Source organism: Rhodanobacter sp. AS-Z3 (assembly GCF_029224025.1).
GTDB lineage: Bacteria > Pseudomonadota > Gammaproteobacteria > Xanthomonadales > Rhodanobacteraceae > Rhodanobacter.
Map to the genome: position 1 here is coordinate 1,490,103 of NZ_CP119392.1, position 114,785 is coordinate 1,604,887.

The following is a 114,785-nucleotide window of genomic DNA, read 5'->3' on the forward strand; positions in this document are numbered from 1 at the left end:
GCGCCTGCCGGTTGGCCACGTTGACCAGGGTTACATCCAGCGTGGGCAGACTGGGCGACGGCTTCACGAAGTGGAAGGTGATGCCGAGCAGGAGCACGCCATGCAGCAGCAGCGAGAACAGAAACGTGGCACCGATCGGATCGGCTGGGGCATTGACGGTGGCAGTGGGACTCACGCGGTGCGGCTTCCAAGGGCATGCTGTTCGATGACGTCGAACATCTGGCCAGCAATGTTAAGCCCGAACTGGGTGTCGAGTTCACGCACGCAGGTCGGGGATGTGACGTTGATCTCGGTCAGATAGTCGCCGATCACGTCGAGCCCGACAAAAATCAACCCGCGCCGGCGCAGTTCGGGGGCTACTTGCGCCACGATCCAGCGGTCACGGTCGGACAAGGCAACGCCTTCGCCACGGCCGCCGGCCGCCAGGTTGCCGCGAAATTCGTCGCCCTGCGGGATGCGTGCCAGTGCGTAGGGCACGGGCTCGCCATCGATGACCAGGATGCGCTTGTCGCCCGCGGTGATCTCCGGAATGTACTTCTGCGCAATGGCAAATTGCTTTCCCTCCCCGTGGGCGTCGCCGCCAAGCAAGGTTTCCAGCATGGAATTGAGGTTGCTGTCGCCGGCGCGTGCGCGGAAGATGCCGCGGCCACCCATGCCGTCCAGTGGCTTCAGCACTACCTCGCCATGTTCGGCAGTGAACCGGCGCAGTTCGCCGGCGTCCCGTGCTACCAACGCGGGGGCGATGCATTGCGGGAACTGCATGGCGAACAGCTTTTCGTTGCAGTCGCGCAGTGCACGCGGATCGTTGACTACGGTCACCCCGCCGCGCTGAGCCGCTTCCAGCACCATGGTGTCGTAGATGAATTGTGCATCGACCGGAGGGTCCTTGCGCATCAGCACCACGTCCAGTTCGCGCAGGTCGCGCCACTGGGCGCTGCCCAGCTTGTACCAGTGTGCGGCGTCCTCGCGTACCTCCAGCGAGGCCATGCGGCCCCACGGTTCGCCGTTGCGCAGCGCCAGGTCACCCTGTTCGAGATAGTGCAACGCATGCCCGCGCCGCTGCGCTTCCAGCAGCATGGCGAAACTGGTGTCCTTGGCAATCTTGATCGCACCGATGGGGTCCATCAGCACGCCGACCGAAAGGGTCATCGTGATTCTCCGTCAATCGCTGGCCCGGCGAGAGAGCGGGCCATCCGGCCGCTATACTAGGATGGAAGCAAGCCCGGGCGGCCGAATTGCGACAAATTGCGCGCTGCCACTGCTGTCGCGGTTGATCAGATAGTGCCACTATGGGGCAGCCTTTCGAGATCAGCGGTCGGCATGGGTGATTATTGCTTGACAGTTTCGGCGGGCAGGCAGTAAACAGCAAAGCCATCGGTTGCGCCGTTTTCGGACGGTTGCCGCAGGTGCAGGCAACAAATTTTTTTGTATGCATACCGTCCGGCACGTCCATTGCTTGTCGGTGTGTTCATCCTGAGCTCGGGGCGGGCCGCCGGGGGAGTAAGTGAATTTGAACGTGAGTGCGAACGATTTGGCTGGTCTCAAGGTCATGGTGATTGATGACTCGAAGACTATCCGCCGTACTGCTGAGACCCTGCTCAAGAAGGAGGGTTGTGAGGTATTGACGGCGGTGGACGGGTTCGAGGCGCTCGCCAAGATTTCCGACCAGAAGCCGGCAATCATCTTCGTCGACATCATGATGCCGCGTCTGGATGGTTATCAGACCTGCGCCCTGATCAAGAACAACCCGCAGTTCCGCGCCACGCCGGTGATCATGCTTTCCTCCAAGGACGGCTTGTTCGACAAGGCGCGTGGTCGCATCGTGGGTGCCGAACAGTATCTGACCAAGCCGTTTACGCGAGACGAACTGCTTGGTGCCATTCATAGCCACGTCAGCACGGCAACCAATCGCTGACTGCAGATTCTGAGGGGGACCTGTGGCCAATATTCTCATCATCGACGACTCGCCGACCGACGTGCGCGTGCTCACCACGCTGCTTGAGCGGGCAGGGCACCAGGTGGCCGCAGTCAACACGGCGGAAGATGGCATCGAGCGAGTTCGAGGTGATCTGCCTGACCTCGTCATCATGGATGTCATCATGCCTGGCATGAACGGTTTTCAGGCAACGCGTACGCTGTCGCGGGACCCGCTGACGCAAAACGTGCCGATCGTGATGATCACCACCAAGTCGATGGAAACCGATCGCGTGTGGGGGCTGCGCCAGGGTGCGCGCGCTTTCATTACCAAGCCGGTGAACGAAAAAGAGTTGCTTAGCTGCATCAACGAATTGCTGTCGAGCGAGAAATGAATCAGTCCGTCAATCGCACCCCTTTCGAGATCCTTGCGCATTACGAACGGCTTTCGCTGGCGCATGCGTCCGATACACAGCAGAAGTTCGACGCGCCGGGGTTGTGGCGCGGCATCGGCTTCCGCGTCGGCTCGCGCCTGCTGGTCAGCGGCATCGACGAGATCAGCGAGTTGCTGGCGGTGCCGGTGTTGACGCCGGTCCCTGGTACGCAACCCTGGCTGCTTGGCGTAGCCAATGTGCGCGGCAACCTGGTGCCGGTGATCGACTTTGCGCGGTTCCTGTTTGGTGAGCGGACGCAGCACACCGATCGCAGCCGTCTCCTCGTCGTTCGGCAGGGCGGTGGCAATGTGGCGCTGCTGGTGGATGAGGTGTTCGGCCAGCGCACGGTCGATGAAGAACAGCGACGCGATGCCGGGCGCGAGGATGACCCGCGACTGCTGCGCTTCGTGGACAGCCGTGTGGGCGAGCAACAGTTGGCAATTTTCAGCATGAACCGCCTGGTGCGCGCACCGGACTTTCGCCAGGCAGCTGCCTGAGCAAAAGCCGGCGGACATGGTAGGGACGGCCGGTGCCTGCAGGGGCCGGAAACTTGGGGCAAGATTCCCTGGCCGGGGCCCGCTGTGCGGGGTCGGCAACGTAATCAGTTAGACGGATGAGGTGAACATGAGCACTACCGGGGGCGTCAGCAGGGAGCGCGGGTATACCGCACTTATTGTCCTGCTGCTGATTGCGATTGGTTTCGCGGCACTGGATTTTTTCCTTCTCAACCAGAAGAACGGTGAGGACCGCCAGGCTATCGCGCTGACCACGCAGGTCCAGGTGCTGTCACAGCAGACGGCCAAGTTCGCGCTGGAATCAGCCGATGGCAACATCGAGTCGTTCAAGGAACTCGAGTCCACCCGCAACGCCATCGATTCGGCGGTGCAGCGGCTGAACAAGGGTGACCCCGCCAGCGGCATGCAGCCGTATGCGGACAACAAGGCCACGCCGGCCGGTCGCGCGGTCAGCGAGCTTGATGCATCGTGGAAGCAGCTCGACGCCGATATCGGCAAGATCCTGTCCAACAAGGCGGTGGTGCTCGACTCCGGGCAACGCGCCGCCACGCTTTCACAGCAAATGCCGCTGCTCAATTCGAGCATGGAGCAGGTGGTCAACATTCTGCAGCAGCGCAACGGCAGTTCCGAGCAGATGCTGGGTACATCCCGCCAGATGTTGTCGGCTGACCGAATCATCCGCCGCGTGCAGGAAGTGCTGCAGGGCGGCGACTCCGCCCAATCCGCTGCCGACGGACTGTTCCGCGACGCGCAGCTGTACGGCAGCGTGCTGAAGGGCCTCATCGAGGGTAACCCGGACAGCGGCGTGAAGCCGATCAACGACGCCAACGCGCGCAAGATCCTCACGGACATGGATGCTGCCTGGAGTCAACTGGCTGATCCGGTATCCAAACTGGTCGCTGCGGCGGGCAATATTGCCGATGTGAAACGCGCCGGCAACCAGGCGTCACTGGATTCGCAGACGGTGCTGTTGCGTGCAAACGACCTGTCCGAGCAGATTGGCAAGTTGCCATTGCGCCGGCTGTTCCCGAACGTCTGGTGGGGCCTGCTTGGCGCCGTCGCTGCGGTGGCATTCGCCCTGTTGCTCGTCATCACCCTGGTGCGCGACCAGCGCCAGCGTTTCGCCCAGAGTACCGAGCTGAACCAGCGTAACCAGGAGGCGATCATGCGCCTGCTGGACGAGATGGGCTCGCTGGCCGAAGGTGATCTGACGGTCAAGACCACGGTGTCGGAGGACATCACCGGCGCGATCGCCGACTCGGTGAACTACGCCATCGACGAGTTGCGTTCACTGGTGACCACGATCAACGAGACCTCCGAGCAGGTCTCCTCGTCGGCGCAGGAAACCCAGACCACCGCCCGCAACCTGGCCAACGCGGCCGAGCAGCAGGCGCAGCAGATCAGCTCGGCAACGTCCGCGATCAACCAGATCGTGAACTCCATGGATATCGTGTCGAAGGACTCTGCCGAGTCGGCCGACGTCGCAGAGCGATCGGTGAAGATTGCCTCGCACGGTGCCGAAGTGGTGCGCGAGACGATTTCGGGCATGGACTCGATCCGTGACCAGATTCAGGAAACCTCCAAGCGAATCAAACGTCTGGGTGAGTCCTCGCAGGAGATCGGCTCGATCGTTGAGCTGATCAACGACATCGCCGAACAGACCAACATTCTGGCACTCAACGCGGCGATCCAGGCCGCATCCGCCGGTGAGGCAGGTCGCGGTTTCGCGGTCGTGGCGGACGAAGTGCAGCGACTGGCAGAGCGTTCCACCAGTGCCACCAAGCGAATTGAAACACTGGTACAGACGATTCAGTCCGATACCAACGAAGCGGTGAACTCGATGGAGCAGACCACCGCCGAGGTGGTCGCCGGTGCACGTCTGGCGGAGGACGCCGGTAGCGCACTGGGTGACATCGAACGCGTTTCACACGATCTGTCCGCGCTGATTCAGAACATCTCCACTGCAGCACGCGAACAATCTGCGGCGGCAACCGATGTGTCGGTATCGATGAACGCGATTCAGGAAATTACCTCGCAGACCTCGCAAGGTGCCAGCCAGACGGCAGACTCGATCGGTACGCTGGCACAGCTGGCGAGTGATCTGCGACGTTCGGTGGCTCACTTCAAGCTGCCGGGTTGACATCGGCCGTGCCACTTTTTGGCGCGATTGAGAAAAGCACAAGACAGGGGGCAGTCTCGAAGGTTGCAGGATGCTGGCGTTGTGCAACCGTTGAGAGAGGCGCATGAGACTTCAAGACCATATCGATTTCACCACGCTGCAATGGGTCAAACCGGAGCTCGACGATACGTTGTCGATAGCTCGGGAGGCTCTGGAGTCGTACGTCGACAATCCGGGCAAGCGCGACTACATGCGCACCTGCGCGGATCACCTGCACCAGGTGCAAGGCACCTTGCAGATGGTCGAGCTGTATGGCGCTGCCATGGTGACGGCGGAGATGGAGACGCTCTCCATCGCCCTGCTCGAAGATCACGTCACTCAGCGGGAGGAAGCCTACGCCGCACTGATGCGTGGCCTGATGCAATTGCCGGACTATCTGGAGCGTCTGTCCAGCGGTCACCGCGATGTGCCGGTGGTATTGCTGCCACTGCTCAACGATCTGCGCGAAAGCCGCGGGCAGGAGCCGTTGACCGAATCGTCAATGTTCCACCCCAACCTCGACGCGTTCCTGCCGGAGCAGGCACCGGCGGCGATGAGCGAGGCGTATGCCGAAGCCCATCATGCCGAGCTGGTGGATCTGCGTCTGCGCTTCCAGCAGCAGTTGCTGGGCTGGTTTCGCGGGCAGAACGCGGCTGACCAGTTGGTCAATATGCGCAAGACCCTGCTGGCCATCACGGCGCGTTGTTATCACGTGCATGGCCGGCGTTTGTGGTGGATTGCCGCTGGTGTGCTGGAGGGCGTGGAACAGGGCGCCCTGAAGAATGTGGCGGGTGAAGTACGCCAGTTGATCGGCAAGGTGGATCGCAATATCCGCTTGCTGATCGAGCAGGGTGAGCACGCCTTGCGGGGTGGCGAAGCGGACGAAGTAGCCTGCAAACTGCTTTACATCGTTGCGCAGGCCAAGCAGCGCAGCCCGCACATGGAATTGTTGCGTAGCACGTATTCGCTGGACAGCCTGGTGCCGGATGCCGGTGAGCTCGAGCACGCACGTGGCTCCATGGCGGGTCATAACCGCGCCTTGCTTGATTCGGTGTCCCGCGCGCTGAAAGACGATCTGTTGCGCGTCAAGGAAGCGCTGGATCTGTTCTTGCGTCAGGAGAACGCTGATCCGGCCCAACTGTCTGCGCAGGGCGAAGTGCTTGAGCGGGTCGGTGACACGCTGGGCATGCTGGCGCTGACGGTGCCGCGCCGCGTGATAACCGAACAATGCCGAGTGCTGGAAGAAATCTCCACGCGCATGCGTCCGGCCGATGAGGAGACGTTGCTCGACGTGGCGGGAGCCCTGCTTTACGTCGAGGCTTCGCTGGACGATCACATCGAGAGTCTGGGTTCCGAAGGCGGCGCGGATACCGGCGACGCCTCGCATGCGCTGCCACGCAGCGAGGCGCTAGGTGTCGTTACTACCTTGATGCAGGAAGCGATCACCAATACCGGAAGGGTCAAGGATGCCATCGTGGCGTTTGTCGAATCCGGCTGGGATCACGGCCGGCTGGTCGGTGCTCCGATCCTGATGGACGAAGTGGCGGGTGCCATGCGCATGCTGTCGTCACCGCGACCGGCCGATCTCGCGCAGGGCGTGGGTCGCTTCGTCGACTACGAATTGCTGCAGGATCGTCGCGTACCCAGCGGCGCCCAGATGGATCATCTGGCCGACGCCCTGGCGGCGCTTGAGTACTACCTTGAGGCGGCGCGCGAACATCGCGGCGGTCTTGAGCACATTCTGGATGTGGCCGAACACAGTCTTGGCCTGCTCGGCTACTGGCCGGTGCCGGCTGCTCGTGAAGCCCACCCGGTCGAGGCGGCTGCCGAAACGCTGGTGTCTGCGGTTGGCCTTTCCGAAGACAGCGGCCATCCCGAGCTCACCGAAACCGTCAGTCTGTTGCCGGGCGATGACCTGAGCAATCTCTTCGTTGGCAGCAGCGGTACGCCTGCTACTTCGGCGCATGATCTGGACGGTCCGCATCTGGCCCAGACCGAAGCCATGGCACCGGCCATGCTGCAAGCCGGCGACACCGAAGACCAGGATGACGACTGGGTTGAAGTGGAAGAAGAGGTGGTCGAGCAAGTGCCGGTGCGTGATGCATTGGCCGAGAACACCCAGTTCAATGCCAACGCCGAAGGTATCGACGACGATATTCGCGAGATCTTCCTGGAAGAAATGCAGGAAGAAATCGACAACTTGCTGGCGGCAGAGAAGGTGTGGCTGGCCGATCCGGAGCTGACGCCTTCGCTGGTGAATATCCGCCGTTCGTTCCACACCCTGAAGGGTTCGGGTCGACTGGTGGGCGCCGGCGTGCTGGGCGAGTTCGCCTGGAAGGTCGAGGACATGCTCAATCGCGTGCTCGACAACAGCATCAAGCCGGACGCCAACGTGCAGGCCGTGGTGCGACATGCCATTGAAGCACTGCCGCAGTTGCTTGGCGCGCTGAAGGGTGAGGGGCAGCCAAATGCGCCGCTCTCGGCCATCATGCGCACCGCCGAGAAAGTTGCTGCGGGCAATCCTGCGCGGCTTGAAGACAACCTGCCGACAGGCACCGAGACCGTTCGTCGCATTGTGCGCCGTCGCGTACCGCGCATCGACGCAATCGCCGAGGCCGTGCCGACGGCAGCTTTGGCAGACGTGCGGACCACGCCTGCCGAATTGGGACCGGTCGACACCGATCACATTCTTGCCATGCCGGTGATGCCACCGGTTGATCCGGTTCTGCTGGAAATCCTGCGCAGCGAGGTGTCGCAGTATCTGCAGACGATCCGTAGCGCCATCCAGCGGACCGATGGCGAACTGCCGATTGGCGAGGAACTGCTGCGTGCTGTGCATACGTTGCACGGGGCGATCGCGATGGTCGACATCCCGCTGCTGATGCACCTGTTGTCGCCGCTTGAGGGGCTGTTCAAGCGCTTGCGTGCGGCGAGCATCCCGCTGTCATCGGATGGCGTGGGACTGTTGAGTCAGTCGCTGGACGTGGTCGACCACGTGATGGCGCAGTTCGATGTTGCCGATCCGCAGTTGCCCAACGTTGATCCGCTGATCGCACAAATCACCAACATGCGGGATGGCTATCCCGAGTCGCGCTTGCCGCACGTCCTGTCCGAACCCGTTGTCGACGAGATCGAGCACGTGGCACCGGAAGCTACGGCAGGCCATGCCGATGACGAGCAGACAACCGGCGAAGTTGCAGCGGCTGGGGCAGCGGAAGACGATCAGATCAGCGCTGAAATGGCGCATCAGGTCCATCCCGAGGATGCCCATCATGCCGAGGCCGCCGCGCAACTGGTCGCGGCGCTGGATGCCTTTGCACCCGAACAGGCGGCTGCCGAGCGGGCCGCAGAAGAGCAGGCAGTAGTCGAGCGATTGGCCGCCGAGCGCGCTGAGGAAGAGGCTGCTTTGCAACAACTGTTGGCCGAGCACGCCGCCGCAGAACAGGCCGCTACCGAGGCACTGGCTGCCGAACAGGCGGCGGCGGAACAGGCTGCTGCCGAGAAGCGGGCGGCCGAGCAGGCGGCGGCGGAACAGGCTGCTGCCGAGAAGCTGGCGGCCGAGCAGGCGGCGGCAGAACAGGCTGCTGCCGAGAAGCTGGCTGCCGAGCAGGCGGCGGCAGAACAGGCTGCTGCCGAGAAGCTGGTCGCCGAGCAGGCGGCGGCGGAACTGGCCGCTGCCGAGAAGCTGGCTGCCGAGCAGGCGGCGGCGGAACACGCTGCTGCCGAGAAGCTCGCTGCCGAGCAGGCCGCAGCCGAACAAGCTGCTGCCGCGAAGTTGGCTGCCCAGCAGCAAGACATGGTTCCGCCCGCGATCGAACCGGCTGCGAAAGCAGACTCCACCTCGATTCCAGAATCGATGCCTGCGGTTGGCGGGCTGGGCGAGATCGACGCCGATCTGCTGGAAGTTTTCATTGACGAGGCGAGGGAGCTGCTCGATCACGCCGACGAGGTACTGGCGCAGTGGCATGCCGAGCCGTCCGAGCTGTCCCATATTGGCGAGCTGCAGCGCGATCTGCATACCCTCAAGGGCGGCGCGCGCATTGCGGGTCTGATGCCGGTCGGTGACCTCAGCCACGCCATCGAAACCTTGCTCGAAAAGCCGATTCGCGATCCGGCGCAAACCGCTCCGCTGATCTCTGCACTGGAAGCCAGCTTCGACCAATTGCACGCGATGGTGCAACAGGTCTCGCAGGGTCAGGCGTCCGACTACCCGCAGGGCATGATCAACCAGTTGTTGGCCATGGCTGGCGAGACCACCTTCACCGACGATGCCTCGCTGGCGGCCGCTTTCGTGCCTGCGCCGGTCGTGGTTGCGGCCGCGCCGACACCGCAATTTGCGGTGGGCTCGGATCTGCCCGAGTTGCTGCCTGAGGCCGAGGAGGAAGTGCGTTCCTCGCAGGAGCAGATTCGCGTTCGCGCCGATTTGCTCGACAGCCTGGTCAACCACGCTGGCGAAGTGGCCATTTACCGTTCGCGACTGGAACAGCAGGTTGCCGGCTACCGCTTCAACTTGGTCGAGCTGGAACAGACTGTGGCGCGTCTGCGCAGTCAGCTGCGCATGCTCGAAATCGAAACCGAAGCGCAGATCATCGCGCGCTTCCAGCGCGAGCATCGGGAGGCGGGTCTCACCGTCTTCGATCCGCTCGAGCTCGATCGTTACTCACAACTGCAGCAGTACTCGCGTGCGCTGGCCGAGTCGGTATCCGACTTGGTCTCCATCCAGAACATGCTGGATGAACTGACCCGTCAGGCCGAAACGCTGCTGATTCAGCAGTCGCGCGTCAGTACCGAGTTGCAGGATGGTTTGCTGCGTACTCGTATGCTGCCGTTCGACACGATGGTACCGAACTTGCGCCGCACACTGCGTCAGGCTGCGCAGGAAGAGCACAAGCAAGCCCAGCTCTACGTGGACGGTGCCCACGGCGAAATGGATCGCAACCTGCTTGACCGTATCAAGGCACCGTTCGAACACATGTTGCGCAACGCGATCGCGCACGGCATCGAGGCTCCGGCTGAGCGCCGCAAGGCGGGCAAACCGGTCGAAGGCTCGGTGCACATCACGGTAGCTCGCGAGGCTACCGAGGTGGTGGTGCGGGTCAGCGACGATGGTCGCGGTCTCAACCGTGAGGCAATCCGCAAGCGTGGCGTCGAACGTGGCTTGCTGCGTGCCGAAACCCGGCCCACCGACAATCAGCTGCTTTCGCTGATTGCCCAGCCAGGCTTCTCCACGGCCAGCTCGGTGACCCAGTTGGCAGGACGTGGTGTCGGCATGGACGTGGTCGCCAACGAGATCAAGCAGCTCGGTGGTTCGTTGTCGATCGAATCGGAAGAGGGCAAGGGCACGACCTTCGTCCTGCGCCTGCCGTTCACCCTGGCGGTAACCCAAGCCATTCTGGTGCGTATTGGCGAGGCAACCTTCGCGATTCCAATGACCTCCGTGCAAGGTGTGGCGCGGGTCAATCCGGAAGAGCTGGCCGAGTTGATGGGGCAGGACGAGCCTTCATTCAACTACGGCAATGAGGACTACGGCATCCATGACCTGGCTGAGTTGCTTGGCTTGCCGCCGGGGCTCCCGGTCGAAGACGAGCAGCAGCCGTTGTTGCTGACTCGCGCGGGTGACCTGCGTGCGGCGATCCGGATTGACGCAGTACTCGGCTCGCGCGAAATCGTGGTGAAGTCGGTTGGTCCGCAGATCAGCTCGGTGCCGGGTCTGCTCGGTGCAACGATCATGGGTGACGGTTCGGTGCTGATCATTCTCGATCTGGCGCCGTTGGTGCGTCATGGCATGATTCGCCGCGAACAGCGACTGTCCGATGGTCTCAGTGCCGTGCAGGCGCCGGTGATCGAAGAGGTTCAGGTGCGTCCGCTGGTGATGGTGGTCGACGATTCGATCACCATGCGCAAGGTCACCGGCCGTGTGCTGGAGCGTCACGAATACGAGGTGAGCACGGCGAAGGATGGCGTGGATGCACTGGAGAAGCTGCACGAGCGCGTGCCTGACTTGATGTTGCTGGATATCGAGATGCCGCGCATGGACGGCTACGAGCTGGCAACCCACATGAAGGCCGATCCTCGCCTGCGTGACGTGCCGATCATCATGATCACCTCGCGCAGCGGCGACAAACATCGTCAACGGGCATTCGACATCGGTGTGGATCGCTACCTCGGCAAGCCTTACCAGGAAGCCGAGTTGCTGGTGCAGATCAGCGAAGTGCTGGAGCAACGCGCGTCGGAGCCGGTTCATGACTGAAATGGCTCCTGCGGTTGCCCTGCTGTTTGACGATACCGAACTGGTTGGCCAGCTTCGTGAGGCGCTGCAGGAACGTGGTGCCCGCATCGTGCACGAAGGTGGCGTTTCCAGCCTGAGTCGCGAGTTGTTGCAGCGGGTCGGCGTGGACGTGTTGGTGATCAATCTTGACGACGATGCCGACGAGGCCTTCGATCACTTGTACGAAGTGATCGACGGAGATCATCCGCGGGTGGTGTTCAACGATGCCCAGGCCAGCCGGACGCTGGAGGGCTGGGATCGCGCACGCTGGGCGCGGCATCTTGCGGTCAAGGTGCTGGCTGCCGGTGATATTGACCCGCCGCGTCCGAATGATTCGCGCCTGATCGAAACCTCCGCAGCGGCGGTCGTTGCCGCAGGGTCACCGGATGCCGCGGCGATGCTCGCGGAAAGTGAAAGTGCGTCGCCCAGCCGCACCGTCGTGCTGACGGACTCCGTACCCGAAGAGTCGGTTATCGATGGGCCCTTGCCGGTCGATGCGGTTGCACCGCTTGTTGACAACACTGAGCTGGCGGCACCGGTGGACGATGCGCTACCAGACGATGCCGTCGTCGAGCGCGAACAGTCGGCCGCCGAGGAATCAGAGAATCTGGCCGCGGAGCTTGAAGCACTGCTGGCCTCGGGTGAGCTGCCAGAGGAAGACGAGCAGTCGTCCGGGCCTGGGCTGCGCTTCGTGGATGGCGCCGAGCCGCCGCCGCTGCACGACGGCAACTTCGGTGCACCGATCATCACGCCGGAAACAGTCGATGCCGCCGAACCGGCGCGGGTTGCGCCAACACCAGAGGCTGCCGGCGCTGCAGCGCCGACATTCCAGCTCGACCATCTGGAGTTGTCCTCGCTGACCGATTCCGATGTCGCCACGATGTCTCCTTCGGCAGCACATCCGCTCACGCCCGAAAGCGTTGCGCCAGTGCGCGCACCCGAAGGATGGGCGCTGGTCGATGATGACGACATGGCTGCAACGGCTGAGCCTTCCGACAAGCCCAGTCCTGCGATGTTTGGCATCGAGAAGATCAGTGCTGCTGATTACCTTGCGCACGACATCGAGGCGGTGGCACCGGATCTCGAGCCCGTGATGAGCCTTGAACTGGTGTCCATGGAAGAAGCCATCGCGCCGCAGGTCTACGTTCACGACCACGAAATGGTGCTCAACGAGCTTGGCAGTGCCTTGAGTCGTATCGTCCTGCTTGGCGCAGCAACCGAGGGCGTCGATGCTGTAAAGGCATTCCTTGCCGCGTTGCCGGCGACCACGCGACTGACTTTTCTGCATACCCAACACCTGGGCGATCAGTCCGAACCGGCGTTGTTGGAAGCATTTCAGGCACATTGCGCGCTGCCGGTGCGCCTGGCCGAACAGAACGGACGGGTCGGTCATGGTGAGGTGCTGATGGTTCCGGCGGGGCAGCAGGTAAGTCTTCGTCGCGATGGCAAGATCGAGTTGCAGGCGATCACCGATCCGGCTGCCGAAAGCGCATCGATCGATGCCAGCCTGACCATGGCGGCAAATGTGTTTGGTCGCGACGCTTTGGCGATCGTGTTTGGCGGTCGCGGCAATGATGCCGTGGCCGGCGCACAGGCGGTCCATGATCGTGGTGGCCAGGTTTGGGTAGAGTCGTCGACCGATGAATATTCCGCGGATATGGTCAGCGGAATTTTCGCCGAGCGACTGGTCAGTTTTTCCGGCACGCCGAGTGAGTTGGCGACGCGCCTGATTGAGGTGTTTCCATGAGTGATCCGTTGCCGCGTGAAATTCGCTGCGTCCTGGTACCTGTTGGCAATCTGCGTTTGCTGTTGCCCAATACCAACATTGCCGAAGTGATCACCCAAAGTGTGCCGCAGCCGCTGGCTGGCGCTCCGAGCTGGATGTTGGGCCGAATCGAGTGGCGTGGCTGGCGGGTGCCGCTGGTGTCATTCACCGAGTTGTCTGGTACCGAAGCGGGCGACGCTGACCTCAGCGTGCGTGTGGCGGTGCTGAAGGCGCTGGGCGGCAACCCCAGGTTGCCGTTCATCGCCGTGCTCACGCAGGGTTTCCCCCGATTGACCACACTGAATGCCGAGCTGATCATTCCCACCCATGACGGCAAGCCGTTGCCGCCGGGCGTGCGCGCGCATGTACTGGTGCGTGATGACGTGGCGATGATTCCCGATCTGGAATGGATCGAGAAGACCCTGCTCGAACTGTATGACGATGCCGGCACGATCGAGGCACCTGCAGCCGAAGATTCAGCCGCGGCAGTGGATGCCGACGACTGAATGAGGTCGCGTGGCGGCGTTAGCCGTCGCCGTGCAATGCCTGCAATGCAGCCATCGCGGCCAGCCCCGCGGTTTCCGTGCGCAAGATGCGCGGGCCCAGCCGCAGGCCCACGAAGCGTGCCTGATTCAACGCGCCGATATCGCGTTCGCCCAGGCCGCCTTCCGGGCCAATGACCAGCAAGCCGCCGGCGCTGCCGAAGCGCAATTCGCGCGCCGAAAGTTGCGCCTCGGGCAACAGCGCCAGGCGCAGTGCATCGTCATTTGGCAGTCCACTCAGCCATGCAGTCAGCGGCTGCGCCGGCGTGATTTCGGGCAAGCGTGCCCGTCCGCACTGCTCGCAGGCGCTGGCGGCCACCGCGCGCCAGTGTGCCAGGCGCTTCTCCGCACGAGCGGGATCGAGCTTTACCTCGGAACGCTCGGTCAGCAGCGGCACGATGCGGACCGCACCAAGCTCGGTAGCCTTCTGCACAATCAGGTCCATTTTCTCGCCGCGCGCCACGCCTTGGGCCAGCGTCAATGGCAACGGCGACTCATTCTGCACGGCCAGCTTCGCGTCGACCTTGATCGTCAGCTCGCGCTTGCCCAGCGCCACGATGACCCCGACATAGTCGTGACCATCGCCATTGAACAGCGTGAGCGGATCACCCGCATTCATGCGCAATACGCGGCCGACATGCTCGGCCGCCTGGGCCGGCAGCTGCAGCTCCTGCGAAATGCCGAGCGGCTGGTCGACATGGATTCGGATCGTGCGCATGGACGTGGCTTGGTCTGAAACGGCCTTCCAGCATAGCGCGCGGTGTCGGTCGGGCGCAGTGAGCTGGTTGGTGCTCAGTCGCTGACGGCGTGTTCGATACCCTGGATTGCGGTGTCCACCAGCAAGTCGATTTCCGCCGTGGTCACGACATAAGGCGGCATGAAATAGATCACATCGCCCAGCGGACGCAGCAGCACGCCGTGTTGCAGGCCGTGCAGGTAGACGCGAAGCCCGCGACGATCCTGCGTCGGGAACGGTCGTCGGCTGGCTTTGTCGGCGACCAGTTCGACCGCTGCAATCATGCCGGTCTGACGCACGTCGGCAACATGTGGGTGGTCACGCAACCCTTCCAGTCGCCGGGCCAGATGGGCGGCCAACTGGCGGTTGCGTTCGAGTACGGGTTCGTCGCGGAAGATCGCCAGTGTCTCCAGCGCAACCCGGCACGCCAGCGGATTGCCGGTATAACTGTGCGAGTGCAGAAACGCCTTGCCGGCGCTGTATTCGGCATAGAAGGCCTGATAAATGGCCTCGCCAGTCAGTACCGCCGACAGCGGCAGGAATCCTGCCGTCAGGCCCTTGGACAGGCACATGAAATCCGGCGACACGTCGGCCTGTTCGCAGGCGAACAGCGTGCCGGTGCGGCCAAAGCCGACCGCAATTTCGTCGGCAATAAAGTGCACCGAGAACTCGTCGCACAGGGTACGCAGGCCGCTGAGATAGCTCGGGTGATACATGCGCATGCCGCCAGCACATTGCACCAGCGGCTCGACAATCACCGCGCAGGTTTCGCGTGCGTGTTGTTCAAGCAGTGCGCGCAATTCATCGAGGCGACGCGTGGCGATCTGTTCAGCCGACTCGCCGGGTTCGCCTTGATAAGTGTCCGCCGAGGGCGCCAGAAACGGGGTCAACAGCAGCGGCGCGTAGGTCTTGCGATACAGCGCCACGTCGCTGACTGACAGTGCACCCAGCGTTTCACCGTGATAGCTGCCAGTCAGCGCAATGAAGCGGGTCTTCTCGCCGTGACCCTGATTGAGCCAGTAGTGGAAGCTCATCTTCAGTGCCACCTCGATCGCTGCCGAACCATTGTCGGCGTAGAACACCCGATCAAGCCCGGGTGGCGTGATCCGCACCAGCTCCTCGGCAAGCGCGATTGCCGGCTCGTGGGTGAAGCCGGCGAAGATCACGTGTTCCAACGTGCGAGCCTGCTCGGCCAGGGCAGCGGCAATACGCGGGTTGGCGTGGCCGAACAGGTTGGTCCACCACGAACTGATGCCGTCGAGATAGCGCTTGCCGTTGGCATCGACCAGCCATGCGCCGTCGCCGCGCACGATCGGCAGCATCGGCACGCGGCTGCTTCCATTGGGGTCGTGATCATGCATCTGGGTGCAGGGGTGCCAGACATGCCGAAGGTCGCGCGCGGCGAGCGCGCTGTTCTGGTTTGTGAGCTTGTTCATCCGGCTATCATCGGTGCAGCGCGACGGTCGCTCAAGTCCGCGCGCCGTTCATTCCGGAATTTGACGCTTGAAGCTACTGAAAAAATGTCTGGTTGGTTTCGCCCTGCTGGTGGTAGCGGCGGCCCTGCTGCTGTGGTTTCTGCCGGCACGCTGGATGCTCCCGTGGATTGAGCCGCAGCTGCGTGGCATGCAGTTGCAGCAAGTCAGTGGCAGCATCTGGAATGGGCGTGCCGGTGCCGTGGTGAGTGTCGACAAGAAATCGCTTGGCCAGTTGCACTGGCAGTTGTCACGTCGCAGTTTGTTCGGTCACGCGCAGATGCAATGGCAATTCAGCGGACCGGATTTGTCTTTTTCGGCGGCGCTGGCACGTCTGTCCGCTGACCAAACGGATGTGCGTAATCTCAGCCTGAGCGCTACTTCAGCCGCACTGGGCCAGCAGCTGACCACGCCGTGGGGGCAGCCGCGCGGGGAGCTGCAGTTGTCGATACCGCACGCCCTCCTGTGGGCCGGCTGGCCGATGCAAATGGACGCGCAGGCGACTTGGCATCATGCCGTGATGCATACCGCGCATGGCGATGTTGCTCTGGGCGATGTGCATGCCACGGCACAAGCACGAGGCGGCATGATCAGTGCACAACTGCATGACGGCGGAGATGGCCCGTTGCAAATCGGTGGCGAGCTGCAGCTCAGTCCGCTGGGCTGGCGACTGGACGTGACCTTGCGGCCCCGACAGACTGACCCGATGCTGCGCCGCTGGCTGGCCACACTGGCCGCCCCGGCGGCTGACGGCAACACCCATATCCAACACCACGGCGGACTGGCCAGCAGTGCGCCAACGCCAACTCACTGAAGGATGCGAGACGAAATGACTCCAGATATCGCCGCAACAGCCCTCGCTGCCGCCCGCGACGCGGCAGCGGCAGCGGCCGAGATCATCCGGCACTACTGGCGACGTGGTGTCGAGGTAGAACTGAAATCGGATGCTACCCCGGTCACCGTGGCCGATCGCGAGGCGGAGCAGGCCATCCGGAAAATTCTGCAGGCGGCGCTGCCGCAAGCATCGATTTACGGTGAGGAATTCGGCATGCAAGGCGAGCGCGGCGGCCTGCTGTGGCTGGTCGATCCGCTGGATGGCACCAAGAGCTTCGTCCGTCGCACACCGTTCTTCTCTACCCAGATCGCCTTGATGGATGGCGACGAGCTGGTGCTTGGCGTGTCGAGCGCGCCGATCTATGGCGAAACCATGTGGGCGAGTGCGGGACAGGGCGCATGGCTGGATGGCGATCGCGTGAAGGTGGCCGCAACCGACGCGATCAGTGCCGCGTCGATCTCCACCGGCAACGTCAAGACACTTACCGGTGACGCACGCTGGGACGCACTGGGCGCGCTGATCCGCGACAGCAACCGGATTCGTGGCTACGGTGATTTCTGCCACTACCACCTGCTGGCACGCGGCAGTCTGGATCTGGTCATCGAGTCGGATGTGAACATTCTCGACGTGGCGGCGCTGGCAGTGATCGTGCGCGAGGCCGGCGGCGTGTTCACCGACCTGGATGGCGCCCCGCTGACGCTGGACACGCGCAGCGTGCTGGCCGGCACCGCTGCCATCCACGCCAAGGCCTTGCAGCGCCTGCGGCTTTGAGCGCTGCGAGCTAGAATGGCGGGATGCGCAAACTACCGATTGTTCACGCCACCCGCGATGTCACCGACAGCCACTTCCTGCATGTGGAGCAGCTCGACCTGGAGTTCTCCAATGGCGAGCGGCGTACCTACGAGCGGCTGAAGGGAAGTGGCCTGGGCGCGGTCATCATCGTGCCGATGCTGGACGACGATACCGTGCTGCTGGTGCGCGAGTACGGCGGCGGCGTCGGTCGCTACGAACTGGGCTTGCCGAAAGGTCGGCTGGATCAGGATGAGACCGCCGAACAGGGCGCTGATCGCGAGCTGAAGGAAGAGATCGGCTACGGCGCACGCAAGCTGAAAATTCTGCACAACCTGTCGCTGTCGCCGTCGTACATGACGCACATGGCACACGTGGTGCTGGCGCAGGACCTGTATCCCGAAAAGCTGGTCGGCGACGAACCCGAAGAGCTTGAAGTGGTGCCGTGGAAGATGTCCGAGCTGCACACGTTGCTCGGTCGCGAGGACGTCACCGAAGGGCGTTCGATCGCCGCGTTGTTCATGGCCCGCGAGTATCTCGCCGGTCGCTTCCAGCGCGCATGAACATGCCGCCCGAACTGGCAAGGCGGATTGGTGTCATTGCGCGTGCTGCCGGCGCGGTGATCCTCGACATCTATCACAGCGATTTTGCGGTGCAGACCAAGGACGATGCCTCGCCGCTGACGGCGGCCGATCTCGCCGCGCAGCAGGCGATCATGGCCGGACTGGCTACGCTCGAGATGCCGTTGCCGGTGCTGTCGGAAGAGGCCAAGGCGTTGCCGTGGTCCGAACGCCAGCATTGGTCGCGTTACTGGCTGGTTGACCCGCTGGATGGCACGCGTGAGTTCGTCAAGCGCAATGGCGAGTTCACCGTCAACATTGCGCTGATCGATGAGCGGCGCAGCGTGCTTGGCGTGGTGTTTGCGCCAGTCACCGGCGAGCTTTACGTGGCGGAGCACGGCCACGGTGCCTGGCTGCAGACCAGCGTGGATGGCGACTGGCAACGCATCCATGCCCGGCCACTGGCGGCGTCGCCTACGGTAGCTGGCAGTCGTTCGCATGGCGGCGCGCGGAGTGATGCATTGCAGCGTTTGATCGGCAGCGATTACGACATGGTGCCGCTCGGTTCGTCGCTGAAATTTTGCCTGATAGCGCGCGGCGATGCGGACGTCTATCTGCGGCTGGGCCTCACCAGCGAATGGGACACGGCAGCAGCGCAATGCGTGCTCGATGAAGCGGGTGGTGCGGTACTCGACCTTGCCGGTCAGCCATTCCGTTACAACCGCGGCGAGTCGCTGCTGAATCCGGAATTCATCGCCGTGGGTGATTGCACGGTCGACTGGGCCGCACGGTTGCAGACGTTGTGAGCGAGCAGCCTCGTCACAGCTTGCAGGATCTGCTGGCAATCATGGCGCGTCTGCGCGATCCGCAAAACGGCTGTCCGTGGGACGTGCAACAGGACTTTTCCTCGATCGCCGCCTATACGATCGAGGAAGCCTACGAAGTGGCTGACGCGATTGATCGGCAGGACTGGACCGATCTGTGCGATGAACTGGGTGACCTGTTGTTGCAGGTGGTGTTTCACGCGCAGATGGCCTCAGAGCGAGGATTGTTCGAATTTGCCGATGTCGCCCACGCGATCAGCGCGAAGATGCTGCGCCGTCATCCGCATGTGTTCGGCGACACGCGTTATGCCGACCTCGCCGAGCAGATGCAGGCGTGGGAGCAGATCAAATCGGCGGAACGTGCGGACAAGGGCAAGCCGGCGGACGACAGCGCACTGGCGGGCATCTCGACCGGGCTGCCGGAATGGAAGCGCGCGCACAAATTGCAGCAGCGTGCTGCCGCTACCGGTTTCGAATGGCCCGGGCCGATGCCGGTGCTGGAGAAACTGGTCGAAGAAGTGGAAGAGGTGCGCGTGGAGTTCGCCAACGGTGCTGATCCGGCACGCGTGCAGGATGAAATCGGTGACGTGCTGTTCGTGATGGTGAATCTGGCGCGCCACGCCGGCGTGGATTTCTCCGCGGCGCTGCGTCATGCCAATGCGAAATTCGAGCGCCGCTTCCGGCAGATGGAACAACTTGCCAGCGCGGATGGCACGCCATTCGCCGAGCTCACGCTGGGCGAGCAGGAACAACTGTGGCAACGCGCCAAACAGGCCGAGCAGGAGGCCTGACGCGGCACGACGACCAAAGCCGTCGTGCCGCTGCTGTGCAAGCGCTTTCTCGAAGTTACTTCGCTGCTGGCGCCGTCTTGTCGGCGCGCTGCTGCCAGGCAGCGCGCCTCTGCTCGTGCTCGGCACGCATCTTCGCCTCGTTGGCCAGGTTTTCGTCGAGCCCCTTGCGCAGCGTGGCAATCGCCTGATCCACGTTGGCCGGCTGTGCCTGCAGGCGAGCCAGACGGTGATAGACGTAGTCGCGTACGCGCGGGTCCTGCGACTTGGTCAGCACGTCGTTATAGACCGCCGTCATCTCCTTGCTGCGGCCGGACTGCATGTACAGCCGTTCCAGACCGCGCAGATCGCCGATCACGCCGCCACGCTGCTGGTCGGCACCGTGTTCGCGCATGCCATGGTGGCTGTCGCCATGGCCCGAATGCATGTGTTTTCCGACCATCGCCTGTGCGGCAGGCGGTGGCGGCGGCGGGGCGCTCTGGGCCATCACCAGCGATGCCGAGCCGGCAATCATCAGAGCCAGTGTCGAAGCGAGCAGGGTCTTGCGATGCATGGTCACTCTCCGTGGCAGGTACACAAGAACAACGCGGCGGGCGAAGGCAGGTTGACTTGCGCGTTCATGCTTCACTCATGCCTGCAACCTTTTGCCGAGCAGCGGCATCTCACTGCAGTCCCGTTTTTCGGCAACATCCCTCAAGGAGAAAACCATGCGCCGCCTGTTTATCGCAGCCCTGTTGCTTGCCCCGCTTTCCTGTTTTGCCAACACCGACTGCAAGTACCAGGCGCCGCGCAACCTGCAACTGGATCTGGCTGGCGTGCACGGGGTACAGATCGACGTGCACAGCCAGGATCTGCACCTCACCGGCAGTGACCCTGGCAAGAGTCCCAGCTTGACCGGGCGCGCCTGTGCATCAAGTCAGGCTGTGCTGGACAAGCTGCAAGTCACCCAACGCCGCGACGGTGACCAGTTGCTGATCGACATCGGCGGTGATGGCGGCTTCAGCTTCAGCTTGTTCGGCGCCAACGCCTATTCCAGCCTTGAAGTCACCATGCAATTGCCGGCCAACCTGCCGGTGACCTTGCGCGTGGGCTCCGGCGACGCCGAGGTCAGCGGCATGCAGCAACTGCAGGCCAGCGTGGGTTCCGGTGACCTGCACGTGCGGCAACTGTCCGGAAAATTCGGCGCCAGTGTCGGGTCGGGGGATATCGATGCCACCGACATTGGCAGTCTGGATCTTGGCTCGGTGGGCTCTGGCGACTTCAAGGCCGAAGGCATCAGCGGTGATGCCCGCGTCGGCAGCATCGGCTCGGGCGATGTCACGCTGAAGAAGGTGGGGGGCAACGTGCGGGCTGATACCTTGGGTTCGGGCGACCTCGATGTTCGCGACGTGGCCGGTGACTTCAACCTCGGCGCCAAAGGCAGTGGTGATGTCAGTCACGCGGGCGTGAAAGGCAAGGTCAGCGTGCCGCACGATGACGACGACAATTGATCGAAGCGGTCAGCTCAGCCAGCGCCAGACAAGATAGACCAGTGGTGCGCAGATCAGCAGGAACGGTACCGACACCCGGTGCAGCAGTCGCAGTCCGTGCGGCTGCTGCGCCAGACGCAGCGCGATCAGGTTCGCCAGTGAACCGATCGCCATGCCAAAGCCGCCCACGTTCACCGCAACTGCCAGTGCGATGGTGTCCGGCGCGCGCTCCAGCAACAACACCGTGGCCGGCACATTGCTGATCAGTTGTGCGGCGATGATGCCGCTGGCATACAAGGTCAATGGCTGCTGGAAGTGGAGCCGTCCCAACGCCTGCTGTATCCAGGGCAGCTCGGCAAAATGGCCCAGGCCAAGAAAGATCGCGGCAAACGTGGCCAGCAGCAGCCAATCGATCCGCAGCAGGCTCGAACGTGCGCGCAGTACAAACAGCGCGAGCAGCAACAGCGCCCCCAGCGGCGCCTGATCGAATTCCATCAACAACACCATGCCGATCAGCGCAGCGATCGACCACGTGCCGAGTCGTGCGGATATCACCGCGCCGTCGATCCGTTCCGACGACAGCGCGACGCGGTCGCGCGGAAGCCACAGCCAGGTGAACGCGACAACCAGCACCAGCATCACGCCAGCTGCCGGCAGCATCGCCGCCGTGAAGTGCAGGAACGAAAGATGCGAGTGCTGCCACAGCAACAGGTTCTGTGGATTGCCGATCGGACTGAGCGTGGAGCCGGCATTCACTGCCAGCGCTTCCAGCACCACCATGCGCAGCACCGGCAAGTTGGATACGCGACCGATCGCCAGCGTCAGCGGCACGATCAGGAACAGGCTCACGTCATTGGTCAGCACCATCGACAGCAACGCTGTCGCCGATACCAGCAACAAGCCCAGGCTGCGCAGCGAATGTGCACGTGCCACCACGAGCACGGCCGCATGTTGCACCAGCCCGCTGTCACGAATGCCCTGTATCGCGATCAGCAGTCCGGTCAAGCCGGCCAGTGTCGGCAACTGCAGCCAGCGTCGATAGTTGTCTAGCGGTTGCGGATCGAGCAGCGCCAAGGCGACCGCCAGCGCCGTGAACAACCACAGCAGCCATTCCTCACGAAGACTCGTTTGCCATGCACGTGTGTTCATTCAGAGCGCAAATATGACGGCCCGTTACTCTAGCAGTCGCACGATTGATCCGGTGTTCGGGAGCGTTGCCAGCGCCGGTGCACGCCGAGTGCGAGCAGGCGAATCAAGGTCATCAGTAGAAGGCAGGCCGCCAGCATGACGAAGCACACCACCAGCACGCCGAGTCCAAAAGCATCACCGGGCGAGCCGTGATGGTCAGGAGAGCCCGTTTCATAGATCGCATAGGCGATCAGTCCGCCCAGTCCGTAGAGCAACGTGGCGGCATAGAAGAAACGCGCTTGCCAGCGCAACAGCATGGGGGCGGCCAACAGGCTCGCCACGCCAAAGATCCAGAGCATCCGAACGGTCATCCATGTGCAGGCAGAAGCAGGTAGTTTGCCTCCATGAAATAGCAGCCAGCGGCAGTTGATGGGGCGTGCCGATGACGTGAATCAACTATCGCGCAACAGGCGCATCGGCGGTGTGCGACTGACCTTGCGCGTCCCGACCAGGCCCAGCAGCATCACCACAAAGGCAGCCGTCAGTGCTGCCAGGGCGAGCGGCGCGAGCGGCGGGAAGAAGCCATCGATATGGAATACGGCTCGGCCCAGCCACACGCCCGCACCCGCCGCACCCAAAGCCGCCGTCAGCCCCGCGACCAGCCCAAGCAGGGCGAACTCGCAGGCTGCTGCCACGCGCAACTGTGCACGCCGCGCACCCAACGTGCGCAACAGCGCCGCTTCATGGCGTCGTTCGGCCGCGCTGGCGGCGAGTGAGGCAGCCAGCACCAGCGCACCGGCGAGCAGGCTGAAACCGAGAATCCAGCGCACCGCATTGCCCACCCGATCGATGATTTCGCGCACGCGGTCGAGCAGCGAGTCGACGTCCACCATGCTCAGGTTGGCATAGTCGCGCGACAGCTTGGCAAGCTGCTTCGCATGCCCGGACGGCAGATGGAAGCTGGCCAGCCAGCTATGCGGCAGGTCGCCCGCGTGGGCTGGATCGAGCAGCAGGAAGAAGTTGACCCGGAACGAACTCCAGTCGACCTTGCGTACGCTGCTGACGGTCGCGTCGATGTGTCCCTCGCCGATGTCGAAACGCATGGTGTCGCCGAGTTTCAGGCCGAACATGTCACGCCACATCGTATCGACCGAAACCTCGGCCTGCGCCGGCTGGGCGCCTTGCCAATGGCCGGCGACTACCTGGTTTGCAGGCGGCAAATCGGCCGACCACGACAAGCGCAATTGCCGATCGGCCCAGTCCTTCGCGCGTTCGTCATTGAAATGGATTTGGTCAATCGGGCGTCCATTGATCGCGGTGAGTTTGCCGACAGCCAGCGGCAGCATGTTCAGCTGATTGCCACCGATGGTGCCCAGTGATTGTGCGAAGCCGGCGCGCTGGTCGTCCTGCAGGTTCAGTGCAAACCAGTTCGGTGCATCTGCCGGCAGCTCCTGGCGCCAGCCTTGCAGCAACGACGGCGCCACCACCGCGAGCAACAGCAGCGCACACAGGCCGAGGCTGAGCGAAGTGGCCTGGATCACGCTCAACGCCGGTCGCCGCGCCAGCGCGGCCAAACCCAACCGCATTGCCGGATGGGCGCCGGGCGCGACGCGGCGCGCCAGCCAGAGCAAGACACCCGACAGCAGTGCCGCGATCAACGCTACGCCAAGCAGGCTCGCGGCGAGAATGCCGGCCAGTTGCAGCGAACTGCTCTGCGTCCAGATCAGGCCAAGGGCGACCAGCAGCGGGACCAAATACAGCGCGTCGAAGCGGCGTGCCCGTCGCTGCACGCTCTGTCGAAACACCGCTACCGGCGGCACCTCGGCCAGTCGCGCCAGTGGCGGCAGGGCGAAGCCAATCAGCACGGCGATACCCATGGCGGCTGCCGCGAACGACGGCAGCAGTGGCAACAACGTGGGCACGTTGCCAAACAACTGGCTGGCCAGCATCCACGCCAGTTGCGACAACCCCAGCGAGAGCGCGATGCCGAGCGACGTCGCTGGCACTGCCAGCGCGACCAGTGTGCCCAGCAACAGTGCCAGCACGCGTTGGCGTGGCGTGCCCAGCGCACGCAGCAGGGCGACCTCGGCGATCTTGCGGCGTGCGTAGCGTTGCGCCGACAAGGCAATCGCAATCCCGGCCAGCAAGGCCGACAGCAGCGCCGTCAGACGCAGGAACGCACCGGCACGATCGAACGCGTTGCGCATGCGCTCCTGGGTTTGCTCCGGCGTGATCAGTTCGGCACCTTGCGGCAAGATGGTTGTCTGGGCCCAGTTGCGCCAGTGCTGCACGGCCGTCGGCGTGCCGGCCAGCAGCAGACGATGGCGCGCGCGACTGCCCACGCCAAGCAGGCCGGCTTGTTCCGCATCGGCGAGGTTCATCAGTGCGCGTGGCGCCAGCGCCAGCAACTCGCCGCCGTCGGGCTGACGAATCAGTTCGGCGGCGATGGTCAGCGTGCGCCCACCCAGTTGCAGTGGCTGGCCAACGTGCAGGTTCAGTGCGACCAGCGCGCGGTGATCGAGATAGACCTCGCCGGCGGCAGGGCCGCCGCTTTTGTTCGCGGCGGCGCCACCCAGTTCGAGTGTTCCGCGCAGCGGGTAGCGCGTATCCACCGCCTGCACATCGAGCAACTGGGTTTGTTCGTGGGCGAACGCCACGCTGGGGAAACTGGCGGTGCGGGTGATCTGCAGATGATCCTTGCTCGCTTGGTCAGCGAACGAAGGCGGCAAGGCCTGCGGCGAGGAAATGCCGATGTCGCCGCCGATCAGTTCGGCGGCGCTGGCCAGCATGCCGCGCTCGATCCGCGTCGCTAGCGTGGCAACCACACCCAGTGCGACCACCGCAAGCACCAGCGATGCCGCCAGCGTGCGCAGCTCGGGTAAATGCCATTCGCGGCGCAGGCTGCGCAGGGACAGGCGTAGCAGATTCACGCGCGCTCCTCGGGAGTCAGCAGCACGCGACCTTCTTCCAGTTCGATGTGACGATCGCAGCGCGCGGCCAGCGTGGCGTCGTGAGTCACCAGCACCAGGGTCGTGTGATGGTCGCGGTTGAGTCCGAACAGCAGGTCGCAGATGTGGTGGCCGGTGCGCTGGTCGAGGTTGCCGGTGGGTTCGTCGGCGAACAGCACGCGCGGACGATGCACGAAGGCGCGGGCGATCGCTACCCGCTGCTGCTCGCCACCGGAAAGCTGAGCCGGGTAGTGGCGGCGACGGGTGCTCAGGCCCACCGCTTCAAGCGCGTCGCGTGCCCGCGCCCGCGCATCGTTGCTGCCTTCCAGTTCCAGCGGCAGCATCACGTTTTCCTCGGCGGTCAGTGCCGGCAGCAGGTGGAAGGACTGAAAGACGAAGCCGACCAGTCGCCGGCGCAGGTCGGCGCGCGCTTCCTCATCGAGCGTCTGCAACGCATGGCCGTCGAGCACGATGCTGCCGCTGGTCGGCGTGTCCAGCCCCGCCAGCAGGCCGAGCAGGGTGGTCTTGCCGGAGCCGGAAGTACCGACGATGGCAAAGCTTTCGCCGGGATGAATCTGCAGGCTGACCTTGTCGAGAATATCCAGCCGACCTTCGGGGCCGTCAACCGACTTGCTAACATCACGGGCTTCAAGCAGCGGTTGGGAAGAATCACTCATGCGTCGAAGCCTTGGCTGGTGGTTGTGCGGTGTGCTGTGGCTGGGTTGGCTGGGCGCGGCCCAGGCAGCTGCGCCGAAGACCGTGCTGGTGTTGGGCGACTCGCTCTCGGCCGCACACAACATTCCGGTGGAATACGGCTGGGTGCATCTGCTGGATGCGCGCCTGTCCAACATGGTGCCGAAGTGGACCGCGGTCAATGCCAGCATCAGCGGCGAAACCTCGTTGAGCGGGCGCAATCGCCTGCCGGCGCTGCTGGCCAAGTATCGGCCTGCCGTGCTGGTGCTCGAACTGGGTGCCAATGATGGCTTGCGCGGCCTGCCGCTGCCGGCACTGCGGGCCAACCTTGAGGCGATGATCGCGCAGGCGCAGCAGGCGAAGGTGCGCGTGCTGCTGGTCGGGATCGAATTGCCGGTGAACTACGGCCCGCAGTATCGCGATGGTCTGCGCGCGATCTATGCCGATCTGTCGCGAAGCCACCGCACCGCGCTGGTGCCGTTCCTGCTCGAAGGTGTTGCACTTGATCCGGCGAAGATGCAAAACGATGGCCTGCATCCGGTAGCCAGCGCGGAGCCACAAGTGCTCGATACCGTGTGGAAGTCGTTGCTCCCGCTGCTGCACTGACAGCTGAAGCCGAACGGATTCTGAATTGTGCTGGCTGCTTTCACGTTACCCTCACCGCGCTGACGCTTTCATCTTCACTTATGTGAAATCACGGATGGGGAAGACGACGATGACCGTACACGACGAGCAGTCAGGCCTGATTCTTCTGGTCGAAGACAACCGCCAGATCGCCGAAATGGTGGGTGAATTTCTCGAGCGCCGCGGCTACTCCGTGGATTACGCTGCCGATGGCGTCAGCGGCCTGCATCTGGCGGTTTCCAACAGCTATGACGTGCTGGTGCTGGACCTGATGTTGCCCGGTCTGGATGGCCTTGAAGTCTGTCGCAAGCTGCGCAAGGAAGCCAAGAAATCCACGCCCGTGCTGATGCTGACCGCGCGCGACACGTTGGAAGACAAACTCGCCGGTCTTGAAGCGGGCGCCGACGACTATCTGGTCAAGCCGTTCGAAGTGCGTGAGCTGGAAGCGCGGGTGCGTGCGCTGATCCGCCGCGACCGCCGCCAGGTGTCCACCGAGCTTTTGTCCGTGGGCGATATGACGCTCGACACCGCCACCTTGCAGCTCACGCGCGGGGGGCAGGAACTCACCGTGTCGCCGATCGGTTTGAAGCTGCTGGCCATCCTGATGCGCGAGTCGCCGCGGGTGGTCAGTCGGCGTGATATCGAGCGCGAGATATGGGGCGACACGCTGCCGGACTCCGACACCTTGCGCTCGCATCTGTACAACTTGCGCCGGGTCATCGACAAACCCTTCGCACATCCTCTGCTACACACGATCCATTCCGCCGGGTATCGCCTTGCGGATCTTGAATCCGAGGTGGCTTCCGTCGCCGAGACGGCATGAATCGGGATGATGCAAACAGGTAATGGATAGCAAGGCGACATCGTTGAGTCCACAGGCGGGCGCTTTTCGCCGCCGCATTGCTGCCGTGTTCACCCTGCAGTTTCTCACGGTGGTGGGTGTCTGCGTGTTGGGGATGTACAGCGTGGTGCCGACGTCGCTGGTGATCTTGGTCATCGTGATCATCACTGCGCTGGCATGGAGTGCCACGCGGCGCGCCTGGCGTCCGGTGCGTGCGCTGGCGCGGGTGGTCAATCGCTGGGATGGTCAGTCGCCTGATCCGGGTCTGTTGAAGGTCGAGCAATTGACCACCCATACCGACGCGGATGTTGCGTCCTTGACTCGCGGTTTGCACAAATTTGCCGTGCGTCTGGCCAGCTACAACCAGCGCGAGCGAAATTTCACCCGCGATGCAAGCCACGAACTGCGCAGTCCGCTCACGGTGATCAAGATGTCGGTTGACATGCTGGCCGAAGAGGAGGGGCTGAGTGAATTTGGCGTTCGTTCGGTGCGCCGGATCAAGCGTGCTGCGCGCGAGATGGAAGTGCTGGTGGAGGCGTTGCTGGTGCTCGCTCGCGAAACCGATGGCTCCGCGGATGAACGGCGTTTTCTGGTCAACGATGTCTTGCGTGAAGAGCTGGACGCAGCCCGTGAAATGTTGGCCGGACGGCCCATTGAATTGCGGCTGGAAGAGTCGGCGCAGTTTGCTCTGCAGGGTTCACCACAGGCCTTGTCGGTGTTGTGCTGGCAGTTGATCCGCAACGCGTCGCAACAGACCGAGCAGGGCAGCCTGGTGGTCACCGTGTCGCCGGGTCTGATCAGTGTGCGCAACCATGTGCAGGTGGAATCCCCGCTGCCCGCCAGTGCGTTGCCGGTTGGCGAGGGCGTGGACCGTCATGGTTTTGAACTGGCGATTGCCCAGCGCATCAGCGATCGGTTTGCATGGCCGCTGGAACTGCAGACCATTCCAGGTAGCGGCCATATTGCCAGTATCCGTTTTCCGCATCCCTTGCCAGCCGATGCCGTGGCAAGGTCAGGTTCGTAGGGCAGACACTGTCTGCCGACTTTTTCGATTCCTGCGCAAAGCGGCGGGCAGTGCCCGCCCTCCAGTCATCCAGCTTGCAGCGACGGTGCCACGGTGAACGCGCAGCCGGTCTTTGCCTTCACGTCAGCCAGACTCACGCCGTCGTTGAGTTCGAGCAGGGTCAAGCCCTTGCCTTTCTCGACCGCGAACACGCACAGGTCGGTGATGATCAGGTCGACCACTTGCTTGCCGGTCAGCGGGAGGTCGCATTCGGTCTTGATCTTCGGGCTGCCATCCTTCGCGCAGTGCTCCATCAGCACCACTACGCGCTTGACCCCGCTGACCAGATCCATCGCACCACCCGGACCCTTGACCATCTTGCCCGGCACCATCCAGTTGGCCAGGTCGCCGTGTGCCGAAACTTCGAGGCCGCCAAGAATCGACAAGTCGATGTGGCCGCCGCGAATCATCGCGAAGGAATCAGCGCTGGAGAAAAAGCTGGAGCCGGGCAGGGTGGTAATGGTCTGCTTGCCGGCGTTGATCAGGTCGGGATCGAGCTGGTCTTCGCTGGGGAACGGGCCGATGCCGAGCAAACCATTCTCCGACTGCAACGTGACATTGACGCCGTCAGGAATGTAGTTCGCCACCATGGTGGGAATGCCGATGCCAAGGTTCACGTAGAAGCCGTCCTGCAGCTCCTGTGCGGCGCGCCTGGCCATGCCCACGCGGGTCGGGTTTTCCTTGCCCGCAGCCACGCCTGCAATCGTGCGGAACTCGATGCGCTTTTCGTAGCTGGCGCCCTGCACGATGCGGTCGACATAAATGCCTGGCACGTGGATGTTGTTCGGGTCCAGTGAACCCACTGGCACCAGCTCTTCCACCTCGGCCACGCAAACCTTGCCGCAGGTGGCAATCATCGGATTGAAGTTGCGCGCGGTTTCGCGGAACACCAGGTTGCCGTGCGCGTCGCCCTTCCACGCCTTGACGATCGACAGGTCGGCGGTGATCGCTTCTTCCAGCACGTATTCCTTGCCGTTGAAAACCTTGGTTTCCTTGCCTTCGGCCAACTTGGTGCCGAACCCGGTACGCGTGTAGAAACCAGGAATACCGGCGCCGCCGGCGCGCAGCTTCTCGGCCAGCGTGCCCTGCGGAGTCAGGTGCAGTTCCAGTTCGCCAGCCAGCGTCTGTCGCTCGAATTCCTTGTTCTCGCCCACGTAGGACGCATACACGCGCTTGACTTGGTGCGTCTTCAGCAGCGGGCCCATGCCGAAATCGTCCACGCCGGCGTTGTTGCCCACGATGGTCAGGTCCCGCGTGCCAGCGTTCAGTAGGGCGCCGATCAAGTTCTCGGGGATGCCACACAGGCCGAAGCCACCGGCGGCGATCGTCATGCCATCGAACAGCAAGCCATCAAGGGCTTGTGCGGCGTTGGGGGAAACCTTGTCCATGCTGTGCCTTCCTCAGGGAGAGTCAGCTGACAAGGATACGACGGATTGACCTCGACTGACCTTGTACCAAGGTCCGAGGCGGGTTGTTTCGATGGTGCGACCCGCTCTACGCAAGGGCCTGGGTGACTTTCGATGCCCTTCGTCTATTGCATGAAGACTCATCGTGCGCGGTAACAATGAATGCTTGACTCGATCAATTACGCGTGTAAGCATCAAGCCACTTACACGTGTAAACGGTGCGTCATGGCAATCAGTGAAGCCGAAGCAGTAGTGATGGATGTGTTGTGGCGACAAGCGCCCCGCACGGCCGAGGAAATCCTTTCCGAAGTCGGTCCCGCGCAAAGCTGGCAGGAAGGTACGGTGAAGTCGCTGCTCAACCGTCTGCTGCGGAAAAAGGCCGTGCATGCCGAGCGCGATGGCCGTCGTTACCTGTACACGCCGTTGCTGGCGCGTGAGCACTACGTGCAGCAGGAGAGCAAAGGCTTGCTCGACCGTCTGTTCGGCGGTCGGGTGGCGCCGCTGGTGGCGCACTTCTCCGAACAACGGAAGTTGACGAAAAAAGACATTGCCGAGCTGCGCAAGTTGCTGAAGGAGCTCGACGATGAGCAATGACCTGCTGACGATCGACTGGCTGGGCCGCGGCTGGTTGCTGATCCTCGCGTTTACCGCAGCCGTGCTGGTAGTCGCGCTGCTGCGCAAACCCTGTCGCCGCCTGTTCGGCACCGAGCGCGCGTTCCAGTTGTGGCTGCTGCCGCCGCTGGCGATGCTGGCCAGTCAGTTGCCGCATGCAGCAGCGCCGGTGTCCCTGCTGCCACCGATGGTGATTGCGATTGCTTCGGTTGGAAGTTCGCTGCCGGCCCATGTTTCCTCCGCTGGCAGCTTCGATTGGCGTGCGTGTGCGTCGTTGCTTTGGCTGACAGGCATCGTGGTCAGCCTGCTGTTGGCGACGGTCGCACAGCGGCGTTATCGAACGCGGCTGCGCGGCGCCACGCCAGTGATCGAGATGCCATCACGCTGGCCGGTGCTGCGCGCGCTCGGCACGGATGTGGGGCCCGCCCTGGTTGGCGCCTGGCATGTGCGCATCGTGCTGCCGGCAGATTTCGAACAGCGCTATGACTGCGCCGAGCGCACGTTGATCCTTGCGCACGAGGCTGCCCACGCACGTCGCCACGATGGCTGGTGGTGTCTGCTCGCGCAGGTTGCGGCGGCGTTGTGCTGGTTTCATCCGTTGGCATGGTGGGCGCTTGCCGCACTTCGCCACGATCAGGAATTGGCTTGTGATGCCGCAGTACTGCGTGTTCACGGTGAACAACGGCGCAGCTACGCCACCGCCATGTTGAAGACCCAGTCGGCAGCATTCGCCCTGCCGGTGGGTTGCAGTTGGTCCCCGCGTCATCCACTCACGGAGCGTATTGCCATGTTGAAACAACCCTCGCCGAACCGGCTGCGTCAGCGTGCCGGAATGCTTTCCGGCGTGGCGCTCGCCTTGCTCGTGACCGGCGCGGTCTATGCCGCCAGTACAACGCAGAAAACGCCGGCAAGCCAGAAAGTAAACGGTCCCGAATATCAGCTGCACATGTTGGTCGAGCTGTCGACTGACGATGGCGCCAAAGCAAATTCACAGGCAGTCGATATCGCGTTGTGCGCGGTGTCGGGCGAGGCAGCGACGGCGAACGTGGGCAGTCTGATGGTGCAGGCAACGACGACGCCCTTGAGTGATGGTCAGGTGCGTATGGATCTTGCCGTAGGCAACGTGGGTGCCGCACCGCTTGCGCACAGCCAGTTGCATGGGGCACTCGGCCAGCCCTTGCATACCTCAGGCAAAGCAGGGGACGGCAAGCATGCGTATGTCATTGACGTCACGCCTGAGCTTGGCTGCCCGGCACGGGTGATCGCCGAGGCTTCGCCGGTCAAGGTGACCGAGCACATCAAGAACGGCACCGCGCGTGCTGCGGCAGAATCGATAGCGAAAAAGGCGGGCTGGACGCTGATCAATCCGGAGGCGCTCGGCAACGGCGCGGTGACGCTGTCGTTCAACGACATGCCTGCGGGCACCGCCTTGCAGAGGGTGGCCGACATTGCCGGTGTGAAGATGGAGCTGCACGGCAACCGCGTGCGTTTCCAGCCGAAGTAGCTCCAAAGGATGGCTATACTCGCCCGGTCACCGATCGGGAGAGTGTCTTGAAGTTGCGTTATCTGCTTGCTGCGTTTGCAATCTCCGGAATCACCGCCACGAGCCACGCCGCCGTTACACCGGTACTGGTGATCCACGCCGGTGCCGGCGTGATCAAGCACGATATGACGCCGGCGAAAGAGCTGGCGGTGCGCACGGCGATGACGCTGGCGTTGAACAACGGCTACCGCGAACTCAAGTCGGGCAAGAGTGCGCTGGACGCGGTCAGCGCGGCGCTTGTCGTGCTGGAGGACGATCCGAACTTCAATGCTGGCAAGGGTGCAGTGTTCACTCACGACGGCCATAACGAACTGGATGCGGCGATCATGGACGGCTATACGCTGCGTGCCGGCTCCGTGGCCGGCGTGCAGCGGGTCAAGAACCCGATCCTGCTGGCGCGAGCGGTGATGGAGCAGTCGTCGTACGTGATGCTTTCCGGTGCCGGTGCCGAGGAGTTTGCCCAGAGCATCGGCATGCCGCTAGTCGATCCGTCCTACTTCCGCACCGACGCGCGCTGGCAGCAGCTGCAGAAGGCGTTGAAGGAAGATGCCGCGAACAAGCCGCATGCGGATGAGGAAACCGCAAAGCATTTCGGCACGGTGGGGGCGGTGGCACTGGACGCAGAAGGTCATCTGGCCGCAGGTACGTCGACGGGTGGGATGACGGACAAGCGTTGGGGCAGGATCGGCGATTCACCGATCATCGGCGCCGGCACCTACGCAAATTCCGGCTGTGCAGTCTCAGCCACCGGTTGGGGCGAGTTCTACATCCGCACGGTGGCCGCGCACGCGATCTGCATGAAGGCGACCCAGATGCGTATTCCACTGAAGCGCGCGGCGGCCGAAGTGATCAACCAGGACATTCCATCGATGGGCGGCAATGGCGGCGCAATTGCGCTGGATGCGCAGGGCCACATTTCGATTCCGTTCAACACCGATGGCATGTATCGCGGCTGGATCAGCGCGGATGGCCTACCGCATGTGGCGATTTACGGCGACGAAGACGATGGCACCACCGAGATTCCCGAGCCGGCGCCAGCCGACAGCGTCGAACAACCCTAGAAAGCGGGCCCATCATGTAGCAGCGCACCCTGTGCGCGATGCGCTCCGTCATGTGGCCGAAAGGCATCGCGCACAGGGTGCGCTCACACACGACCGGGCGTAGGGCGGGCGTTGCCCGCCGGCTCGTGCGGTTGTGCTGGCGGCGGGCAAGCCCCGCCCTGCAGCAGCTTGCGCAACTGGGCCGGCGTCAGCGCCCCGCTGATGCCCAGCCGACTTCCATCAGCGCGGATCACCAGTGCGCGCGGCGTCTCGCCGCCCCAGTTCGGATCGAGCAGGAAGTTGATGTGTTCCGGCGAGGCTTCGGCATAGGCGCGGTTTGCATAGCCGTCCATCTGCATACCGCGCAGGCGTGACTCGATCGCCGTCGCCTGATCGATGCTGTCGGTGGTGACGATCACCAGTTCGATCTGATTGGGATGTTGGCGTTGCAGGTTGGCCAGTGCTTGCAGGTTGGGCTCGCAATATGCGCAGTCGAGTGCCCACAGCGCGATGATCCGTTCGCCGTGCGTCGGTGGTTTGACCAGCGCGGCAATATCGCCAGCGGCGAGTGGTTGCAACGAGCCGGCACAGGCCATCGCCGGGAGTAGCAACGCGAAGGCGAGCAGCAGGCGTTTCATCGTGCAAGCTCGATCAGGCGGAAGCCCTGTGCGGTATTCCACGCCACGAACGCATGCCCCGACTTTTTCAGCAATTGCGGCGAACCCACCGAGCCGCTGCTGCGCGCGATCTCGCGGGCGGCAGCGAAGTGCGCGCCGTTGTCGTCCGAACGGCGCAGCATCAGCGCATAGCCATCCGCGTTGACCTGGTTCCACACGACCCAGACGGTATGCTCATGCACGGCGACATCCGCATGGCTGGCGCCCGCGTTGGCAATCGTGTTTGCATGCTGCGGCGGGTGGCCGGGATCGAGTTGGCCGTAGTGGATCGTCGGTGCGCTGTTCGCGTCGTACCAAACCGCGTGGCGGACGCCGTCGCTGCCGATCGCCAGGTCGGGGCCGTGATGCGGGCAGCCGGCGATATGCCAGTCGCTGAAAGTGGCGCGCGCTACCTGGCTGGGTTGGCCGTCCGTACGCAGCACGGCGAACGCATGGTCGCGGATGTTGTCGCCGTAGATACCGCGAAAAAAGGCGGCAATCTGGCCATCGGGCATGCGTGCCAGTTCGATCCGGCAACATTCGCAGCTCTGGTCGACCAGTTTGTGTTCGGGCACAAAGGTGACGCCGCCGTCGTCCGACCAGCTGTAATACACCGCGGCGCCGAGGTAGGGCTTGCCGGCAGCGGTGGCGGCGATCAGGTCGCGCTTGTCGATCCAGGCGATCACGATGCGCCCACTGCCATCGACGGCAAGTGCATCGAAGCGGTGGGTGATTTCGGCGCGGTCGTGTTGCACCGTCAGCGGTGCGCTGAAATGGGCGCCGCCATCGGTCGAGCGGGCGAAACGCACGAAGCCGGTCCACGGCGCGGCACGCGGCTGCGACCAGCTGACGTAGATCTCATCGTGCGGACCGAGCGCGATCTTCGGGCGGTTCTCGCCTTCGTCGTAGATGCGTTCCGCGGTGGCGTTGAGTTCGATCGGCGCACTCAGCGTGCGACCGTCGTCGTCGGAATGGCGCAGGCGTACGTGGCCATCAGCGGCATCCACCACATACAGCCGGCCATGGCTGTCGAACGCGGCGCTGGCGCCAAGCTCGGGGCCTTTGGGCATGTCCATGTGCATGCCTTCGTGGGCGAACACGGTCAGTGGCAGCAGACAGAACAGGATGATCAACAGGCGACGCATATACATTCCTCGAAATCCCGGCCTCGCTGCTCTCTCGCCACGCGGGAGCGGATCGGCGTCAGGTATTACATTTCCCAGCGCAGTTCGCCAAACCAGGTACGACCGGCGTAGGGATGGTAGACCCAGTAGTGTTCGTTGGTCAGGTTGTCGACACCGAGCGCGGCGGACCAGCCCGGAGCAAACTGCCAGCGCAGCCTGGCATCGGTGACGGTGAAGCGGCTGACGGCGCCGTAGCTGTTCACGTAATCGCTATTGTCCAGCGAGCCGTACTGGCGGCCCGAGTGGCGGATGCCGAGCGACGCATCCCACTGTGGGGCGAAACGGTAGTCGGCAAAGATGCTGGCGCGAACTTTTGGAATGCGCGGAAAGACCTTGCCGTTGGCCAGTGGATATTGGCTGTCGTTGAGCGTCCTGGCGTTGTTGAACGCGATGCTTGCCTGCACATCGAGGCCATCGAGCCACAGGTTGGTCAGGCCGATTTCGCCCTCAATGCCACGGCTGCGCATGCGGTCGATATTCTGCACGCTGGTGACGGTGGGCGTCACGGTGATGTCGGTTTGCGAGTACAGCGCGTTGGCGATGCGGTCCTGGTACAGCGAGACGCGCCAGTGGCCGTTCTGCAGATGATGGTTGAGCGTGAGGTCGCTGGATTCGTCGATCTCGGGCTTGAGGTTCGGGTTGTTGTTGACGATCGCGTTGGCCGACAGGCTGCCCTGGAACAGCTCGGTAACGGTCGGGTAGCGCACGGCCTTGCCATGCGCCAGCCGCAGCTCCCAGTCGTCAGCGAAGTCCCAACTCAGCGCGGCCTTGGGGGAGAAATCGGTACGCTGGCGATCGGCATAGCGCAGCGTATTTGTGGCATTGCCGCGCAGGCCGTCGTAGGCGCGCCATTGCTCCAGTCGACCACCCACGGTGAGCGCCCAGGCATCGGCGAAGCTCCATACATCCTGCAGGTACAGTGCGCGGGTCTGGGTGCGGCCGCCGAACGCGCTGACCAAGGCGCCGTCGGCATTACCTAGCCACTGGCTGGCGTTGCGCACCTGGCTGTCCAGTACGTAGCGGTCGGCATGCAGGCCGGCATACAACATCTGCTGGTCGCCGAGCGGACCGGAGCTGCGCAAGTCGAGAGTGTCCCAGCCGGAACCGGCTTTGTTGGCGATCGTGCCGGGACCGTTGCTGGGCTTGGCGGGTTCGGCCAGGCTGGCGGTGTTGGCCAGCGAATGCAGGAAATCGTAGTGGCTGGCTACCGCGGTCCAGCGCCAGCCGCCATCGAGATGGCCGTTCAATTCGATGCCGTACAACATCTGCGTGTCGCTGGCCGAAGAGGGCGCGAGCCCGCTGGCGGGCAAGGTCCAGGTTTGTCCCGCGGCACTGATCACGCCGCCGTTGACCAGGTTGCCGCTGCCATCGCGGATCAGGCTGCGGGTGAAATCCTCGGCGCGGTTATCCCACCAGCCGACGGTGAACAGTGCGGCGACATGGTCGGTGAGATCGACGCCGACTTTCAGCTTGGCTTGATCCTGCACCGTGTGTTCGATGCTGTTGGCGCCATAGACCAGCCGCGGGCTGCCGTTGGGATTCTGGTCGGCGATGGCGCCGGTCACCGGCACGGCCAGCGCAGGATTGCCGCCAGCTTTTGCCGTGGCGTATTGCATCGGTTGACCGTGGTTGTCCAGTCGGCTGTATTCGAGCAACCAGCTGAAGCGTCCTTGCTTGTTGCCCAGCGTGGCGGATGCCTGATGGCCGTTGTAATGGCCGCCGGCGCCATACGCGTCGTGGTAATCCTGACTGAAGAACTGGGTGCTTGCGCTGGCGGTCAGTTGCTGCGGCAGCACGGTATGGATCATCACCGTGGTGCCCAGCGAGTTGCCCGGATACAACGCAGAGTAGGGTCCATACATGATGTCGACCGCACCGATTTCCTGCGGTGACACCATGCCCCAACGCGGGGCACCGTCGTAGCCATTGGTCATCAGGTTGGAGAGCAGCAGGCCGTCGGCATAGACCAAGCTGCGCGCGCTCTGCAGCGTGCCGGCGTTGCGACCGCTGATCACCGCGTTCGGGTCACCGATATAACGCTTGCGCACCATCATGTTTGGTGCGTACTTCAACGCATCGGCGCTTTCGGTGACATTTTGCTCCCGCAGTTGTTCGCGCTTTACGCGGATCTGCACGCTGGGCGTCTCGCTCACCATGGTGTCGCTGGCGTGCACCGAGATCGGCGTGAGGGTGGTGGTTTGCAGAACGGGATCGGTGGCCAGTGACGGGCCGGCGGCAAGCGCAACGGCAAGCGCGCAAAGACCTAGCGGGACGGTGTTCAAGCGTTACTCTGGATGGCGGTCTAGGGTTGCAAGGATAGGCCTTTGCTTTACGCGCAACAGATGGCGCGTTGTCGCAGCAGCTTGCCCATGAGACGCGCATGCACGGTAAAAGGTGCCGGCATGTGAGCGTAGGGCGGGCACTGCCCGCCAGCTCGTTGTCCATCACCCGCAAAAGCGACGAGTACCACCCGCCAGCTCTTGCAATGCCGGCGAAAGAAACGGCGGGCCGTGCCCGCCCTGCGGCGGCTCAGTCTTCCCGGTCGGGACGTTCACGGACCGGGTGCTTGCTCAATTTGCGCTGCAGGGTGCGACGATGCATGCCGAGCCGGCGGGCGGTCTCGGAGATGTTGCCATCGCATTCGGTGAGCACGCGCTGGATGTGCTCCCATTCCAGTCGGCGCAACGCCAGCGGCTGTTCGGGGGTATCGGGTAACTCGTGCTCGTCGGGGTCGTTGTCGCCGTCGAGTAGTGCACGCACCACGGCATCCGCATCGACTGGTTTTGCCAGATAGTCATGCGCGCCGCGCTTGATCGCTTCCACCGCGGTGGCAATCGAGGCATAGCCGGTCAGCAGCAGCACGCGCAGATCGGGCACCAAAGTGTGCAATTCGGGAATCAGGCGCAGGCCGTTCTCCTCGCCCAGCTTCAGGTCGACCACGCAGTAGCGCGGGTTGTGCCGGCGCGTCAGCGCACGCGCCTCGTCGAAGTTGCTGGCGGTGAGCACCTCGAAGCCGCGCGAACTGAGCGCGCGTGCCAGCACACGCAGGAAGGTGGCGTCGTCGTCGACCAGCAGCAAAGGACGTGTCGTGGTGGCCTGGGGCAGCTCGCTCATCGGGTGATTCCAAAGGTGGATCAAGCGCCCATTCTTGCCGGAAGCGGCTCGACTTGCACGTCCGGCGAGCTATTTTTCGGCGATTACCGCCAGCGGCAGGCGCAGGCACACCTCGGCGCCGTGGCTGGTATTGCCGGCAATCAGCTCACCGTTGAGCCGTTCGGCGGTGGCCTCAGCCAGCGCCAGACCGATGCCCAGTCCGGTCTGCTTCTGAGAGTGGCCAAGCGCGGTGATCTCGTCGTCGTTGTCGAAACCGGGGCCATGGTCACGTACCGCCAGTTGCAGCCACGGTCCTTCACGTGAAACGTCCAGTTCGACCACATCGGATTGATGAGTCGCCGAGGCGTCGACGGCATTGTTCAGCAGGTTGATCAACGCATGGCGCAGCCCCGGTGGCGTACGCAGGACGGTACGTGCCAGGTCGGGGTCGAGCGATACGGTCAGGTCGGCTTCCGGCCGCAGTAACTGGAAGCGCTCCAGGCAACCATGGATGAACTGCTCCAGCGTCAGTCGCTCCGGCTCTTGTGACAGTTGCGCCTTGCCGAAGGCGACCATCTCGCGAAGGATCGTGCTGCAGCGATCGACCTGGCCTTCCAGCAAGGCCAGATCCTCCGCCAGCGTTGCTTCGCCAGCATGTTCGCGACGCAGTTCGGGCAACAGCACGCGCATGGTCGATAGCGGTGTATTGAGCTCGTGCGCCGCACCGGCAGCCTGGGTGGCAATCGCCAGGATGCCCTCGTCGCGCAGCGCGCGTTCCCGCACGCGTTGTACTTCCTGCTGCTGCAGGCGCAAGACGTGGGCCAGCCGACTGATGAAGAAGCTCAGCAGCAGCGCCATGATCAGGAAGTTCACGCCCATGCCCGCCACGTGCAGCGAGAAGCGGCTGGTAGGCATTTCATGCATGGGCGTGGGCAATGGCATGTGCGAATACAGCAGCACCACGTAGGCGATGCCCGCCAGCGCGAATACGATGAGCACCGAACGCGCCGACAGTGCCGCGGCACTCAGCGCGATCGGCACCAGCAGCAAGGTGATGAAGGGATTGCTGGCGCCGCCAGTGAAATACAGCAAGTAACCAAGCACTACGGTATCAAACGCGATGTGGCCGACCGCTTCCCACTCACCCAGCGGCCAGGCTTGGGTCAGTCGCCACGCAGCGAACACCGAGAACACGGCGAGAACACCGATGCCGAGCAGCAGCGGCAGCAGCGGTACATTCAAATGCATCCACCAGGCACACACCAGTACCGCGGCACTCTGCCCGGCGATGGCACAGATGCGCAGCCAGGCCAGCGTGCGCGTCAGCGCGAACGGGCCGATACGTTGGGCGGACCGATGAGGCATGCAGATTTTCCTGGCTTGCTGCGAACTTGCGATACCCGCCACGCAACGCGCGGAGGGTATCGATGGATCACGACGGCGTGTTGAATTCTTCGCTGTGCACCGGCGGTAGCGGGTTGTTGTTGGTCGCTGCGTCGGAGTGGCTGGCGGACAGCTTGCTCATCAACGGCAGCATCGCGATGGCGATGATCGTGCAGCCCACGCCGGCAAAACCGAGCTTGTTGAACAACGCGGTGTAGATCGGCAACGACACCAGCGGGTCCTTGATGTCGGTCGGGATGCTGGCGAAGTTCGCCACCACGCTGCCGAGATACTGCGAGATACCCGAGGCCACGAAGTAGGCGCCCATCATGAAACCGCCCATGCGGGCCGGCACGTAGCGCGCGATCATCGCCAGGCCCAGCCCGCTGACCAGCAGTTCGCCCAACGAGTACAGGCCGTAACCCCACACCATGATCCACGACGAGACCTGACCGTTGACGGCAAAGCGCGCGCCGACTCCATAGATGAAGAAGCCGAGCGCCACGGCAGCGAAGCCCCAGGCGAACTTGGCGGCCACCGACGGATTCTTGCCGACCTTGCCCATGGTGTTGTAGATCAGCACCAACACCGGGCTCAGCAGCACGATCCAGATCGCGTTGAGCGACTGAAACTGCTCGGGAATCCAGTCGAACAAATGCATGCCGAACAGGTTGAACGAGAGGTCGACGTTACGCTGGGCGAACAGATTCAGCGAGGTCGACATCTGCTGGTAGAAGATGAAGAAGAAGATCGTCTGCGCGACCAGAACCAAAGCGGCGACCAGACCGGCGCGTTCATGCTGCTGGCTGCTGCGGATGAGGTGGATGAAGATACCCAGAATGACCACGCCAGCGGCATAGACGCAGACACGCGCGACGCCTTCGTTCTGCAGGATGAAAGCCGAAACGAAGACCATGCCGATCGCGGCCAGAAATACCAGGCCGAGTTTCTTGACGTCGACCCGCTCATCGTCAGCCGGCGAGCCGATGTGCTGCAGGGTGCGATACATCAGTGAGTAGTTGATCAGACCAAGCACAAGGCCAATCGCGCAAACACCGAACGCGGTATGCCAGCCCCATGCATCGCCGTACTTTGCGCCCACGTAGTCACGAATCCACGGCGTCAGCAGCATCGAGATGGTCGAGCCGATGTTCACCGCCATGTAGTAGATCGTGAATGCGCTGTCGATCTTGGTGTCGTCACCCTCGTAGATCTTGCGCACCAGATTGCCGGCGTTCGGCTTGAAGAAGCCGTTGCCCACGATGATTACGCCGAGTGCGATGTACAGGAAGTAGGCGTTGTTGGTGGGAATCCACAACATCGCGTAACCGAGGGTCAGCACCATGGCGCCGATCATCATGGTGCGGCGGGTGCCGATCAGCTTGTCGCCCACCCAGCCACCAATGGCTGGCGTTGCGTAAATCAGCGCCGCGGCGGCGCCCCAGATCAGGTTCGCCTTGCTGTCGACAAAGCCGAGCTTCTTCACCATGTAGGTGACCATCAACACCTGCATGCCGTAGAAGCCGAAGCGCTCCCACATTTCGATCAGGAAGACGGTACTGAATGACTTTGTCTGCGAGACGGGCGGGTTCTGGATTGCCATAGATTTTCCGTGCGGGTTTCAGACCATGGCGACGTGCTTGCACGTGCCTGCGGCATGTGATTCTGAACGAACCACAACCGTCGAAGCGTAACGCATTCGTCGGTACGGTGTAGCTGCACTGCGACATGACAGCGACGTGCGAACAATGCTTGGGCGCGCCGCAGCGCATATGAAACGGCGTCCTTGTGGCATCATCGTGGTCTGAAATCACCAGCTCTCGGGAGTACCAACAACGTGTCCATCGCAGGTTTGATCTTGCCGCAGCGACGGCCATGGGCCGGACGAGGGCAGCGCTGATGGCTGCCGAAGGTTTTCGTGGGCCGAGGCAGGTCTGGAACGCGTTTCGCTGGTCCATGAAGGGCTTGCGTGCCGGCTGGAAGCATGAGGCGTCGTTTCGACTGGAAGCCAGCCTTGCGATCGTGATGGTTCCACTGGGCTTGTGGCTGGGTCAGGGCGGGATGGAAAAGTTTGCGCTGATCCTCGCGCCGCTGCTGGTGCTGTCGGCGGAACTGCTGAACTCCGCGATCGAGGCGGTGGTCGACAAGGTCAGCCCGGAGTTCCACGAGTTGGCCGGCCGCGCCAAGGACATGGGCTCGGCGGCGGTGTTCGTTTTGCTGGTGCTGGTGGCACTGAGTTGGACGCTGATTCTGGGGCCGCGGTTGCTGGGGTGAAGTCCTCGGCAGGCATCAGTCCACTGCGGCGCACTTTTTCAGCCAGGCGATGAAGCGAAAAGGCCAGCTCATGCTGGCCCTTTCACCTTGCACATCGTCAGTCGATCTTCCAGTTCAGCTCGGCCATGACGGTGCGGCCGTAACCGTTGTAATTGAACTGGTCATAGTAGGGGTAGGCGCCAAACGTGGTGTCCCGTGGCGGATGCTTGTCCAGCAGGTTGTTGGAGATCAGCGACAGCGTGACGTTGTTCCTGACCTCGAAGTTCACGCTGGCGTTGTAGGTGATCCACGGTCCCACCTGACGGCTGCCGTCGTAGGACCAGGTCGGCGCGTAACGCCGGCCATAAAGTGTCGTGCTGACTCTGCCGGCATTCCAGGTAACGCTGCCGCTGGCAATGTGGTGGAACTCGGTACCGAAGCCCCAGTCGCGGCTTGCCAGCACGTCGGTTTCGGCGTCTTCCGGGAACATCCGGTAGGTATGTTTCAGTGCGCGGTAGTAGTCAGCGTCGAGCACGAAATTACCGATACGTCCGGCGTCGATGCGCCAGCGCGCGCCGGCGGTGATGTTGGCCACCACTTCCGAGGAAATGTTGATCGGATAGGTGACGACCTTGCTCAGCCCCTCCGGATTGAACGGATCAGTGGCGGGTTCGCGCGTGATGAGGCTGTTGATTTCCAGGCACTGTGCGGAGTTGCCATCGACCAACGCGCCGTTGACCGTGTGGCCAAGGCGACAGCTTGCCTCGAGCGACAGGATGCCGTCATAGCTACGCGTGGCGATTTCGTTGCGGATCGGAATGCGTGCATAGTCGATATGCGCATTGAAGTCGGCCGTCGGTGACCAGACCATGCCGAAGCCCCACGAGCGCGCGGTAATGCTCTTGAGCTGAGGGTTGCCGGAACTGCTGCCGTTGATCTGTACCGAACTGTACTTGCCATCGCAGTTGTCGCTGGCGATCACGTCGTCGCCATAGTTCTTGCGACACTGGTAGTAGTCATAGACCGAGCTGAAGCTGCGGCTCTGTCCGGCAAATACGTAGGACATCTCGGGTGCGCGATAGGCGGTAGCGTAGTTGCCGCGAATCAGCAGGCTAGCGAAGGGACGGAATTCCAGGCCCGCCTTCCACGTCGCCCTGCCATCGCTGTTGCCGGCGTAGCGGTACTTGTCGTAGCGACCTGCCAGGCTTGCGGTAAGCATGCGGAACAGCGGAACGTTGAGCTCCATCGCCGCCCCGTTGTTGTTGCGGCTGCCGCGTCCCTGGGTGCCGCCGGTGCCCCAGAACTCGCCGGCGAGAACCCGCGGATCGATCGGCTGATTCCAGAACTGCTTGCCGCTGTCCACGGCGGCGGCAAAGCCCACCGAGCCGGCCGGTAATTCGAACAGGTCCGTGTTGGTGATCTGCAGATTCAGATCCTGCCGCCAGGTGCGCGATTGACTGGTGACGTAGTCACTGAATCCCAGAATGTCGCTCAGCGGAATCTGCGAGTAGAAACGGTCCAGTCGAACGTTGTACGCCGGCACGCTGTAGTTGAGCGGGTCCTGGCCGAGCTGATCGCCGAGAAAATAGTTCTCGACCTTGCCGGCAAGCGGGCGCAGGTAACGGACGTCTGTTTGGTAGGCCGAGCGGTGGAAGTAGGCGTCATAAGCCCAGTCGGAGTCACCGAAGGTGCCGCGGACGCCGACCGAGCCACTGTAGCTCGACTGCTGCAAGGTCTTGTCGGCGGCCGTACCCACTTCCTCGGGAGTGAAGACGCGCTGCAGTTGCTCGAAATCGTTGCCGTTGGTGTTCCAGATGTACTTCGGTACGTACAGGCCGGTGCTCCAGAAGAACGAGCTGAAGCCGTTCGTGTAGTCGGTTCGGTTCTTGCTGTACAGCAGGTCCCCATACAACTGGGTGTGGTTGTCCAGTGAATATTTCAGGCTGACGTAACCGCTGTAGTTCCTTGCCTTGTTGAGCACCGTGCCGTAGCTGTTGGTCGACTGGCTGCCGCACCAGTTGCCGTATTGGGCACCTGGCCGTGTGGCGTACTCGACCGTGCCGTTGTATTGATCGGCCACCTTGTCGCAATTGGCCTTGCCCGGATCGATGTAGTGATTGGTCAGGCCGTCCAGGCGCCAGTAGTTCAACGACGGGTAGGCCGTGGCGCCTGGCGCCAGGGTCGGGTTGTCGGCCGTGGAATCCATGAAGTTGCGCTGGAAGCGATAGATCGGGCGCTGGTTGGAAAACTCGAACGCGTAAGTGGCGGTCAGCTTGCCCAGGCTCTCGCCGCCCACCAACTGCACGCGCTGGTTGCCGCCGCCGCCTTCGGAGTAGCCGCCACCGCGAAGGTTGAGAACATGGCCTTCGACCTTTTGCTTCAGGATGATATTGACCACGCCGGCAATCGCACTTGATCCGTAAATGGCGGACTGGTTGCCAGGCACGATATCAATGTGATCAACCATCGCCATCGGAATGGTCGACAGGTCGACAATATTGTCGCTGCCGTTGTACAGCAGCGGGTAGTCAGCGAGCGGATGGCCGTCTACCAGGATCAGTGTGAACCCGGGATCGAGGCCGAACAGGCTGATGGTTGAAGCTGCTGTGGTGAAACTGTTGGTGTACTGGTTATCCAGTACCGAGCCATTGGCCTGCGGTAGCGAACGCAGCGCATCAGCGACATTCTTGAAGCCCTTGCGCTTCATTTCATCGGACGTGATCTGGGTGACGGGTGTAGCCGTGTCGATCTGGCTTTTTGGAATCAGCGATCCGGTCACCTGGATGGCTTGCAGTCGGTCGACCGGTTTCGCCGCAGTGTCCTTATCGGTTGTTGCGGCGTCGTGTTTCGCGCTGTCCTGCTGGGCTTGCGCGTGCGCAGTCGCCGCCAGCCACGGCAGCGAAGCACAAACAGCGATGGCAAGAAGCTTGCGGTGCATTACCTTTCCCCTTGCGGCGACCCGAGGGCTGGCGGCGCCCCCCAGTCACATGTTTTCGGCGGACTTCCCTTGAATTGCGTATGACCACTCATCGCGCGAACCTGCTGCAGAAAATTCCCAAGCCCCTCATGGAAGGAAGCCGCGCAAGATCCCCGCACGCTGCACACGCGAAGGTGTGCCGTGGTGGGGACAGGTCTTGCTGATCGGTTGCTTGATCCATTGCCTTCTCGTGATTCATGGGCTTGACCGGGTCAGTTCTTCCTCGGCGTCAGGGACGACCGAGAGCGTCGGGTAGTGCGATGCGTCGATGCCCAGGGTTGTCCTTCGTCAGTGCGCATCCTTGCCGATGTATTTATCCAGAAATGCCTGCAGCGACTGGTAGAAAGCCAGCTGGTTCGCCTCGCTGTAGAAGCCGTGTTGTTCATTGTCGCGCACCAGCCATTCGTAGGGCTTGCCCGCCTTGTCCAGTGCGGAGCGCAAATCTGTGGCGTTCTGGTAGGGCACCAGGGCGTCGTCCTTGCCATGAATGATCAGCACCGGGATGCTGAATTTATCCAGGTGATCGATCGGCGAAACGGCGCGTATCGATGCGTCGTCCGTGCCGATCGCCTGGGCAAAATAGTTGCGTCCGCTGGCGGAGCGACTGATGTCAGCGTGGTTCAGTTCGATGGCATAGTCGGAGACGCCAGCGTAGTCCACCGCGCACTTGAACATGCCCGGCGCACGGATCGGTGCCATCAGCGCGGAGTAGCCGCCGAAGCTGGCGCCAAAGATGCACACCCGTTGCGCATCGGCGTAGCCTTGCCCGATCGCCCACTTCACGCCATCGATCAAATCCTGCTGGATGCCGGTGCCAAATTGCTTGTAACCCGCGTGCTCAAACAGCGTGCCACGCCCGCCCGAGCCGCGGTAGTTGACCTGCAACACGGCATAGCCGCGATTGGCCAGAAACTGTGCCCACGGATCGTAAAGCCAGGAATCAGCCACCCCGATCGGGCCGCCATGCGGGATCAAGACCAGCGGCACCGGCTTGCGTGCGCTGCCCGCCGGCATGGTTAGAAAGCCGGTCAGCGTGATGCCGTCGCTGGTCGTGAACCGGATCGGTTTGCGCGGCAACATTTGTTGTGGATCAATCCACGGCAGGCTGCGGAACAGCGGCTGCAGGTTCATCGTGCGGCGGTCGAACAAGGCATATGTGCCGGGGTCACGGTCGCTCTGCGCGCCGATGATCAGTTGCATGCCATCCTGGCTGGTGCTGGTGACGGTGAGAAATTCATCGGGGAATTTTTCCGTCAGTGCCTGGCTGACCTGGGTGTAGATGCTGTCGTCCAGGTACGTGATGCGTGGCTTGCCGGTGTTGAAGACCACGCCGTACGGCCGGTACGGATAAGGCGTCCACAGCACCTCCGCCACGGACGAGAAGTCATCGCTGGCCAGCAGCTTGCGGGCGCTGCCGTCGAGGTTGCTGATGACCAGTTGATCAGGACCGCCACTGGCGCTGTAAAGCGCATAGACCTGCTTGCCGTCGGTGCTGATGCGCAACGGTACGAAACGCTTGCCGGTGATGCTGGCAGGTAGCCGCCGCCATGCGTCGTCGGCATTGTCGCGGCTGTAGACGTCGGTCCTGTAGGGGTCGTCCTGGCTGCTGCCATAGGCAAAGCGGGCCACGTCATCGTGCAGCACGAACGTCATGTTGGTTTGCTCGATCTGTCCGACCAGGCGGGGGTGGCCGCTGCTGGTTTCGACGTCGTAGAGCAGGGTTCGGCCGAAGTCGCGCGCACCCGTGCTGGCGTGGACGCGGAACGGGCTGACGTTGATGTAAACGTGACCGTTGAGCGGGTGTGGCGTGCCGGCGATGAAGCCGGCGCCGCGCACCATGCCCAGAATATTCATGTTGGCGCCGCGGGTGTCCCGCACGCGCCAGCTGTACAGCACTCGTTTGTGCGAGCCATCGAAGTCGACGGCCACGACTTCGCCGGTGTCTTCCGGTGCAACCAGCGTGCCGGCCTCTTCACCCACGTCCATCACCAGGCGGGTGTTGCTTACCCAGGTGATATCCACTGGCAGGGTTCGCGCCGCCATGTTCAGACGGCTCACCGGGTTCAGCTCCGGCAGTGAAAGCACGCCGAGTTGATAGCTGCCGTCATCGTTGTGGATCGAAACGGCGAGATGCTTGCCATCAGGTGAAATGACCGGGTTGGCCAGCGACGAGTGTCGCGTGAAATCCTGGTACGGAAGCTCCGCAGCGTGAACCGCCATCGTTGCCATCAAGCACAGCATGACCTGGAAGAGTGGCCTAAAAAGTCCCTTCATGGTCACCACTTCTCCTGCTGCAATGCGGTCACTTCCATTCATGGGTTAGGGTGCGACCGGCACGCCCGGGCCGATGTACTTTTTCAGGAAGGCCTGCAATTTGTTGTAGCGCTCGATATTGTTTTCTTCGCTGTAGAACCCGTGGCCCTCACCTGGCTTGCTCATCCATTCGTACGGCTTGTGCGCGGCGTCGAGCGCGGCCCGCATGGCCTTGGCCTGGGCGAACGGTGCGCGCTGGTCATCTTCACCATGAATCAGGAACACCGGCAGGTCGATTTTGCTGGCCAGATTTACCGGCGAGTTGGCGGCCAGTTCGGCTGGATCGTCACCCATCTGGATGCGCAAAGCGTTGCGACCTGCCTTGCTTTCCTGCGTGTCGCCCTTGGTGTAACGCATGCCCATGTCATAGATTCCCGCATAGCCGACGGCGCATTTGAACATGCCAGGCGCCCGAATCGGCGCCATCATTGCCGAGTAGCCGCCGAAACTTGCGCCATAGATGCAGATGCGCTGTGGATCGGCGTAGTTTTCGGCGATGGCCCATTTCACTGCATCAATCAGGTCCTGCTGAATTCCGGTACCCCATTGGTGGTAGCCGGCTGCCTTGAAGTTCCCGCCACGGCCACTGGAGCCACGGTAGTTGACCTGCAGAACGAGATAACCACGACTGGCGAGGAACTGGGCATCGTCATCGAAACCCCAGTGATCCGCCACGTTGATCGGGCCGCCGTGGGGTACCAGCACCATCGGCAACTTCGTCAGGTTGGCCCCCGTTGGAATCGTCAGGATCGCTTCCAGCTCCGTGCCATTGCTGGCCTTGAAGCGCAGCGGGCGCCGTTCGGCCATCTTTGCCGGATCGATCAATGGCTGGGAGTCGAACAACTTGGTCACTTTGTAATTCGTCGTGTCGATCAGGAAGTAGCTGCCGGGATTGCGGTCGCTGCTGACCGAGAACAGCAACGTGCCGCCGTTCTCGCTGAAGTCGATGAAGTGAACATGGCTGCCGGGAAATTTCAGACTGAGCGCCCGATGCAGTTTGGCTGGCGCGGAGTTCGCGTCGATATAGGTGAACTGCGGCACGCCGGTGGCCAGCGTGGTGGCAAATGGCTGGTACGGATACGGGGTGTCCTCGATCGTGCCGATGCTGCCGAAACTGTCACTGGCGAGAACCTTGCGGTTGCCACCATTTTCATCCTGCACGATCAATCTATCGGGATCGCCATCAACAGCATGGCGGGCATAAATATGCTGCCGGTCCGGCGTGAGAAAAAGCGGAGTGAAACTGCTGCCGGTTTCAGCGGCGCTCATCTTCATCCAGCTATTGCCCTGCTGGCGGTAAACCACGTATTCCCAGTCGTCGGTCTGACCATAGGCGTAATGCGCCTTGCCATCTGCGCCGATCATGAACTGCATCCCGGGCACCTTGATCTGGCCGACCAGGCGTCGAGAGTTCTTGCTGGTATCGACGTCGTACAGCGTGCTGTAGTCGTTGCTGTCCCAACTGTAGGTGGTCAGGTAGAAGTGACCGTTGGACGGTGTGGGCGCGCCGTCCGCGAACCCCCAGCCCCGGTCGGTACCGCGCGTACCGGCACGCGAGCTGAATCTGGTCTCGGGCCCGTAGAGATAGTCCTGGTTCTTGCCGTCGAAATCGGTGGCGATCACTTCACCCGTCGCGGCGGGTTGGTCGATCGAGCCGACCTGCCTGCCCTTGTCCACCACCAGCCGGGTATTGCTTGCCCAGACAATGCCGATGGCGAGTTCATATTTTGGCAGGCGCAGCAGGCTGACCGGTCTGCTCATGTCACTGACATCGTAGACAGCCAGCGCGTGCGAGGAGCCGTCGGCAAAGGTCATGTTGACGGCAAGATGCTTGCCGTCGGGCGAAAGCGTCGGCATGGACAATTGTGCATGGTGCACAAAGTCTTCCACGGGAATCCGGTCGGCCGCCAGGATGGCGGCAGGCAACAGCAGGCAGGCTGCGGACAGCAAGGTCCGCGCAAAACGAAACGTCATCAAATCCCCCTGAAGCTCCATGAAACCGGTGCGATCGCCTGGAGCCTGGGCGGTCGAGCTGAACGCGGACATCCTTGAAGAAGGTCAAGCAAAAACTTGCGGCCAGATTCCCCGCCAGGACGACAGGCTTGATTCTATTTCCTGTCAAAGCCCGGCCGAAAGCCCTGCTGATCATCGCTTGCGGCAGTGTCCCGCTACAATCGGACTTTTTCCGCCCCCCTGGTCGCCATGTCCCAGCCCTACGTCGTCGACATCAACCCCGTGGCATTTCATCTTGGCCCGATCCAGGTGCACTGGTATGGGCTGATGTATCTGCTGGGCTTCTTCTTTGTGGCCGTGCTGGGCGAATATCGACGCCGCCGTGGCCGCCTGCCGGTGACGCGTGATGCGCTGGGCGACCTGCTGTTCTACGGCATGCTGGGGGTGATTCTTGGCGGGCGCATCTGGTACATGCTGTTCTACGCCGACATCGACTGGATCTGGACCGCGCCGCTCACGCTATTCAAAGTGTGGGATGGCGGCATGAGTTTTCACGGTGGCCTGCTGGGCGTGCTGGTGGCTGGCTGGTGGTGGTCGCGCAGGCAGAAGCTGCACGTTTTCGACACCATCGACTTCGTGGCGCCGCTGGTGCCGATCGGCCTGGGGCTGGGGCGATTGGGCAATTTCATCAATGGCGAGTTGTGGGGCAAGCCCAGCGATGTTTCGTGGGCGATGATCTTTCCGAGTGCACCCGACCGGCTGCCGCGGCATCCGTCGCAGCTCTACGAGATGTTTCTGGAAGGCGTGGTGATGTTCGTGGTGCTGTGGCTGGTGTCACTGAAGCCGCGTCCGCGCTACCTGATTTCCGGCTTGTTCGCGCTGCTGTATGGCTGCTTCCGGTTCGCGGTGGAGTTCGTGCGGGTACCCGATGCCCAGTTGGGCTACCTGTTCGGCACCTCGTGGGTGACCATGGGGCAAATGCAGTCATTGCCGCTGATCGCGGTCGGGCTGGTGCTGATCGTGATGTCGCGGCGTGCGCCGACCTTGCCACTGGCCAGCTGATCTGCAAGCCGCAGGGCGGGCAGTGCCCGCCGCGCTCGTACCACGATGAGGGGATGGCGGAGCATCGTATGCTCGGCAAAGCGAAGAACATCGCGCGCGGGTGCGCTCCTACCTATACTTGGCGGATGCGCGCTTACCTTGATCTGCTTCGCCACGTTCTCGACCACGGCACCGAAAAGACCGATCGCACCGGCACCGGCACGCGCAGCGTGTTCGGCTGGCAAATGCGGTTCGACCTGAGTCAGGGCTTTCCGCTGGTCACCACCAAGAAGCTGCACCTGAAGTCGATCGTGCATGAGCTGATCTGGTTCCTGCGCGGGGAAACCAATATCGGTTACCTGAAAGAACATGGCGTGCGCATCTGGGATGAGTGGGCCGACGAGAACGGCGACCTTGGCCCGGTGTATGGCGAGCAATGGCGAGCCTGGCGCACGGCGGATGGTGGCGTGGTCGATCAGATCGCATGGGTAATCGACGAAATCCGGCGCAATCCGGATTCGCGACGGCTGATCGTCAACGCCTGGAACGTCGGCGAGCTGCCGAAGATGGCGTTGCTGCCATGCCACACGATGTTCCAGTTCTACGTGGCCGATGGAAAACTCAGCTGCCAGTTGTACCAGCGTTCGGGCGACATCTTTCTTGGCATACCGTTCAACATCGCCAGTTACGCGTTGCTCACCCACATGGTCGCCCAGGTTTGCGGGCTAGGAGTGGGCGACTTCGTGCACACGCTCGGTGATGCACATTTGTACAACAACCATCTGGATCAGGCTCGGCTGCAATTGAGCCGCAACGAGCTGCCCTTGCCGCAGCTTCGGCTCAATCGTGAGGTGCAGTCGATTTTCGATTTCCGTTACGAAGACATCGCGATCGAGGGTTATCAGTCGCACCCGGCGATCAAGGCGGCGGTGGCGGTTTAACGGCAGGGCGAGGCTGTTCGGCGGATCTGCTCCGCCGGCACTGCTGATCCGGTGTCGGTCCGGTTTGCTAAGATGCATGGCAATAAGCGGCCGCTCCCGTCGGTGCGGGCCGCGCCCCGTAATCAAACCTCGCAAGGACTTTCCATGGCCATTTCGCTGATTGCCGCACTTGATGAAAACCTCGCGATTGGCCGCAAAGGGCAGTTGCCCTGGCACTTGCCCGACGATCTTCGCTGGTTCAAGCAGCTGACTACCGGCAAGAACATCCTGATGGGCTACAACACCGCATTGTCGATCGGCCGTGCGCTGCCCGATCGGGTCAACATGGTGCTCAGTCGTCGCCATGAGGCACCGTTTGAGGGGCAGATCACCGTGCGCTCGGTCGAAGAAGCGCAGGCGCGTTGCGATAACACCGGGTTGATGGTGATTGGTGGCGGGATGGTATTCAGCGAGGCGTTGCCGCGCGCGCGCCGAATGTACCTCACCTGGGTCAGTGCGGCGATCGATGGCGCGGACACGTTCTTCCCTGGGGTGCATTTCACCGACTGGACCGAGGTTTCGCGCGTGCACCACAAGGCCGATGCCAACCACGCCTACGACTTCGACATGGTTGAATACCTGCGCAACGCCTGACGTTAATGCCGGTCGAGGTCAAGTCGGTCATGCATGTCATGGCCGCCACGCTGTTTGATGCCTTGGGTCGCGTGCTGCTGGCGCAGAGACCCGTTGGCAAGCACCTGGCAGGGATGTGGGAATTCCCCGGAGGCAAGCTTGAGCCGGGAGAAACTCCGATGGATGGACTGGCCCGCGAATTGCGCGAAGAAATTGGCGTCACCTTGCTGCGCGCCGATCCGCTGATTCGCGTGCCATGCCATTACCCCGATCGCGAGTTGCTGCTCGACACCTGGACCAGCGAGCAGTGGGAAGGCCAGCCGCAATCGCTGGAAGGGCAGGCCCTGCAGTGGGTGTTGCCCGAGCAAATCGATCCGTCCATTCTCACCCGTGGTGACCGCGCGATTCTGCAGGCCTTGCGCCTGCCATCGCGCTACGCCATCACGCCGGCCCAGGTGCCGCCGGCGCAGGTCGGCATCTGGTTCGAGCGGATCGGTCACGCCATTCAGCACAGTGCACAACTGGTGCAACTTCATTTACCGCTGTGGCCGCGCGAACAGGTTCGCGAGTTGGCCGCTGCCTTGTTGCCCATAGCCCAACGGCACGGCTCGCAACTGCTGCTCGATGGTGACATTGAAGGCGCACAACGGCTGGGCATCGGCGTGCAGCTGAACAGTCGGGAACTGGTAGCGCTTTCCGAACGACCGTTGCCGTTGGCGCAACTGGTCGGCGTCAGTTGCCACGACGCCCCCAGCCTCGCACGAGCCGAACTGCTGGCGGTCGATTTTGCGACGTTGGCACCGGTTGCCGCTACGCCCAGTCATCTGCAGACTTTGCCACTGGGTTGGCAGGCCTTTCATGTATTGGCGGAAGCGGCGGCGCTGCCCGTATATGCATTGGGTGGCCTTGCTCCGTCGGACATCGCCGAGGCTCGGCGCAACAGCGCCCAAGGTGTTGCCGGCAGCCGCGAATTCTGGTCGCAGTAGCAGCGCACCCGGTGCGCGATGCTCTTTTGTAATCGACGGGCATCGCGCACAGGGTGCGCTCCTACGTGTCGCAGCTGGCGAGCGCCAGATAGCGCTGGTGAAGTTCGGCGACAGCCTGATCGAGTAATGCTTCGTCGCCACTGTTATCGATCACGTCGTCGGCGATGGCCAGGCGATCGGCGCGGGTGGCCTGTTGTGCAAGCATGCGCCGGGCCAGGCTGTCGTCGATCCCGTCGCGGGCCACCAGTCGTGCAAGTTGCGTGGCTGCCGGCGCGTCGACCACCAGAATGCGATCAACCCAGCGGTAGTGATCCCTGTTCTCGGCCAACAGGGGGAGAGCCAACAGGCAATACGCACCGCGCTCAGCCCGTGCCCGATCGCGCAGCCATTGCCGCACGCGCGGATGAATGATGGCTTCCAGTGCCAGGCGTGCGCTGGGATCGGCGAACACGCGCTGGCGCATGGCGGCACGATTCAGATGACCAGAATCATCCAACACCTCGTCACCAAAGGCCGCAACGATTTCGGTTAGCCCGCTGCTGCCCGGTGCAATCACCTCACGTGCCGCCACATCGGCATCATGCACGTGCACGCCCAGCGCCTCGAAGCGTCGGGCAACCGCACTCTTGCCCGACGCTATGCCGCCGGTCAGGGCGATCACCATGGCGGGCCCAGCGGTCATCGCATGCCGGTCAGATGCAGATAGCCATCCAGCAAATTCGGCCCGGCGACAAACCAGACCCAGCCGGCAGCGGCGATGAACGGCCCGAAGGGCATCGGGATGTCACGCTCATGCTTGCGTAGTGCAATCAGACTGCCGCCCACCACGGCGCCGATCAGCGATGACAGCAGCACGATCGGCAAGATCGCGATGGGCCCCATCCATGCGCCCAGTGCCGCCAGCAGTTTGAAGTCGCCGTGGCCCATGCCCTCCTTGCCGGTGAGCAGTTTGAATGCCCAATACACGCTCCACAGGCTCAGATAGCCGATGGCGGCGGCGAGGATCGCCGTGGGTGCATCGATGAACATCGGCAGCAGCGACAACAGCAAACCCAGCCACAGCAGCGGGAAGGTCAACTGGTCAGGCAGTAACTGGGTACGGAAATCGATGCCGGAAAGCGCAATCAAGGTCCAGGTGAAACCCAGCCCGGCCAGCCCGGTCCAGGTGGGTCCGAATTTCCACACGATCACAGCGCTCAGCACGCCGCTGAGCAGTTCGACCAGCGGATACTGGATCGAGATGGCGGTTTTGCAGTAACGGCAGCGTCCGCCCAGCAGCAGCCAGCCAAGCAGCGGGATGTTGTCCAGCGCTGATAATGGATGTTTGCAATGCGGGCAGTGCGAGGGTTCGCGCACGATGCCGGGCGGCAAGGGCTCTGCGTCGGCATGAATTTCCAGTACATCGCGCGCTTCGCGTCGCCATGCGGCGGCCATGCGTTCGGGCAGGCGCAAGATCACCACGTTGAGGAAGCTGCCCACCAGCAGACCCAGTACGGCGGCCAGGGCGATCCAGACGGCGAAGGGAAGTTCGGGCATGCGTCAGCCTTGTGTTCAGAGCCTCTCGGCTTGGGTTACCCGCAGGAGCAGGGCGGGCAGTACCCGCCCTGCGAAGCATTTCGCCACGGTAGGGCGGGCACTGCCCGCGGGCTTCTGCGCTGTAGCTGAGGTGCGTGTCAGACCGTGCCGGCGAGTTTGAAGATCGGCAAGTACAGCGCCACCACCATGCCGCCGACGATACCGCCGAGCACGACCATGATGATCGGCTCGAGCAGGGTCGACAGGGTATCGACCGCGTTCTCCACTTCTTCTTCGTAGAACTCGGCGACCTTGAACAGCATGTTGTCCAGTGCACCGGATTCTTCACCGATGGCGGTCATCTGCACCACCATGTTCGGGAACAGTCCGGTCTGCTTCATCGCCAGTTGCAGCTGATGGCCGACCGAAATGTCGTCACGCATCTGCCGCACGGCGTCACCATAAACGATGCTGCCGGTGGCACCGGCCACGGCGTCCAGCGCCTCGACCAGTGGCACGCCGGCGCGGAAAGTGACGCCCAGCGTGCGTGAAAAACGGGCAATGGCGGAGTTGCGTATGATATTGCCCATCACCGGCATTTTCAGTGACAGCCGGTCGAGGAAGTGGGCGAACTTCAGCGAACGCTTCTTGGCCATGATGATCGCGGTGATGCTGCCGATGATGATGCCGATCACCAGCCACCAGTAGCTCTGCATGAACTCCGACATGCTCACCAACACCTGGGTCGGTGCGGGCAGGTCGGCACCGGCATCCTGGAAGGTTTTGGTGAACACCGGCACCACGAACAGCAGCATGATCAGCATGACCAGGAACACCACGGCCAACACCATCATCGGGTAGAACAGCGCTTTTTTGATCTTCTTCTTGATCGCCTCGGTGCGTTCCTTGTACGTGGCTACGGTGTCCAGCACCGTATCCAGCACACCGGAGGCTTCGCCAGCGTGTACCAGGTTGCAGTAGAGCTCATCGAACTGCACGGGGTAGCGGCCAAGCGCTTCATGCAGCGAGGCGCCGCCTTCGATGTTCTGCTTTACATCCAGCAGGATATTCTTGAAACGGGGGTTCTTCTGGCCGTCCGCAATGATGTCGAAGGACTGCACCATGGGTACGCCGGAGGCCATCATGGTGGCGATCTGGCGGCTGAAAATGGCCACGTCACCCGGTTTCACCGTGCTTCCGGTGCTGCCGAACAGCGGTTTGGAACGCTCGCGCACCGTTTGCGGGTTCATGCCCTGGCGGCGTAGTTCCGCCTTTACCAGTGAGGCATTCTTCGCCGGCATGTCGCCTTTCATGCGCTTGCCGCGCTTGTCCAGCGCCACCCACTCATACGTGGTCAGCTTGCTGACTTCGCTGCGTTGAGCGCCGAGCGCCCGTGCCTTGTCGATATTCGTTGCGGTAGCCGTGGCCATGCGCATCTTCCCCCAGTGGTCCAGTCCTGGCGCCGTCCCCGCGGGCGGCAACCAAGGTATTGGACAAGCTTATGTCATTTTACCGACGCCAAACCGTGGCGCCGGACGCAACTTCAGTGCAACGGCGGTCGCATTCGCAAACTTATTCCTTGGTGACACGGTCAATCTCGATCAGGCTGGTCAGACCTTGCTTGACCTTCAGCAAGGCTGAGGCGCGCAAGTCATTCACCCCGGCAGCCTTGGCCGCTGCGGCAATCTGCATGGTGTTGCCGCCTTCCAGGATGATTCTCTGGATTTCTTCCAGCATCGGCATGACCTGATAAATGCCCACGCGGCCCTTGTAGCCATCGTTGCAGCCGTCGCAGCCGACCGCCTCGTAGACGGTCATGCCGGCATCGACGTCGGCCTGGCTGAAGCCGGCCGCCAACAGCACTTGCGGCGGCAGGTCCGACACTTTTTTGCAGTCGTGCAGGCGTCGCGCCAGACGCTGGGCAATGATCAGGCTGACCGACGAGGTGATGTTGTAGGGCGCGATGCCCATGTTCATCAGGCGCGAAACCGTCTGCGCCGCGTCGTTGGTGTGCAGGGTGGACAGCACCATGTGGCCGGTTTGCGCGGCCTTGATGGCAATCTCGGCGGTTTCCAGATCGCGGATTTCGCCGACCATGATCACGTCCGGATCCTGGCGCAGGAACGAGCGCAGTGCGCTGGCGAAGGTCATGCCGCGCTTGACGTTCTGCTGGACCTGATTGATCCCTTCGACGCGAATTTCGACCGGGTCCTCCACCGTGGAGATGTTGCGCTCCGGCGTGTTGAGCATGTTGAGGCCGGTGTACAGCGACACCGTTTTGCCGGAGCCGGTCGGGCCGGTGACCAGCACCAGGCCGTAGGGCTTGTGGATCGCGTCCACATAGAGCTTCTGCTGGTCCGGCTCGTAGCCCAGCTTCTCGATGCCGATCTTGGCCGAGGAGCCGTCCAGAATACGCATCACGATCTTTTCGCCGAACAGCGTCGGCAGCACGCTGACGCGGAAGTCGACCGCGCGGGTCTTGGACAGGTTGAGCTTGATGCGGCCATCCTGCGGCACGCGCTTCTCGGCGATGTCCAACTGCGACATCACCTTGATGCGCGAGGAGATGCGGTTGGCCATCTTCATCGGTGGGTTGGCCACCGTGCTGAGGATGCCATCCAGGCGTACACGCACGCGGTACTGGGTCTCAAACGGCTCGAAGTGAATATCCGAGGCACCGCGACGGATCGCGTCGACCAGCACCTTGTTGACGAACTTCACCACCGGCGCGTCGTCGGTTCCGGTGGCATCGACGCCGCTGCTCGACTCGGCCTCGTCATCGCCCGCTTCGATATCGAGCTCGTCGAAGTCGCCACCACCCATGTCCGGCATGGTGTTGCGCATATTGTTGAGCAGGCCTTCGATCACCTTCTGCAGCGAGGCGCGCTCCACCAGGATGGGCTCGACCATGCAGTTGGAGTTGAACTTGATCTCGTCCAGCGCGTGCGACTGCATCGGGTCGGCAATGCCCACATACAAGCGCTTGCCGCGGCGGAACAAGGGCAACGCCTGATGCTTGGTGATCAGCGCTTCACTGATCAGGTCCAACGGCATCGTGGCCGGGTTCAGTGATGCCACGTCCATCATCGGCATGCCGAATTCGATGGAAGAAACCCGCGTCAGTTCGGCGCCGTCGACCAGGTTTTTGTCCAGCAACCAGGTGCCTAACGAAGCCTTTTTCTGACTGCTGTCCAGCATGGCCTGGCGGACCACTTCTTCGGCCATGATTCCATCAGACACCAATCGGCGCGCTATGCCGGACAGTCCCGTGAGCGATGGTTGCGATTGAGATGACATAAACGACTCGATCTTGCCCCTGTATGTTGTTGAATCTACCCCAGTCTGGCCCTCAGGTCATCCTTTGAATGCAAGCCTGACCGCAGGGCGCCCGCCGCCCTGCCGAACTCGCCCACCCCGCTAGGGCCCTTCGTCGCACACCGATCGAACAGTGCGGCAAGAGCCGGCGGGCCGTGCCCGCCCTACAGCCTTGCAAGATGTGAACAAGAGTGAGCTTTTCGCAACGGACAGGGCCGTAGGGCAGGCACGGCCCGCCGCGCTCTCCAGCATCCTTGCAAGATGTGATCAAGAGTCGGCTGCTGGCAGCGGAAGCCCGGGACCGTGCGTATCTCCAAGACTCCCACCTCAAATGCCGCGCAGCCAATTCCCCGCCTGACCCCGTCCACCCTTCAAGCTATGATCCCAGCGAGAACCCGGGAGTGTCATCTGTTGAACCGCCTCAGCATCATCCTGCCCGCCAAGAACGAAGCGCCCGCGCTGGCTACCCTGTTGCCACGGCTGCGCGCCGCCCAGCCCGAGGCCGAGATCATCGTGGTCGACGATGGCTCCACCGATGACACCCGCCGCATCTGCAAAGATTGCGCGGTAATCTGCCTCAGCGGGCCGTACTCGATGGGTAACGGCGCGGCGATCAAGCGCGGCACCCGCGCGGCTAGCGGCGACATTCTGGTCTTCATGGACGGTGACGGCCAGCACGATCCGGCCGACGTTGCGCGGTTGCTGGCCGAGCTGGACCGTGGCTACGACATGGTCGTCGGCGCGCGTGACTGGAGCAGCCAGGCCGGTGTGGGCCGTGGCCTGGCCAATACGCTCTACAACTGGCTGGCCAGCCGCATGACGGGCCACCCCGTACTCGACCTCACCTCCGGCTTCCGCGCCGTGCGCGCGGACAAGTTCCGCGAATTCCTGCACCTGCTGCCCAACGGCTTCAGCTATCCCACCACCAGCACCATGGCGTTCTTCCGTAGCGCCTATGCCGTGGCCTATATACCGATCAAGGCCGCCCAGCGGGTGGGCAAAAGCCACATCAGGCCGTTGCGCGATGGCATCCGCTTCCTGCTGATCATCTTCAAGATCGCCACGCTGTATTCGCCACTGAAGCTGTTTGTGCCGGCGAGTGTGGTGTTCTTCCTGCTGGGGTGTGTCAACTACGCGTTGACCTTTCTGCACGAGGGGCGCCTCACCAACGGCAGCACCCTGCTGTGGAGCGCGGCGGTAATCGTGTTTCTGATTGGATTGGTTTCCGAGCAGATCACCGGCTTGATGTATCGACGTGATGCCTGAGCAGCCTCCACTGCGTCCGCTTGCGTTGCTCGTCACGCGCAATTTTCCGCCCTTGCTTGGCGGCATGGAAAAGGTCAATCAACACTTGCTTGAGGAGCTTCAGCCCAGCTGGAAACTCGGGTTGTGCGGTCCGACTGGATGCTCGGCATACGTCCCACCGCATGCCGAGGTCAGGGAAACCAAAACAAAACCTCTACCGATTTTTCTTGTGGTCACATTCTGGCGTGCATTGCGCGTCGGTTTGCGGCGCAGCCCCTCCTGGGTCATTGCTGGTAGTGGACTCACCGCACCGATCGCATGGCTTGTTGCCCGGTGCGCAGGGGGCAAGGCTGCTGTCTATTTGCACGGACTCGATATCGTCGTACCCAGCCGGCTGTATCAATGGCTGTGGCTTCCTTTCATTCGACGTTGTGACGTGGCAATGGTGAACAGTGTCAACACAGGTCGTCTGGCCGAGCAACGCGGCGTACGGCAAGACCGGCTGCGTGTGCTGCATCCGGGCACCGACCTTCCAGCACTGGATTCCATCGAGGCTCTGGACTTCCGCAATCGACACGGTTTCGGCTCGAGGCCGCTGCTGCTTTCGGTAGGAAGGTTGACCCAGCGCAAGGGGTTGGCGGAGTTCGTCGCGAAGGCATTGCCGACCATCGTCTCCCATGATCCTGCCGTGCTGCTGCTGATTATTGGCGACGAAGCCAGCGACGCCTTGCATACCCGGGCGGGCTCCGAGCGCGAGCGGATTCTTGCTGAAGCACGCCACGCAGGCGTGGATCAGAACCTGCACTTTTTCGGTCGTTGTGACGAGGCGACCCTGGGTGCTGCCTATCAGGCCGCCGATCTGCATATCTTTCCTGTGCTTGAGCTGCCGGGCGACGTCGAGGGTTTCGGCATGGTGGCACTCGAAGCCGCGGCGCATGGACTGCCGACCGTCGCTTTCGATGTGGGCGGCGTCGCAGACGCCGTGCAGGATGGCCAGACTGGAACACTGGTGAAGTCTGGCGACTACGGGCATCTTTGCAGCGCAGTCCTCAGGCAATTGGTACAGTCAAAAAATGAGGTAGTGATCGCAGCATGCCGCACGTTTGCTGCCGGCAAGACATGGCAAAGGTTTGGTGAGCGTTTACGTTTTCTGCTGGGAGAGACAGGTGAGTGATTCATCGCCAGATCGCCGTGACGGCAGCGCAGAGGTCGTGTCAGTGACGCGCCATCCGCATGCCGTACTTGATCTTCCCTCGCGTCGATTCAAGGGACTGAAAATAGAACGGCTGTTGAATCTCGCAGCCAGGTCTCAACCGATACGCCTGCTGGAAGTCGGCACCGGCTCGGGCGGCATTGCCCATTATTTTGGTACCCATCAGCATTTGAAATGCGAAGTGGACGCGGTGGATGTCCATGACAATCGCCTGGTCACCGAAGGGTATCGCTACCAGAGCGTGCGAGACACGCACTTGCCGTTTGCTGATGCGACCTTCGATGTCGTGCTGTCCAACCACGTCATCGAACATGTGGGTGATGAGAAGGCACAGCGTGCGCATTTAGCGGAATTGCATCGGGTGTTGCGCTCCGATGGGGTCGGGTATTTGGCTGTGCCCAATCGGTGGATGTTGGTCGAACCGCATTACAAACTCGTATTCCTAAGTTGGCTACCACAGGCTTGGCGTACTCCCTATCTGCGCTGGATGGGCAAGGGCACCGTATATGACTGCGAGCCTCTGCAAATGAGGCAGCTCGAGCACTTGTTCTCCGCGGCAGACTTCGATTGCCGCAATCTCTGCGTCGATGCTCTACGCGCCACCTTTGAAATTGAACGTCCGACGTCTGCCGCCGCCGCCGTCCTTCGACGCATCCCGGATGGTTTGATGCTGCCGCTGCGGCGGATTATTCCGACGCTGATCTATCGTTTCGAGCGTCGATGAGCGCAGTGCCGGGCCGGCAGCGGGTCGTCCGTTGGCACTTCAAAGCTCAGCCACAGGCAGAAAACACCTCTTTGTAACCATCGATCATCTGTTGCAAGGTGAAGTTGGTTAGGACTTTCTCACGATTGTAGGCTCCCATTTCCGCGCGTAACACCGGATCGTCGGCCAACTTCAGCAGATACCGTAGCATCTGTGCGCGATCATTCATGTCAAACAAGAAGCCACCCTTGTCGTGCTCGACGAGTTCATCCATGGATGAGCAGCGTGTGGCCACGATCGGCAGGCCGCAGGCCATCGCTTCAAGTACGGCGAGGCTCAGTCCTTCTCGTAGCGTAGGGAAGAACAGAATATCGGCTTGTTGATATAGATTGACCATTTGCTCGTGCGAACGGCGCGGCATAGCCACCAGATTCGCTTTTTCGGATGGCATGTCGACACCTGAACTTCTGAGTCCAGTGGTGTACTGCAGCGATACGCCATCAGGAAGGACATCGGCCAGTGCTTCGAGATGATGTGATCCTTTCAGGCGGCGCGGATTTCCGGCGAAAAGTATGTTGACTGAGTCGCGCGGTGCCGATGGTGCCGGTCTGAAGATCGAGCTGTCCACTCCGTTCTTTATCACCACCAGACGCTCTCCGACCTCATGGTGGCGAACTACCAGCCCTGCTGTGAAGTCGCTGACCGCGGTGATCCACTTGGCGCGTTTCAGGGAGGCTGCCACGGCCGGTGCGATCGTGAAACGATGCAAGATGCGTTGTTGGGGCGTCATCATTGCCAGCAGTTCTGCGTCAAGACTGTAGCTGTGGAAAGTCGCCACCAAGCTCGAGTCGCGATGGGCAACCCATGGGCCAAGCTCAGGCTGCGTATGGGTGATGGCACATGGTCGACTGGGACGAAGCCGTAGAAGCAATGGTGCCAGTCCCGCCCATGGCGACAGGGGGTCAATCTGGTAGCCGGGGATAGCCCTTTCCAGCGACCGATGCACGATCATTACGCCGCTGCCGGTCACTATGGGGGCGCGGATCGAAGGCATGTTGATAGCGTGGCTCTTGCCCATTTGTTTGGAATCTAGTTCCGGTGGTTGAAGCGGTGTCATCTGTCGATCATATTCCCGGGATAATCAACCCACAGCGCCATTCCGGATAGATATGGTGCACGCGTTTTAGAGGCACTGTGGCAGGATAGTAGATAAGTTAGTCTGACAGTTTTGAAAAACACCGCACAGCATGTCTGAATCAACGATCACCACGATTATTCCGACCTACCGCAGACCCGCTTTGTTGCGGCGGGCGATCGCTAGTGTGGTTGACCAGCAAGGTGTTGATGCGCGAGTCTGCGTTTTTGACAATTGCTCGAATGACGATACCGCCGAAGTCGTGAAGCGCATGGCGCAAGACCATCCGCAGATCCGTTATCACTGCCATTCGCGCAATGTTGGAGCTTCGGCGAATTTTGATTTTGGCATGCGCAGCGTGGATACCCCATTCTTTTCCATCCTGTCGGATGACGACTACCTTCTGCCTGATTTCTACCAGCGCGCGCTGGCCAGTCTGGCTGAACATCCCGATGCGATGTTCTGGGCGGGGACGACGCTTACCGTGGATGAACAGGGAGCGATTTGGGATGCGCGGGTCGACCGTTGGCCAAGAGAGGGAGTATTCGGGCCACCGGAAGGCCTGATGGCGATGATGCACGGCATGGCTCCCGTGTGGACAGGTATCGTCTTCCGACGTGAGGTGTTCGATCTGATCGGCTTCATGGATCATGAGACGCTCGGTCCATCCGACCTCGACTTCATGTTGAAAATTGCTTCGTCTTATTCGTACGTGCTCAGCAAGCATCCGTCGGCGGTATACATGCTCAACGCCCAATCGTTCAGTGCGTTGCAGCCGTTGTCATCGTTCTGGCCCGGCTGGCAGAAGATGTTTCGAAACGTTGAGGCCAACGAAAGTCTCGACCAGGACGCTAGGGACTCCGCGCTGGCTGCCTTGCATCAGGATGCGCGGCGCATGTTGTTTCGGCGAGGTGCGAATGCGCTTGCGGAGGCTCGCTTCGACTTTACGCGTGAAGCTGCGCAGGTGCTGCATGGGTATTACCGCAGAGTGTGGCGCTCCTGGTTGCTAAAGAATCTAGCTACGCTTTGCGAAACCATGCCTTGGTTTCAACGCTTCTATGCGGCAGCCTACAGGGCAGCTCAGCACCGTGTGGTGGCGTCGCGCGCCGACTTGGAAGTGAGGTTTGGTCATTTGATCCGGCGATAGTTGAGGGCGAGCGCGGTGACAAGGTTGATTCAAGGGAGTAACCCGACCCATCTGCCCAATTGCTGCCGCACCAGTTCGCGCACCTGCGGTGCGGCCATGGCTGCGCACAATAGCGTCGTCGAGCTGGCGATCGCCAGCAACAAGATGCCATGCAGGTTGCGAGGCAGCGAGGGAAGAAGCCAACCAGCCGCCAGCGCAACTGTTGCGGCGGCGATCATGGGAGGACACAGATCCCGAACGTACCAGCTGAACAGATCCCCGCGTAGCAGACGCCGATGCATTAGCGGAATGCTGATGGCAACAAAGGCCAGATTGATGACGAGCCACAGGCTGGCAGCGCCAGTAATGCCATGGTGCTCAACCGCCCAGATGCAGAAAGGGATGCCCAGAAGGAGCGCCACCAGATTCGAGCTGACGGTGAGTCGTGTCCAGCCGTGAGCCAGTTGCAGTGCGTAAGGCAGGTTCATCAATCCGTTGAGAGCCGTACCAGCGACGAGCAGGGATAGCGGGGTCGCCAGCATCGCTGCCGTCGCAGCATCCCCGGTCCACAGGTAGATCACATCCTGGCCGAACACCATCAATATTGCCGCCACAGCTGCCACGACCACAGCCAAGCATTGGTTGCTCAGATGATAGAGCTTGGTCAGTAAATCCTGCTGACCGAGTGACACCAGTCGGCTGTAACGCGGATACAGCGCATTGAACATAGGTTGGATCATGCGGCCCATGCCTGCGGCAACACTCATTGCCAAGCTGAAGTAGCCAAGTTCCACTAGCGGAAGTGTGGCCGATATCACGATCCGGTCGAGTTGGGTGAGCATCACCGACAAACTCATGATGGCGACCAGCCCACCGGCGAATCGCCCGGCCGCGCGGAGTTCCGCCGATCGGAAGACGGCGCGGCTCTTTGCACCTGTCGGCAACAAGCGCCACAGCGCGGCGGCGGAAACCAGGGTTTGGCATGCGCCCACGGCAGCGAACCACCACATGAATGCGCTGATCGTGGGGGACACCCAGTACAACACGGCCAGCACGCCGGCACCACGCAGGGTGGCGAAGCCGGCATTGATCAGGTTCAGGGCTGGCTGCCGCTCGAGCCCTGACAGGCCGTTGGCGTAGAAGCTGCTGGGCCATTGCAACGCTACAGCCAAACCCATGATCGTAATTGCATGTGCGGTCACCTCACGGCTCAGGTCTTCCGGGTGCAGCCAGTGATTCGCTAGTGGGCCGCTTGCCAACCACACTGCGACGACAATCATCAGTGCGATCGGCCAGACGAGCCACTCGAACGTACGTACCAGATCACCAAGCGTATGGGTAGCGCTGGAATCGTGCACACGTCGGGCCAGTTCGCGATTCAGTGCGCCACCCATGCCCAGATCGAACAGCATGGACAGCGACTGGATGCTCAGCATTAGGCCGACCAGACCGAAGGCTTCCATGCCGAGCAATTTGATATATACGGGAATGAAGACGATGCCCATCAGGGCCATCCAGACCTGTCCCGCATAATTTGCCAGGATATTTGTGCGAAGTACCGGCATGGGTAGGGCGCTAACTGCGCCGCAAGTAGCCGTCAGGGGCCACCGTGATCAGCAGTTTGCTTTCGAGCGCACGGTCGATCTCGAATACCAGCGGCTTGCCATCGGTCGCTACGCGGCCATCCTCCTTCAGGCGACGCAAATATTCCCAAACTGCGGTCTTCGGATTGTTGCCCTTGCCCCAGGGGCGATCGGGGAACATCGCATCAGGCAAGTCCTCGACTACGGTGTCGAACACGATGCAGTAGCTGGCCGGAGAGGTCAGCTGCGCGTAGGCCTCGAGTTCGGCAAGTACATGATCATGCGTATGGTTGGAGTCGAGGATCACCAGAATACGCTGGTGATCCTTGGCGATGTCGTGGACCTTGGCGATCACTTCGGGAGCAATCGACGAGCCCTGGATCATGTCGATCCGGTGCGCCATCGGATGCGCTTCGATCGCAGCCCGGTTGTGTGCTCGGATATCGATGTCGATGCCCAGCACGCGGCGTCTGGTGGCACTCGGGTCGAGCACACTCCCGCTGGTCACCGCATCGCAGTAGTCGAGCAGCGCCAGCATCGATGCGCTGAGGATCAACGACCCGCCATGGGCGATGCCCGTCTCGATGATAAGGTCGGGCCTGACCTGCCAGACCAGCTCCTGCATCGCCACCATGTCCTGTGGATACTGGATGATCGGACGACCAAGCGACGAAAAATTGTAGGAGTACTTGTGTTGCAGCGAGTGTTGGAACCACTGGAATGCACGATTTTTCAACAGGTGGTCCTGTCCCAAGTCAGCGATATTTCCTCTGCGCTCGCGTTCAAACTCTTCTATGGCGTTCATTTGATCTTCCACCGATTTGCGTTGCGGAATGGTACTTGGTGCAAGTCAGCGTCGAAGGCTTGTTGCGGGATTGCCCGCCACGACGTCACCGGCCGCGACGTCGCGAATCACCACGGCGCCGGCTCCGACGATAGCGCTTCGACCTATCTTCAGTCCTGGCAAGACGACTGCCCCCGCGCCAATGAATGCATAGTCCTCAACACGGACTTCTCCCGCAAGATTCGCGCCCGGGCCAACGTGGACACCGCTGCCGATCACACAATCGTGGTCGATTGAGGCCGACGTATTGACGATCACCCCGCGTCCAAGCTTCACGTTGGCGCAGATGGCCGACATCGCCAGAACTTGTGCGCCATCGCCGATCTCCGCATCGGCCGCGACAAAAGCGCGTGGGTGTATCACGGTCAGCGGCTGCATGCCTTGCTGCTGAAGCCATTCTTGGAGAAGCACCCGCTCGCTTCCCCGATGGCCCCCGATTGCGACGCAGGCATGAACCTCAATTGCGCCGGTTCGAGTGGCCAGCCATGAGTGCAGCCCTTCCTCGCCGAGATAGATTGGAATATCCGGGAATGGGGATTGAATTGGCCGATTGTCGAATACAGCGAGCAATCGGAAATCGGCGTCAGCTAGTGCATCACGCAGAACGCGCGCCTGCCCAGTGCCACCCCAAAAGATCACGCCTCTCATGATGCTACCGCCACAAGCCTGCTCACGCAGGCGATGACGCGATCCTGTTCCTCTTTTGTCATGTCGTGATAGCTCGGCAAGTTCATCGCCCTGCTCGCGAGCGAATGACTCACCATGTGTTCGGGGCGAGGCTGGAAAGACGGCAGCGACGACAGCGGCCAGAAGAACACTCGGCCGTCGATGTTGTCCGCCTTGAAAGCAGCTTGCAGGACTGCGCGATCAAACGGTTTACTGTCATCGACAACAATGGTCGGCATCCAATAGCCATTGACCGTGCCGGCGACCTCTGGGTTCATGCGCAAGGTCAGGCTGCACAACGCATCGCGGTAATACTCGAATACTCGGCGTTTGCCTGCAATTAGCTCATCAATCCGTTCCAACTGACCGCAGCCGATAGCCGCCTGCAGGTTCGACATCTTGTATTTGAAACCGATCGCCTCGGGCCAGAACTGCCGCGTTTCACCGCGTGCGCGTCCGTGGTTGGATAGGGTCAGCGCTCGCTCGTACAACGCATCGTCATTGGTGACGAAGATGCCACCTTCGCCTGTGGTTATCGTCTTGGTGCCATGGAAGGAGAACGCACCGAAGACGCCCATGCTGCCGGCACGCTGCCCGTGCCAGATCGAGCCAATGGCTTCCGCCGCATCCTCGATGACGGGAATCCCGTGGCGCAGGCCAATTTCCCGCAGGGCATCCATGTCACACAAGTTGCCATACAGATGCACGGCAAGAATCGCCTTGGTCCTGGGCGTGATCGCGGCCTCCACTGCCGCCGGATCGAGGCACCAAGTATCTTCCAGGACGTCGACCAACACCGGCGTCGCGCCGAGATGGGCGATAGGCGCTGCCGATGCGATCCAGTTGATATCGGCCAGCACTACCTCGTCACCTGGGCCGATGCCCATAGCCGCCATGCCGATGTGCAGAGCGCCGGTTGCGCTGGAGGTGGCGATCGCATGCTTCACGCCGAGGTGCTGGCGAAACATCGCTTCGAAGCGGTGGATATAGTCGTAGCAGTGCTCGCCCCAGCCGTTGCTTGCGGCGTCGGTGGCGTAGCGGATTTCGAGTTCGGTGATCGAAGGTTTGGTGTAATGGATACGCGACTTTTCGATGTTGTTCATAGAACGGCCAATTGCGGAACGGCGAGCACAAACCGGCCGCCCCATTCCCGGATGTAGTCGAGTTGGGCGGTGATCTCCTCGCTCAAGTTCCATGGCAGGATCAGAACGAAATCCGGCCGATCTTCGCGCAAGCGAGATTCGGTCACTACCGGGATACGCGATCCGGGTAGCCAGTGGCCCTGTTTGTGCGGAGAGGCGTCGACCACATACGGGAGCAGATCCGGTCGCACTCCGGCATAGTTCAGTAGCGTGTTGCCCTTGGCAGCAGCGCCATAACCCGCGATCTTCCGTCCGGCGCGACGCTGCTCCAGCAGAAAGGTGAGGCAATCGTTTTTCACTGCGTCGGCTTGGGCTTGGAAATGCTGATAGTAGGCGCTGTCCAGCATGCCAGCCTCGGTTTCGGACCGCAGCAAGTCTGCGACGGCAGGTGTTTCGACATGGTGGCTGTGTGCGTGTGCCGCCCATAGACGCAGCGAACCACCATGCGTAGGCAGCTGTTCGACATCCCATATCGTGAGGCCGTGCGTCGCGAAGATCTGTTTCACGGTGTGGAACGAGAAGTACGAGAAGTGCTCGTGATAGACCGTGTCGAACTGTCGTTTCGCAACCAGTTCCATCAGGTGCGGAAACTCGACTGTGATTGCACCTTCGGGGGCGAGTGCGGTGGCAAGTCCCGCAACAAAGTCGTTGATGTCGGGAACATGGGCCAGCACGTTGTTCGCCACGATCAGGTCGGTCGCGCCGCGATCGCGCACGAACTCCGCGGCAAAGTCGCGGCCAAAGAAGCGCTCGAGCGTCTCGATACCTTTCTCACGCGCCACCTTGGCCGTGCCACTGGTGGGCTCGATGCCCACACACGGAATACCGCGTGCGGCAACGTACTGCAGCAGATAGCCGTCGTTGGAAGCGATCTCCATGACCAGGCTGTCGCGCCCCAGATTCAACCGTACTGTCGCCTGCTCGACGAAGCGCTCGGCATGGGCGAGCCAGGAACGCGAGAACGACGAGTGGTAGACGTAGTCCGGAGCAAACAGCGCGGCGTGCGACTGCACTTCGTCCACCTGCACCAGCCGGCAGCTTCCGCAGGTGAATAATTTCAGCGGAAACCAGGGCTCTGGTGCATTGAGGGCATTCGCCGTCAGGAAGGCATTGGAGGGCGGTGCACTGCCGAGGTCGAGGAAGACGTCGTGCAGTGGCGTGGTGCAGTAACGGCATTTCATGACGGGATTCCCGTGAAACCGGTGTCCTTCACCGATGGCAGTTGCTTGTCCTTGATGGAAACCCGTGTCACCGGCAGAGGCCAGGAAATGGCGATAGTCGGATCATCATGGCGCAGCCCGCCTTCCTTTTCGCGGTTCCATGGTGCGCTATGCAGGTACAACAGTTGTGCTTCGTCGCTCAGCGCCTGAAAGCCATGGGCGAAGCCTTCAGGGATAAAGAACTGGGTCTGCCCATCTTCATCCAGCTCCACGCCGTGCCAGCGCAGGAACGTCGGAGAGTTGGCGCGCAAATCAACCGCGACATCGAAGACGCGGCCACGAAGGCAGCGGATCAGTTTCGCTTCCGCTGCCGGTGGGTACTGGAAATGCATGCCGCGGACCGTTCCTTGGTAATAAGTCCTGGAGACGTTGATCTGTGTCCAGTGCAGGCCGGGTCGCAGCGCAGCGCATTCCGCTTCGCAGAAAACCCTGGAAAACTGGCCGCGATCGTCTTCGACGCGCGTCGTCTCGATCAGGGTGAGGCCGGCCAGCGGAGTAGGGACGAATTTCATGAGGTCCATTCCAGTCCAGCCGAGCGCGCACTGTCAACGTAGGCCTGCAGGTTCTCGCGGCTTCTTAAATGGTGGTGTTCGTAGTGGTCGCGATACCACTGGATGGTGGACTGCAACGTGGTTTCCGCATCCCACACCGCGCGCCAGCCCAAGTGTTCTTTCGCTCTGGAAGAATCCAGTTGCAGGGTCGCGGCCTCGTGTGGGTGGGGTCCCGGCTGATGTGCGCTGTGCAAGGCCGGCCAGTGCGACTGCATCAACGAGACCAGTGCTCGTACCGGTAGGGTGGCGTCGGCAGACGGCCCAAAATTCCAGGGTCCTTCGACTGCCTTGCCTGCGAGCAGCAGTTCGCCCAGCCGCAGGTAACCTGACAGCGGCTCAAGTACGTGCTGCCAGGGACGAACTGCCTCGGGATTGCGGATTTGCAGTGTCGAACCCGTGGATGCGGCACGTACCAGATCCGGCACCAGCCGATCCTGCGACCAGTCGCCACCGCCGATGACATTTCCCGCGCGCGCCGTGGCGACTCGTGGTCCCTTGTCCACGAAGAAGCTCTTCCGGTAGCACTCTGTCACCAGCTCGGCGCAGGCCTTGGACGTGCTGTAGGGATCATGGCCGCCCAGTGGGTGGTCTTCCCGGTAGCCACCAAAAGTGGGCTGTTCCAGATAGACCTTATCGGTGGTGGCGTTCACCAGAGCGCGCACCGAGGGGGTGGCACGTACGGCTTCAAGCAGGTTGACCAAGCCGAGCACATTGGTGTCGAAGGTGACGGCCGGCTCGCGATAACTGCGCCGAACCAGTGGTTGGGCCGCAAGATGAAAGATGATTTCCGGCTGGGCCCGCAGCAGGGTTTGCTGCACCGCGGCCGCATCGCGCAGATCTACGTGAAGATCTTGCACGTCGGCCAAGCCGAGCAGATTCCAGTGCGCCGGTTCTGTGTCGGGCGCCAGCGCAAGTCCGGTGACGCGTGCACCCAGCGCGGTCAACCATAGGCACAGCCACGAGCCCTTGAAGCCAGTGTGCCCGGTGACCAACACACGGCGACCGGCGTAGGCAGCTCCAAACAATTCGTTCAAGGCCAGACTTTCCATGGGGCATTACCGCTTTGCCAGAGCTCCTCGAGTTTCAGCTTGTCCCGAAGCGTATCCATAGGTTGCCAGAACCCGTTGTGCGTGTAGGCGGAGAGCTGGCCGTCCCGCGCCAGCGCTTCCAGCGGATCGCGTTCCCAGATGGTGGCGTCGCCCTTGATGTAGTCGAGCACGCCGGGCTCCAGGATGAAAAATCCACCGTTGATCCAGGAGCCATCGCCCGATGGCTTCTCCTCGAAGCGTGTGATCCGGTTGTCCTCGATATTGATGGCGCCGAAGCGGCCCGGTGGCTGCACCGCACACATGGTGGCCAGGCTGGCTCTGGTCTTGTGGAAGGCAAGTTGGGCTGTAATGTCGATGTCGGTGAGGCCATCGCCGTAGGTAAAGCAGAACGTTTCGCCGTCCAGATAACTTTCGACCCGCTTCAGACGACCACCCGTCTGAGTATGGTCGCCGGTGTCCACCAAGGTCACTCGCCATGGCTCGGCGTGCTGGTGATGAACCTCCATCCGATTATTGATGAGGTCAAAAGTGACATCGGAGGTATGCAGAAAATAGTTCGCAAAATACTCCTTCACCATGTAGCCCTTGTAGCCCAGGCAGATGACGAAGTCGTTGATTCCGTGCTGCGAATAGATCTTCAGGATATGCCAGAGTACGGGCTTGCCGCCGATGTCGATCATGGGCTTGGGGCGCACGATGGTTTCTTCGCTGATCCGTGTGCCCAGACCGCCGGCGAGGATGACTGCTTTCATGGGGATCTCGCTTGCCTGATGACTATGCAATCCATGTGCAAGGATAAAGGGTTGCCACGGGAATGAAATCCCCGAGTCGTGAGGGAGCCGGCGGCACTCAATTCAGGCCCGGTAGCGCGCGCAGATTGGCCAGGTCTCGGTCCAGGCGTCCGCCGATGTTCAGGTTGGCCAGCTTGTTCAGCGCCTTTTCGGCTTCCACACGGCGCTCCTGTGTGGCCAGCATTCGAATCAGGGTGATCTGGTAAGCGGGTTCGTTCGGGCTGGCAGCAACAGCGGCCGCTGTCATCTCAAGCCCCAATTTGCGGTTGTTGAGCACGTTCCATGCATAGTCGCCGTAGGTGGCTAGCAAGCGTGGATTTGGCTTCGGGTGTGCCAGGGCCGCGCTGAATGCCGCAACCATGCGTTCTGTTGGCAAGTCGCAACGTCGGTCGCGTGCGCATTGGGTCAGTGCGGCGAGCGAGCTTTCATCTTGCACGCCGGGTGTGTGGGCTTTCAGCTTGTCGATCATGCTGTCCCACCAGACATCTTTCAACGGCAGTTGCATGCGCGCATTCATGAAGATCAACGCTTGTTCCGGCAGTATCGACGAGTTGGGCAAGGCAGCGGAAGTTTCCAGTGGCGCGTAGGCCAGCCGGGTAAATGGCGAGGCTGGTTCGTAATGGGAATAGATGATGTATGTGCGACCGAGCTCGTATTGGGCACGGGGTGAGTTGGGCGCGCGACTTGCCAAATCTTCAGCAAGGCGAAGTGAGTCGCCCCAGGCATACGCCGTGAACCCGGTCAGTGCGGCCCAGCAAAGGATGAGACCGCCTAGCAAGGCGTTGCGAGGCAGTGCCAACGGCTGCGAGCGTGGCACCGCCAGCAGCGGCACCAGTGCGAGCAACAGCCCGAAGCTGGCGAAATAGTTACGGTGTTCGTAAATCAGTTCGAGTGGCAGGATGGTGCCAGTCAGCAACTGGCAGCCAAGGAAAAGGCAGAGGCCAAGTGCAACCAGCGGCTGTCGCTTGCGCAACCATGGCAGCAGTGCAATCACAGCGCCCAGAAACACGATGCTGGTCAGTGTGGTCCATGGCGACAAGATCCCCGTCGAAACCTGGAAGTTGTCGTGATAAAACGACAGTGCATCCGGTGTGGGGAGCAGCGTCCAGCCGATATAGTCGGTAACGATGCGCGCTTCGCTGAGCAGGCGCGTTACCAGGGTGAAGTTGCGCGTGGCCCACGCCTCCTGCTCCAGCAGGCCGGGTAGCAGCCAGGTCAGCCCGGTGAGTATAGGCAGCACCAGCACCACCAGAAACAACGTGATCACGCGCCAGTCTTTTCCCTGCGCATCTCTCTTAGGGCGGGCATTCCACGCCGCAGCTTCACCCGACGGGTCACCACTCGAAACGGCGGGCAGTGCCTGCCCTACGGCAACGCGGAGCGGGGGCAAGCTTTCCGGTGAAGAAACGGTTTGATCAACGGTGTCGAAGCCTCGCTTGCGCCAGCGGAATAGGGCCCACTCAACCAACAAGGCATACAGCGGCAACATCACTGCCGTTTCCTTGGCCAGCATGCCGACGAGGGCCGGCAAGGTGATGCTGACCGCGCATAGCAGCCATCCGCTCCACTCGCGACGTTTGTTGCGTGCTGCGTCGGACGCAATGGCCAGCATGCGGCACCGGCCGGCGACATAGCCGAGCAGGCCGATCAGCACGAACAGGTTGGCCATGCTTTCCATGCGTTGCACGACGTAGAGCACAGCGGTGAGGTTGATCGGCAGCAGCATCCATGCGGCGGCGATCAGCGCAGCAGTGATTCCCGTTCGTCCGGACGTAGGAGCGCACCCTGTCCACAAGGAACTTCCTTCGGTCGTGCGCGATGCTTTCGTATCGGCATTGCCGAGAGCATCGCGCACAGGGTGCGCTCCTGCGGCAGTTGCGAGCAGCAGCGCGCGCGCGAGCCAATAAACCAGCAGTCCATTCAACATGTGAATGGTCAAGTTGGTGAGCTTCCAGGTGTATGGCTTCAGGCCGCTGGCGAGATAATTCGCGGCGAAACTCAGCGAAGCCAGCGGTCGTTTGAATTCGCTTGCCGGCGAGGACATCGCGGCTCGAAACAAGGCCGGAATGCCTGCCTTGGACGGCTGAACCCCTGGGTTGTCGACGATGTTGGGGTAGTCGTCGAAAAGCCAGCCACCACTCAAGCCAGCACTGTAGATGATGGCGGTCAGGACGATTGCCAAGCCCAGCAGCCAGACACCATGGCGCCTCGTAGGCGCAACTACTTTCACCTTGGGTTCCAATCGAGGGTGTCGCACTGCCCGGATTTCGCCCAATGAGGGTTCATGATGAATTTTCGTTACGTGGGAAACGCCACTGTCGCACAATTTCGCCACTCGCTTGAAGGCAGCAAGCGCCCAGAGTCAACCAGGACACTTGCCAGCTCAGCCATGGGAGTGACGTCGATTCCCTGCCTGAAATCGGGCGTGAGCAGGCCAGATTCGTGTGACGGCTAAGTATGGTTATCGACCTTGCCGGCGTGCTTCCAGTTGCGTGCGTAATGCCATCCAGTGAGGATCTTGTTTCAAGCTCGGCTGTTGCTGTTCGGCTTGTTTGAACAACGTGGCGGCTTCTTCCAGGCGGCTGTTGGCAAGCAGGTAGCCAATTAGTCGATGGATGTAATCAGGATCATTTTTGTTGAGGACGATCGCCGTTTGCAGATGGCTTAGCGCGAGCGGCTGGTCATGCATGAGCACGCTGGCGACGTCGGCGTATTGAACGTGCAGGGATGCGTAGTTCGGATTCCTTGCCAGCACGATCTGATAGGCCTCGCTGAGGCGGTGTGGGTCCAGGTTTGCTTCGCCCTCCACCGCGCGCGAGGTGAGTCCCTGCAGCGCTCGGTATTCCTGCGGCCCCAATGGCCGAGTCCGCAATTTATCAAACAGGCTTTGCCACCAGGCCATTTGTGCGGGGATGCCCTCAGACGCGGCTGTAAGCAGCAAGGCTTGTTCCGGCAGCGGCGATGAGTTCGGCAGGGCTGCCCCACGTTCCAGTTCGCGTATGCCGCGCGCGAACAACGGCGATTGTGGATCGTCGTGCGACAAATCCATATACAGGCGTGCCAGGTCGTAGCTGGCGCGTGGTGAGGTCGGGTTATCGTGTACCAAGGTCATCGCCAGTTGTAGCGGATTGCCCCAGGTGGCTGCACGCAACACCGTGAAAAAGCTGAGGGCGACAAGAAAGATCGTGGCCAGTATTGCTGGCAATCGGGGGTGTGCGTGACGCGTGGCCCACCAGATCAGATCGGTCAATGCGAGCAGGATGCCGAAAAGTGCCGGGTAGTTTCGATGCTCGAAAACCAGCTCCAGTGGCAATGGTGCGCTGGTGAGAGCATGGGCCATGAAGAACCACCCAATACCCAGCGCCATGAGCGGGCGCCGCAGGCGCATCGCTGCGGCCAGTCCCAGCAGACTTGCCAGAAAAATACCGGCAGCGAGCGTGCTTGCAGGCGTCAGCCAGCCGGTGGAAATGAGGTAGTTGTCGTAATAGAAATGCATCTGGCCGGGCAGCGGCAAGACAATCCATCCGATGTACGTGGAAAGCGCGCGCAACTGGGTCAGTTCGCGCTCCCAGGCGGTATAGGGGCGACTAGCAAACGCACCTGATCCGATCGAGTAGTGCGGAAACACGTACAACGCGAATATTGCAATTGCTGCCAGGCAGCCCGCGGCATACAGCCATTGCCAGTTGCGCTGCACGCTTGGCTTGATCGCCGCAAAATGCAGCAAGGTCAGTTCCAGCAGTAGCGCGTAGCCGGGCACCAACACCGTGGTTTCCTTGGCGAGGTAGCCTATGCCAACAAGCGCGACGCACAACACCAACCACGGCCAGCCGCGCCCGTCACGTAACTGCTGTTGCCTGGCATGCCAGTAACTGAGCAATGCCAGAAGCGTAAACGTGACGCCAAGCAACTCCATGCGCTGCACCACATACATCACAGTGGATATCTGCAGCGGATGAAGCGCCCATGCAGTGGCCAGCAGCCACGCCCAAAGCGAGGTGCGCCGAACGTGTGCGTTCGCGTCGTCTCCGTCACGCGGTGCCCAGGCGTAGCCGAGCAAACGGGTGGATAGAACCGCAAACAGGGCGGTATTGAGCAGGTGGATCGCAAGGTTGACCGCCTTGAAACCCCAGATGCTTCCACCGGCAGCGTAGTTCAGCGCATAGCTGAGCATGGCCAGCGGACGCTGGATATTGGCTTGTGACCAGAACCACACGTCTTGAAACGCCTGCCAGTTCCAATGAGTTACATGAAAGGCCGGGTTTTCTACAAAAATGGAATAGTCGTCAAAAATGAACCCGCCTGACAACGCGGGCCACATTGTCACTGCGACGATCATCAGACAGGCCACACGCCCAAGGTTGGGTATCTTACAAGGCAGTGATTCAGCACTCCGATCCATTGAACACCTCAATGCAGCTATAAAAAAAGAGAGGGGTAGTTAACCCCTCTCTTTACTTGCTTCGTTGACTTCGCTATCTAGCTGGATCGCCTATTACAAGTTGCAACCCTTCGGTGCGAACTTGGCCTTGAAGGTTGCGTCGCCGCTGTTGCTGCAAGCCCACGTGCCGCTGCTGTTGCGCGTCCAAGTCAGGGCAACGCCAGCGACCTTGGGGTTACCCTTCAGAGTGCATGCGATCGTGCCCGTGCCGTTGGTGAAACTAGTCAAAGTACTAGTAACGGCGCAGCGTTCGGTGGTGTCCTGAAGGCCAATCTGGGTTGCGACGTACGACGCGGTGGTCTGGATGCCGTTGTTGATCTGTTCCTCAAATGCGGTCTTTCCCGGAGTGATGTCAGCCAAGCCGGCGGTGGCCTGAGCACGTGCCACGTAGTTCTGGTATTGCGGCAGCGCAATGGCGGCCAGGATCGCGATGATCGCAACAACGATCATCAATTCGATCAGGGTAAAACCTTTCTGCATCGTCTTCATGGTGTTTCCTCTTGTTTTGGTTAGCTAACCGTTGATGCCCCCTGAGCCCCGGTTCCGGATTTCCCCTAGGCGGAAACTCGGTACCCCCTCACTCGCGGTCAGGAACGACCAGGAAGCTCACGACAGTTCAAGCAGTTTGTGTGCCATCCCCGCCGCCGTGACATTTCCGCATGGTTACGGCCCGACGATTGTGCACAGAGTCACGAATCTTCACAAGGAGTGCACATTTTCGACTGACAAGGGGCGAGTGCCGCGGTTGCTGTGAGGCTATGCCTTGTCGCGCCGGGTCACCAGTTGACGCTGAACGTCAGTTTCTGGCCCGGACGGCTTCTCATCAGGATCTGCCGGCCGCCTGTCGAATGGACAACCTTGCCCCAGGGCCGCGCATAGTTTGAGCAACGCGTACAGCTGGAATGACACGGCTTTGCTGCCTTAGGGCGTACAGCCTTTTGGAGTCTGGCGCGCCGCCAGATCGGTCTGGCAGTTCCAGTTGCCGGAGGCGTTCCGAGCCATGGTGATGGTTTTGTCCATGACTTCGGGATTGCCCCTGATCTTGCAGGCCACCTGCCCGATGCCGCTGCTGTCGGGGGCGGTTGCCGTGATGTGGCAACGTGCGGTGTCCTGCTGCAGGCCGAGATTGTCTACCTGTGTGAAGAGCGTGGGGTTGCTGTCACCGTTGTTGACACGCTCCTCGTAGGCCGTACGTCCTGAGGTAACCTCATCCAGCGCGGCTGCGGCTTGCGAGCGCGCCACATAGTCACTGTAAAGCGGCAGCGCGATCGCGGCCAGAATGGCGATGATCGCCACCACAATCATCAATTCGATCAACGTGAAACCGGCGGTGCTGCGCTGACGCAACATGGTGGACTCTCCCCTGTGAGTAGTCTCAGGAGAGGCACGTTTTGTACCAAACACCGCTTAAGTAGTTCGGTTTGCGCGAAACGCATCTCGGAAATGAGGTGGAGGTCACGATTGGGTGGCGCGGTTTACCTTGGCGGGTCTGCTTGACTTGGCGCTTCAAGGTGAAGGATGTTGGCCAGATGGGCGCTCAGCGACTCAACAAAGGTTGCCGTGAGGTGTTGAGAGTCTCTGAATATGATCCTGCCGTGGCTCTCGGCATGACACGTATTCCCGGGACAAACTTTGCTGTTCAAATCCACGACTTCGACGTTGACAAAGCCGGAGCTGGCTTGCTGCAGCCAGCGATAGACATCGTTGTCGCGAGCGCTGTATGCCGGCGCATCACAGGTGCTCTTCCATGGGTGTAGCCACGGCCACCAGCTACGCGACGAAAGGCAGTTGGGTCCGTCGAAAGGCAAGTGTGGAGTTCCGCGCAGCAAGTAGATGTGGCCGCTGGCATCACTGATCGTCTTGAGCACGCGCGCTGTGCCCTCGACCCATTGTGTTTGGGTGAAGTCGCTGGTTTGGACGGAGCCCATGACGACGATATCCGGCCGCATTTTGGCGATGTCACGCAAGGCTTGTCGACGCCAGATCGTGCACTCCGTGTAGTTTCTGCCGATGCGTGGGTAGAACATCAGTTCGTCCACCATGGGGCATGCGGACTTGGTCAGCACCACCAGCCGCCAGTCTGGCCGATTGAACACCGCAAATACGGCGGGAAACCACTGTCCCCCGATGCTGTCTCCGATCAATACAGCGGTATGGGCGGCGTTGTCTGGTCCAAAAACGCAGGGTTTGACCTTGTCGCTGTAGTACCACTCGTCGCAGCCCATCTTGTAGATGGCGGGAATGTCAGAGCGGGCGACGGCATAACGTTGCTGTGTCGGGCTACCTTGCCACGCGCCAGCAGCATTGAACCAGGTGATGCAGGCGACGTTGACGAAAGCCATGAGAGCCAGCGCCGAAAGCACGGTGACGGCGGGACGAATGGTCCAGCGAGCCTGTTGTCGGATAGGCGATTCGACCCATCGATAAGACCACGCCGCGATCAGCAATGACAGGATCACCAACGCCGCGCGATAGAGCGCACTGTCAGTGACGAAGATTGCGCCGCCTAGAAGCAGAACGGGCCAATGCCACAGGTACCAGGAATACGACAGCCGGCCTATGCGTTGCAGCGGACTCCAGCTGAGTACGCGCGATATTCCGCTATTCCCTGCGCTGTGGATTCCCGCAAGGATGACTGCTGCGGCGCCTATGGTGGGCAGCAATGCATGCCAGCCGGGGTAGCTCGTGTTGGCATCGAACCACAGCGCTGATATCAGGATAAGCGCCAGCCCCAGCCAACCCAGCCCACGGTAGGCGAGCGCAGAACCGAGAGGCATCAGGTCGCTCGTTCCGCCACCTCGAATTGAGCCGAAACGCAGCCACACCAACGATCCAATTGCGAACTGCCACGCTCGCCACGGCATCAGATAGAAGGCCATTCGCGGCGCGGTCTGCGTAAACGAGAGACACGCAAGCAGGCTGACGATCGCAATCACCGACATCACGGTGATCAGACGGCCAGCCGGTGCGCCTTCGCTGCGCCACCAGCCCAGCGTCAGGACCATCAACGCCGGCCATATCAAGTAGAACTGCTCCTCAACGCCCAGCGACCATGTGTGCAGGAAAAGGTTGCTTGTCGCGTTGGGGTCGAAATAGTTGATGTGGGCGAATGCGAAATAGATGTTGCTGAGCCACAGAGCGGCCGTCGCTGCCCCTGTTGCTTGACTGCCTTGGTCGCCCGGGGGGAGCGCGGCTGCGGCGAACAGGCAGGTGCATGCCAGCATCGTCAGCAGTGCGGGAAGCAATCGTCGAAAACGGCGCGCATAGAAATTGGCGAAGCGTATTCCGCCGGTTTCGCTGATCTCCCGCCACAAGATGCCTGTGATCAGATAGCCGGAAAGGACGAAGAACACATCCACACCGACGAAGCCGCCAGCCAGCCATGTCACCTTGGCGTGCGCGGCAACTACCAACAGGATGGCGACTGCTCGCAAGCCTTCAATGTCGCTACGGTAGCCCAGCCGATATTCCTGATTGCCCAAACTGATTCCCCTTGGCATGAAGGTTTCGCAGGTGCGTGCGAAAGTGCCGATCATACACACGGTGCAATCGTGGCAGGGACTGTGGGGCCGGCTATAAGCATCGGGCCGCGAGCTGACCCTTCCGTTGGGTAACGCTTCGCTGACACCCTCGCAGGTGTCGCCCGGGCAGTACGACACTACTTCGCAGCCAAGAGCGGGCGATGGCCGGTGAGTGTGGCGACTAGACTGGGTTCCAGGCTGGGCTGCATCGCCATGGCCTTCAGAGGTTCATCGCAGTATCGGTCTTCGCGCAGCAGCACCAGGCCACGTTCAAATAGTCGACGATGGCGCGGCTGTAGAAGGCCCCGGCTTTTTCCAACGTTGTTGCAGGTATGGGACCCCACGCCCGAATCATCTCGGCCAGGTCGGTCAAGTCGCGACTCATCTGTGAGCGGTCGAGCGCACGAGCAGCATGGGTCAACAGTTTTTCGGCATACATGTCGTCGCGCGCAAGTACGGGGATGCCCAGTGCAAGGGTGGGCATTGCCCGCGGGCTTGGGGGTGCGGTTGTGTGCAGGTAGGCGCGGCGGACGGTGTCTGCCCCACGTGGCAGGGTGTGATCCAGCGGGTTTTGGTTGAGCCGTGTAGCGCCACGCGATGCATTTGACGCATGACCATCGGCTTTCGCCACAGTGTATTGGAAGCCTTGTACCGAACGGGCTTCGCCCGAGGGGTACAAGCAGCGCACGCTTCCAAGCTTCGCCGTATTCTGGCGACGCTCGATGTGGCCATGTCATCGACTGATTTGAACCAGCCCGGTTACAAGCTTCATCTCCTCAGGGCGCGCTGAAAGGTCACTGGTCCGTGTGGGTGAATGGCGACTGGCGTGTCACATTTCGTTTTGTCGGTGCGGATGTGGCATTGGTCGATTATCAGAATGACCACTGTAAAGAGGTCACCATCATGATGAAGAATCACCCGCACCCTGGCGAGCTGAGCCGCGAAGACGTGTTGCTGCCGTTGGGAATTGAAGTTACCGACGCCGCAGAGCGGCTCGGCATGTCGCGCACGACGTTGTCGCGTGTCATCAACGGCCGAGCGGGCATTAGTCCGGATTTGGCGATCAGGCGGGAGCGGGTCGGCGTCAGCACCGCCCGGTTCTGGATGACGTTGCAGGCCAACTACGAGCTTGCGCAGGCCGAGCAACGGGCGCAACCCACGGTGCGACGCCTGCAGGCCGTAGCGTAAGAATCGCGCCATGGGGCAAACCCTACTGGGATCTGCCACTTGGAGGGGATTTTGAAAGACGCTATCGGAACAATCCGGGCATCCGCACCACGACTATTGAGCGCGCCTGCAAACTGATCAAAAATTCCGTTCTTCGTGGACGCGGTAAAGTCGAAAAACGATCGGGTTGCCATGGCTTACTGGCCTGGTTCGTGGCCGAGTGGCCGAAAGAGCGGCGGGTCGTGCCCGCCCTGCTGGTCGCCGGCCCTTGATCGGCGCTGCGCCAAGAGGTGGGCGGCGAACAGTGTCGCCCTACGGCGTCTGTGTGGCGCGGAAGTAGGGCGGGCACTGCCCGCCTGCTTTTGACTTGACACGCCGACGGGTACGGCAAAGCTTGCCAGTTGCGTGTCCGCCGCTTACCGTCACCCTTTCGCCCGCACATAAGGAAGCTCCCATGAAACCTCTGATAGCCGCGCTGCTTCTTGCGCTGGTCGCCTCGCCTGCGATGGCGGGCGATGTGGTGGACACTACGTTCGTCAAAACCGAGGGTGTGCACGCGTTCAACGTGCGCGACCTGGTGATGATGGATCGGGTCGGTGATCCGCAGTTGTCGCCGGATGGCCGCTATGCGGCGTTTGGTTTGCGCAGCACGGATTACGCGGCGAACAAGGGTGTAAGTGCGATCTACGTACTGGATCTTTCAGCGCCGGGCGCGCAGCCGGTGAAGGTGCTGGACAAGGGGGGTTCGGCGCGCTGGTCGGCGGATGGGCGCAGCCTTTACTTCATGGCGCCGGCGAGCGATGTGGAGCAGTTGTGGCGGGTCGACCTTGCCGGCAAGGCAGGCTTGAATCTGGCCAAGCATGGCGCGCCCGTGCAGGTCAGTCACGGTGTGCTGGATCTGGGTGGTTACAAGCTGTCGGCAGATGGCAAGCAGGTATTGCTGTCGTACGAGGTGTTCACCGATTGCGCCACACTGGCCTGCACCCAGCAGCGCGTCGACGCGCGTGACAAGGACAAGGCCAGCGGCACGATCTACAAGAAATTGTTTGTGCGGCATTGGGATACCTGGGCCAACGGCCGGCGCAATCAGTTGTTCGTCGGGCAGTTCGACGGCAATGGTCAGTTGGCGGCTGAACCGACCTTGCTCAGCCGAGGCATCGACGGCGATGTGCCGAGCAAGCCGTTTGGCGACGAAAGCGAATTCAGCTTTTCGCCGGACGGCAAGACGGCGTATTTCGATGTGCGCATTGCCGGCACCAGCGAGCCGTGGTCGACCAACTTCGATGTGTACAGCGTGCCCACCGATGGCTCGGCGCCCCCGAAGAATCTGACCGCTGAAAACAAGGCGTGGGATGCGTACCCGGTGGCCTCGCCGGATGGCAAGACGCTGTATTACCTGGCGATGAAAACGCCCGGTTTCGAGGCGGACCGCTTTGCCATCATGGCGCTGGATCTGACTAGCGGTAAGCGTCACGAGGTGGACCCGCAGTGGGATCGTTCGCCCGGTGGCCTGACGATTTCTGCCGATGGCAAGACGCTGTACACCACCACCGACGACAACGGCCAGCACCCGCTGTTTGCGATCGACACCGCCAGCGGCAAGGTCCGCCAGGTGGTCGGCGATGGCACGGTGGGCGGTTTCTCGCTGGCAGCCGGGAAGGTGTTGTTGAGCCGCGATGACTTGAAGCGACCAGCGGATCTGTATCTGGCCAGCACGAACGGCACGGGTCTGAAACAGCTCACCCATTTCAATGCGGCGGACCTGAAGAACGCGAAGATGGGCGCCCCGGAGTTCTTCACCTTCAAGGGCTGGAACAACGAAACCGTGCAGGGCTACGTGGTCAAGCCGGTGGATTACAAGAAGGGCCAGACGTATCCGGTGGCCTTCATCATTCATGGCGGCCCGCAAGGCGCGATGAGCAACGGCTGGAGCTATCGCTGGAATCCGCAGACCTATGCGGGCCAGGGTTTTGCCGTGGTGACGGTGAACTTCCACGGCTCCACCGGCTACGGTCAGGCGTTCACTGATTCGATTTCCGGCGACTGGGGTGGTAAGCCGCTGGAGGATTTGAAGCTGGGCTGGAAGGCCGCGCTGGACAAGTACAGCTTCCTCGATGCCGACCGCGCCTGCGCACTCGGCGCCAGCTACGGCGGCTACATGGTGTACTGGATGGCTGGCGTGTGGAACCAGCCGTGGAAGTGTCTGGTGGACCACGATGGCGTATTCGACGCGCGGGCAATGTATTACGACACCGAGGAATTGTGGTTCGAGGAGCGCGAGAATGGCGGCACGCCGTTCGACCACCCGGAGAACTACGAGAAGTTCAACCCGGTCAACCACGTCAAGGACTGGCGCGTGCCGATGATGGTGGTGCATTCGTCCAAGGACTTCCGTATTCCGGATACGCAGGGCCTGGGCGCGTTTACTGCCATGCAGCGCCGCGGTATCCCCAGCGAACTACTGCACTTCCCTGACGAAAACCACTGGGTGCTGAAACCGCACAACAGCGTGCAATGGCATGACGCGGTAAATGCGTGGTTGAAGCAGTGGACGGCAAAGGACGCACCGAAAGCCGCTACGCACTGAGCGGAATCGGGTGGATGAAAACGGCGGCCTGCGGGCCGCCGTTTTTGTGAAAGCGTGAATTTCCTCCGCTGCATGGCAGGGGCAGGTGGCATGCAGTACGATCGTGACTGTCATATGGATCAAGCTACGACCGCGGGAACATAGCCATGTTGCTCGACACACTGCATGCACAGAAAGACGCGATCCATGCTGCTTGTCGGCAATTCGGGGCGCGGCGAATTCGCGTATTTGGTTCGGTGGCTCGAGGTGAGGAGCGGCCCGACAGCGACATCGATTTTTTGGTCGATTTTCCCCGTGGCTATGACCTGTTTTCCCAGCGGCTGCCGCTGGCTGAGCGGCTGGTTGAGATTACCGGTCGTCAGTTGGATGTTATTCCCGAGCACGAGTTGAATCGTCATATGCGTGACCGCGTGCTCCAGGAGGCTGTCGATCTGTGAGCAAGGTAGGGCAGGCCTATGCCGGACACATCATGGATACCATCGAGAAGATCGATCGTATCCAGCAACGTGGTGATCTGACGCGTGACGAGGTGTTGTACGACGCCACGCTGCGCAACCTGCAGACCTTGTCGGAAGCTACCCAGCAACTACCTGAGGTGATCAAGGCTCAGTATCCAGCGATCCCGTGGAAGCAGATAAGCGGCTTTCGCAATATCCTGGTGCACAACTATCTTGGTGATCTTGATCCAGAGACCGTGTTGATGGTGGTGCAGCAACACCTTCCACTATTGGCGGCAGCTGTGCGTGGGATGCTCGCAACAGACTCTGCTGACCAGTAACAAGCAGGCCGTAGGGCGCCGCCTTACGGCAAGAAGCTGTCAGCGCAGCAGTGTGCGCAAGCGGCTGCGCGTGAATGTACCGAAGCGGAGTTGCTCGCACAGTGCTTCAAGCTGTTCGGCTGGCCGGCTTTGCCGTTGCAGGGTTTCGATGCTGCTGGCGCCGGGGGCGTCCAGTGCGATGCGGGTGAGGCGGCGATACATGCGCGCGTGTTCGGCGTGTTCTCGCAGTTTAGCCGCGCAGGTGGCGGCACCGCGAATGCGCAGGAAGGCCACTTCGTCGATGCGCTCGAGCAGGGTGTCGAGGCTGCCGAAATGACTGAGCAGGGCGGCCGCGGTCTTGGCGCCGACGCCTGGCACGCCGGGGATATTGTCCACACTGTCGCCGCACAGCGCGAGGTAGTCGGCCACCTGATGCGGATGCACGCCGAGTTTGCCGTGCACACCGGCCGGACCCCAGCGCAGGCCGCGCGCGTAGTCCCACTGCTCGTCGTGTTCGCCCAGCAATTGGCCGAAATCCTTGTCGGCGGAAACGATCACGCTGGGCCAACCTTGCGCGCGCAAATTCCACACGGTCGCGCCGATCAGGTCGTCGGCCTCGTAACTGTGGTCGATCATCAAACAGATGCCGAGCGCTTCGGTGACCGCACGGCACTGCACGAACTGGCGTTCCAGATCCGGCGGTGGCAGTTCGCGATTGGCCTTGTAAGGCGGGTAGATTGCGTTGCGGAATGAGCTGGTCAGCGAGGCGTCGAAGGCCACCGCGATATGTTCGGGCTGAACCTTTTCGAGCAGTTCGCACAGAAAGCGGGTATAGCCGTGCACGGCGTTGACCGGATGGCCTTCGGCATCCTGGAACTCGTCGGGCATGGAATGCCATGCGCGGAAAACGTACAGGCTGCCATCGACCAGATGGGCGGCTGGATGCTTTTGGGCTGTGCTATTCACGGTGCCCAGGTGCTTAGCAGGTCGGCCAGCGCCGGCCGGTCGCGGTCGGGTACTTCGATTTGCGGCGTGCCCAGATGCATGAAGCCGATCACGTGCTCGTCGGCGGACAGGCCCAGCAGCTTCGCAACATCACGATCATAGGCCGCCCAGCCGGTCAGCCATTGCGCGCCGTAGCCAAGTGCGTGGGCACCGAGCAGGATGTTGTGGGCCACATTGCCGGCACAAAGTTTCTGCTCGATTTCCGGCACCTTGCTGGTGCTATCCAGCCGAACAATGACGGCAATGACCAACGGTGCAAAGGTGTAACGCAGGCGATCCTTTTCGAGTTTGGCGTCGGATAGGCCGGCATTGTTTTGCTGCGATATCGCCGCTACCCGATCGCCGAACTCCAGCTTGGCCTCGCCCTCCAGTCGAATCAGCCGGAAGGGCACCAACTTGCCGTGATCGGGCACGCGGATGGCTGCTTCGAGCAGCGCATGCAGGGTGGTTTCGTCCGGCGCCGGCGCGCCGAGCTGGCGTGAAGGCACCGAATGGCGCTGCTGGAGCAGGGCGAGTGAGGCGAGATTGGGTGGGTTGCTGCTCATTCGATGGTGGACTCGTGTTCGGTGTTGGCGTGCGCATCCAGCGCAAACCAGCGCTGGATGGCCGTCAGCGATGCGTGGTCGTCGTGAGTTTTGTGGGCGAACTCGTTGGTGACCGGCGAGTAGATGTAGTCCTCAATCCACTCATCGGCATGCGCCACGATCTCGCGCATGGCGTGCATGGCGTGTTCGATGTCGGCCATCGTGGTGGTGGGGTGGAACGACAGGCGTACCCAGCCCGGCTTTTCCGACAGGTCGCCGTGATCGATGCGATCGGTGATCGAATGCGACAGCGACGGATCGACGTGCAGCAGGTAATGGCCATAAGTGCCGGCGCAGGAACAGCCGCCACGCGCCTGTACGCCGAAGCGATCGTTCAGCAGCTGCACGATCAGGTTGTAGTGAACGTGCTCGACGTAGAACGAGAAGATCGCCAGCCGGTCGCGTCGGTCCGGGGCCAGCACACGTAGGCCGGAAATCGCCTGCAAGGCATCCATGACGTACGCAACGATTTCGTGCTCGCGCTGCCGCATGCGCGCCACGCCCATACTGTTCTTCAATTGCACGGCGAGCGCCGCCTTGATCGCCTGCAGGAAGCCGGGGGTGCCGGCATCTTCGCGCGCCTCGATGTCGTCGAGGAACGAGTATTGGCCCCACGGATTGGTCCAGTTCACGGTGCCGCCGCCGCAGTCATCCGGCGCGGTGTTGCGGTACAGCTCGCGGTTGAAAACCAGCGCACCTGACGAGCCGGGGCCACCGAGGAATTTATGCGGTGACCACAACACCGCATCAAGCCGTTCCTCGGGGTCGGCCGGATGCATGTCGATGTCGACATACGGCGCTGACGCGGCGAAATCCACGAACACCACGCCGCCGGCGCGGTGCATCAACCGCGCCATGGCGTGATACGGCGTGCAGATACCGGTGACATTCGAGCAGGCGGTGAAGGAACCGATCAGCAATGGGCGCGCCTGGTATTGCTGCAGCAGCTCCTCCAGCGCAGCCAGGTCGACCAGGCCATGCTGATCGGGTGGCACCACCACCACGTCGGCCACGCTTTCGTGCCACGACGTCTGATTGGAGTGATGCTCCATGTGGGTGATGAAAACCACCGGACGTTCGGCCGACGGAATGTCGATGAACCGGCGCAATCCCTGCGGTGCCTTGAGCCCGAGAATGCGCTGGAACTTGTTGATCACGCCGGTCATGCCGGTGCCGGTGGAAATGATCAGGTCATCCGGCGCGGCATTGACGTGGGCTTTGAGGATGCGATGGGCCTCGTGGTATGCCAGCGTCATCGCGCGGCCGGTTTCGCTGCTCTGCGAGTGCGTGTTGGCGACATACGGACCGAAGCGGTTTTGCAGCAGTTGTTCGATCGGACGATACAAACGGCCGCTTGCCGTCCAGTCGGCATAGACGATGCGTTGCTCGCCATAGGGCGAGTCAAAGCGCTGGTCGTGGCCTATCGTGTTGGCGCGATAAACGGCAAAGCTGGTTTCGAGCGAGTCCATCGACAATCCCGGTAGCGCCGAGCTGAAAGAAAGCCCACTTTAACTCAGCGTCTCGTTGAAGCGGATTGCGTGGGACAGGCGGTGCGGTGTCAGCGGCTGGCACGTGTCACGTACCAAGTGCCTGCGGGCTTATTTCGGGAGCGCCAAGGTGAACGAGTCAGGCAGCAAGTTGGCGACCGTGGTTTGGCGCGTGGCGCCGTGCAAATTACCCAGCAGCACCGGCATGTCCGGACCGCACAGTTCACTCATCACCTGCCGACAGGCGCCGCAAGGGCTGACCGGTTCCGGGGTATCAGCCAGTACGGCGAGCACAGCGAACTGGCCCGGTTTGCAGCCAGCCGCCATCGCGCTGAACAACGCGGTGCGCTCGGCACAGTTGCACAGCCCGTAAGCCGCGTTCTCCACGTTGCAGCCGCTGAATCGCCGCCCGTCGCGGGTCAGCACAGCGGCGCCGACAAAGAACTTTGAATACGGTGCGTAGGCCTGCTCGCGCGCGGTGCGCGCCAACGCCAGCAGGTCGTCGAAAGCATCGGTTGATACGGGCATCGGGATCTCCATCAGCGACCCCGGCTAGCACGAGTCTTGATGACCGGCGGGCCAGCTTACTCCAGTCTCGCTCGAACGAGCCATGCCCTCAGCCATGACACTAGCTTGGCTGGCGGCGCCGCAAGAAGCACTCAACCAGCAACAGTACGCACTGGCAGTGGCCGCGCTGGGTTGAGGCAGCCATCCGGCCGAGCCAGACTGGTCGCGTGGTCGGGTGTCTACAGCTTGTAGCGCTGCATGATCGGTACGCCAATGTGTCGGGTCACCGCACCGAGTGTGCCGATGGCCCGTCGCGTGCGACCGGGCAGGTGGCGGCTCAGTACGGCGCTGTACTCGATCGCCGGCTGGCCACCGCGTTGCCGCTTGAAATGCGCCACTCCGGCGCTGAGGTTGACGAGACAATCGTCATCGATGGCTTGCTTCATCACCGCGGCCGCCAACATGCGGTACAGACCGAGCTTGAGCGGAAGGGCGGTGTTGTAGCCCACGATCGGCGAGGTCAGCAGATTGCCGAAGCGAAACAGGCCGACGATGCCCTGCAGTACGCCATCTTCATCGCGAATACCCTTGAGTTGCAGCAGGCCAGCCAATGACCAGGCCTTGATCAGGGTCCACTCGTAGTGCGGGTTCAGGCCGGAATATTTGTCGATATACAGCTCGGCATACAGTTTGGCGATGCGCCGGAAGTCCTCGTCGGTGAACTGAGTGCAAACGGCGTGCTGGTGGGCGGCGCGATGCAGCAGAACCAGGTCACGCTTGAGATCGGCGTGCTGGTGCGCCAACGCCGCAACATCGGAAAACAGGTAGACCTGACGGCTGGGTACGAGGGTGAAGCCGCGTTGCGACAAGGCGTCCAGCCAGTCGGCGTGGTGCACCGTGTTCAGTGACCGAAACCACAGCGCGTGCGTGGGCCAGCGTGTCGTCGCGGCATCGAGCACCTGATCCAGTGCGACGTCGCGCAATTGTGGATAGACATTGGTCGAGACCAGCCAGTTGTTGATGGCCACGGCGCGATCAATCCGCGCGCGCTGCAACCAGCGCCCCATGCCGCCGGCCAGCCAGCGCAGGGGCGTGGTCAGCCACGGCTGGCCGAGCCGGTCAATTTCCTCGGCGGCATACCGCGCATACGTGGTCAGTGGCGAGCAGATCCAGGCGTTGTCGGGTTCGGCATCGTTGACGCTGACCGGAAACAATACCCCGCCGACATCGAGCGCATCGATCGCGGTTTGCACATTGGCAATGAACGGCGGCGTCGGGCGTTGCCGATGGATCTGCAGAAAGGTTGCTGCCCGGCGGTTGAATTCGTCGATAGGAACGACCGGCACCGTGTTCACAGGGCGTCCAGTGGTTCGCCGTCCCACTCGGTGTCGCAGGTGGCGGCCTGACGCAAGCTGCAGCGATCGCGCAAGGCGATCCTGGCGTACGACGCCATGTCGAGCAGTCCACCGAGCAGCGGCCACGAGTCTCCCGGCACCACGATGACGTCGCGGGCACGTTGCAGATCCCGCCACCAGGGCCGCAGCTGGCCCGTGCGCAGCGCCTGCGCGCCGCCAGCGCCAAGCATCACCGCCGTGATCATGCGTGGTTCGCTGCACGATGGGGTCGCGCAGGTAGTCGCGGTGCCAGTCAGCGCAGCAGGTACGGCGTCATCCATGCCGAACAGGTGAATGCCGCTGATCGCGCGCGGATTGCATTCGAGTACGTGCAGGTCGCCGTTCTCCGACTCGATCCAGTCGAACGACAGTTGCCCGGTGTAGTTCATCTTGCTGGCGAAGCGCTCGACAAAATCGCGGATACGCGGTGATTCATGGGTTTCGAACAGAAAACTGGAACTGGCCTTGAGTCGATAGCCGGGGCGATAGCTGACGTGGGCGAGCAGCCGGCCGCGATCCACGATGCTGTACGAACAGCGCTCGTGACCGTGGCAAAACCGCTGGACCACCCATCGTCCCGCCAGTTCGAAGGGTTTCGCCTGGGCCGGAATGCCGTCGGGGCAAAGCCGGACATGCACGCCAAAGCGTGAGTATTCGGGCTTCAGTATGACAGCGTCCGTGCCCGCCCAGTGCCTGGCCTGTTCGAGCGTGTCGACGCAGGCGCTCTCGGGCACTACCGCGCCGCAGCCCTGGGCGGCTTCCAGGAAGCGCCATTTGCTGTGTAGTGCATCCATCGTCTCGAAATTGCCTACCGCGACGCGTACCGTCGCCGGTAGCGCGGCGCGATAACGAGAGAGGTAGAACACCTCCTCGCAGGTCGGCACCACCAACTCGATCTGATGCTCGCGGATGGCCTGACAAAGCGCGTCGACATAGGCGCGCGGTGCAAAGCGCGCGGACGGCAGCACAACGGTGCGGGTTACCGCGCGCGACCATCCGGAAATTCGGCAGGCGATGCTGTCGCCGATGGTCACCGCCCAGCCCTGATGTGCGAAGCGCCGCGCGTGGTCAAGTGCGGCCGGGGCGCGGCCGCCGAGGATGAGTACGTTAGGCATGCATTCCCTGGCTGACGTTGAACAGACGACGAACCCTGCGGCATTTGTGCGTCGCCGAGTGTTCGATCCTTGCGTCGAAAGCTATTTGCGGAACGCAGGCGCCAGCCCGAGTCGCGCAAGCGGCGACGGCCTGACGCACACGCTGCTGTTGATCGCCGGATAGTTCCGGGTCAACGGCAAGGCGCAGTAAGTCGAGTCCGTGTTGTTCAATCCGATAGTCGCTGGCCGATGGCGCGGCGTTGAGCAGGGCGCGCGATAACAGGTCGGGGAACAGCGGCACCAAACCGGTTCCCTGCGCACTACTCAGCCATACGATGTCATCTTCCCGGCCTTCGATGCGCTCGATCGCCATGAATGGTGATCCACATGGGCAAGGCTGTTCGCGCTCGACCAGTATGTCGTTCAGGCGATAGCGGATGACCGGTTGCGTATGTCGATACAGGTCGGTGACGATCGGGGCGAATCGACGTGTGGCGCGATCGATCCAGTCCTGTTCGACGATCAGGCAATCCTCGTTGAGATGTACGGTGCCGTGATGGCAAGTGTGGCCAAGAAACCCTTCGGTGGCCTGGTAGATCTGCTCAATCGGCACGCCGAAAGTCGCGCTGATCCGCTCGGCGTCCACGGGGTCGAGCACTTCGGCGGCAGCGATGACGCGGGTTGGAGCTACGCGAATGGTCCCGGCCAGCACGGCTTCGGCAACCAGCGCCAGCACGCTGGGCGGACCGACCAGGATGGTGGGCTTGAACTGGTCCAGTTTGAAGAGAACATCGGCGAACGGTGCGGCCAGGTCGAAATACTGAAAACGCAAGCGCAGGCCGCCAGAAAGTGTGTCGTACAGAGTGCTGCCGGCACGCAGCAACAAGCCCACCCGGGCTGGCGCAAAAATGCCATCCGGCAGCATCTTGGCCAGCAAGGTTCCGGCCCAGCGCAGACGCTCCGAACGGCTGGCCAGAAACACGCCGCGTGCGCCGGAAGTGCCGGTCGACAGGCCGACGGCAACACCGTTGAGCGAAGCGCTGAAATCGCGCGTTCGCTCTGCTTCTTCGGCTAGTGCGAGCGCCTGTTCGAGCATGACTCCGGCGGTGTTGATGTCATTGAAGTGGTGCATCCAGCTGTGCTTGTCGATCACCGGCAGTTGCTCGAAACGCAACTGGCTGCGGGCGGCGTAGAACGGCGCGTGAGCAAAAAGCTGCTCGCGCAGGCGCCGCCACTGGCGCTGCTGGTGTGTATCGATCTCGGCACGACAGCCAAGTCTTTGCAGGCGGCGTGCGCTGACGTAGTACCTGACCAGTACCAGTGCGTCGATCAGCCGGCTCATGCTGTACGCCACTCGTTGCAGTGTGAGGGCAGCAGGCGGATCGCCGGAGCGGCATGCGCCAGTGTGTGCAGGCGTTGCAAGGTATCGCGGTAGGTTTTCGTGTCACCGAGCAGGCGAGTGACCAGTCCCGGCGGTGGCACGCCATCACGGATCGCCTGAGAAGACCAGGCGGCGTCCGCAACCAGGAAGGTGGTGGCGCCGCTGGCGGCAGTGAACAGCAGGCCGTATTGACCCTCGGCGTGGCCGGGCAAAGACACCGCAAGCAGGCTCCCGTCACCGAGCAGATCGTGGCCTGCCCCGAAGTCGGCCATGCTGCGGGGAAGCTCGCACCGTGGGGCATCCTCGATCCAGCTGACCCGATCGAGAAAGTCTTCCGGCAGCAAATCTGGCAACAACCCTCGCCTGAGCGATCCCAGTCGACCCCGTGTGTGCATGTCATCCCATGCGGCGCGGGAACAGATCAACGCGGCACCAGGAAAGTCGCGCACTCCACCGATGTGGTCGCCGTGCAGGTGCGAAATAACCACGCGGCTGATGGTGTCTGCGGCGAATCCATCGCGTGCAAGCTGCCGCTGCAATGGCTCGTCCGACCTCAGGTGCACCGGAGTCACCGCTCGATACAAACGCTCCGGCAGGTGTCGTGTCGCCGCCAGAAAGTGCTCCGAATATCCCGTGTCGAACAGAATACTGCCCTGCTGCGGGTGCTGCAGCAGGAACGCCAGTGCGGGATAGCGTATCGATGCCAGCGGTGCGCCGCGGCGAGTTGCGCACTCGGGATGCGTGCAGTGGCCCGCCTCGTAAATGCGCCAGTCAATGCCGCTCATGCGACCTCCACCAGCGCGCAAAGCGCTGGATGCCGTCGGCCACGCTGACCGTTGGGGTGTAACCCAATTGCGTTCTTGCCGCGGAAATATCGAGTGTCTGCGAAAAGCCGAGCACGCCCACCCCGTATCGACTGAGACGTGGCTCCGGGTGGCCAGGTAATCTGTTGGCGACGAGCTCGGCCATCGTGCCCAGTGCAACCGCCAGTCGACGTGGCAACGGGATCATGCTGACCTTCAGATCAAGCGCGGTGAAGAGTTGCAGCAGCAATTCGCGCACGGCCATCGGTTCTCCGTTAGTGATGTTGAAGGCGCGGCCGTCCACGGGCGCAACCGGCTGCAGACAGGCTTCCACCGCGGCCGCTACATTGGCTACATAGGTGACGTCGATGAGAGCTTCGCCATTGCCGATCCGCGGAAACCACCCGCGTTCGGCCAGCGCAAGAAGCCGGGGAAAGATTGCACGATCGCCCTCGCCGAACACGGCTCGCGGCCGCAGCACCACAGCAGACAATCCCGCAGACGCAGCCTTTCGCACGCATTGTTCACCCAGCCACTTGCTTTCGGCATAGGCGTTGATCCAACGCCGCGGTGGCTTGAAGGCCTCCGGCGTATTCCATTGGTCGGCGAGGCGGAAATAGATGCTCGGTGAGGAAAAATGCACGAAGCGCTGCACCGCACATTGCCGCGCGGCATCGAGCAGCCGTTGGGTAGCCTCTACGTTGGCCGTCATGAAATCTTCGCGCGGGCCCCATGGTGACGACAGCGCCGCGCAATGAACAATCACCTCGGCGCCATCGATCAGGGTTGATAGCCGATCCGATAAAAGGTCGCCGGGTCGAACGCTCAAACCGGCCGTGGCGATAGCCTCCAGTCGCGCCCGGTTACGGCCGTTCGCCAGCACCTGATGGCCGAGTGCATGCAGGTGGCGTGCGACGTGCGAGCCGATGAATCCGGACGCGCCCGTGACCAGAATGCGTGCCATCGCTCAGTACCTCAGGACGGCGCCGCCGAAGGACAGGCCTGCGCCCGAGCCAACCAGCGCCATCAACTCTCCGCGACGAATTCGCCCGGAAGTGATGGCGTGATGCAAGGTGACCGGGATCGATGCCGCCATCTGATTGCCATGTGTGGCCAGTACCTTCACCAGCATGTCGGCCGGCAGTTTCAGTGCGGATTCCAGATGCGCCAGCCCCTTCGCGCTGGCCTGGTGCGGGATGATGCAGCGCAGTTGGGTCAGGCTGACTTGTGCGCGCTCAAACAGCTTGTCCAGAAAACCTGGCAGGCGTTGCGCGGCCATGCGGTAGGTCGCGCGGCCCTGCATTTCGAAGCAGGCACCTTGCAGAAACTCGGCCAGGTGGGTGCGTGGCCGAATCCGCGTTCCGCCGGATCGCACCTGGCACAAATCCGCGCCGGCCGAGTAGGTTTCGAAATGCGTACCCAGCAGCTCGGCGCCGTCCGTTCCTTCCGCTGCGCCCAGCACCACGGCGGCAGCACCATCGCCGAAGAGCATGGCGGTCTCCGCATCGTCTTCACGCAAGCCGGCTGATGGAATCTCGCTGGATACGATCAGCACACGCCGATAGCGCCCTGCCGCGATAGCCATGCTCAGCAAATCCAGTGCGGCGAGAAAACTGAGGCAGGTCGCATTGATGTCAAACGCAGGAATGCCGCTTTCCGCAAGGCCGAGTTGACGCTGGATCAGCACGCCCGAGCAGGGAATGGCCTGCTCCATCACGCTGCACGCGGACACGATGCAATCAAGCTCGCCGGCCTGCATGTCAGCGGCCTTCAGCGCCGCTCGCGCCGCCATGGCGCCCATCGATGATGTGGTCTCATGATCTCCGGCGTAGTAACGCCGTTCGATACCGGCATGTTTCAAGGTCCAGCCGGTGGCTTTTTTCCAGCGGCGATCCAGCGCGTGTGATTCGACACAGGTGGCGGGGACATGCTCGCCGGTGCCGAGAATCCGCAGCGGAAGCGCGTTGGATCGATTTTCTGTCTGCACGATGCCTGAGCCCGAAGTGAAAGCGTTGAATGGAGCGTGCATGGTGCGGCAGGCGCTGTGCAAGCTGGCCTGGCAATCCATCGTTCCATCATCCCGACAGCGTCATATATTGATACTCTTCTTTCCGATGGTATCGATGGGAGACGCAGATGGCCGGTTCCACCGCGGTAGTGCAGGCGATTCGAACCATCCTGCGCGAGCGAGGCATGACTTACCGCGACCTTGCCGGATTGCTCGGCCTGAGCGAGCCGACCGTCAAACGGGATCTGGGCCAGGGTAACTTCTCGCTGCGCCGGCTTGATCGAATCTGCGAGGTTCTTGCCGTCACGGTGGAGGATTTGATTCGCAACGATCGCCCGTTCAATACGGCCTTGACCGAACTGAGCAAAAAGCAGGAGGCTGCCCTCGTTGCTGACGGAAAGTTGCTGCTGGTCACGTATCTGATCGTGAACGACTGGCGCTTCAACGAGATGATGGCGACGTTCCGGATTGACGAGAATGAGCTGATCTCGCTGCTGCTGAAACTGGATCAGCTGCGGATCATCGAGTACCGGCCGCCCCGGCGAATCAGGAAACTGACGGCGCGGAATTTTTCCTGGCGCAAGGATGGGCCGGTCGAAGGCTTCTTTCTATCTCGCGTATTGCCGGAGTTTTTTGATGGGCCGTTCGACGGCGCTGGTGATGCGTTCCACTTCGTCGGCGGAACCCTTTCCGAAGCCTCGCGCGCTCGCATGAAAGTCGCCGTAGCACGCCTCGTGGAGGAATTCGAGCAACTCGCCCGCAATGATGCCCGCTTGCCACTGGAGACTCGTGATGGTTGCAGCGCAGTGATTGCGTTGCGTAAATGGGAATTTTCCGAGTTCACTGTATTGCGGCGTTCCGGCAAAAGCACTGCTTATCCATCGAAATAGAAGCGGCCGCGACGCATGCCGTGGCAGCATGTGCTGGCAACACTGCGAGCGGCTGGTTGATGGAGTCTTCGAGGGCAGGTGACCCGATCGACGCGAAGTTGTTGAACTGGCTCTAAGATGTCCCAACCACTCCAGAGGGAACCGCGCCATGCCGATTACCGTAGCCGCTTTGTGCGAAACCGCCCTCGGCGAGCGTCGTGTGGCGATCACCCCGGAGATGGCGAAGAAAATGCGCGCCAAGGGCTTGCGGGTTTTCCTTGAGCATGACGCCGGGCGCGCAGCAGGCTTTCCTGATGCCAGTTATGTGGATGTCGAGTTTGCCGACGCTGCAACGGTGCTGGCTGAAGCTGATCTGCTGACCTGCGTGTTGCCGCCGGACGATGCGGTGTTTGCCGGCCTGCGCGAGGGCAGCGTGGTGGTTGGTCAGTTACGGCCTTATGGTGCGGCGGAGCGCCTTGCTGCGCTGACGGCGCGCAAGTTGAGCGCGTTCTCGCTGGAGCTGTTGCCGCGCACCACGCGTGCCCAGGCGATGGATGTGCTCAGTTCGCAAGCGGCGGTGGCAGGTTATCGCGCCATGCTGATCGCGGCGGAGGCGTCACCAAAATTCTTCCCGATGCTGACCACGGCGGCTGGCACGATCCGCCCGTCGAAGGTGCTGGTGATCGGCGCTGGCGTGGCGGGCCTGCAGGCGATCGCCACGGCGCGCCGGCTCGGTGCACAGATCGAAGGCTATGACGTGCGTCCGGAAACGCGCGAGCAGGTCGAGTCGCTGGGTGCGAAGTTTCTGGAACTGGGAGTCAGCGCGGCAGGCAGCGGTGGTTATGCCCGTGAGTTGTCCGCTGAAGAGCGCGCTGCGCAGCAGCAGGCGTTGGCCGATCACCTGAAGACATTCGACGTGGTGGTCAGTACCGCCGCGGTGCCGGGACGACCAGCGCCGAAGATCATTACCGCAGCGATGGTCGAGGGCATGAAGCCCAGCGCGCTGATTGTCGACCTGGCGGCCGAGAGTGGCGGCAACTGCGACCTGACCCGACCGGGTCAGCGGATTGAACACGGCGGCGTGGTGATTTTCGGACCGCTGAATCTTCCAGCAGGCGCGCCGTTGCATGCGTCGGAGATGTATGCGCGCAACGTGTTCAACTTTGTTGAACTGCTGGTACGCGATGGCGCACTGAAGCCTGACTTTGATGACGAACTGGTTGCGAAAAGTTGCGTGAGCCATGCCGGCGAAACGCGCTTCGCGGGCTGACCACGGCTTGAGTCACACCCACATGGCGTAGGACGGACCCCGTCCGTCGATACGTCGTCGGCGAATTGGTTGGGTGGGCGCCCGCGCTACACCGGGTGCCCCGCTGTTGAAGGGCGATTCTGGCCTCGTTGTTCTTTCCATTGCTTGCGCTGCTCCGGCGACATTTCGCGCCAGCGCCGCATCAGGTTCTCGCGTTGGGCTGGCGGCAGTTTCTGGAAACGATCGTAGGTGGAGTGCAGTTGCTCGCGTTGCTGCGCAGGCATCTGGTGAAACTTGCGCATGTTTTCACGGGCCTGTTTGCGCTCGGCGGGCGTCATTTCCTGCCAGTGGGCGATGTGTTGGGTGACTGCTTCACGCTTTTCCGGCGGCAGCGTGGCCCAGTGTTCGGCACGCTGCAGCATCCGCGCCTGCTTGCGCGGTGGCATGGTGTCCCATTCGCCCTTGAGTGGTGCCAGCACATCACGCTGGGACGCATCCAGACTGGTCCACGGATGTGGCGCCGAGGCCTGATCGCGCGGTGGTGGTGGCGCTGCATTCTGCGCATGCAGCGCGGGGGCTGTCATGCCGCCGAGCAGGGCGGCAAACAGCAGGGGCAAGATCGGGCGAAGGATTCGATTCATGGCTCAGTGGGTTGCCGGCGTGCTGTCGGTACTGGCCAGCCAGTCGTAGAAGTCCAGGTTCTGGTAGAGGTTCGGATCGGTTTTGTCGGCATCGGGCGGCAGTTCGGTATCGGCGTCGTCGATGTTGCTGCTGACGGCCTGCGTCGCTGTTTGTGTGCCTTGCTGCGGCAGCGGTTGCCACACCATCAGCGCGGCGAGCGCGATCACGGCAAAGGCACCCGAGGGAATCAGCCAGCGGACGGTGTGACGTACCGGCTTTTCCGCGGACTGAAGTGCCTCGCGACGGGCCGCGCGCAGTCGACCGGCCGTTACCGGATCGATCTGATGAGCTGCTTCGCGCCAAAGCTCGCGGGCGCGCTGCTCAAGATGGTTATCGGGACGGTTTTCGTCCTGCCTGTTTTTATCCAGCGAATTCATCGCCAGTCCTCCAGTAGGTCGCGCAAATGATGCATTGCGCGGGACAGATGGGTTTTCACGCTGCCTTCGGAGCAGCCCATGGCGCGCGCGGTTTCGGCGACGTCGAGTCCTTCCAGCATGCGCAGCATGAAGGCCTCGCGCTGGCGCTGCGGCAATTGCCTGACCGCCGCCGCCATGTCGGCGTAGGAGGCTGAGTCGTGCAGCCGGCCCAGTGGGTCCTGGCCGGGGTCGGCCGGTTCCCACGCGGGCAGTTCGTCACCGTCGCCATCGTGGCCACCGCCGAGCCAGCCGACCACGATTGAACGCACCTTGCGCCGACGCTGCAGGTCAACCACGCGCCGGCGCAAGATGCCCCAGAACAACGGCGCCCATTCAGTCGCCGGTTTGTCCCGGTAGTGCTTGACCAGGCGCAACATGGCGTCCTGCACCGCGTCCATCGCGTCTTCGCGGTGGCGCAACTGCAACTCGGCCATGCGGAACGCGCGCCGTTCAACTTGCGCCAGAAACGCGTCCAGCGAAGCGGGGACTTCGCGGACATCGTCCAGCGTCCCGGCGTCGAGTGTGCCGACCGCACTGTTCACGGACATCGTCTCCGCGTCTTCGGGTGAACCATCGTCGGGCTCCAGCGGTGTGCTCCCTGTGCTCAACGCGGCAGGCTCGCACGGGTTGACTGGCACCCGTATGATGCAGGCTCAACGGTGTTCCGACGGGGTGGGGTCATGATCGACGGGTTCCTGGCGCTGTATATCTTCATGCTGGCCGCGTTTACCGGCTATGAAATCATTGCGCGGGTGCCGGTGATCCTGCATACGCCGCTGATGTCCGGGTCCAACTTCGTGCACGGCATTGTGCTGGTTGGCGCCATGATTGCGCTAGGCCGGGCGGAAACGCCGTTCGAGATCACCATTGGCTTCATTGGTGTGCTGCTGGGCGCGGGCAACGCCGCTGGCGGCTACGTGGTGACCGAGCGGATGCTGGAAATGTTCAAGTCCAGCAAGCCGGACGCCAGCAAGGGGAGCAAGTGATGACCTGGCTTCCGGATGTGATTAGGGATGATGTGATCAAGGCCTGCTATTTCCTCGCGGCCCTGCTGTTCATCCTAGGACTGAAACGCATGAGCTCACCGCGCACGGCGCGCGGCGGCATCGTCTGGGCTGGCTACGGCATGTTGCTGGCGGTGCTGGCCACGTTCTTCCTGCCGGACATGCACAACCGGGGGCTGATCATCGCTGCGGTGCTGATTGGTGTAAGTGCCGCGTGGTGGACCGGCCGGCGCGTGGCGATGACGGCGATGCCGCAGATGGTGGCGCTGTACAACGGCATGGGCGGCGGTGCGGCGGCGGCGATTGGCGCGGTCGAGCTGATCGGCTATGCACGTGGGCTGGGCATGCTGCATGCCGTGCCGGATACCTCGCCGCTACGCCCGGAAGCCTGGGCAGTGAACGGTTTGCCGCCGGCGCTGACGCCGATTGAGCTGACCTTGGGCGTTCTCGGTGCGCTGATCGGTGCGGTGAGCTTCTCCGGTTCGCTGGTGGCGTTCGCCAAGCTGCAGGGCTGGATGGACAAGCGCTTCGTGTTTGCAGGGCAGCGTGCAGTCAACATGTTGTTGCTGGCCGCCGCCGTGGTGGTGGGTTTCATGCTGGTGCTGGGTCAGGCCAGCCTGCCGCTGATCCTGGTGTTCTTCGCGCTGGCGCTGTTGTTCGGCCTGTTGATGACGCTGCCGATCGGCGGCGCCGACATGCCGGTGGTGATTTCGTTGTACAACGCGTTCACTGGCCTGGCGGTGTCGTTCGAGGGCTTCGTGCTGGGCAATGAGGCGATGATCATTGCCGGCATGGTGGTCGGCGCGGCCGGCACCTTGCTCACGCAGTTGATGGCCAAGGCGATGAACCGCTCGATCGGCAACGTGCTGTTCGGCAGCTTCGGTGCCAGCGGTGGCGAAGCGCAGGAAATCAGTGGCGCGCAGAAGCCGATCGACGGCGCCGATGCGGCAGTGATGATGGCGTACGCCGAGCGCGTGGTGATCGTGCCCGGCTACGGCCTGGCGGTGGCGCAAGCGCAGCACAAGGTGTGGGAATTCGCCCAGTTGCTGATCAAGCGCGGGGTGAAGGTGAAGTTTGCGATTCACCCGGTGGCGGGCCGCATGCCCGGCCACATGAACGTGCTGCTGGCCGAAGCCGGCGTGCCGTACGACCTGATCGCCGACATGGAAGACATCAATCCGGAGTTCGCGACGACGGACGTGGCGTTGGTGATCGGCGCAAACGACGTGGTCAATCCGCTGGCCAAGACCGATCCGGCTTCACCGATCTACGGCATGCCGATTCTCGACGTGGGCAATGCGAAGCACGTCATTGTCATCAAGCGTGGCAAGGGCACCGGCTTTGCCGGCATCGAGAACGCGCTGTTCTACGCCGACAACACGCGCATGTTGTACGGCGATGGTCAGGCCGCAGTGAGCGAGCTGGTGACCGGGCTGAAAGACGTCGACAGCTGATCTACCTTCGGTGTCGCGTGGGCAAGATCCGCCAGGTCTTTGCACCATCACCACCGATAGCGTCGGGCCGTGCCCGCCCTACGACAGCTTCGATGAGCGGGGGCGCGGCTGGCGCCAGGCCAGCCACGCCGCCAGCAGCATGCCGATGGCGGCATAAACCAAATCGGCCGGCGACAGAGCCAGGCGGGTGAGCTGCCACAGCATGCCGACGCCCGCCGTCTTCATCGCGTCGATCAGCCCGATACCCATGTTTCCGGCAACCAGCACGCTGGCGATCAGCATGTTGACGTAGAACGTGGCCAGCAAGGTCGCAGCGGCGGCCAGCAGGGCCGCGCCCGCGCCTGCCGGCCGTACGCTGGTGCGGATGGTCAGCGCAAGCAGGGCGCCGATGGGTAGTGCCAGCCAGGGTGCCGGGTGACGCAAGTACATCGCGGCAACCATCCACACCGCACCACCCGCCAGTCCCAGCATGGCGGCGCTGAACAATGCCAAGGTGTTCACCATTGAGGCGCGTGCGCTCATCGGCGGCGCCGGGTCAGCAGGGCAGGAAACATGCAAATTCCATACGGACGAAGCGTTCATCATAGCTTGCTGTAGAGCTTGCGCCCGTGGCCTCCGGATGGTGGAGGCTGATCTGGGACAAGCGGTCGAGCGCCGCGGCCGGCATAATAGGCAGCTCCGGGTTCGACGCATGGGCGCACCCACCGATACAGAATTGAGGTTGGCATGAGTGGTTTCAGTCTGAGCAGCGAGCCGTTTACCCTGGTGCGCGATTGCAACGCCGTAATGGTGCCGCAGGGTGAGCAGGTGACACTTCCCGCGGGCCAGATTGGCTACATTACCCAGGCCCTGGGTGGCAGTTTTACTGTCTACGTGGAAGGCAATCTGTTCCGCATCGCCGGCGACGACGCCGATGCGCTGGGCAAGCCGCGACCGGAGCCGATCGTGGTGGCTGCGAATGCCACCAACGAGGATGTCGAGAAACTGGCATGGGATCAGCTGCGCTCCGTGTTCGATCCAGAAATTCCGGTGAACGTGGTTGAGCTGGGGCTGGTCTACGACCTCAGTCTGGAGCAACTGGAATCCGGTGAGCGCAAGGTCTACGTGAAACTTACCCTGACTGCGCCGGGCTGCGGCATGGGCGACATCCTGGTTGACGATGCGCGCACCAAGCTGGAGATGATTCCCACCATCAGCGAAGCCGAAGTGGATCTGGTGTTCGATCCACCGTGGTCGCATTCAATGATGTCGGAAGCAGCGAAGCTTGAAACCGGCATGCTTTGATCCACTGAATCCAGCCGTCGTGACTGCTGAGGTTCGCGTACAGGACAGATTTTCCTCGCGGTGAAAATGATGCTTTTGAACAGCGTGCAACGCGCTCTTCGCTCGTCGAAATGTCTTCGATGTGGGCATGCGATGGAATCGGCAAACGTCATTTTTACCGGGTTTTCGCGCCATCCTCACATTTCCATCCGCAGCACATGGCTGGTGTGACTCGTGTCGCGCGGGATAGGAAAAAATCGGATTGTTGCGATCGTCATCGCGGCATAAGGTAAAGCGATCCGCCACCGGGGAGGTTGGTGGATGATCCTTTGGCGACGTCATCGTCGTTTTGCAGTTACGCGTCCACGCAATGCCCGCACAACGGAGTGTCAGGGGGAAGGCGTCGCGGTACGGACGTAGTTTGGGATCGCTAGACAGCAGTTGAATCAAGGGGCCGTGTTTTGCACGGCAAATCTGAATGGGGTCGACCAGGCCGCATAGGGCTCGGTTATCCCAAAATTGTCTAGGAGTTATTTCAATGCCCAACCATTACCGCCTGAAATTGCTGGTAGCAGCAATCGGCATGGCTACAGCATCGTTGGCCACGGCCGCCACCACCAAAACCTTGCACGCACAAAATCTCGGTGCCGTACCGGCTAGCACGCTGGCGGCACAACTGAACCTCGGCCAGGACATGTCACTCGTGGCGCGCAGCTCGGTGGCAATTGCCAACGGCCACAAAGTGGTGCGTCAGCAGCAGATGTATCGCGGCGTGCCGGTGTACGGCCGCAGCATTGCGGTGGTGCAGGATGCGCAGGGCAACGCGTTGCGTGCCTCGGGTGAATTGATGCAGGACGCCCAGCTGGGGCTGAGCTCGGTTTCGCCGAAATTGAATGCCACTCGTGTGCTGTCGGCGCTGCGTGCACACGCGCACACCACGCTCGTCGGTGGCGCCAGCATCAGCAACCAGAAGACGGATCTGTTCGTCTACCCGCAGGACAACGGTACCGCGCGTTTGGTCTACCGGGTGTCGTACTTCGTCAACGGCGCCAACCCGTCGCGCCCGACCGCGATCATCGACGCCAACACCGGCGAAGTGATCCAGAGCTGGAACGGCCTGACCGACGCGTCAGCCACCGGTCCAGGCGGCAACCAGAAAACCGGCAAGTACCTCTACGGTACCGACTACGCCGCGCTCGATGTGACCCAGTCCGGCAGCACCTGCACGCTGCAGAATGCGAACGTCAAAACCTACAACCTCAACCACGGCACCAGCGGTGGTTCGGTGGTCAGCTTCACCTGCTCCAACAGCGATACCGACGCCACCAACGGCGCGTATTCGCCGGTGAACGACGCCCATCATTTCGGTGGTGTGGTGCATGACATGTACAACGCCTACACCGGTGCGCCGCCGCTCAACATGCAGCTGCGCATGAATGTGCACTACAAGAGCAACTACGAGAACGCGTTCTGGGACGGCTCGGCGATGAACTTCGGCGATGGCGCCAGCACGTTCTATCCGCTGGTCTCGCTGGACGTGACCAGCCACGAAATCAGCCATGGCTACACCGAGCAGAATTCGGGCCTGCAGTACACCGGTCAGTCCGGCGGCATGAATGAAGCGTATTCGGATATCGCCGGCGAAGCGGCCGAATTCTATGACCGTGGCGCGGCCGACTTCCTGGTCGGCGAGGACATCGTCAAGGCCAGTGCCGGCATCGGCAATGCACTGCGCTACATGTGCAATCCGCCGCAGGATGGCGGCTCCATCGACAACGCGGCGAACTACACCTCCAGCCTCGATGTGCATTATTCCAGCGGCGTCTACAACAAGTCGTTCTGCCTGCTGGCCAAGACCAGCGGCTGGGATGTGAAGAAGGCATTTCAGGTGTATGCGCTGGCCAACAAGTCGTATTGGACGGCGACCTCCACCTTCAACTCCGGCGCCTGCGGCGTGGAGTCGGCGGCGACCGACCTGGGCTACAACGCGAATGACGTGATCGCAGCGTTCAGTGGCGTGGGCGTGACTTGCCCGGGTACGGGCGGCGGTGGCGGCGGTGGCACCGGTGGTGGCACCACCGAGCTGCAGAACAACGTCGGTGTGAGTGGCGTGTCGGCGGCGACGGGTGCGGACAGCAGCTACTTCATCACCGTGCCAGCCGGTGCCACCAACCTGGTGATGTCGATCTCCGGCGGCACAGGTGACGCGGATCTGTACACCAAGGCGGGCAGTGCGCCGACCACCAGCAGCTACGACTGCCGTCCGTACAAGACCGGCAATTCGGAAAGCTGCAGCGTGGCCTCGCCGGTGGCCGGCAAGTACTACGTCAACGTGCATGCCTACGCCGCGTATTCGGGCGTGACGGTGAAGGCTTCCTACACGACTGGCGGCGGTGGCGGTGGTGGCGGTGGCAGCAATACGGTGAACCTGCCGACAGTGAGCACCGGCAATTGGTCACCGGTCTACACCGAGGTGGTACAGGCCGGTCATACCGCGACCTTCGCGATCTCCGGCGGTTCCGGTGATGCGGATTTGTATGTGCGAGCAGGCTCGGCGCCGACGACCAGCTCTTATTCTTGCCGTCCCTACAAGACCGGTAACAGCGAGAGCTGCAGCTTCACGCCGTCGACGACCACCACCTACTACATCAAGGTGCGGGCGTATCAAACGTTCTCAGGTGTGACGCTGAGCGAAACGATGAACTGAGGTAGCTTGAAGCTGCGTCGGGATCACCGGCGCAGCCTTGGTGACCGTTCCAACGAGAACCCCGGCTTCGGCCGGGGTTTTCTTTTGTGATCGGAGTTGTGCGAAATGCTTGTGTGCTGGCATGGCAGGATTCCAGCGAAAAACGCGAGCGTCGATCGCACGCGTGATCGCACAACAGCGAGCTGGCGCAGACGACTGACTTCGGCGCAGCAAAAGCTTTCTAGCCAGCCATTCCAGCGGTTGTCGACGACTCGACGGCTTCGGGCCGCCGTCATCATCATCGTCACGGCCACTGACTTTTCTTCACGTCAATGCAGCTGCTCTGTAGCTCTAGAACCGTCCACCGCCAAGCTTGTGACGTCGGTCACTCGGGATAGGAAAAAATCAGATAGCTACTCTGCTTGCCAAGGCATAACGTGGCGCATCCGCGATCGGGGAGATCGGCGGATGATCCTTTGGCGACGTCATCGTCGTTTTGCAGTTACGCGTCCACGCAATGCCCGCACAAGGGAGTGTCAGGGGGAAGGCGTCGCGGTACGGACGTAGTTTGGGGTCGCTAGACAGCACACGAATAGAGGGCCGTGTTTTGCACGGCAAATCTGCATGGGGCCCTTGTGGCCGCATCGGGTCCGCTTGTCCCTAAAATTTTGTCTAGGAGTTTTCAATGCCCAACCATTACCGTCTGAAATTACTCGTTGCCGCCATCGGCATGGCTACCGCTTCGGTCGCCACGGCCGCCACCACCAAAACCTTGCATGCACAAAATCTCGGTGCCGTACCGGCCAGCACGCTGGCGGCACAACTGAACCTCGGCCAGGACATGTCACTCGTGGCGCGCAGCTCGGTGGCAATTGCCAACGGCCACAAAGTGGTGCGTCAGCAGCAGATGTATCGCGGCGTGCCGGTGTACGGCCGCAGCATTGCGGTGGTGCAGGATGCGCAGGGCAACGCGTTGCGTGCCTCGGGTGAATTGATGCAGGACGCCCAGCTCGGGCTGAGCTCGGTGGCGCCGAAATTGAATGCCACCCGTGTGCTGTCGGCGCTGCGTGCACACGCGCACACCACGCTCGTCGGTGGCGCCAGCATCAGCAACCAGAAGACGGATCTGTTCGTCTACCCGCAGGACAACGGTACGGCGCGTTTGGTCTACCGGGTGTCGTACTTCGTCAACGGCGCCAACCCGTCGCGCCCGACCGCGATCATCGACGCCAACACCGGCGAAGTGATCCAGAGCTGGAACGGCCTGACCGACGCGTCAGCCACCGGTCCCGGTGGCAACCAGAAGACCGGCAAGTATCTGTACGGCACCGACTATGCCGCGCTCGATGTGACCCAGTCCGGCAGCACCTGCACGCTGCAGAATGCGAACGTCAAAACCTACAACCTCAACCACGGCACCAGCGGTGGTTCGGTGGTCAGCTTCACCTGCTCCAACAGCGATACCGACGCCATCAACGGCGCGTATTCGCCGGTGAACGACGCCCACCACTTCGGTGGCGTGGTGCATGACATGTACAACGCGTACACCGGCGCTCCGCCGCTCAACATGCAGCTGCGCATGAATGTGCACTACAAGAGCAACTACGAGAACGCGTTCTGGGACGGCTCGGCGATGAACTTCGGTGACGGCGCCAGCACGTTCTATCCGCTGGTCTCGCTGGACGTGACCAGTCACGAAATCAGCCATGGCTATACCGAGCAGAACTCCGGTTTGCAGTACACCGGCCAGTCCGGCGGCATGAACGAAGCGTATTCGGATATCGCCGGCGAAGCGGCCGAATTCTATGACCGTGGCGCGGCCGACTTCCTGGTCGGCGCGGACATCGTCAAGGCCAGTGCCGGCATCGGCAATGCACTGCGCTACATGTGCAACCCGCCGCAGGATGGCGGCTCCATCGACAACGCGGCGAACTACACCTCCAGCCTCGATGTGCATTATTCCAGCGGCGTCTACAACAAGTCGTTCTGCCTGCTGGCCAAGACCAGCGGCTGGGATGTGAAGAAGGCGTTCCAGGTGTATGCGCTGGCCAACAAGTCGTATTGGACGGCGACCTCCACCTTCAACTCCGGCGCCTGCGGCGTGGAGTCGGCAGCGACCGACCTGGGCTACAACGCGAATGACGTGATTGCAGCGTTCAGTGGCGTGGGCGTGACCTGCCCGGGTACGGGTGGCGGCGGTGGTGGTGGCGGTACCGGTGGTGGCACCACCGAGCTGCAGAACAACGTCGGTGTGAGTGGCGTGTCGGCGGCGACGGGTGCGGACAGCAGCTACTTCATCACCGTGCCAGCCGGTGCCACTAACCTGGTGATGTCGATCTCCGGCGGCACGGGTGACGCGGATCTGTACACCAAGGCGGGCAGTGCGCCGACCACCAGCAGCTACGACTGCCGTCCGTACAAGACCGGCAATTCGGAAAGCTGCAGCGTGGCCTCGCCGGTGGCCGGCAAGTACTACGTCAACGTGCATGCCTACGCCGCGTATTCGGGCGTAACGGTGAAGGCTTCCTACACGACTGGCGGCGGTGGCGGTGGTGGCGGTGGCAGCAACGTGCTGCAGAACGGTGTGCCGGTGACCGGCCTGGCCGGTGCGAACAGCCAGGAGCTGAGCTACACCGTCACGGTGCCGTCAGGCAGCAGCCTGTCGATCGCGATGTCCGGTGGCACGGGTGATGCGGATCTCTACGTGAAGAAGAGCTCGGCGCCAACCACCAGCAGCTACGACTGCCGTCCGTACAAGACCGGCAATGCCGAATCCTGCTCGTTCAGCGGTGCTTCGGGCACGTATTACATCAAGGTGCGTGGCTACGCTGCTTTCTCCGGCGTTTCACTGAAGGCCAGCTGGTAAACCCCCAGACGGGTCAGGGATGATCCGTCGTTGTACTCAAGGAGCTGTGGTTGCAAAACGGGCCCGGTCGAATCGACCGGGCCCTTTCATTTGCGGAGCCTCAGCCGCTCACTTCTTCAAAGCGATTCGCGTCACGGTTCTTGCGCACCTTGGCCGGGTCCCACACGCGACCGTTCATGGCGATGTAGACGCCATCGGGCAACGTTTGCACGGCAGCCACCGCGCAACCGATATTGAACACCGCATCGGAACCCTGGAAGCGCGCTGGATTCAGTGCGCCGGTCAGCACGATCACCTTGCCCTTGATGTTGGCCAGTTCGCGTGCCGTCTCGACCATGGTGTCGGTGCCATGAGTGACCAGCACATGGCGGTGCGGTTGTGCCTCGATCGTCGAACGCACCAAGGCGCGATCGTCGGCGCCCATGTGCAGGCTGTCCTTGCGCAGGATCGGAATCACGTCGAAGTCGAAGGCGACGCCGAGATGGCCGAGGATCTCGCCGATCTGCGGCGCACCGATCTTGTAGTCGGACTTGTCGTCGAAGTAGATCTTGTCGATCGTGCCGCCGGTGGTGACGATGGTCAGATGCTGCATGTCGATGGCCGTTGAGAGAATCCGCGCATTTTAGCCCGTGCTGAGATCGGTGTGCCGGCAGGCGCCTGTTGGCTGGCGATTGCCACGACGCCGCTAGGAGCCCGCTGGCGGGCGATGCGGTGTCCTTGCCCGAGGCAAGAGCATCGCCCGCCAGCGGGCTCCTACGCCAGGTAACCTCTATCCCAGCAGCAAAGCCGTGTTGTCGACATCCGGCGCGACCAGTCGATCCAGTCCTCGCCCGACGAACCGATGGAGCGCGGCAGCGGGACGCGGATCGGCATGCTGGCTTGACCAGCTGGCCTGTCGCGCCAGCAACGCTGCGGCGGCACAGCGCGCCAGCGTGAAAGCGAGGCCGCGTGCGCCGGCTTCCAACTGGTCGCGTGTGGATGCGTGCTGGTCGAGCCAGCGTGCCGCTGCGTCCAGGGTTTGCCGGATCGCGCTGACGGCATGCATATCGTCGTTGCGCTCCAGCCAGGCCGCGCACGTGGTGCGCAGCGCTGCCAGGTTGTCGCCGGCCAGTGCGCGCAAGGTGTCCAGCGACAGCACATTGGTGGTGCCTTCCCAGATCGCGTACACCTGCGCGTCGCGAAGAAGTTGCGGCAGGCCGGTGTCCTCGATGTAGCCGGCACCGCCGAAACATTCCAGTGCTTCGGAACTTATCTGCACTGCCAGCTTGCCGGTCCACAACTTGGCCAGCGGGGTCAGCAGACGTAACGCAGTCGCCTCATGCGGCTCGGCGGCCTGCTGTTCGACCCGGCCGAGCAGATGCGCCACTTCGAAGGCCAGTGCGAAAGCGCCTTCGAACTCTGCCTGCATATCGGCCAGCGTGTGTGCGTGCAGCGGCTGTTCGATCAGCGGCCGGCCGAAAGCCTGCCGTCGCGTGGCGAAATCGCGCGCCAGACTGATCGCGCGCGCCATGCTGGCGACTGCACAGATCGTGTTCCAAGTGCGGGTAACGTTGAGCATCGGCGCCACCTGACGCACACCGTTGGCAAGCTCAGCCAACGGCCACGCGGGCAGTCCGTCGAGATGGATTTCTGCGGTGGGTAATTCCTGCGTGCCGAGTTTGTCTTTCAGCCGGTCGATCTGCAGCTGCGGCTTGCGCTGCGCGCCGTCCATCGTTTCGACATAGAACAAAGCCAGCGCGGCGGTGCCACGGGATGCTGCCCCTTCGGGACGAGCCAGCGCGAGCGCGGCTTCACCGACCACCGCCGAGCTGAACCACTTGCGCCCGTAAAGTCGCCATTGACCCTCGCTGTCCTGCCGCGCGACGGTTTCGGTGTTACCCACGTCTGAGCCGCCGTGGGTTTCGGTCATCCACTGCCCGCTGAGCCAGAGTGTCGAAGCATCGCGGCTCAGGAAATGCGGCAACGCGCGTTCGATCAACGCCTGATTGCCGGACGCCTTGATCGCGGTGGCCGCACCATCGGTCATCGCCAGCGGGCAGGTGTAGAACTCACTGGCCAGGTGATACAGGTAGACCCGTGCGAACTGCTCCAGCCGCGCGTGTTGATGGTTGGCGTGGCCGGCAGCGAGCACCGCGTGGCGAGTCGTCATCGATGCGCCTTCCTGCCACGCCGGCGTCAGTTCGATGCGGTCGACCCGGCGCCCCCACGCATCCCACTGGGTCAGCACTGGCTTGCGCCGCGTCGTGGTGCATACGCGCTGCCACGCGATCTGCGCGTAATCACCCAAAGCATCCAGATCGACGTCCAGCGTCGCGCGCCGCTCGGTGGGCAGCGCGCGATCGAGCAGCGCCAGCAGCGAACGGTCGCTGCGATACGGGTGAGAAAGTTGCGGCGGATCCTGCAGGAAGGCCATGGCGTGCTCCATCCGAAATCGAGGTGTCGAGTATAGGCACGCAGGCATTCGACGCGTGGTACTGGCATCATCGAACGTCGTTCCCCGATGCAGGCGCGCCTCATGCGATTTTCCGAAGCGATGCACAGTGTCACCCGCCACGGTGACGGTTGGCGGGCTTCGGTGAGCGAAGACTGGCTGCAAGGTCGCAGCGCCTTCGGTGGCCTGCAGGCAGCGCTGGCCCTGCGCGCCATGCGCGACCTGGTACCTGCAGACATGCCGCTGCGCAGCCTGCAAACCACTTTCGTCGCGCCGGTACCGGCTGGCACAGTGAGCATCCGTGCGCAGTGTCTGCGCCAAGGTCGCAGCGCGATCCAGGTCGAGGCCAGCCTGTGCGATGGCGATCAGACATTGTGTCGGCTGATCGGCGTGTTCGGCAACGCGAGACCGTCAGCCCTGGATTTCCAACCTGTGCAAGCGCCGGTGGAAAACGCGGCGGCGCCCGAGCTGCGCTACAGCGAAGGCCGCATGCCAGCGTTCACCCAGCACTTCGCCGCACGCTGGTTGCGCGGCGACCTGCCATTCAGCGGCGGCCAGCAACGCGAAAGCGTGTTGCAGCTTTCATTGCGCGACGAAGGTCCCGTTGACGAAACCCACGTGCTGGCCTTCGCCGACTTCATTCCGCCGATCGCCCTGTCGATGTTCGCCGCACCCACACCTGGCAGCTCACTCAGCTGGATGATCGAGCTGCTGCGCGATCGTTATGACGATCTCGGCACGGACAACTGGCGCGTCGACGCTGAACTCATTGCCGCTCGCGATGGTTACACCCATCAGAGCGTGATGCTGTGGGGGCCGCGTGGCGAAGCGGTCGCGCTGAGTCGGCAGAGCATGGTGGTGTTTGGGTGAGGGTGGCTACTGGCGCTGGCGTGGCAAACAAGCCGGATTCGTTCCTTCAAGCATCAGACGGTATGCGCGCGGTCCGATTTGCGCTTCACCCCAGCCCCCAGCACCCCGATCAGCAACACGGTCAGCACTATCTCCGCCACCCCCAGCCAGCGCTCCGTCGGCGAACTCCACGCCTCGGACACGCCGTGACAGAAGTAAAACAGACTGAGGATGCCGACCCAGAGCAGGGCGCGGCGCACGTCGCGGATGGCGAACAGGGGCAGCAATAGCGGGACGACGGTGATTCCCAGCAGCAAGCTCATTGGCATCTGCTGCGGCGGTACCAGCCAGGCGTGCCAGGCGAACTGCAACACGATCAGCAAGGCCCAGGCGATCAGGCCGATGCGGTAGACGGGCAGGATGGGAGTGCGCGCTGCGGTGCTCATGGGGTGATTACCAGTCGGCGGGCCACGTCGGCGAGTCGGCGGCCCAGCGCGCGGGCCAGTTCGCGTTCGTGTTCGCTGATCGAATTTTCACCCTTGGGGCCGGCGACATGGCTGGCGCCGTAAGGTGTGCCGCCGGTCTGGGTGATGCTGAGCGAGGCTTCGGTGAAGGGCAGGCCGACGATCAGCATGCCGTGGTGCAGCAGTGGCAGGGCCATCGTCAGCAAGGTGGATTCCTGACCGCCGTGCATCGTGCTGGTGGAGGTGAACAGCGCGGCCGGCTTGCCAACCAGGGCACCGCTGGCCCATTCGGCGCCGGTGCTGTCGAGGAAGTGTTTCAGCGGGGCGGCCATGTTGCCGAAGCGGGTCGGACTGCCCATGGCCAGGCCCACGCAGTCGAGCAGGTCCTGCTTCTGCACGTAGGGTGCGCCGTCCTCCGGTTCGGGCGGCTGGGCAAGTTCAGTGACCGGAGCAACCGGCGGCACCTGGCGCAGGCGTGCGCGCATGCCGTCGATTTCCTCGATGCCGCGGGCGATCAATCGCGCCAGTTGGGCGGTGTGGCCGCTGCGGCTGTAGTACAGGACCAGAACTTCGTGATTCATGCGGCGTCGACTCGGGCGTTTGAGGCTTTCACGGCCAATACGCTAGTGTACCGGCCGACACCCACCATGTTGGTGGCTTGTCGTTGGCGCCCGCTGCGGGCCGCTGACGAAAGGACAGTGATGATCCGGCGTTTCAATCGCGACCGCACCAAGACGTTCAGTCGTTTCATCTGGCAGCGCTTCGTCGATGACAAGTGCTTCGAGACGGCCGGCGCGTTGTCGTACACGACGCTGGTATCGCTGGTGCCGTTGACCGTCGCGGTGCTGGCGATGTTCTCGGCCTTTCCGGTGTTCCAGCCAGCACGCGATACCTTGATCAACTTCGTGTTCAACAATTTTGTCCCGTCGACCGGCGTAGCCGTGCAAAAGACGATGCTGGGTTTCGCAGCGAACGCGAGCAAACTCACCGGCATCAGTATCCTGGTGATGCTGTTCAGCGCGCTGTCGATGATGATCAGCATCGAAGATCGCTTGAACCGGATCTGGCGCGTGCATCAGGCGCGCGGTTGGGGTTCGCGTCTGCTGCTTTATTGGGCCGCGTTGACGCTGGGTCCCGTGCTGGTGGTTGGTGGCATTGCGGTGACCTCCTATGTGACCGCGGCGCCGCTGCTGCACAGTGCGGTCGATCAGTTTGATGCGATCACCCAGGGCTTGCTCAGCACGCTGCCGTTCGTGGTGACGTTCTTCACGCTGTGGCTGATGTATGCGGTGATACCCAACTGCAGGGTGTCACGACGCGATGCGGCGATCGGCGCGTTGCTGGGTGCGGTGTTGTTCGAGATCGCGCGCTGGGGTTTCGGCCAGTTCGTGCTGCACGCGCAGACTTACCAACAGATTTACGGCGTGCTGGCAGCAATCCCGATCTTCCTGTTGTGGATCTATCTGTCGTGGGTGATCGTGATTCTTGCCGCGTCGATCGCCGCTTCGGCTTCGGCGTTCGAATACCACGCGCCGAAGGAAACCCTGCCCGAGGGTGCCGAGTTTCTCGGATTGCTGGTGGTGCTGCGGCATTTTGTGGAGGCTCAGCGTTGTGGCGAGTGCGTCGACCCAGCCGACTTGCGCGTGCGCGAACCGTATTTGCGCAGCGCGCTGATCTCGGCGTATATCGATGACCTGGAACAGGCTGATTTGATCCGCCGTGGTGAGACGGGTGGCTGGCTGCTCAGCCGCAGCCTGGACAGTGCCGATTTGCTGCGGGTTTACCGACATACTGCCTACCGCCTGCCGCTGCAGCCGGTTCAAGAGGCCGCTGGACTGGGCATCGAATTGCCGGCGGAATTGCTGGCCATGCTGGCAGAGCTGGCCGGCGAGCTGCAGACGAAGTTGGGTGCCAAACTCAACGAAATCTATCCCCCGGCCGTCGACACGGCGGCTGACACCGAGGAACTTCCCGCATGACCTTGCTGCGCTCCCCCTTCTTCCGCTCGGCGGTGATTGGCCTGACGTTCGCCTTCGGCGTTTCGGCCCAGGCGGCCATGCCGGAGCAACCCTCGCTGCACGTCACCACGCTGGATGGCAAGACGTTCGATCTGTCGGCGCAACGCGGCAAGTGGGTGATCGTGAATTACTGGGCGACCTGGTGCGTGCCGTGCATCAAGGAGATGCCGGACATTTCGCGCTTTGTCGCCAGCCACAAGAATGTGGTGGGCATCGGCCTGGCCTATGACGACAGCGAAGCCGCCGATATCAAGGACTTCCTGGTCAAGCATCCGGTGGTGTATCCGATCGCCCAGGTCAGCATGGAGAACCCGCCAAAGGATTTCGACGAACCGCGGGGCCTGCCGACGACTTATTTGATCAGTCCCGATGGCAAGGTCGCCAAACACATCGTCGGTCCGGTGACCGAAGCGTCACTGGCCGACATGATCGGCGCGAAGTGACATTCGGTAACCACCAGAAATGACGAGGCTGCCGTGATGCCCACTGCGAAGTTCATGGTCAGCGGAAAAGTGCAAGGCGTGTTCTATCGCGCCAGCACGCGTGAGCAGGCGCTGGCGCTCGGCGTTTGCGGATACGCGAAGAATAGAGCCGATGGCAGCGTCGAAGTGCTGGGCAGTGGGTCGGAGGCTGCGCTCGACGCGCTGGAGCGCTGGTTGCGAAGAGGGCCACCGATGGCGGCGGTCGAGGCATTCAGTCGTGAGGATTTGCCGGAACGGCCGTTGCACGGTTTCCAGATCAGCTGATGTTTTCGGGCGTCAGCCGCCGCTGAGTGCCTGCAGTTGATCGGCCTGGTGTTCGCGGGTCAGCGTGTCGATCAGTTCAGCCAGGCTGCCTTGCATGATCTCGCTGAGGCTGTACAGGTTCAGGCCGATCCGATGGTCGGTGATCAGGTTGTCCTTGTAGCGGTAGGTGCGAATGCGCTGGCTGCGGTCACCGGTGCCCACTTGCAGCCGGCGCGACTCGGCTTGTTCGGCGGTCTGCTTGCTGCGCTCGGCGTCGAGCAGACGCGCCTTCAGCAGGCTCATCGCGCGAGCGCGATTCTTGTGCTGGCTGCGTTCTTCCTGACACTCGACTACGGTGCCGGTGGGCAGGTGGGTGATGCGGATGGCCGAATCGGTTTTGTTGACGTGCTGGCCGCCGGCGCCTGAGGCGCGGAAGGTGTCGGTTTTCAGGTCGGCGGGGTTGATCGTGATGTCGTCGATCTCGTCCTGCTCGGGCAGCACCGCTACCGTCGCGGTGGAGGTATGTACGCGGCCTTGTGACTCGGTGACCGGCACCCGTTTCACGCAGTGAGTGCCGGATTCGAATTTCAGTTGCGAGTAGGCACCGGCGCCTTCCACGCGCGCCACGATCTCGCGGTAGCCGCCGTGTTCGCCGGCGTGTTCGTTGAGAATCTCCACATGCCAGCGGCGACTTTCGGCGTAGCGCAGGTACATGCGGAACAGGTCGCCGGCAAAGATCGCCGCCTCATCGCCGCCGCTGCCGGCGCGTACTTCCAGGTAAAGGTTCGCCTGATCACGCGGATCTTTCGGCAACAGCAAGACCTGTAGCTCGCTGTCCAGATCCCGCAGCCGTTGTTCCAGTCGTTGCGCATCGTCGACGGCCATTTCGCGCAGTTCGGGATCGTCCAGCATGACCCGGGTTTCGGCCAGATCGCGTTCGGCAGCAGCGTGCTCGCGCAGCGATGTGGCGACCGGTTCGAGCTGGGCGTATTCCTGGGAAAGCTCGCGAAAACGGTTGTTGTCGGCCAGCACCTCGGGTTGCGACAACAGCAGGCTGACTTCCTGATGGCGCTCGGCGAGTGCTTCGAGTTTTCGTCGGATGGAGGGAGTCATGGGCGAGGAGTGAGTGGAGAGGAGTGAGAAAAGAGTGAGGGCAGGGGCGGTGCTTGCTCTATTTTCTCACTCCTCTCCACTCATTTTTTCATCCAGACCATACAGCCGTCCCGCCGCGTGCAGCAGGTCGAGATCGCCGTTCAACGCCGCCTCGCGCAGACGTGCGCTGGGGTGGTGCAGCAACTTGTTGGTCAGCGTGTTGGCGAGGAATGCCAAGGCCTCGTCGGGCGACTTGCCGTGGGCCAGCATGGCGCGGGCCTTGATCAATACTTCGTCGCGATACACCTCGGCATGCTGACGCATGTCCAGCGCCGGGTTGTGCACGGTCAGCGCGCGGCGCCAGGCCATGTAACGATCGACCTGCAGGTCGATGATCGCTTCGGCGTCTTCCGCCGCGGCGGCGCGCGAGCGTAGATTGTCGTCGATCACCTGGCGCAGGTCGTCGATGCCGTACAAATAGACGTCCGGCACTTCACTCACGCTGTCTTCGATATCCCGCGGCACGGCGATATCGACCATGAACATGGGCTTGCGTCGGCGCGTGATCATTGCCTGTTCGACCATGGCGCGGGTGACGATTGGCTGCCGCGCAGCGGTGGAGGAAATCACGATGTCCGCCTCGGCCAGATGTTGCGGCAGGTCGGCCAGCGCGATCGCGTAGCCGCCGTAACGGCCAGCCAGTTCCTGCGCGGTTTCCGGTGTGCGGTTTGCCACGATGATCCTGCGCGCCTGTTTTTCAGCCAGGTGCCGCGCGGCCAGTTCGATGGTGTCGCCGGCGCCGATCAGCAATACGCAGGCCTGCTTCAGGTCGGTGAAGACCTGTTCGGCCAGGCGTACGGCGGTGAATGCCACCGACACCGTGTGCGCGCCGATGCGGGTATCCGTGCGCACCCGCTTGGCGACCGCGAAGGTTTGCTGCAGCAGGCGGTCCATCGGTGCCTTCAGCGACTGCGCGCCGCGCGCCATCTGGTAGGCATCCTTCACCTGACCGAGGATCTGCGGTTCGCCCAGCACCATCGAATCGAGCCCGGTGGCGACGCGGAACATGTGGCGCACGGCGTCATCTTCGTCGTGTCGATACAGGAACTCATCCAGCTTGCCGGGGGTCAGATGGTGATGACGATTCAGCCACGCCCGCGGAATGTCCTCGGCACCGGCCACCGTACCGACGTACAACTCGGTACGGTTGCAAGTGGACAGGATCATCGCTTCTTCCACGCCGGGCTCGTTGACCAGCGCGCGCAGGGCATGGCCCGCGGCGTCCGCGTCGAACGCCACCAGTTCGCGCAAGCTGACTGGCGCGGTGAGGTGATTGAGCCCGAGGGCGATCAGCGGCATGGTGGTCGGGAGTTCTCGGCGGCGGCAATCTGGCGGCGTAGGCTAAGCTTGGCGCAACGCCGCGAAGTGGTGACTGGCAAGGTCAAAACAGGCATGTGGATGGAGAGTAGTGTGCGCAGCGGGCCCGGCAAGTTCAAGCAAGTGCGGCATTTTACGGCAGTGGCGG

The 114,785-nt window shown here is 62.2% G+C and carries 101 protein-coding genes and 1 pseudogene (1 of these 102 only partly in view); 44 read left to right on the forward strand and 58 right to left on the reverse strand.

What is annotated here, in order from left to right:
* Positions 1-175, reverse strand: partial view of an energy transducer TonB gene (locus tag PY254_RS06340; RefSeq protein ID WP_281014631.1) — the beginning only. 692 nt of this gene lie to the left of the window's left edge; the window shows 175 of its 867 coding nt (coding positions 1-175); its start codon is at positions 173-175; its stop codon lies beyond the left edge, outside the window.
* Positions 172-1,149, reverse strand: a complete 978-nt coding sequence (gshB, locus tag PY254_RS06345; protein WP_281014632.1) for a glutathione synthase — start codon at positions 1,147-1,149, stop codon at positions 172-174. The genes PY254_RS06340 and gshB overlap by 4 nt, the downstream gene beginning before the upstream one ends.
* 355 nt (positions 1,150-1,504) lie before the next feature.
* Here gshB and PY254_RS06350 point away from each other — a divergent pair, with 355 nt between their 5' ends.
* The 7 genes from PY254_RS06350 to PY254_RS06380 all read left to right on the forward strand — a co-directional run bounded on the left by PY254_RS06350 (position 1,505) and on the right by PY254_RS06380 (position 13,560).
* Positions 1,505-1,915, forward strand: coding sequence for a response regulator (locus tag PY254_RS06350; RefSeq protein ID WP_281014633.1), 411 nt, complete (start codon positions 1,505-1,507; stop codon positions 1,913-1,915).
* Positions 1,916-1,937: 22 nt separating this feature from the next.
* Positions 1,938-2,309, forward strand: a complete 372-nt coding sequence (locus PY254_RS06355; protein ID WP_281014634.1) for a response regulator — start codon at positions 1,938-1,940, stop codon at positions 2,307-2,309.
* Positions 2,306-2,845: a chemotaxis protein CheW gene (locus tag PY254_RS06360; protein WP_281014635.1), complete on the forward strand. Its 540-nt coding sequence runs from the start codon at positions 2,306-2,308 to the stop codon at positions 2,843-2,845. Before PY254_RS06355 ends, PY254_RS06360 begins: the two co-directional genes overlap by 4 nt.
* Before the next feature lie 127 nt (positions 2,846-2,972).
* A complete protein-coding gene (locus PY254_RS06365) occupies positions 2,973-5,003 on the forward strand; it encodes a methyl-accepting chemotaxis protein (protein ID WP_281014636.1) in 2,031 nt (676 codons plus the stop codon).
* Positions 5,004-5,106: 103 nt separating this feature from the next.
* Positions 5,107-11,271: a FimL-related protein gene (locus PY254_RS06370; RefSeq protein WP_281014637.1), complete on the forward strand. Its 6,165-nt coding sequence runs from the start codon at positions 5,107-5,109 to the stop codon at positions 11,269-11,271.
* Positions 11,264-13,036, forward strand: a complete 1,773-nt coding sequence (locus tag PY254_RS06375; protein WP_281014638.1) for a chemotaxis protein CheB — start codon at positions 11,264-11,266, stop codon at positions 13,034-13,036. The genes PY254_RS06370 and PY254_RS06375 overlap by 8 nt, the downstream gene beginning before the upstream one ends.
* Complete coding sequence (locus tag PY254_RS06380; protein WP_281014639.1) at positions 13,033-13,560, forward strand: chemotaxis protein CheW; 528 nt, start codon at positions 13,033-13,035, stop codon at positions 13,558-13,560. The genes PY254_RS06375 and PY254_RS06380 overlap by 4 nt, the downstream gene beginning before the upstream one ends.
* Positions 13,561-13,579: 19 nt before the next feature.
* Here the strand turns inward: PY254_RS06380 and PY254_RS06385 are convergent, their stop codons facing one another.
* Both PY254_RS06385 and PY254_RS06390 read right to left on the reverse strand, forming a co-directional pair.
* Positions 13,580-14,314: a 16S rRNA (uracil(1498)-N(3))-methyltransferase gene (locus PY254_RS06385; protein ID WP_281014640.1), complete on the reverse strand. Its 735-nt coding sequence runs from the start codon at positions 14,312-14,314 to the stop codon at positions 13,580-13,582.
* Between the two features lie 74 nt (positions 14,315-14,388).
* On the reverse strand, positions 14,389-15,768 hold the full coding sequence (locus PY254_RS06390; protein ID WP_281014641.1) for an adenosylmethionine--8-amino-7-oxononanoate transaminase: 1,380 nt from the start codon (positions 15,766-15,768) through the stop codon (positions 14,389-14,391).
* A 67-nt stretch (positions 15,769-15,835) separates the two neighbouring features.
* Between PY254_RS06390 and PY254_RS06395 the strand changes: the two genes are divergently transcribed.
* Genes PY254_RS06395 through mazG form a run of 5 tightly spaced genes read left to right on the forward strand, consistent with a single transcriptional unit; the run spans position 15,836 to position 19,603 of the window.
* Complete coding sequence (locus PY254_RS06395; RefSeq protein ID WP_281014642.1) at positions 15,836-16,618, forward strand: type II secretion system protein N; 783 nt, start codon at positions 15,836-15,838, stop codon at positions 16,616-16,618.
* 15 nt (positions 16,619-16,633) lie between these two features.
* A complete protein-coding gene (locus tag PY254_RS06400; RefSeq protein WP_281014643.1) occupies positions 16,634-17,410 on the forward strand; it encodes an inositol monophosphatase family protein in 777 nt (258 codons plus the stop codon).
* A gap of 23 nt (positions 17,411-17,433) precedes the next feature.
* Entirely contained in the window at positions 17,434-17,991 is a 558-nt protein-coding gene (gene nudE, locus PY254_RS06405; RefSeq protein WP_281014644.1) for an ADP compounds hydrolase NudE, read from the forward strand.
* On the forward strand, positions 17,988-18,794 hold the full coding sequence (gene cysQ / locus PY254_RS06410; protein ID WP_281014645.1) for a 3'(2'),5'-bisphosphate nucleotidase CysQ: 807 nt from the start codon (positions 17,988-17,990) through the stop codon (positions 18,792-18,794). The genes nudE and cysQ overlap by 4 nt, the downstream gene beginning before the upstream one ends.
* Positions 18,791-19,603 (forward strand): nucleoside triphosphate pyrophosphohydrolase, encoded by an 813-nt coding sequence (gene mazG, locus PY254_RS06415; RefSeq protein ID WP_281014646.1) that lies wholly within the window; start codon positions 18,791-18,793, stop codon positions 19,601-19,603. Before cysQ ends, mazG begins: the two co-directional genes overlap by 4 nt.
* A 55-nt stretch (positions 19,604-19,658) precedes the next feature.
* On the opposite strand, the gene PY254_RS06420 is transcribed toward mazG, so the two are convergent.
* A complete protein-coding gene (locus PY254_RS06420) occupies positions 19,659-20,153 on the reverse strand; it encodes a YfgM family protein (protein ID WP_281014647.1) in 495 nt (164 codons plus the stop codon).
* Positions 20,154-20,307: 154 nt separating this feature from the next.
* Here PY254_RS06420 and PY254_RS06425 point away from each other — a divergent pair, with 154 nt between their 5' ends.
* The gene (locus tag PY254_RS06425; protein WP_281014648.1) at positions 20,308-21,090 is read left to right on the forward strand and encodes a DUF4097 family beta strand repeat-containing protein; all 783 of its coding nucleotides are present in this window, start codon (positions 20,308-20,310) and stop codon (positions 21,088-21,090) included.
* A 9-nt stretch (positions 21,091-21,099) separates the two neighbouring features.
* Here PY254_RS06425 and PY254_RS06430 read toward each other — a convergent pair whose 3' ends face one another.
* The 4 genes from PY254_RS06430 to PY254_RS06445 form a co-directional block, all read right to left on the reverse strand.
* Positions 21,100-22,218, reverse strand: coding sequence for an SLC13 family permease (locus PY254_RS06430; protein WP_281014649.1), 1,119 nt, complete (start codon positions 22,216-22,218; stop codon positions 21,100-21,102).
* Positions 22,219-22,247: 29 nt separating this feature from the next.
* Positions 22,248-22,556, reverse strand: a complete 309-nt coding sequence (locus tag PY254_RS06435) for a hypothetical protein (protein WP_281014650.1) — start codon at positions 22,554-22,556, stop codon at positions 22,248-22,250.
* A gap of 93 nt (positions 22,557-22,649) precedes the next feature.
* Positions 22,650-25,127, reverse strand: a complete 2,478-nt coding sequence (locus PY254_RS06440; RefSeq protein ID WP_281014651.1) for an ABC transporter permease — start codon at positions 25,125-25,127, stop codon at positions 22,650-22,652.
* Positions 25,124-25,822 (reverse strand): ABC transporter ATP-binding protein, encoded by a 699-nt coding sequence (locus tag PY254_RS06445; protein WP_281014652.1) that lies wholly within the window; start codon positions 25,820-25,822, stop codon positions 25,124-25,126. The genes PY254_RS06440 and PY254_RS06445 overlap by 4 nt, the downstream gene beginning before the upstream one ends.
* Between PY254_RS06445 and PY254_RS06450 the strand changes: the two genes are divergently transcribed.
* From PY254_RS06450 to PY254_RS06460, 3 genes are all read left to right on the forward strand, one after another.
* A complete protein-coding gene (locus PY254_RS06450; RefSeq protein WP_281014653.1) occupies positions 25,821-26,444 on the forward strand; it encodes an arylesterase in 624 nt (207 codons plus the stop codon). The two genes, PY254_RS06445 and PY254_RS06450, sit on opposite strands and share 2 nt — an antisense overlap.
* Positions 26,445-26,553: 109 nt before the next feature.
* Positions 26,554-27,285: a response regulator transcription factor gene (locus PY254_RS06455; RefSeq protein WP_281014654.1), complete on the forward strand. Its 732-nt coding sequence runs from the start codon at positions 26,554-26,556 to the stop codon at positions 27,283-27,285.
* 22 nt (positions 27,286-27,307) lie between these two features.
* Entirely contained in the window at positions 27,308-28,327 is a 1,020-nt protein-coding gene (locus PY254_RS06460) for a sensor histidine kinase (protein ID WP_281014655.1), read from the forward strand.
* 65 nt (positions 28,328-28,392) lie between these two features.
* On the opposite strand, the gene PY254_RS06465 is transcribed toward PY254_RS06460, so the two are convergent.
* On the reverse strand, positions 28,393-29,754 hold the full coding sequence (locus tag PY254_RS06465; RefSeq protein ID WP_281014656.1) for a 3-oxoacid CoA-transferase: 1,362 nt from the start codon (positions 29,752-29,754) through the stop codon (positions 28,393-28,395).
* A 243-nt stretch (positions 29,755-29,997) separates the two neighbouring features.
* On the opposite strand from PY254_RS06465, the gene PY254_RS06470 reads away from it, so the two are divergent.
* From PY254_RS06470 to PY254_RS06480, 3 genes are read left to right on the forward strand one after another with little or no spacing between them, the layout of a single operon-like run.
* Entirely contained in the window at positions 29,998-30,366 is a 369-nt protein-coding gene (locus PY254_RS06470) for a BlaI/MecI/CopY family transcriptional regulator (protein WP_281014657.1), read from the forward strand.
* Positions 30,356-31,888 carry a M56 family metallopeptidase gene (locus tag PY254_RS06475; protein WP_281014658.1) on the forward strand — a complete coding sequence of 511 codons (1,533 nt, stop codon included), beginning with the start codon at positions 30,356-30,358 and terminating at the stop codon, positions 31,886-31,888. Before PY254_RS06470 ends, PY254_RS06475 begins: the two co-directional genes overlap by 11 nt.
* Before the next feature lie 53 nt (positions 31,889-31,941).
* A complete protein-coding gene (locus PY254_RS06480) occupies positions 31,942-32,988 on the forward strand; it encodes an isoaspartyl peptidase/L-asparaginase family protein (protein ID WP_281015172.1) in 1,047 nt (348 codons plus the stop codon).
* An 83-nt stretch (positions 32,989-33,071) separates the two neighbouring features.
* On the opposite strand, the gene PY254_RS06485 is transcribed toward PY254_RS06480, so the two are convergent.
* The 6 genes from PY254_RS06485 to PY254_RS06510 form a co-directional block, all read right to left on the reverse strand.
* Positions 33,072-33,605 (reverse strand): hypothetical protein, encoded by a 534-nt coding sequence (locus PY254_RS06485; protein WP_281014659.1) that lies wholly within the window; start codon positions 33,603-33,605, stop codon positions 33,072-33,074.
* A complete protein-coding gene (locus PY254_RS06490) occupies positions 33,602-34,768 on the reverse strand; it encodes a sialidase family protein (RefSeq protein WP_281014660.1) in 1,167 nt (388 codons plus the stop codon). Before PY254_RS06490 ends, PY254_RS06485 begins: the two co-directional genes overlap by 4 nt.
* Positions 34,769-34,833: 65 nt before the next feature.
* Complete coding sequence (locus PY254_RS06495; RefSeq protein ID WP_281014661.1) at positions 34,834-37,089, reverse strand: TonB-dependent receptor; 2,256 nt, start codon at positions 37,087-37,089, stop codon at positions 34,834-34,836.
* Positions 37,090-37,336: 247 nt separating this feature from the next.
* Complete coding sequence (locus tag PY254_RS06500) at positions 37,337-37,921, reverse strand: response regulator transcription factor (protein WP_281014662.1); 585 nt, start codon at positions 37,919-37,921, stop codon at positions 37,337-37,339.
* A gap of 69 nt (positions 37,922-37,990) precedes the next feature.
* On the reverse strand, positions 37,991-39,265 hold the full coding sequence (locus PY254_RS06505) for an ATP-binding protein (protein ID WP_281014663.1): 1,275 nt from the start codon (positions 39,263-39,265) through the stop codon (positions 37,991-37,993).
* A 67-nt stretch (positions 39,266-39,332) separates the two neighbouring features.
* Positions 39,333-40,886 carry a peptide MFS transporter gene (locus PY254_RS06510; RefSeq protein WP_281014664.1) on the reverse strand — a complete coding sequence of 518 codons (1,554 nt, stop codon included), beginning with the start codon at positions 40,884-40,886 and terminating at the stop codon, positions 39,333-39,335.
* 296 nt (positions 40,887-41,182) lie between these two features.
* Between PY254_RS06510 and PY254_RS06515 the strand changes: the two genes are divergently transcribed.
* Positions 41,183-41,557 carry a diacylglycerol kinase gene (locus tag PY254_RS06515; RefSeq protein ID WP_281014665.1) on the forward strand — a complete coding sequence of 125 codons (375 nt, stop codon included), beginning with the start codon at positions 41,183-41,185 and terminating at the stop codon, positions 41,555-41,557.
* 97 nt (positions 41,558-41,654) lie between these two features.
* On the opposite strand, the gene PY254_RS06520 is transcribed toward PY254_RS06515, so the two are convergent.
* The 3 genes from PY254_RS06520 to PY254_RS06530 all read right to left on the reverse strand — a co-directional run bounded on the left by PY254_RS06520 (position 41,655) and on the right by PY254_RS06530 (position 48,800).
* Entirely contained in the window at positions 41,655-44,474 is a 2,820-nt protein-coding gene (locus tag PY254_RS06520; protein WP_281014666.1) for a TonB-dependent receptor domain-containing protein, read from the reverse strand.
* Positions 44,475-44,801: 327 nt separating this feature from the next.
* A complete protein-coding gene (locus tag PY254_RS06525) occupies positions 44,802-46,787 on the reverse strand; it encodes an alpha/beta hydrolase family protein (protein ID WP_281014667.1) in 1,986 nt (661 codons plus the stop codon).
* Between the two features lie 45 nt (positions 46,788-46,832).
* Positions 46,833-48,800, reverse strand: a complete 1,968-nt coding sequence (locus PY254_RS06530; protein WP_281014668.1) for an alpha/beta hydrolase family protein — start codon at positions 48,798-48,800, stop codon at positions 46,833-46,835.
* A gap of 228 nt (positions 48,801-49,028) precedes the next feature.
* Here PY254_RS06530 and lgt point away from each other — a divergent pair, with 228 nt between their 5' ends.
* The 4 genes from lgt (at position 49,029) to PY254_RS06550 (ending at position 52,359) form a co-directional block, all read left to right on the forward strand.
* Complete coding sequence (gene lgt / locus PY254_RS06535) at positions 49,029-49,841, forward strand: prolipoprotein diacylglyceryl transferase (protein WP_281014669.1); 813 nt, start codon at positions 49,029-49,031, stop codon at positions 49,839-49,841.
* A gap of 125 nt (positions 49,842-49,966) precedes the next feature.
* A complete protein-coding gene (locus tag PY254_RS06540) occupies positions 49,967-50,761 on the forward strand; it encodes a thymidylate synthase (protein ID WP_281014670.1) in 795 nt (264 codons plus the stop codon).
* 144 nt (positions 50,762-50,905) lie between these two features.
* Positions 50,906-51,394 carry a dihydrofolate reductase gene (locus PY254_RS06545; protein ID WP_281014671.1) on the forward strand — a complete coding sequence of 163 codons (489 nt, stop codon included), beginning with the start codon at positions 50,906-50,908 and terminating at the stop codon, positions 51,392-51,394.
* A 29-nt stretch (positions 51,395-51,423) separates the two neighbouring features.
* Positions 51,424-52,359 carry a Nudix family hydrolase gene (locus tag PY254_RS06550; protein WP_281014672.1) on the forward strand — a complete coding sequence of 312 codons (936 nt, stop codon included), beginning with the start codon at positions 51,424-51,426 and terminating at the stop codon, positions 52,357-52,359.
* A gap of 61 nt (positions 52,360-52,420) precedes the next feature.
* On the opposite strand, the gene coaE is transcribed toward PY254_RS06550, so the two are convergent.
* The 4 genes from coaE to pilB form a co-directional block, all read right to left on the reverse strand.
* On the reverse strand, positions 52,421-53,041 hold the full coding sequence (gene coaE, locus PY254_RS06555) for a dephospho-CoA kinase (protein ID WP_281014673.1): 621 nt from the start codon (positions 53,039-53,041) through the stop codon (positions 52,421-52,423).
* Positions 53,038-53,895, reverse strand: a complete 858-nt coding sequence (locus PY254_RS06560; protein ID WP_281014674.1) for a prepilin peptidase — start codon at positions 53,893-53,895, stop codon at positions 53,038-53,040. Before PY254_RS06560 ends, coaE begins: the two co-directional genes overlap by 4 nt.
* Positions 53,896-54,032: 137 nt before the next feature.
* On the reverse strand, positions 54,033-55,304 hold the full coding sequence (locus PY254_RS06565) for a type II secretion system F family protein (RefSeq protein WP_281014675.1): 1,272 nt from the start codon (positions 55,302-55,304) through the stop codon (positions 54,033-54,035).
* A 142-nt stretch (positions 55,305-55,446) separates the two neighbouring features.
* Positions 55,447-57,171, reverse strand: a complete 1,725-nt coding sequence (gene pilB, locus PY254_RS06570) for a type IV-A pilus assembly ATPase PilB (RefSeq protein ID WP_281014676.1) — start codon at positions 57,169-57,171, stop codon at positions 55,447-55,449.
* Positions 57,172-57,600: 429 nt separating this feature from the next.
* Between pilB and PY254_RS06575 the strand changes: the two genes are divergently transcribed.
* Genes PY254_RS06575 through PY254_RS06585 form a run of 3 tightly spaced genes read left to right on the forward strand, consistent with a single transcriptional unit; the run spans position 57,601 to position 60,371 of the window.
* The gene (locus PY254_RS06575; RefSeq protein ID WP_281014677.1) at positions 57,601-58,455 is read left to right on the forward strand and encodes a glycosyltransferase family 2 protein; all 855 of its coding nucleotides are present in this window, start codon (positions 57,601-57,603) and stop codon (positions 58,453-58,455) included.
* The gene (locus PY254_RS06580; protein ID WP_281014678.1) at positions 58,448-59,608 is read left to right on the forward strand and encodes a glycosyltransferase family 4 protein; all 1,161 of its coding nucleotides are present in this window, start codon (positions 58,448-58,450) and stop codon (positions 59,606-59,608) included. Before PY254_RS06575 ends, PY254_RS06580 begins: the two co-directional genes overlap by 8 nt.
* Positions 59,601-60,371, forward strand: a complete 771-nt coding sequence (locus tag PY254_RS06585) for a class I SAM-dependent methyltransferase (protein WP_281014679.1) — start codon at positions 59,601-59,603, stop codon at positions 60,369-60,371. Before PY254_RS06580 ends, PY254_RS06585 begins: the two co-directional genes overlap by 8 nt.
* A gap of 46 nt (positions 60,372-60,417) precedes the next feature.
* Here the strand turns inward: PY254_RS06585 and PY254_RS06590 are convergent, their stop codons facing one another.
* Positions 60,418-61,467, reverse strand: a complete 1,050-nt coding sequence (locus PY254_RS06590) for a glycosyltransferase family 4 protein (protein WP_281014680.1) — start codon at positions 61,465-61,467, stop codon at positions 60,418-60,420.
* Between the two features lie 130 nt (positions 61,468-61,597).
* Here PY254_RS06590 and PY254_RS06595 point away from each other — a divergent pair, with 130 nt between their 5' ends.
* Entirely contained in the window at positions 61,598-62,632 is a 1,035-nt protein-coding gene (locus tag PY254_RS06595) for a glycosyltransferase family 2 protein (RefSeq protein ID WP_281014681.1), read from the forward strand.
* A gap of 29 nt (positions 62,633-62,661) precedes the next feature.
* Here the strand turns inward: PY254_RS06595 and PY254_RS06600 are convergent, their stop codons facing one another.
* From PY254_RS06600 to PY254_RS06665, 14 genes are all read right to left on the reverse strand, one after another.
* On the reverse strand, positions 62,662-64,176 hold the full coding sequence (locus PY254_RS06600) for a lipopolysaccharide biosynthesis protein (protein WP_281014682.1): 1,515 nt from the start codon (positions 64,174-64,176) through the stop codon (positions 62,662-62,664).
* A 10-nt stretch (positions 64,177-64,186) separates the two neighbouring features.
* Positions 64,187-64,999 (reverse strand): cephalosporin hydroxylase family protein, encoded by an 813-nt coding sequence (locus tag PY254_RS06605; RefSeq protein ID WP_281014683.1) that lies wholly within the window; start codon positions 64,997-64,999, stop codon positions 64,187-64,189.
* A gap of 45 nt (positions 65,000-65,044) precedes the next feature.
* Positions 65,045-65,686 (reverse strand): acetyltransferase, encoded by a 642-nt coding sequence (locus PY254_RS06610; RefSeq protein WP_281014684.1) that lies wholly within the window; start codon positions 65,684-65,686, stop codon positions 65,045-65,047.
* Positions 65,683-66,807: a DegT/DnrJ/EryC1/StrS family aminotransferase gene (locus tag PY254_RS06615; protein WP_281014685.1), complete on the reverse strand. Its 1,125-nt coding sequence runs from the start codon at positions 66,805-66,807 to the stop codon at positions 65,683-65,685. Before PY254_RS06615 ends, PY254_RS06610 begins: the two co-directional genes overlap by 4 nt.
* Positions 66,804-68,027, reverse strand: a complete 1,224-nt coding sequence (locus tag PY254_RS06620; protein ID WP_281014686.1) for a class I SAM-dependent methyltransferase — start codon at positions 68,025-68,027, stop codon at positions 66,804-66,806. The genes PY254_RS06615 and PY254_RS06620 overlap by 4 nt, the downstream gene beginning before the upstream one ends.
* Positions 68,024-68,578, reverse strand: a complete 555-nt coding sequence (rfbC, locus tag PY254_RS06625) for a dTDP-4-dehydrorhamnose 3,5-epimerase (RefSeq protein ID WP_281014687.1) — start codon at positions 68,576-68,578, stop codon at positions 68,024-68,026. The genes PY254_RS06620 and rfbC overlap by 4 nt, the downstream gene beginning before the upstream one ends.
* Positions 68,575-69,666 (reverse strand): CDP-glucose 4,6-dehydratase, encoded by a 1,092-nt coding sequence (gene rfbG, locus PY254_RS06630; RefSeq protein ID WP_281014688.1) that lies wholly within the window; start codon positions 69,664-69,666, stop codon positions 68,575-68,577. Before rfbG ends, rfbC begins: the two co-directional genes overlap by 4 nt.
* Positions 69,648-70,418, reverse strand: coding sequence for a glucose-1-phosphate cytidylyltransferase (rfbF, locus tag PY254_RS06635; protein ID WP_281014689.1), 771 nt, complete (start codon positions 70,416-70,418; stop codon positions 69,648-69,650). Before rfbF ends, rfbG begins: the two co-directional genes overlap by 19 nt.
* A gap of 97 nt (positions 70,419-70,515) precedes the next feature.
* Positions 70,516-72,633 carry a hypothetical protein gene (locus PY254_RS06640; protein ID WP_281015173.1) on the reverse strand — a complete coding sequence of 706 codons (2,118 nt, stop codon included), beginning with the start codon at positions 72,631-72,633 and terminating at the stop codon, positions 70,516-70,518.
* 285 nt (positions 72,634-72,918) lie between these two features.
* Positions 72,919-74,673 carry a tetratricopeptide repeat protein gene (locus PY254_RS06645; protein WP_281014690.1) on the reverse strand — a complete coding sequence of 585 codons (1,755 nt, stop codon included), beginning with the start codon at positions 74,671-74,673 and terminating at the stop codon, positions 72,919-72,921.
* Positions 74,674-74,952: 279 nt separating this feature from the next.
* A complete protein-coding gene (locus PY254_RS06650) occupies positions 74,953-75,387 on the reverse strand; it encodes a pilin (protein ID WP_281014691.1) in 435 nt (144 codons plus the stop codon).
* A 432-nt stretch (positions 75,388-75,819) separates the two neighbouring features.
* A complete protein-coding gene (locus tag PY254_RS06655; RefSeq protein WP_281014692.1) occupies positions 75,820-76,248 on the reverse strand; it encodes a pilin in 429 nt (142 codons plus the stop codon).
* Positions 76,249-76,373: 125 nt separating this feature from the next.
* Positions 76,374-78,434: an acyltransferase family protein gene (locus PY254_RS06660; protein WP_281014693.1), complete on the reverse strand. Its 2,061-nt coding sequence runs from the start codon at positions 78,432-78,434 to the stop codon at positions 76,374-76,376.
* 205 nt (positions 78,435-78,639) lie between these two features.
* Complete coding sequence (locus PY254_RS06665) at positions 78,640-79,050, reverse strand: nucleotidyl transferase AbiEii/AbiGii toxin family protein (protein WP_281014694.1); 411 nt, start codon at positions 79,048-79,050, stop codon at positions 78,640-78,642.
* On the opposite strand from PY254_RS06665, the pseudogene PY254_RS06670 reads away from it, so the two are divergent.
* From PY254_RS06670 to PY254_RS06690, 5 genes and pseudogenes are all read left to right on the forward strand, one after another.
* Positions 79,030-79,244: pseudogene (locus tag PY254_RS06670) on the forward strand (type II toxin-antitoxin system RelE/ParE family toxin); the annotation flags it as partial. The gene PY254_RS06665 and the pseudogene PY254_RS06670 overlap by 21 nt on opposite strands.
* Positions 79,245-79,325: 81 nt before the next feature.
* Positions 79,326-79,607 carry a HigA family addiction module antitoxin gene (locus PY254_RS06675; protein WP_281015174.1) on the forward strand — a complete coding sequence of 94 codons (282 nt, stop codon included), beginning with the start codon at positions 79,326-79,328 and terminating at the stop codon, positions 79,605-79,607.
* A 433-nt stretch (positions 79,608-80,040) separates the two neighbouring features.
* Positions 80,041-82,173, forward strand: a complete 2,133-nt coding sequence (locus PY254_RS06680; RefSeq protein WP_281014695.1) for a S9 family peptidase — start codon at positions 80,041-80,043, stop codon at positions 82,171-82,173.
* Between the two features lie 146 nt (positions 82,174-82,319).
* Positions 82,320-82,610 (forward strand): nucleotidyltransferase family protein, encoded by a 291-nt coding sequence (locus PY254_RS06685; RefSeq protein ID WP_281014696.1) that lies wholly within the window; start codon positions 82,320-82,322, stop codon positions 82,608-82,610.
* Positions 82,607-82,951, forward strand: coding sequence for a HepT-like ribonuclease domain-containing protein (locus PY254_RS06690; protein WP_281014697.1), 345 nt, complete (start codon positions 82,607-82,609; stop codon positions 82,949-82,951). The genes PY254_RS06685 and PY254_RS06690 overlap by 4 nt, the downstream gene beginning before the upstream one ends.
* A 39-nt stretch (positions 82,952-82,990) precedes the next feature.
* Here the strand turns inward: PY254_RS06690 and PY254_RS06695 are convergent, their stop codons facing one another.
* The 10 genes from PY254_RS06695 to PY254_RS06740 all read right to left on the reverse strand — a co-directional run bounded on the left by PY254_RS06695 (position 82,991) and on the right by PY254_RS06740 (position 93,253).
* Complete coding sequence (locus tag PY254_RS06695) at positions 82,991-83,896, reverse strand: 5'-3' exonuclease (protein WP_281014698.1); 906 nt, start codon at positions 83,894-83,896, stop codon at positions 82,991-82,993.
* Positions 83,893-84,480 (reverse strand): nitroreductase family protein, encoded by a 588-nt coding sequence (locus tag PY254_RS06700; RefSeq protein WP_281014699.1) that lies wholly within the window; start codon positions 84,478-84,480, stop codon positions 83,893-83,895. Before PY254_RS06700 ends, PY254_RS06695 begins: the two co-directional genes overlap by 4 nt.
* Positions 84,477-85,988: an aminotransferase class V-fold PLP-dependent enzyme gene (locus PY254_RS06705; protein WP_281014700.1), complete on the reverse strand. Its 1,512-nt coding sequence runs from the start codon at positions 85,986-85,988 to the stop codon at positions 84,477-84,479. Before PY254_RS06705 ends, PY254_RS06700 begins: the two co-directional genes overlap by 4 nt.
* A gap of 129 nt (positions 85,989-86,117) precedes the next feature.
* Complete coding sequence (cdd, locus tag PY254_RS06710) at positions 86,118-86,534, reverse strand: cytidine deaminase (RefSeq protein ID WP_281014701.1); 417 nt, start codon at positions 86,532-86,534, stop codon at positions 86,118-86,120.
* 218 nt (positions 86,535-86,752) lie between these two features.
* A complete protein-coding gene (locus PY254_RS06715) occupies positions 86,753-87,859 on the reverse strand; it encodes a hypothetical protein (protein ID WP_281014702.1) in 1,107 nt (368 codons plus the stop codon).
* 5 nt (positions 87,860-87,864) lie between these two features.
* Positions 87,865-89,022, reverse strand: coding sequence for an ATP-grasp domain-containing protein (locus PY254_RS06720; RefSeq protein ID WP_281014703.1), 1,158 nt, complete (start codon positions 89,020-89,022; stop codon positions 87,865-87,867).
* Positions 89,015-90,343, reverse strand: a complete 1,329-nt coding sequence (locus tag PY254_RS06725; RefSeq protein WP_281014704.1) for a F390 synthetase-related protein — start codon at positions 90,341-90,343, stop codon at positions 89,015-89,017. Before PY254_RS06725 ends, PY254_RS06720 begins: the two co-directional genes overlap by 8 nt.
* Entirely contained in the window at positions 90,340-91,167 is an 828-nt protein-coding gene (locus PY254_RS06730) for an MBL fold metallo-hydrolase (RefSeq protein ID WP_281014705.1), read from the reverse strand. Before PY254_RS06730 ends, PY254_RS06725 begins: the two co-directional genes overlap by 4 nt.
* Positions 91,154-92,149, reverse strand: coding sequence for an NAD-dependent epimerase/dehydratase family protein (locus PY254_RS06735; RefSeq protein ID WP_281014706.1), 996 nt, complete (start codon positions 92,147-92,149; stop codon positions 91,154-91,156). Before PY254_RS06735 ends, PY254_RS06730 begins: the two co-directional genes overlap by 14 nt.
* 3 nt (positions 92,150-92,152) lie before the next feature.
* On the reverse strand, positions 92,153-93,253 hold the full coding sequence (locus PY254_RS06740) for a 3-oxoacyl-[acyl-carrier-protein] synthase III C-terminal domain-containing protein (protein ID WP_281014707.1): 1,101 nt from the start codon (positions 93,251-93,253) through the stop codon (positions 92,153-92,155).
* A gap of 68 nt (positions 93,254-93,321) precedes the next feature.
* Here PY254_RS06740 and PY254_RS06745 point away from each other — a divergent pair, with 68 nt between their 5' ends.
* Positions 93,322-94,083, forward strand: a complete 762-nt coding sequence (locus PY254_RS06745) for a helix-turn-helix domain-containing protein (protein ID WP_281014708.1) — start codon at positions 93,322-93,324, stop codon at positions 94,081-94,083.
* A gap of 148 nt (positions 94,084-94,231) precedes the next feature.
* Positions 94,232-95,332, forward strand: a complete 1,101-nt coding sequence (locus PY254_RS06750) for an NAD(P) transhydrogenase subunit alpha (RefSeq protein WP_281014709.1) — start codon at positions 94,232-94,234, stop codon at positions 95,330-95,332.
* Between the two features lie 86 nt (positions 95,333-95,418).
* Here the strand turns inward: PY254_RS06750 and PY254_RS06755 are convergent, their stop codons facing one another.
* From PY254_RS06755 to PY254_RS06765, 3 genes are read right to left on the reverse strand one after another with little or no spacing between them, the layout of a single operon-like run.
* Entirely contained in the window at positions 95,419-95,952 is a 534-nt protein-coding gene (locus tag PY254_RS06755; protein ID WP_281014710.1) for a DUF3106 domain-containing protein, read from the reverse strand.
* Between the two features lie 3 nt (positions 95,953-95,955).
* Positions 95,956-96,369 (reverse strand): hypothetical protein, encoded by a 414-nt coding sequence (locus PY254_RS06760; RefSeq protein ID WP_281014711.1) that lies wholly within the window; start codon positions 96,367-96,369, stop codon positions 95,956-95,958.
* Complete coding sequence (locus PY254_RS06765; RefSeq protein ID WP_281014712.1) at positions 96,366-96,956, reverse strand: RNA polymerase sigma factor; 591 nt, start codon at positions 96,954-96,956, stop codon at positions 96,366-96,368. The genes PY254_RS06760 and PY254_RS06765 overlap by 4 nt, the downstream gene beginning before the upstream one ends.
* Before the next feature lie 132 nt (positions 96,957-97,088).
* Between PY254_RS06765 and PY254_RS06770 the strand changes: the two genes are divergently transcribed.
* Together PY254_RS06770 and PY254_RS06775 are read left to right on the forward strand one after the other, a co-directional pair.
* Positions 97,089-97,394, forward strand: a complete 306-nt coding sequence (locus tag PY254_RS06770; RefSeq protein ID WP_281014713.1) for an NAD(P) transhydrogenase subunit alpha part 2 — start codon at positions 97,089-97,091, stop codon at positions 97,392-97,394.
* Positions 97,394-98,866: an NAD(P)(+) transhydrogenase (Re/Si-specific) subunit beta gene (locus tag PY254_RS06775; RefSeq protein ID WP_281014714.1), complete on the forward strand. Its 1,473-nt coding sequence runs from the start codon at positions 97,394-97,396 to the stop codon at positions 98,864-98,866. The genes PY254_RS06770 and PY254_RS06775 overlap by 1 nt, the downstream gene beginning before the upstream one ends.
* A gap of 78 nt (positions 98,867-98,944) precedes the next feature.
* Here PY254_RS06775 and PY254_RS06780 read toward each other — a convergent pair whose 3' ends face one another.
* Positions 98,945-99,388 (reverse strand): hypothetical protein, encoded by a 444-nt coding sequence (locus PY254_RS06780; RefSeq protein ID WP_281014715.1) that lies wholly within the window; start codon positions 99,386-99,388, stop codon positions 98,945-98,947.
* A 204-nt stretch (positions 99,389-99,592) separates the two neighbouring features.
* Between PY254_RS06780 and sufT the strand changes: the two genes are divergently transcribed.
* The 3 genes from sufT to PY254_RS06795 all read left to right on the forward strand — a co-directional run bounded on the left by sufT (position 99,593) and on the right by PY254_RS06795 (position 105,681).
* Positions 99,593-100,150: a putative Fe-S cluster assembly protein SufT gene (gene sufT / locus PY254_RS06785; RefSeq protein WP_281014716.1), complete on the forward strand. Its 558-nt coding sequence runs from the start codon at positions 99,593-99,595 to the stop codon at positions 100,148-100,150.
* A gap of 517 nt (positions 100,151-100,667) precedes the next feature.
* Positions 100,668-102,836, forward strand: a complete 2,169-nt coding sequence (locus tag PY254_RS06790; RefSeq protein ID WP_281014717.1) for a M4 family metallopeptidase — start codon at positions 100,668-100,670, stop codon at positions 102,834-102,836.
* 664 nt (positions 102,837-103,500) lie between these two features.
* Positions 103,501-105,681, forward strand: a complete 2,181-nt coding sequence (locus tag PY254_RS06795) for a M4 family metallopeptidase (protein ID WP_281014718.1) — start codon at positions 103,501-103,503, stop codon at positions 105,679-105,681.
* A gap of 100 nt (positions 105,682-105,781) precedes the next feature.
* Here PY254_RS06795 and PY254_RS06800 read toward each other — a convergent pair whose 3' ends face one another.
* Together PY254_RS06800 and PY254_RS06805 are read right to left on the reverse strand one after the other, a co-directional pair.
* Entirely contained in the window at positions 105,782-106,273 is a 492-nt protein-coding gene (locus PY254_RS06800; RefSeq protein WP_281014719.1) for an asparaginase domain-containing protein, read from the reverse strand.
* Between the two features lie 177 nt (positions 106,274-106,450).
* Positions 106,451-108,094: an acyl-CoA dehydrogenase family protein gene (locus PY254_RS06805; protein WP_281014720.1), complete on the reverse strand. Its 1,644-nt coding sequence runs from the start codon at positions 108,092-108,094 to the stop codon at positions 106,451-106,453.
* Positions 108,095-108,196: 102 nt separating this feature from the next.
* On the opposite strand from PY254_RS06805, the gene PY254_RS06810 reads away from it, so the two are divergent.
* Positions 108,197-108,982 carry an acyl-CoA thioesterase gene (locus PY254_RS06810; protein ID WP_281014721.1) on the forward strand — a complete coding sequence of 262 codons (786 nt, stop codon included), beginning with the start codon at positions 108,197-108,199 and terminating at the stop codon, positions 108,980-108,982.
* A 53-nt stretch (positions 108,983-109,035) separates the two neighbouring features.
* Here PY254_RS06810 and PY254_RS06815 read toward each other — a convergent pair whose 3' ends face one another.
* The gene (locus PY254_RS06815; protein ID WP_281014722.1) at positions 109,036-109,407 is read right to left on the reverse strand and encodes a DUF2069 domain-containing protein; all 372 of its coding nucleotides are present in this window, start codon (positions 109,405-109,407) and stop codon (positions 109,036-109,038) included.
* Positions 109,404-110,006, reverse strand: a complete 603-nt coding sequence (gene wrbA, locus PY254_RS06820; RefSeq protein WP_281014723.1) for an NAD(P)H:quinone oxidoreductase — start codon at positions 110,004-110,006, stop codon at positions 109,404-109,406. Before wrbA ends, PY254_RS06815 begins: the two co-directional genes overlap by 4 nt.
* A 120-nt stretch (positions 110,007-110,126) precedes the next feature.
* On the opposite strand from wrbA, the gene PY254_RS06825 reads away from it, so the two are divergent.
* Genes PY254_RS06825 through PY254_RS06835 form a run of 3 tightly spaced genes read left to right on the forward strand, consistent with a single transcriptional unit; the run spans position 110,127 to position 112,189 of the window.
* Positions 110,127-111,404 carry a YihY family inner membrane protein gene (locus tag PY254_RS06825; RefSeq protein WP_281014724.1) on the forward strand — a complete coding sequence of 426 codons (1,278 nt, stop codon included), beginning with the start codon at positions 110,127-110,129 and terminating at the stop codon, positions 111,402-111,404.
* A complete protein-coding gene (locus PY254_RS06830; RefSeq protein WP_281014725.1) occupies positions 111,401-111,886 on the forward strand; it encodes a TlpA family protein disulfide reductase in 486 nt (161 codons plus the stop codon). The genes PY254_RS06825 and PY254_RS06830 overlap by 4 nt, the downstream gene beginning before the upstream one ends.
* 36 nt (positions 111,887-111,922) lie before the next feature.
* Positions 111,923-112,189 (forward strand): acylphosphatase, encoded by a 267-nt coding sequence (locus PY254_RS06835; protein WP_281014726.1) that lies wholly within the window; start codon positions 111,923-111,925, stop codon positions 112,187-112,189.
* Between the two features lie 12 nt (positions 112,190-112,201).
* Here PY254_RS06835 and prfA read toward each other — a convergent pair whose 3' ends face one another.
* Positions 112,202-113,281, reverse strand: coding sequence for a peptide chain release factor 1 (gene prfA, locus PY254_RS06840; RefSeq protein ID WP_281014727.1), 1,080 nt, complete (start codon positions 113,279-113,281; stop codon positions 112,202-112,204).
* A gap of 66 nt (positions 113,282-113,347) precedes the next feature.
* Positions 113,348-114,619: a glutamyl-tRNA reductase gene (gene hemA / locus PY254_RS06845; RefSeq protein ID WP_281014728.1), complete on the reverse strand. Its 1,272-nt coding sequence runs from the start codon at positions 114,617-114,619 to the stop codon at positions 113,348-113,350.
* Positions 114,620-114,785 lie beyond the last annotated feature (166 nt).

Coding starts and splice junctions, on each gene's coding strand:
- gshB (WP_281014632.1), bottom strand. CDS start 1,149: ATGACCCTTTCGGTCGGCGTGCTGATGGACCCCATCGGTGCGATCAAG.
- PY254_RS06360 (WP_281014635.1), top strand. CDS start 2,306: ATGAATCAGTCCGTCAATCGCACCCCTTTCGAGATCCTTGCGCATTAC.
- PY254_RS06365 (WP_281014636.1), top strand. CDS start 2,973: ATGAGCACTACCGGGGGCGTCAGCAGGGAGCGCGGGTATACCGCACTT.
- PY254_RS06370 (WP_281014637.1), top strand. CDS start 5,107: ATGAGACTTCAAGACCATATCGATTTCACCACGCTGCAATGGGTCAAA.
- PY254_RS06375 (WP_281014638.1), top strand. CDS start 11,264: ATGACTGAAATGGCTCCTGCGGTTGCCCTGCTGTTTGACGATACCGAA.
- PY254_RS06380 (WP_281014639.1), top strand. CDS start 13,033: ATGAGTGATCCGTTGCCGCGTGAAATTCGCTGCGTCCTGGTACCTGTT.
- PY254_RS06385 (WP_281014640.1), bottom strand. CDS start 14,314: ATGCGCACGATCCGAATCCATGTCGACCAGCCGCTCGGCATTTCGCAG.
- PY254_RS06390 (WP_281014641.1), bottom strand. CDS start 15,768: ATGAACAAGCTCACAAACCAGAACAGCGCGCTCGCCGCGCGCGACCTT.
- PY254_RS06400 (WP_281014643.1), top strand. CDS start 16,634: ATGACTCCAGATATCGCCGCAACAGCCCTCGCTGCCGCCCGCGACGCG.
- nudE (WP_281014644.1), top strand. CDS start 17,434: ATGCGCAAACTACCGATTGTTCACGCCACCCGCGATGTCACCGACAGC.
- cysQ (WP_281014645.1), top strand. CDS start 17,988: ATGAACATGCCGCCCGAACTGGCAAGGCGGATTGGTGTCATTGCGCGT.
- PY254_RS06420 (WP_281014647.1), bottom strand. CDS start 20,153: ATGCATCGCAAGACCCTGCTCGCTTCGACACTGGCTCTGATGATTGCC.
- PY254_RS06425 (WP_281014648.1), top strand. CDS start 20,308: ATGCGCCGCCTGTTTATCGCAGCCCTGTTGCTTGCCCCGCTTTCCTGT.
- PY254_RS06430 (WP_281014649.1), bottom strand. CDS start 22,218: ATGAACACACGTGCATGGCAAACGAGTCTTCGTGAGGAATGGCTGCTG.
- PY254_RS06435 (WP_281014650.1), bottom strand. CDS start 22,556: ATGCTCTGGATCTTTGGCGTGGCGAGCCTGTTGGCCGCCCCCATGCTG.
- PY254_RS06450 (WP_281014653.1), top strand. CDS start 25,821: ATGCGTCGAAGCCTTGGCTGGTGGTTGTGCGGTGTGCTGTGGCTGGGT.
- PY254_RS06445 (WP_281014652.1), bottom strand. CDS start 25,822: ATGAGTGATTCTTCCCAACCGCTGCTTGAAGCCCGTGATGTTAGCAAG.
- PY254_RS06455 (WP_281014654.1), top strand. CDS start 26,554: ATGACCGTACACGACGAGCAGTCAGGCCTGATTCTTCTGGTCGAAGAC.
- PY254_RS06460 (WP_281014655.1), top strand. CDS start 27,308: ATGGATAGCAAGGCGACATCGTTGAGTCCACAGGCGGGCGCTTTTCGC.
- PY254_RS06465 (WP_281014656.1), bottom strand. CDS start 29,754: ATGGACAAGGTTTCCCCCAACGCCGCACAAGCCCTTGATGGCTTGCTG.
- PY254_RS06470 (WP_281014657.1), top strand. CDS start 29,998: ATGGCAATCAGTGAAGCCGAAGCAGTAGTGATGGATGTGTTGTGGCGA.
- PY254_RS06475 (WP_281014658.1), top strand. CDS start 30,356: ATGAGCAATGACCTGCTGACGATCGACTGGCTGGGCCGCGGCTGGTTG.
- PY254_RS06485 (WP_281014659.1), bottom strand. CDS start 33,605: ATGAAACGCCTGCTGCTCGCCTTCGCGTTGCTACTCCCGGCGATGGCC.
- PY254_RS06490 (WP_281014660.1), bottom strand. CDS start 34,768: ATGCGTCGCCTGTTGATCATCCTGTTCTGTCTGCTGCCACTGACCGTG.
- PY254_RS06500 (WP_281014662.1), bottom strand. CDS start 37,921: ATGAGCGAGCTGCCCCAGGCCACCACGACACGTCCTTTGCTGCTGGTC.
- PY254_RS06505 (WP_281014663.1), bottom strand. CDS start 39,265: ATGCCTCATCGGTCCGCCCAACGTATCGGCCCGTTCGCGCTGACGCGC.
- PY254_RS06510 (WP_281014664.1), bottom strand. CDS start 40,886: ATGGCAATCCAGAACCCGCCCGTCTCGCAGACAAAGTCATTCAGTACC.
- PY254_RS06515 (WP_281014665.1), top strand. CDS start 41,183: ATGGCTGCCGAAGGTTTTCGTGGGCCGAGGCAGGTCTGGAACGCGTTT.
- PY254_RS06520 (WP_281014666.1), bottom strand. CDS start 44,474: ATGCACCGCAAGCTTCTTGCCATCGCTGTTTGTGCTTCGCTGCCGTGG.
- PY254_RS06525 (WP_281014667.1), bottom strand. CDS start 46,787: ATGAAGGGACTTTTTAGGCCACTCTTCCAGGTCATGCTGTGCTTGATG.
- PY254_RS06530 (WP_281014668.1), bottom strand. CDS start 48,800: ATGACGTTTCGTTTTGCGCGGACCTTGCTGTCCGCAGCCTGCCTGCTG.
- lgt (WP_281014669.1), top strand. CDS start 49,029: ATGTCCCAGCCCTACGTCGTCGACATCAACCCCGTGGCATTTCATCTT.
- PY254_RS06540 (WP_281014670.1), top strand. CDS start 49,967: ATGCGCGCTTACCTTGATCTGCTTCGCCACGTTCTCGACCACGGCACC.
- PY254_RS06545 (WP_281014671.1), top strand. CDS start 50,906: ATGGCCATTTCGCTGATTGCCGCACTTGATGAAAACCTCGCGATTGGC.
- PY254_RS06550 (WP_281014672.1), top strand. CDS start 51,424: ATGCATGTCATGGCCGCCACGCTGTTTGATGCCTTGGGTCGCGTGCTG.
- coaE (WP_281014673.1), bottom strand. CDS start 53,041: ATGACCGCTGGGCCCGCCATGGTGATCGCCCTGACCGGCGGCATAGCG.
- PY254_RS06560 (WP_281014674.1), bottom strand. CDS start 53,895: ATGCCCGAACTTCCCTTCGCCGTCTGGATCGCCCTGGCCGCCGTACTG.
- PY254_RS06565 (WP_281014675.1), bottom strand. CDS start 55,304: ATGGCCACGGCTACCGCAACGAATATCGACAAGGCACGGGCGCTCGGC.
- pilB (WP_281014676.1), bottom strand. CDS start 57,171: ATGTCATCTCAATCGCAACCATCGCTCACGGGACTGTCCGGCATAGCG.
- PY254_RS06580 (WP_281014678.1), top strand. CDS start 58,448: ATGCCTGAGCAGCCTCCACTGCGTCCGCTTGCGTTGCTCGTCACGCGC.
- PY254_RS06590 (WP_281014680.1), bottom strand. CDS start 61,467: ATGACACCGCTTCAACCACCGGAACTAGATTCCAAACAAATGGGCAAG.
- PY254_RS06595 (WP_281014681.1), top strand. CDS start 61,598: ATGTCTGAATCAACGATCACCACGATTATTCCGACCTACCGCAGACCC.
- PY254_RS06600 (WP_281014682.1), bottom strand. CDS start 64,176: ATGCCGGTACTTCGCACAAATATCCTGGCAAATTATGCGGGACAGGTC.
- PY254_RS06605 (WP_281014683.1), bottom strand. CDS start 64,999: ATGAACGCCATAGAAGAGTTTGAACGCGAGCGCAGAGGAAATATCGCT.
- PY254_RS06610 (WP_281014684.1), bottom strand. CDS start 65,686: ATGAGAGGCGTGATCTTTTGGGGTGGCACTGGGCAGGCGCGCGTTCTG.
- PY254_RS06615 (WP_281014685.1), bottom strand. CDS start 66,807: ATGAACAACATCGAAAAGTCGCGTATCCATTACACCAAACCTTCGATC.
- PY254_RS06620 (WP_281014686.1), bottom strand. CDS start 68,027: ATGAAATGCCGTTACTGCACCACGCCACTGCACGACGTCTTCCTCGAC.
- rfbC (WP_281014687.1), bottom strand. CDS start 68,578: ATGAAATTCGTCCCTACTCCGCTGGCCGGCCTCACCCTGATCGAGACG.
- rfbG (WP_281014688.1), bottom strand. CDS start 69,666: ATGGAAAGTCTGGCCTTGAACGAATTGTTTGGAGCTGCCTACGCCGGT.
- rfbF (WP_281014689.1), bottom strand. CDS start 70,418: ATGAAAGCAGTCATCCTCGCCGGCGGTCTGGGCACACGGATCAGCGAA.
- PY254_RS06650 (WP_281014691.1), bottom strand. CDS start 75,387: ATGAAGACGATGCAGAAAGGTTTTACCCTGATCGAATTGATGATCGTT.
- PY254_RS06655 (WP_281014692.1), bottom strand. CDS start 76,248: ATGTTGCGTCAGCGCAGCACCGCCGGTTTCACGTTGATCGAATTGATG.
- PY254_RS06660 (WP_281014693.1), bottom strand. CDS start 78,434: ATGATCGGCACTTTCGCACGCACCTGCGAAACCTTCATGCCAAGGGGA.
- PY254_RS06675 (WP_281015174.1), top strand. CDS start 79,326: ATGAAGAATCACCCGCACCCTGGCGAGCTGAGCCGCGAAGACGTGTTG.
- PY254_RS06680 (WP_281014695.1), top strand. CDS start 80,041: ATGAAACCTCTGATAGCCGCGCTGCTTCTTGCGCTGGTCGCCTCGCCT.
- PY254_RS06685 (WP_281014696.1), top strand. CDS start 82,320: ATGTTGCTCGACACACTGCATGCACAGAAAGACGCGATCCATGCTGCT.
- PY254_RS06700 (WP_281014699.1), bottom strand. CDS start 84,480: ATGAGCAGCAACCCACCCAATCTCGCCTCACTCGCCCTGCTCCAGCAG.
- PY254_RS06705 (WP_281014700.1), bottom strand. CDS start 85,988: ATGGACTCGCTCGAAACCAGCTTTGCCGTTTATCGCGCCAACACGATA.
- cdd (WP_281014701.1), bottom strand. CDS start 86,534: ATGCCCGTATCAACCGATGCTTTCGACGACCTGCTGGCGTTGGCGCGC.
- PY254_RS06720 (WP_281014703.1), bottom strand. CDS start 89,022: ATGCCTAACGTACTCATCCTCGGCGGCCGCGCCCCGGCCGCACTTGAC.
- PY254_RS06725 (WP_281014704.1), bottom strand. CDS start 90,343: ATGAGCCGGCTGATCGACGCACTGGTACTGGTCAGGTACTACGTCAGC.
- PY254_RS06730 (WP_281014705.1), bottom strand. CDS start 91,167: ATGAGCGGCATTGACTGGCGCATTTACGAGGCGGGCCACTGCACGCAT.
- PY254_RS06735 (WP_281014706.1), bottom strand. CDS start 92,149: ATGGCACGCATTCTGGTCACGGGCGCGTCCGGATTCATCGGCTCGCAC.
- PY254_RS06740 (WP_281014707.1), bottom strand. CDS start 93,253: ATGGATTGCCAGGCCAGCTTGCACAGCGCCTGCCGCACCATGCACGCT.
- PY254_RS06745 (WP_281014708.1), top strand. CDS start 93,322: ATGGCCGGTTCCACCGCGGTAGTGCAGGCGATTCGAACCATCCTGCGC.
- PY254_RS06750 (WP_281014709.1), top strand. CDS start 94,232: ATGCCGATTACCGTAGCCGCTTTGTGCGAAACCGCCCTCGGCGAGCGT.
- PY254_RS06755 (WP_281014710.1), bottom strand. CDS start 95,952: ATGAATCGAATCCTTCGCCCGATCTTGCCCCTGCTGTTTGCCGCCCTG.
- PY254_RS06760 (WP_281014711.1), bottom strand. CDS start 96,369: ATGAATTCGCTGGATAAAAACAGGCAGGACGAAAACCGTCCCGATAAC.
- PY254_RS06765 (WP_281014712.1), bottom strand. CDS start 96,956: ATGTCCGTGAACAGTGCGGTCGGCACACTCGACGCCGGGACGCTGGAC.
- PY254_RS06770 (WP_281014713.1), top strand. CDS start 97,089: ATGATCGACGGGTTCCTGGCGCTGTATATCTTCATGCTGGCCGCGTTT.
- PY254_RS06775 (WP_281014714.1), top strand. CDS start 97,394: ATGACCTGGCTTCCGGATGTGATTAGGGATGATGTGATCAAGGCCTGC.
- PY254_RS06780 (WP_281014715.1), bottom strand. CDS start 99,388: ATGAGCGCACGCGCCTCAATGGTGAACACCTTGGCATTGTTCAGCGCC.
- sufT (WP_281014716.1), top strand. CDS start 99,593: ATGAGTGGTTTCAGTCTGAGCAGCGAGCCGTTTACCCTGGTGCGCGAT.
- PY254_RS06790 (WP_281014717.1), top strand. CDS start 100,668: ATGCCCAACCATTACCGCCTGAAATTGCTGGTAGCAGCAATCGGCATG.
- PY254_RS06795 (WP_281014718.1), top strand. CDS start 103,501: ATGCCCAACCATTACCGTCTGAAATTACTCGTTGCCGCCATCGGCATG.
- PY254_RS06800 (WP_281014719.1), bottom strand. CDS start 106,273: ATGCAGCATCTGACCATCGTCACCACCGGCGGCACGATCGACAAGATC.
- PY254_RS06805 (WP_281014720.1), bottom strand. CDS start 108,094: ATGGCCTTCCTGCAGGATCCGCCGCAACTTTCTCACCCGTATCGCAGC.
- PY254_RS06810 (WP_281014721.1), top strand. CDS start 108,197: ATGCGATTTTCCGAAGCGATGCACAGTGTCACCCGCCACGGTGACGGT.
- PY254_RS06815 (WP_281014722.1), bottom strand. CDS start 109,407: ATGAGCACCGCAGCGCGCACTCCCATCCTGCCCGTCTACCGCATCGGC.
- wrbA (WP_281014723.1), bottom strand. CDS start 110,006: ATGAATCACGAAGTTCTGGTCCTGTACTACAGCCGCAGCGGCCACACC.
- PY254_RS06825 (WP_281014724.1), top strand. CDS start 110,127: ATGATCCGGCGTTTCAATCGCGACCGCACCAAGACGTTCAGTCGTTTC.
- PY254_RS06830 (WP_281014725.1), top strand. CDS start 111,401: ATGACCTTGCTGCGCTCCCCCTTCTTCCGCTCGGCGGTGATTGGCCTG.
- PY254_RS06835 (WP_281014726.1), top strand. CDS start 111,923: ATGCCCACTGCGAAGTTCATGGTCAGCGGAAAAGTGCAAGGCGTGTTC.
- prfA (WP_281014727.1), bottom strand. CDS start 113,281: ATGACTCCCTCCATCCGACGAAAACTCGAAGCACTCGCCGAGCGCCAT.
- hemA (WP_281014728.1), bottom strand. CDS start 114,619: ATGCCGCTGATCGCCCTCGGGCTCAATCACCTCACCGCGCCAGTCAGC.